Origin of the sequence: Streptomyces profundus (assembly GCF_020740535.1) — a bacterium.
Classification (GTDB): domain Bacteria; phylum Actinomycetota; class Actinomycetes; order Streptomycetales; family Streptomycetaceae; genus Streptomyces; species Streptomyces profundus.
In genome coordinates this window covers 1,486,394-1,601,736 of the sequence record NZ_CP082362.1, presented here as the reverse complement: position 1 = coordinate 1,601,736, position 115,343 = coordinate 1,486,394, and the positions used below count along the sequence as shown (strand labels likewise).

The following is a 115,343-nucleotide window of genomic DNA, read 5'->3' as shown; positions in this document are numbered from 1 at the left end:
CGTCTTGTCGGGGGCGACGGTGGTGAGGGTGGGAACGCTGAAGCGCCCCGCCTCGACGTCGTCGAAGCCGACCACCGCGACATCCTCGGGGACGCGCAGGCCCCGCTCGTACAGCGCGCGGATCGCGCCGATGGCCATCTGGTCGTTGAGGGCGAGCAGGCCGTCGGGGCGGGCGCCGCTCTCCAGGGCGGCGTGGACGGCGGCTGCCCCGTCCGGGGTCGCGAACTTCCGGACCGGCAGGACGGTCGAGGCGTCACAGGGAACGTTCGCCGCCGCCAGCGCGCTCCGGTAGCCCCGGGTGCGCACCTCGGCGGTGCCCGGGCTGGTGCCGTCCCGGCCGCCGATCACCAGGATGTGGCGGCGGCCGAGGGCGAGCAGGTGCTCGGTGGCCTCGCGGGCGGCGGCCTCGTTGTCTATGGCGACATGGTCGGCCTGCCCGGCGCCGAGTGTCTCGCCGAGGAGCACCGTGGGCAGCGCGCCCCTGCGGTTCTTGAGGTCGTCGTCGACCAGCGCCAGCGGGCTGAGGATCACGCCGTCAGCGAAGTCCGAGCCGAAGCCGTTCAGCGCGGACAGCTCGTGTTCGCGGTCGGCGCGCGTCTGGTGCACCAGGACGGTGAGCCCGTTGCGGTCCGCCTCCGCGATGATCAGATTGGCGAGCTCGGCGAAGTAGGGGAGGTCCAACTCCGGTACCACCAGGGCGAGGATGCCGGTGCGGCCCCGTCTGAGGTGGCGTCCCGCGAGGTTGACCCGGTAGCCGAGGTCGTCGATGGCCTGGCGCACCACCCGCCGCGTTCGGTCCGAGACGTGGACGTAGTCATTGATGACGTTGGAAACCGTCTTCTCGGAGACGCCCGCGAGCTGCGCCACGTCCTTGATCCTGGGCCTCGCCAACCCGACCTCCCTGAGCCGCGATCGATCGTACCGGGCTGTTGGCCGACGGGTCGAACAGTAACCTTCTGTCGGGAATCTCCAACAGAAAGCAACTCTTACCAACCTCTTTACACAGCTTTCTACATCGCTGTAAACACGTACCAACAACCCAGCGTCGGGTGGGAAGGTGCGAAATGAGCTTCGATCATTCCGGACATGGCGGCGGTTTCCGGATGGGCCGCCGGGGACTGCTCCGGTGGGGACTCGCCGGGGCGGGAGCGGTCGCCGCACCGAGTCTGCTGGCTGGCTGCGCGTCGCCGGCATCGCCCTCCGGCTCCTCCTCGCTGCGGGTGTGGGACCTCTTCTCCGGCGGCGACGGCGTGTTGATGGACGAGATGCTGGAGACGGTCACCTCGGGGCCCGACTCCTTCTCGATCGACCGGACGATCCTGGAGTGGGGCCCCTCCTACTACACCAAGCTCGCCATGGCGGCGGCCGGCGGGCGGGCGCCCGAGGTGGCGGTGCTCCATCTCTCCCGACTGGCCGGCTACGCCCCGGGCGGCCTGCTCGACCCCTTCGATCTCGATGTGCTCGCCGAGTTCGGCGTGGGCGAGGAGCACTTCGCGCCCGCGATCTGGGAGCGCGCGAAGTGGGAGGGCGGCGTCTACGCGATCCCCCTGGATACCCATCCCTTCATCGTCTTCTATGACAAAGAGCTGGCCGACCAGGCCGGACTGCTGGACAGCGACGGGGAGTTGGCGCCGATCGGCTCGCCGGACCGGATGCTGGCGGCGAGCGACGCGCTCGCCTCCGCGCAGGGCGCCGCCGGGGTGCTCTTCGGGCATGTGGGCGACCAGTCCCAGTGTTGGCGGCTGTTCAACGGCCTCTACGCCCAGACCGGCTCCGAGTGGGTGCTGCCGGAGGGCGGGGAGCCCCAGGTCGACAGGGACGCGGCCGTCCGCGTGATCACCTTTATGACGGAGCTGTTCGACGGTGACCGGAACCCCAACCACCTTGACTACAACGGTGCGATGGCTGCCTTCCAGGGGAGCCGGGGCGCCATGATCTTCTCCGGGGAGTGGGAACTGCCCAACATGACCGTCACCGGCCGACCGTTGGGCGCGGCACCCTTTCCCACCATCTTCGACCAGCCCGCGGTACACGCCGACTCGCACAGCTATGTGTTGCCCCGGCAGGAGCGGGTGGACGAGGCCCGCCGTCGGGAGGCGCACCGTTTCGTCGCCACCATGCTCAAGGCCAGCTACACCTGGGCGTCCGCCGGCCATATCCCCGCCTACCAGCCGGTGATCGCGGACGAGCGCTATGCCGACCTCGACCCCCAGGCGTCCTATGCCGGGGCCTCGGAGATCGCCGTGCTCGACCCGGCCAACTGGTTCACCGGTTCGGGATCCAACTTCCAGAACCAGATGACGCAGCCGATGACGTCGGCGCTGCTGGGCAACACGTCGCCCGAGCGAGCCGTGGAGCAGATGGTCAGCGCGTCCGCCTCGATGCTCGACCAGCCCAACCCGGTCGCGTGACGGAGACAAGGAGCCTGTGACGTGAGCACGACCTCATCGCGCCCCGACGCGACCGACAGCCCCGTGGAATCCAAGGCCGGCCAGCACCCGGCCCCCCCGACCGCGCGACCGCGGACGAAGCAGACCGGCTGGCTGTTCGTCGTCCCCTTCGCCGTGGCCTTCGCGCTCTTTATGATCTGGCCGATCGTCCAGGGCCTGTGGATGAGCTTCACTGATGAGTCATTGACGCTCAGCAGTACGGAATTCGTCGGCTTTGACAACTTCGCCGAGGCTTTTGGCGACCCCGATGTGTGGAGCAGCCTCGGCAACACCCTCTTCTTCACCGTGATCACGGTGGTCCCGCTGGTGCTCGTGGCGCTGGGCATGGCGCTGCTGGTGCACACCGGGCTTGCCGGCCAGTGGGTCTGGCGGCTGTCGTTCTTCGCGCCCTTCCTGCTGCCGGTCAGCGTGGTCACCATCATCTGGCAGTGGCTGTACCAGCCGGACCTCGGCATGGCCAACCAGGCGCTGGAGAAGCTCGGTCTTGAGCCCGTCGGCTGGCTCTCCGACGAGCAGGTCGCCATGTGGTCCATCGCGGCTCTGACCGTCTGGTGGACGGTCGGCTTTAACTTCCTTCTCTATCTGGCCGCTTTGCAGTCGCTTCCCGACCAGTTGTATGAGGCCGCGGCGCTGGACGGAGCCGGTGCCTGGCGGCGGCTGTTCTCGATCACCCTGCCGCAGCTGAAGCGCACCACGGGGCTGGTGGCGATGCTCCAGATCCTCGCCTCGCTCAAGGTGTTCGACCAGATCTACATCCTCACCAAGGGCGGCCCCAACAACTCCACCCGGCCGATCCTCGAATACATCTACGACGTCGGCTTCACCGGCTACCGACTGGGCTACGCCTCCGCCATCTCGTACCTGTTCTTCGCCCTGATCATCGTCATCTCCATCGCCCAGCTGCGGATCTTCCCGCGTCAGGAGGGCTGACCGTGTCCGCGACGACGACCACGCGTCCCCGTCTCCACCCCGCCGGAGGCCCGATGGGCCGTCGCCCCCGCCGCAAGCAGGCGACGGAGGAGGGCGCCCCGTTGCTGCTGGGCCACGGTCGGCTGCCCCGGGCCCTGGCCAGCGTGGCCCTGGTGGTGTTCGCCGGGCTGTGGCTGCTGCCCTTTGTCTGGGCGATCGCCACCTCGTTCCAGAGCGAACAGGATGTGGCCACCCCCGGGCTCAACCCGATCAAGGGCGCGCTGACTCTTGAGCCCTACCGCACCGTTCTGGATCGCGGCAACATCCCGATCTGGGCCTTCAACAGCATTCTGATCGCCGCCCTGGTCACGCTCATCACCATCGTGATCTCGACCCTGGCCGCCTACGGTCTCTCCCGGGGCACCTTCAAGGGCCGCAAGCTGCTGCTCGGCGTCACCGTCGCCTCGATCATGGTCCCGCCGCAACTGCTCATCGTGCCGCTGTTCCAGGAGATGCTCGCGTTCAACCTGGTGGACACCTACTGGGCGGTGATCCTCCCGCAGGTGGTGGCGCCGATGATGGTGTTCATCCTGAAGCGCTTCTTCGACGGCATCCCCCGGGAGTTGGAGGAGGCCGCCCGCATCGACGGGGCCTCCGACCTCCGGGTCTTCTGGTCGATCGTGCTGCCGCTGTCCCGCCCGATCGTCGCCGCCGTCTCGGTGTTCGTCTTCATCGGCGCGTGGAACAACTTCCTGTGGCCCTTCATCGTCACCAACGACCCCAACCTGATGACCCTCCCGGTCGGCCTGGCCACCGTTGAGGACGCCTATGGCGTGGTCTACGCCCAGAGCATGGCCTCGGCCCTGATCGCCGCGGCGCCGCTGATCGTCGTCTTCCTCTTCTTCCAGCGGCGCATCGTCAAGTCCGTGGCCACCACGGGTCTGGGCGGCACCTGACCGGTCCGAACGCGGAACGGGACGGCGGCGCGCGGGCGACCGCCGCCGTCCCATGTCCGCCTCCCGACACCCGTACCGACGCCCGCACCACCCGCCCTCACCACGAGCTTTTCCCGCACGATGCGGAACCTCGCATCGGTGACAACCCATCTCACTGGAGTCTCTGTGCCTTCCCCCTCCGCCATTCCGCGGCCCGAGTACCCACGGCCGCAGTTCGTCCGTGGCGACTGGCTCAACCTCAATGGCACCTGGCAGTTCGAGTTCGACCGTGGCGACAGCGGAATCGACCGCGGACTGCTAGAGCGTGACCTCAACGGCGAGATCATCGTTCCCTTCTGCCCGGAGTCGGAACTCTCCGGCATCGGCGAGACCGACTTCCTGGAAGCGGTCTGGTACCGCCGCACCGCGACCGTGCCCGCCGACTGGGCCGGCCGCAGGGTGCTGTTGCACTTCCAGGCCGTCGACTACGACACCACCGTCTGGGTCAACGGCACCCAGGTCGTCCGCCACCGCGGCGGGTTCACCCCCTTCACCGCCGATCTGGGCGACGTCGCCCGGGCCGGCGAGGAGATCACCATCGTGGTCCGCGCCCGCGACCCCAAGTCGGGCCCGCAGGCGCGCGGCAAGCAGGCCATCCGCTACGCCAACACCGACTGCCACTACACCAGGACCACCGGCATCTGGCAGACCGTGTGGCTGGAGCCCGTCGCCCACGACCACCTCAAGCGGCCCCGGATAACCCCCGACCTGGCCGGCTCCGCGTTCCACCTGGAGCTGCCCCTCTCCGGCAACCGTCCGGGCCACACCGTCCGCGCCGTCCTCAGCGACGCCGACGGCGAGGTGGCCGTCGCCGAGGCCCGCGCCGACCTCGACCTCGCGCCCCGCCTCTACCTCCCCGTCCCGGCCGACCGCCGCCGGGTGTGGAGCACCGGCGACCCGCACCTCTACGACCTGCGCCTCGAACTCCGCGACGCGGACGGCACGGTGCTCGACGGCGCGGAGAGCTACGCCGGCCTGCGCTCCGTCGGCATCGACGGCAAGGCCATCACCATCAACGGCGAGAAGGTCTTCCAGCGCCTCGTCCTGGACCAGGGCTGGTACCCCGACGGCCTGATGACCGCGCCCAGCGACGAGGCCCTGCTGCGCGACATCGAGCTCTCCCTCGAAGCCGGCTTCAACGGCGCCCGGCTGCACCAGAAGGTCTTCGAGGAGCGCTTCCTCTACCACGCGGACCGCCTGGGCTACCTGGTCTGGGGCGAGTTCGGCGACTGGGGCTGCAACGTCGGCGGTCGCGGCGACGACAACCAGCAGCCCGACGCCTCCTATGTCGCGCAGTGGCTGGAGGCCGTCGAGCGGGATTACTCCCACCCGTCGATCATCGGCTGGTGCCCGCTCAACGAGACCTACCAGGGCCTCAGCGACCGCATCACCCAGCTCGACGTCATCACCCGGGGCATGTTCCTCGCCACCAAGGCGATGGACACCAGCCGGCCGGTGCTGGACACCTCCGGCTACGCGCACCGCGTCCAGGAGACCGACGTCTACGACTCGCACACCTACGAGCAGAACCCGGAGGCGTTCGCCAAGCAGGTCGGCGGCCTCAGCAGGAACGAGCCGTATGTCAACGCCTACGACGACGGCAAGCCGTGGTCGGTGCCCTACAACGGACAGCCGTACTTCGTCAGCGAGTTCGGCGGCATCTGGTGGTGCCCGGAGACTGCAGCGGAGGCGCGGGGCGACGACCGCACCGAGTCCTGGGGCTACGGCGACCGGCCGCGCGACGAGGAGGAGTTCCAGCAGCGGTTCGCCGGCCTCACCGGCGTGCTGCTGGACGACCCAGACATGTTCGGCTACTGCTACACGCAGCTGACGGACGTCTTCCAGGAGCAGAACGGCGTCTACCGGTTCGACCGCTCGGTCAAGCTGGACGTCGACCGCGTCCGCGCGGCCCAACTCCGCCCGGCCGCCATCGAGGACGGCGAACACTGACCGCCACCACGTGACGTCCTGACCGCGCCCCTCGAACCCGCTCCTCGGGTTCGAGGGGCACGGTTCGTTTACATCAGGTTCATGTGGTGGGGAGTTGAATCCTGATGTCGGCGTCGATGGCTTCCAGGGCTTCCTGGATGGCCTGGTCTTGAGCGAGGGAGGTGGAGAAGGGCTCCAGCAACCGGAACAAGGCCCGGCTGAAGGTCGCCCGCGCTCACGCGAAGGTGGCCGACGCGCGCCGCGAGTTCCACCACCAGCTCTCCACGAAGCTGCTCCGCGAGAACCAAGCGGTCGCCGTGGAGGACCTGGCGGTGAAGGGACTCGCCCGCACGCGCCTGGCCAAGTCCGTCCACGACGCCGGATGGTCGGCGTTCGTGAACATGCTGGAGTACAAGGCCGCACGGTACGGGCGCACCTTCGTGGAGATCGGCCGCTTCGAGCCCACGTCTCAGGTGTGCTCGCAGTGCGGCGTGAAGGACGGTCCGAAGCCGCTGCACGTCCGTGTGTGGACGTGTGGGGCGTGCGGGGCTGTCCTGGACCGGGACATCAACGCGGCGGTCAACGTCGCCAAGGCGGCCGGACTGGCCGTGACAGCCTGTGGAGCGCAGGTAAGACCGGGACCCGTCCCGGCACCGCGCAGCGAAGCAGGAACCCACCCGACACCACAGCCTCTGACGGCACGGTAGGCGGGAATCGCCGCCCCTCAGGGCGGCGAGGAAGTCAATCGGTCGTGCTCCAGGTGGCGCAGAACTGGTGCGGCCGTTTCTACCGGCGCCGCCGGTGCGGGTGTTGGATGTCGGTGGTGGGCCGAGGACGCATGCGCGGTGGCTGCTCGCGGACGGGTACGAGGTGCGGCTGATCGATTCGGTGCCGCGTCATGTCGAGCAGGCCGGCCGCATCCCCGGCTGTGAAGCGGGGCTCGACGCCGCCGACGGCTCCTATGACGTGGTGCTGTTGCTGGGCATGCTCTACCACCTGCCGGATGCGGCTGACCGGCGGCGCCGGGGCCCTGTCCGAGGCGTTGTGGGTGCTCAAGGCCGCCGAGCAGCGCACCGGCACCGGGGTCGCCGGAACTTGCCGCTCTTCGAGGCCCTCCTGATCGCCGGATGGGGTGTCGGCCGTCGGCAGGCGCCCCCGCGCCGCCGGCAGGCACACCGCTCTTGAATCGCTCTGACTCACTCGTTGAAACGGAGTCCGTATGGTCAGCGTAGGCGCACAGTAGGTAATAGGAGGGGTGTATGGAACGGCTGGTGCTCTGGGATATCGACCACACTTTGGTGGAGATGCGGGGTGTGGGCGGGGAGTTGTTCGGGCGTGCGTTCGCCCGGGTGACCGGGTGGCGTATGGAGCGCCAGGCCGCTGTGGACGGGATGACCGATCCGGTGATCTTCCGGGAAACGGCCGCACTGCACGGGGTGACCACCGGGCGGCGTGAGTTCGAGGAGTTCGCGAGGGCGTTGGGCGAGGAGCATGCCCGGGCTGTGGCGGAGATCCGGTCTCGGGGGGTCGCGCTGCCGGGGGCGGCGTCCGCGCTGGCCGCGTTGGCCGAGGCGGGTGTCCGGCAGGGCGTCGTCACGGGGAACGTTCGGTCCAGTGCGCGGGTCAAGTTGGCGGCCTTCGGCCTTGACTCCTTCGTCGACTGGGAGGCCGGCGCCTATGGGGAGGACGCCGAGACGCGGCCCGAGCTGGTGCGTATCGCGCTGAAGCGGGCGGGCAGTCCTGCGGTCGGCCGGGTATCGCTTCTGGGGGACACGCCCGCGGATGTCAGGGCGGCTGTCGAGGTCGGCGTCCGCGCTGTCGGCGTGGCCACCGGTCGTAGCACCGAGGCTGAACTGGCGGAGGCGGGCGCGGATTCCACGCTTCCCGGCCTCGACGACACGAAACGCGTCGTCAGCGCGGCGCTCGGCGCCCGCTGACTCTGCCGGTGGGGCAGGCGGGGCCACCGAGGAGAGTCGGTGCCCTTCGTCGCGCTTGATGCGGTGATCTCGTCAGTGTGTTCGGGATGATCCCCAGGAATCGTAAGCCCATGACCGCTCCTTGAGTTGCTCGATGGCAGTCGGTGGGCGGAGCGTTACCCGCTGGGCAGGGAAGGTCGAGGGCGCTGGTCTGAAGAGCCCGTCCCCTGGCTTGCTTGAGGCCGCCGTCCGAGGCCGCCGTCCGGTGTCGGGATCGGGGCGAGGCGGTGCGGGGTGGGCACCGTCGCGGTCAACCTGCCGGGCGTGGGGTGGGGGCGGCGTCGTCGGGCGCCAAGGTCTCGTACCGTCGTGCGACGGCGTGCAGGGCGGCCTTGGGCGTCCACTGCTCGGACTCGTCCGGGCCTGGGCCGGCTGGACGGGTGATCTTGACGATGCCGAAGCTGGCCAGGTCGGCGTCGGTGGTGGGGTCGTCGGTGTGGACCAGCATGGGCTCGCTGAAGGCGAACACGAAAGTGCCGTGCACGGCGGCCGAGGTGAGGGCGTCGATCGACTCGGTGAGGTAGTCGGCCTGGACCTGCTCGTCGCGGATCACGTCGGCGGTGATGCTGGGTGGGTCGGTGCGGTGGTCGAAGACGTCGTATCCCGACCCGCCGCGTTCGGCCGCGCCCCGGTAGGCGCAGGAGCCGAACTCGGTGATCAGCACGGGCTTGCCGGCCTCGACGTGCCGCTTGACCTGGTCGGTGTAGAACGCCGCGTTGCGTTCGTCGCGGTAGGTGTCCAGGCCGACGTAGCCGAAACGGGACCAGTCGACCGACTCCCAGTCGCCCGCGCCGTAGGTGATCGGGCCGCCGAAGGACTCCCGTACGGCGGTGACCAGGCGGTCGAGGAGCCCGTTGAGCGCCCGGTCGAACTTGTGCTTCCGCTTGCCGATCAGCCGCGGGAGCCGCTCTCCTCGGTGGTCGAACGAGCGTCCCGGCACGATGCCCCGGCTGGTGAGGGTCAGCTCACAGCCGACGTTGATCCCGACGCGCCCGTGCCGCGAACTCAGGCGCTCCGCGGCCGGGCCCAGTTCGCGCATGACGGACTCGATCGCGCCGTGTCGAGCCTCGATGAGCCGGGGTTGCAGCCAGGCGTGCAGGCCCAGTTCGGCGGCGATGTCCGCCGCTTCGATCAGCCGCCGCGGGTCGGTGGCCATGATGGAGACGGCGTTGCAGGACAGGTCATCCCGGATGGCGGTCATATCGCGGCGCACGTCGTCCGGGTGCCAGTGGGGGCGGGAGTGGAAGTCCTTGGCGTAGCGGACGCCGGCGTCGTAACAGACACCTCGGACGGGAAGGACGGCCACCTGAGCAACCTTTCGATCGTGAACGGCAACTTCGCGCGGGCGGACCGGTGTTCGCGTCGAGGGTGCCGGCCACAGCGCAACCGTAACAATCGACCGTTCGCAATCGGAACGCTTCGAACGCGGCGCGGCCACGGGTCGCCATCAGTCGTCCTGATCGCCGCCGGGCCCTTTCCGAGGGGGGCGCGGGGCGCGGGGCCACCGACAACACGCCGGTGCCGGCGTCGTGCCGCCCTGCCCCGCGGCGGATGTCGGCACGCGTGGGGAAGATCGTTGGTGCCTTTTGTCACATTGGTGCGGTGATCTCGTCAGTGGGGCGGTCGTGGTGAAGGATGGTCGGGTTGCTGACGTTGCACGCAGCATGGGCCGCCCGTAAGTGACCTTTGCCGACCGTTGTCCGATCAACCGTTGTCCGACTACTTTCTGTGTCCGACCGGCCGTTGACGGATGGGCTGGGCGTGTCCGGGGCGCCTGCCCGGGTCGGCCGCCGGCAGGCACGCCGCCGCTGAACCACTCCGACTGACTCGTTGAAACGGAGTCCGTATGCCCACCGCCGAAGCCCCCCGTCGGGCCCTGGTGATCCGTGGTGGCTGGGAAGGCCACGCCCCCATCGAGACCACCGACCTGTTTCTGCCGTCGCTGCGCGAACAGGGCTTTGAGGTGACCGTATCCGACACTCTTGACGCCTATCTTGACGCCGAGGCGCTTGCCGCGACCGATCTGATCGTCCAGTGCTGGACCATGGGCGAGATCACCCGGGATCAGTCCGACGGCCTGGCCGCCGCCGTCCGGGCCGGTACCGGGTTGGCCGGTTGGCATGGCGGCATCTGTGACGCGTTCCGGGCGAACACCGCCTATCAGTGGCTCACCGGGGGGCAGTTCGTGATGCACCCCGCCGAGTGGCTCGACCACACCGTCGACATCCTGCCCGAGCGGGCCGATCACCCCGTGGTGCGGGAGCTGCCGGCCCGCATCCCGCTCCACACCGAGCAGTATCTGGTGCACACCGCGCCCGATGTCGAGGTGTTGGCCACCACCACCTTCGCGACCGACGACCCCGGGGTGCCGGCGGAGGCCAGGGGGGTGACCTGTCCGGCCGTCTGGACGCGGCAGTGGGGCGAGGGCCGCGTCTTTGTGAACACCATCGGCCACAAGCTGGACGATCTCCAGGACCCGACCGTGCGGACGCTGACCGAGAGGGGGCTGCTGTGGGCGGCTCGTTGAACCCGACCCGGGTGGGAATCGTCGGTGTTGGCGCCATCAGCGGTCAGTATCTCGACTACTTCGATCAGCACGGGGCGGATGCGGGCGTCCGCCTCACCGCCGTCGCCGATCTCAACCCCGAACGGGCCCGCGCGGCCGTCGAGGGCCGGGAGGAGGTGCGGGCCAGCACCCCGGACGAGGTCTACGCCGCCGACGACGTGGACATCGTCCTCAACCTGACCATCCCGGCCGCGCACGCGGCCGTCGGCCTGGCGGCCGTCGCCGGCGGCAAGCATGTCTACGGTGAGAAGCCGCTGGCCGCCAACGCGGTCGACGCCCGGGCCCTGTTGGCCGCCGCGGGGGAGGCGGGGCTGCGCGTCGGTTCGGCGCCCGACACCGTCCTCGGGCAGGGCACCCAGACCGCGCGGGCGCTGATCGACGACGGGCGGATCGGTCAACCCGTCGCCGCCACCGCGTTCTTCGCCTGCCCGGGGCACGAGCGCTGGCACCCCAACCCGGACTTCTACTACCAGCCGGGCGGCGGCCCGCTGTTCGACATGGGCCCCTACTATCTGAGCGCGCTGGTCCACCTGTTGGGGCCGGTCGAGTCCGTCTACGGCGCGGCCAGCAGGAGCGGCGCCGAGCGGGCCGTCGGGTCGGGGGAGCGGGCCGGCGAGCGCTTCCCCGTCGATGTGGAGACCCATGTCACCGGGGTGCTCCGGCATGAGAACGGGGCGCTCAGCACGGTGTTGATGAGCTTCGACGTGCAGAGGCACGAGCTGCCCAGGATCGAGGTGCACGGCACCGGCGGCAGCGTCTCCGTTCCCGATCCCAACCGGTTCGAAGGGCCCGTGCGGTTGGCCACGCCGGGGTCCGAGGGGTGGCAGGACGTGCCGCTGACCCACGGATACGCGGCGGCCGGGCGCGGCCTCGGGCTGGCCGATCTGGCGCGCGCCCTGCGCACCGACACGCCGGCGCGGGCGACGGGGGAGGTCGCGCTCCATGTGCTGGACGTGATGGAGGCGTTGCTGAAGGCGTCGGCGGAGAACCGGGTGGTCCGGCCGGCGAGCAGCTGCGCACGTCCGCCGCTGGTACCGGAGTCGGCCCGGGTCGCCGTGGACTGATCCGACGGGGCGGTGCCCGGCGGACTACCCCGTGGGGGAGCCGCCGGGCACCGCGCTCGGCGGCTCGCAACTCCGCACAGGAACCCACGAATTCCATCAACGCACGGGTATGGACACCCGTCAGTCGGCTGTGTTGTCCTGTTTGGCGACCAGTTCTACATCGTTGGAAAATCGCTGGAGAAGCCCGACGCCGGACGTGCCCGTCGGCCGCTGTCCCCCTCGCCGAGCATGCCTCAACTCCCTCCCCCCAGGAGCCGCACCATGTCCCGGATGCCCAAGTCGCCCGTGCCCGCCCGTCGTTCGCTGACCGCCGCCGGGGCGCTCGCCCTCGCAGCGCTGGTGCCCACCGCCCCGGCGGCGCACGCGGCGGCGGCGCCCCTGCTGGTGATCGACACGGACTTCCCCGACCCCGACATCGTCTCGGCGGACGGCACCCTCTGGGCCTACGCCACCAACGCCGAGGCCGGCAATGTGCAGACGGCGAGCGCGCCCTCGCCCGAGGGGCCCTGGACCCGTGGGCCCGACGCGTTGCCCACCCTCGGCGACTGGGCCCGCGAGGGCCTGACCTGGGCGCCCGAGGTGACCCCGCAGCCCGACGGCTCCTATGTCCTGTACTACACGGCCCGCGATATCGCCTCCGACCGCCAGTGCCTGGGCACCGCCGTCTCGGACACCCCGGGCGGGCCCTTCACGCCGGTGGGCGAGGGGCCGCTGGTCTGCCCGGCCGACGAGGGCGGCGCCATCGACGCCACCACGTTCACCGACGACGACGGCACCCCGTATCTGCTCTACAAGAACGACGGCAACGCGGTGGGCGTCGACACCTGGATCTACCTCCAGCGACTCACCCCGGACGGCCTCGGGTTCGCCGGTGACCGGGTCCCGCTCCTCAAGCAGGACCGGCCCGAGGAGGGCGGGCTGATCGAGGCGCCCACCCTGGTCAAGCGGGACGGGGTGTATGTCCTGTTCTACTCCGCCGGTTTCTACGGCGACGGCAGCTACTTCACGGGCTACGCCACCGCTCCCGCGCTCACCGGCCCCTACGCCAAGTCGGACGAGCCGCTGATGAACACCGAGAACACCGGGATCACCGGGCCCGGCGGGCAGGATGTCATCCCGGGCGCCGACGGGGACTGGCTGGCCTTCCACGGCGTGCTCTCCGAGGACCCGCTGGTGCGCGGCATGTATGTGACGCCGCTGCGTTGGGACGGCGGCACCCCGTCGATCGACTGACGGACGCCGGGGCGGGGGCGATAGCGGAAGTTGATGTTCCTGTATCGCGCCTACCGTTCGGTGCATGAGCGATCTGGCGTTGGACGCACCGGAGTTGAGCTGGGCGGATGTGGTGGCGCGGCGGATGGAGCGGCACGGTCTCTCGGCGCCGTCCGCCGGGGCCCCCGTCCCCGCCGTGGTGCGGGCGATGTGCGGGGCGCATGCCCAGGTGCTGTCGGCGGCCGAGCTGTCCGTGGGGCTGCGGACGGTCGCCGGGACGCGGGCCGATGTGCGGCGGGCGCTGTGGGAGGAGCGGTCGCTGGTGAAGACCTTCGGCCCGCGCGGCACCGTCCATCTCCTCCCCACCGAGGAGTTGCCGCTGTGGACGGGCGCGCTGTCGGCGGTGCCGGCCGGAGGCGGCCTGCCGGCGAGCGCGCGGATGTCGGCTGAGCGGACGGACGCGGTGGTCGCGGCGATCGGGCGGGCGCTGGCGGACGTCGAGCTGGTCGTGGAGGAGCTCAGCGATGCGGTGATCGCCGAAGTGGGGGCGTGGGCCGGCGAGTTGGTGATGCCGGCCTTCGGCGGCATGTGGCCGCGCTGGCGGCAGGCGCTGCATACCGCCGCGCATCGCGGGGTGCTCTGCTTCGGTGCCGACCGGGGGCGTCGGGTCACCTACACCAACCCGCGCCGCTGGCTGCCCGGGTTCCGTCCTGGGGCGCCGGACGCGGCGCTGGCCGAGCTGGTCAGGCGCTTTCTCTGGGCCTACGGGCCGGCCACGCCCCAGCAGTTCGCCCGCTGGCTGGCCGCGCCGAGGAGGTGGACGTCCGAGCTGTTCGCCTCGCTGGCCGACGAGTTGCGGCCGGTGCGGCTGGCCGGGGAGACCGCCTTTCTGGTGGCCGGCGACGACGCGCCGCCGGTGGGGGAGCCGTCGGGGCTGCGTCTGCTGCCGTACTTCGACGCCTACGGGGTCGGCGGCCACCCGCGTGAGCTGCTCTTTCCCGGCCGGGCCAGGGAGCGGGCGCTGGCTCGCGGGCAGGCGGGGAACATGCCGGTGGTGTTGATCGACGGCGTGGTGCGCGGCATCTGGCACCAGCGGCGTGCGGGGGCCCGCCTCTCGGTGACGGTGGAGCCGTTCGAGGAGCTGACGGCGCGCCTGCGGCGGGAGTTGGGCGATCAGGTGGAGCGGGTCGGCGCGATCCTGGAGGCGCGGCCGACGCTCACCCTGGGCGTGGTCCCGGTCGGACCACACGCCTGACCAGGCGTGTCCCGGATATGGGATATGCTCTCGGATATGAGAGACGCGATGGAGTCCCGGCTGGCCGGGCGGTTGACCGAGCTGCGGGTGGAACGCGGCTGGTCGCTGGACGAGTTGGCGGGCCGCACCGGCGTCAGCCGGTCCACGCTCTCCCGCCTTGAGCGCGCCGAGATCAGCCCCACCGCCACCCTGTTGAACAAGCTCTGCGCGGCCTATGAGCGGACGATGTCCCGGCTGCTGGCCGAGGTGGAGACGGAGCCGCCGCAGTTGGTGCGCGCGGGGGCGCAGTCCGTCTGGCGCGATCCGGGCGCGGGCTTCACGCGCCGTTCCGTCTCACCGCCGCACGCCGGGCTGCGGGGCGAGCTGGTCGAGGTGGAGCTGCCGGCCGGCGCCGATGTGGCCTATGAGGGGCCGCCGGTGCCGGGCGTGGAGCAGCACATCTGGCTGCTGGCCGGCGCGGTGGAGATCACGGTGCACGGTGTCGAGCATCGGCTGGTGGCCGGCGACTGCCTGCGGTTCCGGCTCTGGGGCGGCTCCCGCTTCCGCTGCGAGGGGCCGGAGCCGGCCCGCTACGCCCTGGTGGTGGTGCTGCCGTGAGCGAGCTGGGGATCTCCCGGTTGGGCCCGGCCGATTTCGACGCCGCCGTTCCCGAACTGGCCGAGCTGCTGGGGGAGTTGGTCGCGGGCAGCGTCTCGCTCGGCTTTCTGCGTCCGCTGGACGTGGGCGCGGCCGAGGCGTGGTGGCGGGGGCGGCGCGCCGCCGTCGCCGATGGCGGGCTCGCCGTCTGGGTGGCGAGGGAGCGGGGCGTGCTGCTGGGCACGGTCGGGCTCGCCCTCGTGCCCATGCCGGCGGGGCGGCACCGCGCCGAGGTGGTGAAGCTGATGGTGCGGCCCCTCGCCCAGGGCCGTGGCCTGGGACGGGCGTTGCTCACCACGGCCGAACGGGCCGCCGTCGCGGCCGGGTTGCGGCTGCTGCTGCTCGACACGGAGAGCGGGACGCCGGCCGAGGGGCTCTACCGCTCGGCCGGCTGGACCCGCTATGGCGTCGTCCCCGCCTATGCCGCCGAGTCGGGCGGCGCGCTGCGGGACTGCTCCTTCTACTACAAGGAGCTGCCGGCGGCGGGTTGAGCCGTCAGCGCCGGGTGTCCGTCTCCTCGTCCAGCCAGCGCAGATAGGCGTCCGAGCCCCGGTCGATCGCGGTGGCGATGATCTCGGGCACGTCGTAGGGGTGGGTCTCCAGGAGCAGCGCTTCGAGCGCCGGATAGCGGGCGTCCGTGGTCTTGAGGTGCACCCGCCACTCGGGATCGGTGTGGATCTCGCCCCGCCAGCGGTAGACGCTGGTGATCGGCGCCTCGATCTGGGCGCAGGCGGCGAGCCGGCCCTTCACGGCGGCCCGGGCCAGGGCGTGGGCGGACTCCTCGCTTCCGGTGGTGGTCAACACGGTCAGATAGGCGGCCATCTCGTGCTCCCTCGGGGCGGTCGGCGCGGTGTTCTCGCGCCGAGCGTAGAGCCCGGGGCCGGTCAGTCGCCGAGGTGGTCGATCAGGGCCGCGGTGACATCGGCCGTGGTGGCGCTGCCGCCCAGGTCGCGGGTGAGGACGCCGGCCGCCGTGGTCGCGGCGATGGCCCTCTCCAGCCTGGCGGCCTCGGCCGGCAGTCCGAGGTGGTCCAGCATCAGCGCGGCGCTGCCCACCGCGCCGATCGGGTTGGCCACGCCCTGGCCTGCGATGTCCGGCGCCGAGCCGTGGACGGGCTCGAACATGCTGGGGAAGCGCCGCTCCGGGTTGAGGTTGGCGCTGGCGGCCAGGCCGAGGCTGCCGGCCAGCGCGCTGCCGAGGTCGGAGAGGATGTCGGCGTTGAGGTTGGAGGCGACCACGACCGAGAGCTCCTCCGGGTGGAGCACGAACTTCGCGGACATGGCGTCCACCAGCACGCTCTCCGTCGCCACGTCCGGGTAGTCGGCGGCGACGCGGCGGAAGACGTCGTCCCAGAGGACCATGCCGTACTGCTGGGCGTTGCTCTTGGTGACGCTTGAGACCTTGACGACCTCCCTGGTGCGGGCCAGGTCGAAGGCGAAGCGGATCACGCGTTCGCAGCCGACCTCCGTGAACAGGGCGCTCTGCACGGCGACTTCGCCGCCCGGGCCGCGTCCGGAGAGGTTGCGCCCGCCGAGCCCCGCGTACTCGCCCTCGCTGTTCTCGCGCACCACGACCCAGTCGAGGCGGTGCTCGTCGGCGGCGCGCAGCGGGCTGCGGACGCCGGGCAGGAAGCGGACGGGGCGGACGTTGGCCCACTGGTCGAAGCTCTGACAGATCCTCAACCGCAGGCCCCACAGGCTCACATGGTCGGGCACGGTCGGCCAGCCGACGGCGCCGAAGTAGATCGCGTCGAACGCCTCCAGGCGGGCCAGGCCGTCGTCGTCCATCATCCGGCCGGTGCGCGCGTGGTGGCCGCAGCCCCAGGGGAACTCCTCCCAGGCGAAGGAGAAGGCGCCGCCGGAGCCGGCGGCGAGCGCGTCGAGGACGGTGCGGCCGGCGGCCACCACCTCGGCGCCGACGCCGTCGGCCGGTATCGCCGCGATCCGCAGGACGCGGCCAGGGATGTCCGTGTTCATGGTGTCTCGTCGTCCCCTCGCGAGAATCGAAGAACGATCCCCGCATCTTGTTCAATTCGCAAAGTGTGCGTGCTAGCTTAACGGATCACGCGATCGGGCGGCTTGCCAGTCATGGAATTCGCCAACGATATGCCCAGGGAGTGCGGATGCGGATGAGAGACAGGGTCGCGGTGGTCACCGGGGCCGGCAGGGGCAACGGCGAGGCCATCGCCAGACGGCTGGCCGCCGAGGGCGCCCATGTGGTGCTGGGCGATCTGCTGCTCGACGAGGTGACCGGGGTGGCCGGGGACATCGAGGCGAAGGGCGGGCGCGCCACCGCGCTGCGCTGCGACGTGTCCCGCGAGGACGAGGTGGAGGCCCTGATGGCCGCCGCCGAGGAGCTGGGCGGCCCGCACGCGGTGGTGGCCCAGGCCGGCGCCCGGCACGAGGGCGGGCTGATGGCCACGGACCCGGCGAAGTGGGACGCCTTCATGGCCGTCGACGTGCGCGGCACCTATCTGTGCGCCCGCGCCGCCGTGCCCCGGATGCGTCGGCTGGGCGGCGGCAGCATCGTCACCATGTCGGGCACCTTCGCCATCGTGCCCGAGCCGGGGATCGCGGTGCAGGCCGCGGGGAAGGGCGCCATTCTGGCGCTCACCCGGGCGATCGCCGTCGAGCACGGGCCGGACAACATCCGCTGCAACGCGATCGTTCCCGGCTATATCGAGACACCGATGGTCGAGCGCTGGGCCAATGACCATCCCGACCCGGCCGCCGCGCGGCAGGCGGTCACCAGCATGCACGCGCTGCGCCGCCTCGGCACGCCCGAGGAGATCGCCGCCATGGCGCTCTTCCTCTGCTCGGACGAGTCCTCGTTCTCCACCGGCCATCCGTTCCCGGTGGACGGCGGGCTCTCCATCGGCATGAACAACATCTACGAGTTCGACGCGCTGCGCGGTAACACCGGGCGCGGACTGGACGCCTGAGGAGGGCCAGTGAACCTCGACAACATCGATCTGCTCTGCCGGGACGTCGACCGGATGGTCGACTTCTACCGCGATGTGGTGGGGCTGCCGCTCTTCCTGCCCTACGAGTCGGGTCAGGGCTGGGCGGCGTTCCAGGCCGGCGCCGTCACCCTCTACATCTTCGAGACCGGCTCCGCCGAGGCGCCGCACCGGCGGGTGCATGTGGCGGCCGACGACCCGCCGGGGCTCTCCGCCTTCGGACTGGCCGTGGCGGATCTGGACGCGGCCGTCGCCGCGCTGGACCCGAAGGTCACCTGGGCGGGGGAGGCCCGCAGTTGGCACCATCCCAGCGGGATCTGGTACCGCTTCCGGGCGTTCTACGACCCGGAGGGGAACGTCCTCAGCGTGACCGAGCCGCACAAGCGGCCGGCCGGGGCCTGAGGTGGAGTGGCCGTCGGGGGCGAGGTCGGCGTCCTGTCTGACCTTCGACCTGGACGCCGACGAGGTCTGGCTCGCCGAGGAGTCCAGCGCGGCACGCCGCCCCGGGCTGCTGTCGCAGGGGGTGTACGGGCCGCGCGTCGCCGTGCCGTTGGTGCTCGACGTGCTGCGCCGGTACGGGGTGCCGGCCACGTTCTTCGTGCCGGGCCGGGTCGCGGAGCGCTATCCGCACGCGGTGCGGCAGGTGTTGGACGCCGGCCACGAGGTGGCGCACCACGGCTACACCCACCGCTCGCCGGCCGGGTTGACCGTCCACGAGGAGGAAGAGGAGCTGGTCCGGGGCCTGGAGGCGCTGCGCGCCACCCATGGGGTGACCGCGCGCGGCTACCGCGCGCCGTCCTGGGATGTCAGCCCGCGCACCGTGGAGCTGCTGCACCGGCACGGGCTCGTCTACGCGTCGAACCTGATGGCGGACATCGTGCCCTACCGGCATCCGGGCACCGAGGTGGTCGAACTCCCCGTGCACTGGACCCTCGACGACGCCGCGCACTTCTGGTTCGCGCAGACCTCGTGGAGCCGGAAGATCGCCACCAACGAGGAGGCCGGCGCGATCTGGCAGGCGGAGGCCGCCGGCATCGACCGGCTCGGCGGGCTGTGTGTGCACACCTTCCATCCGCAGATCATCGGGCGGCCCGGGCGGCTCGAACTGCTGGAGCTGATCGTGCGGACGGTGGCCGAGAACGACGCCGTCTGGTCGGCCACCGCCGGCGAGATCGCGGACTGGGCCCGGGGCCCGGAGTGAACCCCGGGGCCCGGACGCCCGCCGTCACTCGCGGGGCACGGGCACATGCGCCTCGGGGCGTTGCCCGGCCGGGGCGTCGGGCACCCCCCAGCCATAGGCCATCTTGTGGATCTCCAGAATCAGGAACGTCTGCGTCGAGGTGATGCCCTCGATGTGGTGCAGGCGGTTGTTGAGGAGATCCGCGAAATGCGCGGTGTCCCGGCAGACCACCTCAAGCAGCAGGTCGAGATCCCCGCCGATGGACGCCACATAGCTCGCCTCGGGGAACTTGCCGACCCGGTCGGCGACTTCGCGCACCATCCCCGGGGTGACCCGGATGCCGACCATCACCATCAGGTCGAAGCCGATCTTCAGGGGGTCGGCGATCCCCACGACCTGCATGACCTTCTCCCGGGTCAGCCGCTGCACCCGGTACCTCACCAGCCCCTCGCTCACGCCCAGGTCGTTGGCGATCTGCGTGAACGGGCGCCGGCCGTCGCCCTGGAGCTGGGCGATGATCTGCCGGTCGATGTCGTCGAGCTCCACCTGGCCGCCTCTCACGGGTTACGAAATCCGCAACCAGAGTACGCGCGCCCTACGAATACGCCAAGAAGTGTTGACAGATTAACGAATATCAGTGGATTGTTCGGTCAAGCACCTCATAGCACGGCATGGCGTGTTCAACGCCGCTTGACCGGCGGGTCGGCTGATATCGACCCCAACTCCCCCTTGTCCCCTCGGTTTCCCGTCTCCGTCCCCCCGCCTCCCCGTTCGTCCTCAGGAAGGAATGGCCGTGAGAAGAACTCTGCGCACAGGCGCCACGACACTGGCGGTGGCCGGCCTCGGCCTCGCCGCCGCCTGCGGCGGCACCCCCGAACCAGGCGCGCCCGCCGGCGGTGGTGGCGGCGGTTCCTCGGACGTGGTCACCGTGGCCAGTTGGGGCGGGAGGTTCAGCGAGGCCATGGTCAGCGCCCTCGCCGAGCCCTTCACCGAGGAGACCGGCATCGAGGTGCGGGTGGTGGACAGCCCCGGCAACTTCGTCTCCCAGGTGCAGTCCCAGCACGACGCCGGCAACGTCCAGTGGGACATCGTGGACAGCGCCGCCTCGTCCGACGCCCAGTACCTCTACGACCAGGGCCTGCTCACGGCGCACCCGGACGGGCTGCGCTCGACCCTGGAGGCCGAGCTGGGCGAGGACAAGCTCAACGAGTACAGCTTCACCTTCGCCAACCACGCCTACGTCATCGCCTGCGCCGACGAGCGCGTCGAGGCGTGTCCGACCACCGTCGAGGAGTTCTTCGACACGGAGGACTTCCCCGGCCGCCGGATGATGCCGGGCGACGCCTCCTCCTACAGCCAGCTGATCACCATCCTCGGCCAGGCCGCCGGCAACCCCGTCGACGCCGCGCTGCCCGTGGACCTCGACACCGCGCTCGACGAGCTGCGCGGCATCAAGGACGACGTCCGCGTCTGGTGGACCTCGGGCGACCAGATGGAACAGGCCCTCCAACAGGGCGAGGCCGATCTGGGCTTCATGTACAGCGGGCGGGCCTTCAACCTCGTCGACAACGGCCTCGACCTCACCGTCAACTGGGCCGGCGTCTACACCCCCGGCCACACCGCGCTGGTCGCCGACAGCCCCAACCCGGACGGCGCCGCCCAGTTCCTGGAGTGGATCGCCAGCCACCCCGAGGCCCAGGCCGAGTGGTCGCAGATCATGAACTACAGCGTGCCGCACCCCGAGGCGCTGGAGGCGCTGCCGGCCGAGGAGGCCGAGCGGCTCTCCGACTGGCCCGCCAACCGCGCGCTGATCGCCGACCAGAACGTCCCCTGGTACCTGGAGCACAAGCAGGAGATAGACCGGGGCATCCAGCAGCTCATCCAGGGCGGCTGACCCGCCATGACAGTCGTCACCGCGAAGGAGGCCAAGCCGTGGGACCACCGCGCCGGCGTGGTCACCGGGCTGCTGATGGCGGCTCCGCTGCTCATCGGGCTCGTCCTGTTCGTCGGCTACCCGCTGGTGCGCATCTTCCTCGACGCCTCCTCCGGCGGTGACCTGTTCGGCCGCTACGCGAACGTCCTCAGCGACGACGTCAGCCGGCGGGCGCTCCTCGCCACGCTGCGCACCAGCGCCGTCGTGGTGCTCGTCGCCACCGTGCTGGGCACCGCGATCGCCTGGACGCTGCATGTCACGGAACGCCGCTGGCTGCGCGTCCTGCTGTGGACGGTCGCCCTCGTCCCGTTCTGGCTCGGCGTGATCGTCAAGAACTACTCCATCTACCTGATGCTGTCGGCGAACGGTCCGATCAACGGGCTGCTCACCGACCTCGGCCTGATCGACCGCCCGTTGAACCTCCTCTACACCCAGACGGCGATCGTCGTGGGCATCGCGTACTCGCTGGTGCCCTATGCGGTGCTGTCGCTCTACGCGGCCTTCATGCATATCGACAAGGAACTCCTCAACGCGGCACAGGCGTTGGGCGCCAGCCGGGTCCGCGCCCTGGCGACGGTCGCCTGGCCGCTCGCCAGGGGCGGCGTGGCCGCGTCCATGGCGCTGGTCTTCGTGCTCTCCATCGGCTTCTATGTCACGCCGATCCTGCTGGGCGGCGCCCAGACGCCGTTCATGGCCACCCAGATCTCCCAGCAGATCTTCAACCTGTACGACTACCCGGGCGCCGCGGCGAGCGCGGCGGTGCTGCTGCTGATCGCGGTCACCGTGGTCGGCGGGGTCCTCGCCCTCGTCGGCGGGCGCACCGTGAAGGCGGCCCTGCGATGAGGGCCGGACGCGTGGCCGACCGCGTGCTGCGCGGCGTCGGGCTGACGATCACCACGCTCGCCGTGCTCTTCGTGCTGGCCCCCGTGCTGCTGACGGTGGTGCTGTCGTTCGCCAACGACCCCAGCATCACCTTCCCGCCGGAGAGTTGGGGCGTCGACCGCTGGACCGACCTGGCCGGCAGCGAGAAGTGGCGCACCGCGCTCTGGCTCTCCGTCCGCCTCGGCGTCTGTAGCGCGCTGCTGGCCATGGTGGTGTCCGTGCTGGCGCTGCTCGCCGTCCACCGCAGCCGGCTGCGGTTCGGCGGGGTGCTCGAACAGGTCAGCCTGATCACCCTGATCGTCCCGATCTCCGCCTACGCCGTCGCGATGTACATGGTCTTCGCGCAGTACGAGCTGCTCGGCACCTTCCACGGCCTGGTCCTGGCGCACGCCATGCTCTCCGTGCCGCTGGTGATGCTGGTCGGCGGCGCCGCGCTGCGCAGCGTCCCCATCGAACTGGAGCTGGTCGCCATCACGTTGGGGGCCAGCCGGGTCAGGGCCTGGACCGGCATCACGCTGCGGCTCGCGCTGCCGGCGCTGGCCGGCGGCTTCGTGATGGCCTTCCAACACAGCTTCGAGGAGGCCGTGCTGATCAACTTCATCGGTGGGCCCGGCCTGGTGACCCTGCCCAAGGCCATCTTCGACTCGGTGCAGTTCGGCAGCGACCCGGTGATCACCGCCATCGCCGCGGCCATCGTGCTTGTCTCTTCCGCCGTCGTGGCCGTCCCGCTCGCCCTGGCCAGAGGAGCCAAACGATGATGACCAACCCCGAAGAGCCCGCCGTCGAACTGACCGGGCTGAGCAAGAGGTTCGGCGATGTGCAGGCGATCAGCGACCTCGACCTGACCGCGCGCGGCGGCGAGCTGATCAGCATCCTCGGCGCCTCAGGATCCGGCAAGACCACCCTGCTGCGGCTGGTCGCCGGCTTCGAGGCGCCGACCACGGGATCCATCCGGCTGCACGGCCAGGAGGTGGCCAGCCTCAGCCCGGCGGAACGGGAGATCGGCATGGTCTTCCAGAACTACGCCCTCTTCCCGCACCTCACCGTGCGCCGCAACATCGAGTACGGGCTGCGGATGCGCGGCTGGAACCGGGAGCGGCGCGTGGCCCGCTCCGCCGAACTGCTGGCACGGATGCGACTCGACGCGCTCGGCGACCGGCTGCCCAGGCAGCTCTCCGGCGGCCAGCAGCAGCGGGTGGCGATCGCCCGCGCCCTGGCCTACTCGCCCCGACTGGTCCTGATGGACGAGCCGTTGGGCGCGCTGGACAAGGCGCTCAAGGAGAACCTGCTGGCCGAGATCCGGCGGGTGCACCGGGAGTTCGGCACCACCATCCTCTATGTCACCCACGACCGGGAGGAGGCGCTGACCCTCTCCGACCGGGTCGCGATCATGCGCGACACCCGGCTGGTGTGCGTCTCGCCGGTCCGCGAGCTCTATCTGGACCCGCCCAACTCCTACGTCGCGGAGTTCTTCTCCCAGTCCAACGTCATCCCGCTGACCGGCGAACCGGCCGCGCTGACCCGGCGGGGGCCCGAGGACGCCGATGTCACGCTCGGCGGCCGGGCGCACACCCTGCCGCTGACCGGGCACGCCGCCAGGAGCGAGGAGCTGGCCCTGGTCATCAGGCCGGGACAGGTGCGGCCGGCGGCGGGCGAGAAGGATCTGCCGCTCCCCGGCACCGTCAGCGATCTGGTCTTCCTCGGCGACACCGTGCACCTGCGCGTCGCCGTGCCCCGACTGGCCAAGCCGGTCAGCGCGTTGGCGCCCGCCGACGCCGTCGCCGGGCTCGCCGTCGGGGACGACGTCGTCCTCGGCCTCCCGCCCGAGCACCTCCGACTCCTCCCGGAGCACGCATGATCCTCTCCCCGGCGAACCGGCCCCCCGACACCGTGCTCCTCGGCGGCGCCGTGTGGGTCGGCGACGCCGCCGGCAGCCTGGTCTCCGGGCTCGCGGTCACCGACGGCGTCGTCACCGCCCTCGGCACCGAGGACGCGGTCGCCTCGCTGGCCGGCCCGGCGACCGAACGGGTCGCGCTGGACGGCCGGTTCGTCGTCCCCGGGTTCATCGACGCCCATCTGCACGCCATCAAGGGCGGCATGGAACGACGCCAGTGCGATCTGCTGGGCGCGGCGACGCTGGCCGAGGTCACCGACACGGTTGCCCGCTACGCCGCCGAACACCCGGCGGAGCCCTGGGTGTTGGGCGGCGGCTGGTCCATGGACGTCTTCCCCCGGGGCATCCCGCACGCCCGGCTGCTCGACCAACTCGTCCCCGACCGGCCCGCGTTGCTCTACAGCCGGGACCACCACACGGCATGGGTGAACAGCGCGGCGCTGCGGCTGGCCGGCATCGACGCCGAGACGCCGGAGCCACCCGGCGGCCGGATCGACCGCGACCAGGACGGCACCCCGTGCGGCGCCCTCCAGGAACGCGCGATGTTCCTCGTCTCCGCCCTGCTGCCGGCCCGCTCCCGCGAGGACTGGCTGGCCGGCCTCCGCGAGGCGCAGCGCCATCTGCACGCGCTGGGCGTGGTCGGCTGGCAGGACGCCAAGGTGCTGCACCAGCCCGCCGACGCCGAGGTGTACGCGGCGCTCGCCGACCGGGGCGAGCTGACGGCACATGTCGTGGGCGCCCAGTGGTGGGAGCCCGACGGCGGGCCCGCCCAACTGGAGCGGCTGCGCGCGGTACGCGCCGAACACGCCCGCCCGGGGCTGCGGTTCGACTCCGTCAAGCTGATGCTGGACGGCGTCTGCGAGACGCACACCGCCGCCCTGCTGACGCCCTATGTCAACCTGCCGGAGCCGGACAACCACGGCATCGCCTACTACGACCAGCGCACCCTGGACGAGACCGTCGCCGCGCTGGACGCGGCCGGGTTCCAGGCACACTTCCACACGGTGGGCGACGCCGCCGTCCGGCAGGCGCTCGACGCCGTCGCCCACGCGCGGCGGGTCAACGGCGACACCGGGGCGCGCCACCACCTCGCCCATGTCCAGGTGGTGCACCCGGCGGACGTGGGCCGGTTCCGGCCGCTGCGGGTCGGTGTCAACGCCCAGCCGCTGTGGGCCAGGCACGAACCGCAGATGACCGAACTCACCATCCCCTACCTGGGCGCCGAACGCACCGGCTGGCAGTACCCGTTCGGGTCCCTCGCCAGAAGCGGCGCGGTGCTGGCCATCGGCAGCGACTGGCCGGTCTCGACGCCCGACCCGCTGGCGCTGCTCCAGGTGGCCGTCAACCGCCTGCCGGTGCCACGCCCCGACCGGCCGGGCGCGCCGCCCGAGGTCTTCCTGCCCGACGAACGTCTCACTCTGAAAGCGGCCATGAACGCCTACCAGCTGGGCAGCGCCTATCTGAACCACTCCGAACACCGCCACGGCTCCCTGGAGTTGGGCAAACAGGCGGATCTGGTCCTGCTCGACCGCGACCCGTTCGCCGCGCCCGACCAGATCTGGCGGGCCACCGTGCTCCAGACCCGGGTCGCCGGACGGGTGGTGTTCGCCCGATGAGCTGGCCGAAGCTGGCGCTCGCCGACGCCTCCCCGACGCCCTACTGGCTGGACACCGGCGTGCCGGGCCACGAGCCGGGCACCACCGTCCAGCCGCGCCTCACCTCCCATGTCTCCGCCGACCTGGTCGTCGTCGGCGGCGGCTACACCGGGCTGTGGACGGCGCTGCTCGCCAAGGAGGAGAACCCCGACCTCGACGTGGTGTTGCTGGAGGCGCGCACCGTCGGCCACGCCGCGTCCGGACGCAACGGCGGCTTCTGCGCGGCGAGTCTCACCCATGGGCTCGCCAACGGTCTCGAACGCTGGCCCGACGAGCTGCGGCGCCTTGAGGAGTTGGGCCTCGCCAACCTCGACGCCATCGAGGAGACCGTCCAACGGCACGGCATCGACTGCGAGTTCGAGCGCACCGGGGAGCTGCGGGTCGCCACCGAGCCCTGGCATCTGCCGCTGCTGCGCGAGGGCGCCGCCGCCGCCCGCGACGTCGGCGTCGACCGGACCTTCCTCGACCAGGAGGCCACCCGGGCCCTCGTCGACTCGCCCACCTATCTGGGGGCGTTCTGGAGCCCGAGGGACTTCGCCCTGGTCCATCCGGCCAAGCTGGCCTGGGGGCTGCGCGACACCTGCCTGCGGCTCGGCGTGCGCATCCGCGAGCACTCGCCCGTCACCCGTGTCGAGCGGAGCGCGAAGCCAGCGGGCGCGCTGCGCCTGCACACCCCGTGGGGGTCGGTGCTCGCGCCCCGCGTGGCATGGGGGACGGGCGCCTTCCCCGGGCCGCTGCGGCGGCTGCGCTCCTATGTCGTCCCCGTCTACGACTACGCCATGGTCACCGAGCCGCTGACCGACGAGCAGCTGGCCGCCATCGGCTGGCGCGACCGGCAGGCGCTCGCCGACGCGGGCAACCTGTTCCACTACTACCGGCTGACCGCCGACAACCGCGTCCTGTGGGGCGGTTACGACGCGATCTACCACTACGGCGGCCGGATAGCCGACCGCCTGGACCAGCGGCCGGAGACCTTCCACACCCTCAGCCGGCACTTCTTCGAGACGTTCCCCCAGCTGACGGGGGTGCGCTTCACCCACACCTGGGGTGGCGTGGTGGACACCTCCAGCCGGTTCACCGCGCTCTACGGCACCGCCTACGACGGGCGTTTGGCGTACTCCGTCGGCTACACGGGCCTGGGCGTCGCCGCCACCAGGTTCGGCGCCCGGGTCACGCTCGACCTGCTGCACCGGCGCCGCACCGAGCTGACCGAACTCGCCATGGTGCGCCGCAAACCGCTGCCGTTCCCGCCTGAGCCGCTGCGCTACGTCGGCGTCCAGCTCACCCGCCGCGCCATCGCCCGCGCCGAGGCCGACGGGGGCCGCCGCAACCTGTGGCTGCGCACCCTGGACCGGTTCGGCATGGGGTTCGACTCGTGACACCCCCCGCGCCAGGACATCGTCGGGCGCGGGCCACGAACGGAGACATCCAAGACATGTACCAGTACATCGACGGGGCCAGGGTGGCCGGCAGCGCGCCCGACACCGGCCGGATCGTCGACCCGTCGACCGGCACCGTGCTGGCCGCCCCCGCGCTGGCCTCTCCCGCGGACGTCGACCGCGCGGTCGACGCCGCCCGCCGGGCGTTCCCCGGCTGGTCCCGCGCCACCCCGGGCGACCGCTCCGCCGTCCTGACCAGGGCCGCCGAGCTGCTCTCCGCCCGCGCCGCCGAACTGGCCGCGGCCGAGACGGCGGAGACCGGCAAACCGATCCGGCTGGCCCGCGAGTTCGACGTGCCCGGATCCATCGACAACGTGGCGTTCTTCGCCGGCGCGGCCCGCCAGCTGGAGGGAAAGGCCACCGCCGAGTACTCGGCCGACCACACCTCGTCGGTGCGGCGCGAACCGATCGGCGTGGTCGCCGCCATCGCGCCGTGGAACTACCCGCTCCAGATGGCCGTCTGGAAGGTCCTGCCGGCCATCGCCGCCGGCAACACCGTGGTCCTCAAGCCCGCCGAGACCACCCCCACCACCGCGCTGCGGCTGGCCGAGACCCTCACCGAGGCCGGCCTCCCGCCCGGCGTGGTCAACGTGCTGACCGGCACCGGGCCGACGGCCGGCGCTGCGCTGGTGGCCCACCCCGAGGTGGACGTGGTCTCGTTCACCGGGTCGACCGCCGTCGGCCGCCTGGTGATGGCGGCAGCCGCCACCAGCGGGCCCAAGCGCACCCACCTCGAACTCGGCGGCAAGGCCCCGTTCCTGGTGCATGACGACGCCGACCTGACGGCGGCCGTGCACGGCGCGGTCGCCGGCAGCCTCATCAACGGCGGGCAGGACTGCACGGCGGCGACCCGCGCCCTGGTGCACCGCTCCCGCTACGCCGAGTTCGTCGACGGCGTCGCCGAGCTGTACCGGGCCGTGCGGATCGGCCCGCCGGCCGACGACGCCACCGACCTGGGCTCGCTGATCTCCCTCGCCCACCGCGACCGGGTCGCCGCCCTGGTCGACCGGGCCGGCGACCACGCCCGGATCGTCACCGGCGGCACCGTGCCGGGCGGCGAGCTCGCCCGGGGCGCCTACTACCCGCCGACGCTCGTCGTGGACGTCACCCGGGAGAGCGAGATCGTCCGCCAGGAGGTGTTCGGCCCGGTCCTGACCGTGCAGCCCTTCGACAGCGACGAGGAGGCGCTGCGGCTGGCCAACGACACCCCCTACGGCCTGGCCGCCTCCGTGTGGACGAGGGATGTCTACCGGGCCGCCGAGGCCACCCGGCGGATCGCCGCCGGCTGCGTCTGGGTCAACGACCACATCCCGATCGTCAGCGAGATGCCGCACGGCGGATACCGCGCCTCCGGCTTCGGCAAGGACATGTCCGCCTACTCCTTCGAGGAGTACACCAACGTCAAGCACGTCATGCAGGACCTGACCGCCAGGGACGTCAAACCGTGGCACCGGACCGTCTTCACCCACTGAACCGCGCGGTGCTGTCCGCGATCGAGGAGCGGCTCGACCACGGCACGGCGCGCGGCCTCGCCCACGCCGTGCGGCACGCGATGCGGGACGGCGCGCTCCCACCCGGCACCCGGCTGCCGCCGATCCGTCAGGTCGCCGACCAGCTGGCGCTCTCCCCGACCACGGTCAGCGCCGCCTGGTCGACGCTCGGCGGGGCCGGCGCCATCCGCACCAACGGGCGCGGCGGCACCGTGGTCACCGCCCGCTCCGAACCGGGCCCCGTGCGCTACCGGCAGGCCGTCGGCGGCCCGGCGCCCGCCAGGCTCGACCTCTCGACGGGCATCCCCGACCCCGCGCTCCTGCCCGACCTGAGCCGGGCCTTCGCCCGACTCACCACGGCCGGCGGCGGGTCGAGCTATCTGGACGAGCCGGTGCTGCCCGAGCTGCGCGCCGCCCTGCGCGCCGACTGGCCCGGGCCGCACACCGAGCTGATGGTCACCGACGGCGCCCTGGACGCGCTCGACCAGGTGGCCCGCGTGGTGCTGCGCCCCGGCGACGTGGTGGTGCTCGAAGACCCCTGTTTCCCGCCGCTCGCCGACCTGTTGGAGGCCGGCGGGGTCCGGCTGGTCGGCGTGCCGATGGACGACGAGGGGCTCGACCCGACGGCGCTCGCTGAGGCGCTGCGCCAGCCGACGGCCGCCGTCTTCCTCCAGCCCAGGGCCCAGAACCCCACCGGCGTCTCGATGACGGAACGCCGCGCCGCCCGGCTGGCCCGGCTGGTCAGGGACGCCGGCGCGCTGGTCGTCGAGGACGACTCGGCTGGCGCCGTGGCCACGACGCCGCCGCTGACCCTGGCCCGCTGGCTGCCGGAGAGCACCGTGCACATCCGCAGCTTCTCCAAGTCCCACGGCCCCGACCTGCGGTTGGCCGCGATGAGCGCCCCCGCCACGCTGACCGGCGACCTGCTGGCGCGGCGCCAGCTGGGACAGGGCTGGAGCAGCCGCGTCCTCCAGCGGGTGCTGGCCACGCTGCTCACCGATCCCGCCTCCCGCGCCCAGGTGGCGGCGGCCCGCGCCACCTACGCGGCGCGCCGCCTGGCGCTGCTCGACGCGCTGGCGGCGGCCGGCATGCCGCCGCTCGACCGGGCGGCGGACGGCGTCAACCTGTGGCTGCCGGTCCGCGACGAGGCCGTCGCGGTCGCCCGGCTCGCCGCCGAGGGGCTGCTCGCCGCCCCGGGGGCCCCGTTCCGGCTGCGCCCTGGCGCCACCCCCCATCTGCGGGTCACCGCCGGCCTGGTGCGCCAACCCGAGGCGGTGGCCAGGGCGTTGGCCACCGCCTCGGGACTCGCGGAAGATCAGCCGGCGACCGTGTAGCGGTCCGTCACGGTCAGCGCCTGATCCAGGATCTCAAGCCCCTCCCGCACCTCGTCGGCCGACACGGTGCAGGGCGGCACCACATGGGTGCGGTTGAAGTGCGTGAACGGCCACAGCCCGGCCTCGCGACAGCGCGCGGCGAACCGCGCCATCGGCTCGGCGGCGGCGCCCGACGCGTTGAACGGCACCAGCGGCTCCCTGGTCTCCCGGTCCCGCACCAGCTCCACGGCCCAGAAGACGCCGAGCCCCCGCACGTCCCCCACCGACGGATGCCGCCGAGCCAACGCGCGCAGCCCGGGGCCGATCACCTCGTCGCCCAGCCGCCGCACATGCGCCAACAGCCCCTCCTCCCGGAAGACGTTGATCGAGGCGATCGCCGACGCGCAGGCCAACGGGTGCCCCGAGTACGTCAGTCCCCCCGGATAGGGCCGCTCGGCGAAGGTGTCGGCGACCGCGTCGGAGAGCACCACGCCACCCAGCGGCACATAGCCGGAGTTGACGCCCTTGGCGAAGGTGATCAGATCGGGCACCACGCCCCAGGCGTCCACGGCGAACCACTCGCCGCACCGTCCGAATCCGGCCATCACCTCGTCCGCGATCAGCAGGATGCCGAACTCGTCGCACAGCGCCCGCACCCCGGCGAGATAGCCCGGCGGCGGCACCAGGACGCCGTTGGTGCCGACGACCGTCTCCAGCAGCACGGCGGCCACCGTGTGCGGGCCCTCCACCTCGACGGTGGCCCGCAGATGGGCCAGCGCCCGCTCCGACTCCTCCGCCTCCGACGTCGCGTGGAACGCGGACCGGTAGGGATAGGGCCCCCAGTAGTGCACCACGCCGGGGGAGCCCGGCTCGGATGGCCAGCGGCGCGGGTCCCCGGTCAGCGCGATGGCGCCAGCCGTCGCCCCGTGGTAACTCCGGTACGCCGCGAGGACCTTGTGCCGTCCGGTGTGCAGCCGCGCCATCCGGACGGCGTTCTCGTTGGCCTCGGCGCCGCCGTTGGTGAAGAACACCTTGTTCAGTCCCGGCGGCGCCACCTCGGCGATGAGCCGCGCCGCCTCGCCACGCGCCTCGTTGGCGAAGCCGGGCGCCAGCGTGGTCAACCGGCCGGCCTGCTCAGCGATGGCGGCCACCAACGCGGGGTGCTGGTAGCCGATGTTGACGTTGACCAGCTGCGAGGAGAAGTCCAGATAGCGGCGCCCCGACAGGTCCCAGAAGTAGGAGCCGCTGGCCCGCGCCACCGGCAGCGGGTCGATCAGGTCCTGCGCCGACCAGGAGTGGAAGACATGCGCCCGGTCCAGGCGCCGCACCCGCTCCTCGACACTCTCGGCGCCCGGCTCGCGCCCGGCACCGGCTTCGGAAGGGGCTGGGGAATCGGCTTCGGTCATGGCGGAACTCCTCACCTGGTCTGCGGAAAGCCCAGGTCGACGGACGAGGTGGCCGGGTCGGGCCAGCGCGTGGTCACGACCTTGGCGCGGGTGTAGAACGACAGCCCCTCGGGCCCGTACATATGGACATCGCCGAAGAGCGACGCCTTCCAGCCACCGAACGAGTAGGAGCCGATCGGCACCGGAAGCGGCACGTTGACGCCCACCATGCCGATCTGGGCCTCCTCGGTGAAGCGCCGCGCCGCGCCGCCGTCCCGGGTGAACACGGCCGTGCCGTTGCCATAGGGGTTCGCGTTGACCAACTCCACGGCCTCGTCGAAGGTGTCCACCCTGACCACGGAGAGCACCGGACCGAAGATCTCGTCCTGGTAGACGCTCATCTCCGGAGTCACATGGTCAAGAAGCGTCGTGCCGAGGAAGAAACCCGGCGCGGGTGCCGGGGCCGTCCGCCCGTCGGCCACCACCGTCGCGCCCTGCGCCTCGCCGGCCGCCACATAGCCGGCGACCCGGTCCCGGTGCTCCCTGGTGATCAACGGGCCCATGTCCACACCGAGGCGCACCTCGGGCAGCCGCTCGCCGATCGCCCGCACCAGCGCGTCACCGATCCCGCCGACCGCCACCGCGACCGAGAGCGCCATGCACCGCTCGCCGGCCGACCCGTAGGCGGCCGACACGAGGGCGTCGGCCGCCACGTCGACATCGGCGTCCGGCAGCACCACCGCGTGGTTCTTCGCCCCGCCCAACGCCTGGACCCGCTTGCCCTGGTCCGTCCCCGTCCGGTGGACGTGCCGGGCCACCGGCGTCGAGCCGACGAAGCTCACCGCCGCCACATCCGGGTGCCGCAGCAGCGCGTCCACCGTCTCCCCGTCGCCCTGGAGGACGTTGAACACGCCGTCGGGCAGCCCGGCCTCCTGCCAGAGCCGCGCCAGGAACAGCGCGGCCGACGGCACCTTCTCGCTCGGCTTCAACAGGAACGCGTTGCCGGCGGCGATCGCGTTGCCGCACATCCACAGCGGCACCATCGCGGGGAAGTTGAACGGGGTGACGCCGACGACCACCCCGAGCGGCTCCCGCACGCTGTGCACATCGACGCCGGTCGCCGCCCTGGCCGAGTGGTCGCCCTTCAACAGGTGGGGCACGCCGGCGGCGAACTCGATGTTCTCAAGCCCCCGGCGCACCTCGCCCACCGCGTCGGCGTGCACCTTGCCGTGCTCGGCCACGATGACCGAGGCGAGTTCATCGGTGTGCCGGTGCAGCAGCTCCCGGAACGCGAAGAGGACGGCGGCGCGGCGCGAGAGCGAACTGCCGCGCCAGGCCGACGCGGCGCGCACGGAGTCGGCGACCGCCGCCGTCACATCGTCGGCCGAGGCCAGCGTGGTCTCGCCGGTCCGCTCGCCGGACGTGGGATCGTGCACGGGCGCGCCGCGCCCCGAGGTGCCGGCTCGCGTCGCGCCCGAGATCCAGTGGGTGATGAGCTTGGTCATACCCGAATCCTGGGCGCGCCGACGGCATCGGTTCAACGCCCCTATGTGCTGTCACAAACCGCGCGCCGGTTCAGCTCGCCACCTGGACGAGGGCGTGGCTGCCGCCGGTGCGCCAGGGCGCTTCGGCGGTGTCGGCGCTGTCCAGGGCCGCCAGGGTCTCCGGGGTGAGGCCGACGATCACATCGGACTTGAGGGTGCGCAGCGCGGCGACCGGCCCGGGGAAGGCGGCGGTTCGCGCGGCGAACGGCGAGGTCGCCGGCCAGCGGCGATCGCCCACCAGGCGGCGGTAGTTGAGGTCGCCCTTGACGATCGTCAGGTCGGCGCCCGCGAGTTGGCGCCGCAGGTCGTCCGGCATCCCGTCGAAGGGCAACGGCGCGCAGAGGAAGGGGTGCGCGTCGACGGTCAGCCGGCCGGTGGCGACGGCCGCCCAGAGCCGTTCGCCGACCGCCCCCGCCTGCCCGGGCGCGGCGCGCAGCCGGCGCAGCGCGGCGACCACGTCCGCCGTGGTCGCGTCGGACACGTAGTACGGCACCGGCTTGATGTGCAGCGCCACGCGCGCCGCGCCGCCCTCGTCGAGCAGGTGGTCGATCAGCACCAGGTCGGGGACGAGCTCCCGGCCCGCGTTGTCCGCGACGAACGCCACCTCGGCCGGCGCCCTCCCGTCCAGCAGGGACCAGAGCGCCGCCTGGTCGTCGGCGACCAGCGGCGCGTCCCCCGCGCCGCCGCCGGTGGCGGCGCCACCGGCGGCGAAGCTGAGGTCGGCGCGGTTGCCCCAGAGCGAGGCGCCCAGCAGCGCCGCCCGCCGCTCCCCGGCGGGCCGCCCCACCAGCTGGTCCAGGGCCGCGAGCTCGGCGTCGACGGCCGCGCCCTCCAGCTCGGCCGCCTTGGCGGGCCCGAACGGGTCGACGCCGCGCCAGGGCCCCGGGCCGAAGTAGTCGACGGCGGACAGGAGTTGGCGGTAGAAGTAGCTCTCGGCCCAGAGGAAGGGCACCTCCGGCCAGGGCCGCCCGAAGTGCGGGCGCCCCCAGACGTCCCACGCCGCCCGGTCGTGCGCTTCCGGCGCCGGCGGTTCGACGACTCCCTCGGTGATCTCCACCAGCAGCGTGTCCAGCGCCCGGTGGTGCGCCGGCGGCCTGGGCAGGGCGTCCCGCACCTGCTGGACGATCGCCGGGTTCCGGCGGGTGAGGACGCCATGGGCGAACGATCCCGGCGGGTTGCCCAGGATCACGGGCGCTTCGTCTGTTCCTGACACGCTGTCGTTCCCTCCGGGGGCGCGGGCGGGGCCGCCGGTCAGTCTCGCAGCACCCGGGCGTGCCGACCGGTCCGAGGGGGCCGAGCCGTCCGAGCCGGTCAGGAGAACGAGTCGAGGCGCACCTTCGCCGGATCGGGCCCGCCGCGTCGGCCGCCGTCCAGGGCGTCGACGGCCGCGACCTCGTCGTCGGTCAGGGCGAAGTCGAACACGTCGAAGTTCTCCTTGACACGGTGTTCCTTGACCGACTTGGGGATGGCGCTCAGACCGTGTTCGAGGTGCCAGCGCAGCAGCACCTGCGCCGGGGTCTTGCCGTACTTCTCGGCGATGTCGACGACCGTGGGCGAGCGCAGCGGGTCGGTTCCCTGGTCGGCTCCGCCGCCGTAGCGGTTGACGCCGCCGATCGGGGACCACGACTGGGTGACGATCCCGAAGCGTGCGTCGAACTCGCGCAACTCCCGCTGGATGAACAGCGGATGCAGCTCCACCTGGTTGACGGCCGGGACGATCTCGGTGCGCTCCATCAGCCGCGTCAGGTCCTCGGTCCCGCTGTTGCAGACGCCGATGGCGCGGACCCGGCCGTCGGCCAGCAGCTTCTGCGCCGCCTCGTAGGCGGCCACGGTCGTGTCGAAGGCGGACGGGACCGGCCAGTGCAGCAGGTACAGGTCCACGTAGTCCAGGGCGAGTTTGGCCAGGCTGCGGTCGAAGGCGCGCAACGCCTCGTCGTAGCCGTAGTCGGTCAGCCACAGCTTGGTCGTCACGAACACCTCCTCCCTGACCACGTCGGAGCGGCGCAGGCCCTCGCCGACCTCCGTCTCGTTGCCGTAGGCGGCGGCGGTGTCGATCAGCCGGTAGCCCTCCCGCAGCGCGGCCTCCACGGCCGGCACGGTCTGCTCCGGCGGGCTCTGGTACACACCGAGGCCGAGGGCCGGCATCCCGACGCCGTTGTTGAGCTGGAGAACGGGCGCGAACGTGGTCATGGCGCTCCTGTCAGGGAGGGGGACGGCCGACGGAGGGGACATGTCCACCCTGCGGCAGCCGGCCGCCCGCTGCGACCGGAGTGGCGGCCTGGTACGCCAACCGGACGATGGGCCCGTCCGTCCCCCGGGCGCGTTCCCGGCGATCTTCCACCGGACGTTCCAGCGGACGTTCCAGCGGTCGGTCAGCGGCGCCACGTTGCCTGTGGGCGGGGCCCGGACGGCGGGTCCCTGGTGGACGAGCAGGAGTGGAGAGCCGGATGGGACAGCTGACTGACAGGGGCCCGAGCCGACGGCTGGCGGTGGGTGCTGCGGCGGGGCTCGCCGTCGGCGGCCTGGCGGCGACGGCCGGCACCGCGCGGGCGGCCGAAGGGGACGGCGGCGGCGGTGGCGGCGGCCGGTACGAGGGCAGGTCGGTGCTGATCACGGGCGCGACCTCCGGCATCGGGCGGGCCGCAGCGGTCGCCTTCGCCCGGGAGGGCGCCCGCGTCGCCTTCTGCGGGCGCCGGGCGGAGCTCGGCCGCGCGGTGGAGCGCGAGATCAGGGCGAGCGGCGGCGAGGCCACCTATGTCGAGGCCGACGTGCGCCGCCCGGACGACGTGCGCTCCTTCGTGGACCGGGCGGTCGACCGCTACGGCGGCCCGGACATCGCGCTCAACAACGCGGGCATCCAGCTCCCGTTCACCGATCTGCACGAGGTGACGGTCGAGGAGTGGGACGAGGTCGCCGGCACCAACATCCGGGGCGTCTTCCTCGCCCTGAAGTACCAGATCCCGCACATGCGGGCGGCCGGCGGCGGGGTCATCCTGATCACCGGGTCGAGCAACCAGTTCGCGACCAGGAATGGGCTCGGCTCCTACACGGCGGCCAAGAACGGCGTGACCGGCCTCGTCCAGGCCGCCGCCCTGGAGAACGCGGCCCACGGCATCCGCGTGGTCGCCATCGCGCCGGGGATGACGGACACGGAGATGCTCGACGTGCACCGTCCCGAGGGCCTGACGGACGAGGAGTGGGCGGCGACCAAGGCGGTCTTCGCCGAGCAGGGCGTGGACGCGCTGAAGCGGATGGCCGCGCCCGAGGAGATCGCCGCCGTGGCGCTCGCCCTGGCCTCGGACGCCTTCTCCTACCAGACGGGCACCACCGTCTCCGTCGACGGCGGTCAACTCGCCGGGCTCTGACGCCCTGCTCTGACGCCCTGCTCTGAGGCCCCGCTCAGCGGCCCGTGCGGTGGGCCAGCACGGCGGCCTGTGCCCGGTCGCGGCAGCCCGTCTTGGCCAGCAGCCGGCTGACATGGCTCTTGACGGTGTGCTCGGAGACGGTGAGCCGGGCGGCGATCTCGGCGTTGCTCAGGCCCTCCCCGATGAGGGCCAGCACATCCCGCTCGCGCGGGGTGAGCGTGGCCAGCAGCTCCGCTCGCGCCGGGTCCCGCGTCCGGGCCGCGCGCGCCTCGGCGTAGCCACGGATCAGCCGTCCGGCGACGCTGGGGCTGAGCGCGCCGTCGCCCGCGGCGGTGGCGCGTACCGCGGCGGTGATCTCCTCGTAGGCCGCGCTCTTCAGCAGGAAGCCGGCGGCCCCGGTGCTGAGCGCCTCGTCGACATACTCGTCCAGGTCGAAGGTGGTGAGCACCAACACCCTGGTGGTGGCGAGCAGTTCGCGCTCCGCGAGGCGGGCGAGGGTCCACAGCCCGTCGCGTACCGGCATCCGCACGTCCAGCATCAGGACGTCGGGCCGCAGGTCGGTGACGAGGCGCAGCGCGTGCTCGCCGTCGCCGGCGGTGCCGACGACGACCAGGTCGGGCTGGGTGTGCAGCATCAGCCGCAGCCCGTCCCTGACGACCCGCTCGTCGTCGGCGATCACCACCCGCACCCGGCGATCGGTGTCGGTGGGCGCTGGGGAGCCGGGCGGTTCAGACACGGGGTTCCTCCGGGGTCGGCAGCGTGGCGGTGACCTCGAACCCGCCGTCCTCGGCCGGTGCGGCGGCCAGCGCGCCGCCCAGCGCGGTGACCCGTTCCCGCAGCCCGATCAGGCCGCTGCCGGCGCCGGGCGTCGGCGTGTGGCCGGCCGGTGGGGCGCCGCAGTGCACGCCGAGGCGCGCCAGACCGTCGGCGACCTGGCCCGCCAGCGTGACGGGCGCCCCGGGCGCGTGGCGGCGGGCGTTGGCCAGGCACTCCTGGAACAGCCGGTAGGCGGCGAGTTGCGCCGGCTTGCCGAGCCGGTCCAGCTCGAGGGCCAGGCGCAGCAGGACGGGGGTGCCGGCCCGCTCGGCCTCGCGCACCAGCGCCGGCAGCCCGCCGAGGTCGGGCGCCGGGCCGCGCGGCGCGGCCCGGCCGGTCTCGTCCCGCAGCACGCCGAGGAGTTCGCGCATCTCGGCGGTGGCCCGGCGCCCGGCGGCGGCCATCGCGTCGATGTCCTCGCGGGCCCAGGGCGGCAGTTCGCCGGCCCTGGCGCGCAGCGTCTCGGCGTGCACCACCAGCAGCGTCAGCGAGTGCGCCGCGACATCGTGCATGTCGCGGGCGATGCGCCCCCGTTCGGCGGCGGCGGCGCGCTCGGCGTGGAGCCGCTGGTCGCGCTGCGCGTCGTCCGCGCGGCGCTCGGCGGCGGCGAGCAGATCGCGCCGCCCGCGCGTGGCCAGGCCCAGTGCCCAGGCCGCCGGCAGCGGCGCGACCAGCGCCAGCACGTCCGAGCCGCCGCGCCAACCGTCGGGCGCCGTCGCGTGGTTGACGCCGACGCCGATCAGGGTCAGCGCCGCCCCGCCGGCCAGCGCCAGCACCGAGCGGCGCGGCGGCGTGTGGGCACCGACGGCGTAGAGCGCGAAGGCGAGCGGCAGCACGGCCAGCGGGCTCAGCTTGGTCTCCGAGGCGGCCAGCACCACCTCGGCGGTCGCCAACGCGGTGAGCAGGCAGCCGAGCGCGGTCAGCGGCCAGCGCCGGCGGACGGTGAGCGCGACGGCGGCCACCGCGCAGTAGAGCCCGAGGCCCAGCCAGGCGGCGCCCGAGGTGTCGGTGGTGGCCTGGTCGATCAGCGCTGGCACCAGCGCGGCCGGCACGATCGCCGCGTCGGCGGGGCCCGCCGCGCGGCGGGGCTCGGACGCGTCGGACACGGCGGCCTCCGTTCACCACCGATCCGGGCGGCGGTTCCGTTCGGTTCGGTACCGCGAGCCTATGCGGAGGGCGCGCCGCTCCGCCTCACTCCCGGGAGTGCCCCCGTCGCCCCCGGCTGGTCCTCGGGAGTGAGAGCGCGCGGCCTGGGTGCGTCCCCCTCGGCGATGCCGGGGACCGGGCGCGGCGGGCCCAATGGGGGCATGACCGATCCAGCCCCCGCTCCCGCCCCCGCCACCAGCCGTCTCGGCCGGCTGCTGCGCCGCGCCAAATGGCCGCTGCTGATCGCCTGGTTGGCGCTGGCCGCGTTGGCGACCTCGTTCGCCGCGAACCTGGACGAGGTGCTGCGGGACGACTCGGCCGCCTATCTGCCGTCGGGGTTCGAATCGAGCGAGGTGGCCAGGCTGGCCGAGCCCGACCCCGAGCATCCGGACGCGGAGACCGCCCTGGTGGTGCACAGCAGGGAGGACGGGGCCGGGCTGACGGTCGAGGACCGCCGGGCCGTCGAGGCGGATCTGGCGGCGGTGGCCGGCGCGCCCGTGGAGGGGGCGGGCGCGCCGGGCCCCGTGCGGCTGTCGGACGACGGGCGGGCAGCGCTCTTCCCCGTGGTGGTCCAGCCGGCGGAGGCCGGCGACGACACCGTCGACGAGGCGGTCGCCGCGCTGCGGTCCCTGCTGGCGGAGCGCGAACGGCCGGCCGGTCTCACGGCGCGGGTGGCGGGCGAGGCCGCCCTCGGCGTGGACAACAGCGGCGGGGACGTGGACACGCCGCTGCTGCTCACCTCCATGGCGATCGTCGCCGCGCTGCTGCTGCTCACCTACCGCAGCCCGGTGCTGTGGCTGGTGCCGCTGTTCGCCGCGCTGGTCGCGGTGTTGACGGCCAGGGGCGTCGCCTACGGCCTGGCCGAGGCGGGGCTGGCCGTGACGGAGCTGTCGTCGGCGATCCTGATCGTCCTGGTCTTCGGGACGGCGACGGACTACGCGCTGCTGCTGCTCAACCGCTACCGGGAGGAGTTGGCCCAGGTCACCGACCGGCACGAGGCGATGGCCGAGGCGCTGCGCCGCACCACGCCCGCGATCCTGGCCAGCGCCGGCACGGTGATCGCCGGCCTGCTCTGTCTGCTGGTCGCCGACCTGGCCGGGTTGCGCGGGCTCGGGCCGGTCGCGGCGGCCGGCGTCGCGGTGGCGATGCCGGCGATGCTGACGCTGCTCCCCGCGCTGCTGCTCTGCGGCGGGCGGTGGCTGCTGTGGCCGCGGGCGCCGCGTCCCGGCCGGCCGGCCGGCACCGACCGGCACCGTCTCTGGGGCGCGGTGGGGCGGGCCGTGGTGCGCCGGCCCCGCCGGTACGCGCTGCTGGTCACGGCGGGGCTGGCGCTGGCCGTGTGGGGGCTGACCGGGCTGCGGGTGAGCGCCGATCCGGTGGACAAGGTGCCGCCGGGCGCCGAATCGGTCGCCGGGCAGGAGGTGTTGGCCGCGCACTTCCCCGACGGCGTGGCGGCGCCGCTGACCGTGGTGCTGCCGCCGGGCGCCGACGACGACCTGCTGGAACGCGCCGGGCGGGTGGTCGCGGATGACGCCAGGGTCGCCGGCGTCTCGGCGGGCGACGAGGTGGCGGGGCGGCCCACGCTGCGCGTCGAGCTCGCCGTCGACCCCTATGGGAACGAGGCCGGTTCGGCCGTCGACACGCTCCGCGCCGAGCTGGCGGAGGTGTCCGACGGGGTGCTGGTCGGCGGGATGCCGGCGGTCCAACAGGACTACCGGGACGCGGCGTTGGCCGACACCAAGCGGATCGTGCCGCTCGTCCTGCTGGCCGTCACCCTGGTGCTGGCGCTGCTGCTGCGGTCGTTGGTCGCGCCGCTGGTGCTGATGGCCGCCAACGTGCTGTCGTTCGCTGCCTCGTTGGGCCTGGCCACGCTGGTGTTCACGCATGTCCTCGGCTTCGGCGGGGTGGCCGCCGACCTGTTCGTCTATATCTTCGTGTTCCTGGTGGCGCTGGGCGTGGACTACACGATCTTCCTGATGGAGCGGATCCGGGAGGAGCGGCGGCAGGTGCCGAACACGGAGGCGGTGCGGCGGGGCGTCACCGCGACGGGCGGGGTGATCACCGCGGCCGGACTGGTGCTGGCGGGCACGTTCGCGGCGCTGGGACAGATCCCGGATGTGACGGTGGCCGAGGTCGGCATCGCGGTGGCGATCGGCGTCCTGGTGGACACCCTGCTGGTGCGTTCGCTCCAGGTGCCGGCGTTCGTCACGCTGTTGGGCGACCGCACCTGGTGGCCGGGCCGGAGGGGCTGAGCGCTCAGTCGCAGAGCGGGCAGCCGGGGGTGCGCGCGCCGGCGGTGAGGGTGGGGCCGGAAGCCGTCGGAGCTGCCGGGGCCGCCGGAGCCGCCGGGGCTTGCGGGGTGAGTGCCATCCGGAGCCGTCCGCAGGCGCAGCGGCTCCAGCTGACGGTGCCCTCGCTGGTGGCGTGCCGGGAGAGTTCGGTGGCGGCGGGCGACTGGTCCTCGGGGTTGGTCGGCGTGCTCGCCGTGGGGATCGTCGTGGTCATGGGGAAAGTCTGGCCGGGGCAACCGTGTACGTCCATTGCACGTTTCCCCGGTCGTATGTGCAAAATGACTGTATGATTGATCTGCGGCGAGTTCAGGTGCTCAGGGCCGTCCACCAGCACGGAACGGTGACGGCCGCGGCTGCCGCACTCCATCTCACCCCCTCCGCCGTCTCCCACCATCTGCGGGAACTGGCCAAGGAGTTGCGGGTCCGGCTGGTCGAACCGCAGGGGCGCCGCATCCGGCTCACCGGTGCCGCGCATCTGGTGATCGAACACGGCGACCGGCTGCTCGCCGGCTGGGAGGAGGCCGAGTCGGCCCTGGAGTCCTACCGCGCCGGAGAGGCGGGCCTCCTGCGCATGTGCGGGTTCCCCAGCGCGGTGGCCAACCTGATCACCCCGGCCGTCGCGCTGCTCGCCAGGACCCACCCGGGGCTCCGCGTCCAGGTCGCCGAATGCGAGACGGTCGACGGCTTCGACATGCTGATGTCCACCCACGCCGATATCGCGCTGCTCGCCCCCTCAGCCGACTTCCCCGACCAGGGAGACGCACGGTTCGACCAACTGCCGCTGGTCGACGACCCGTTGGACCTGATGGTCGGCGCCGACCACCCGCTGGCCACCCGTTCCTCCGTCGCCCTGGAGGAACTCGCCGACGAGGACTGGGTGTTGCCCGCGCCCGGCACCTGCGACCACCACCAGCGGGTGCTGGTCTTCTGCGCCGTCGCCGGCTTCACCCCGCGCGTGGTCCACTCCGTCAAGGAGTGGTACGCCATCTCGTCGCTGATCAGCCACGGCCTGGGCATCTCGCTCTTCCCCCGGCTCGCCGAGTTCCCGCCCAGCCACCGCGTGGTCCGCGTCCCCATCGCCGGCGAACGAGGACTGGCCCGCCGCATCCTCAGCTGCGTACGCAGCGGCAGCCGCGCCCACCCCCTCGTCCGCCACGGCCTCGCCGCCCTTGAGGAGGCCGTCGCCGCCCACCCGTTGCTCGCCGGGACCGCCCCCGACCTCCGTCCGGCGCGTCCGGCGCCGGGGCACGTCCGGATCGCGTAGGACATCGCGTAGGACAGGGCCGCGCGCCGCACCGAAGGAGCCGGTAAACGTCGAACCCCGCACGGGGGAACTGGTTAGGATGCCTGGCAGAACCTGTTCGGGCGACCTCCCGAGCAGCGCACACGTGGGGTCATACGGGGGCTGACATGACCGTAACGTCGGGCAATTCTATGCGGGGGGACGGCATTTCGGGGGAAGCCGTCGCCGTGGTGGGGCTGGCGTGCCGGCTGCCGGGGGCCCCGGATCCGGACGCCCTCTGGCGCCTGCTGCGCGATGGTCGCAGCGCCGTGGGCCAACCCCCGGCCGACCGCCCCGGGTTGGGCCCCGGCGGCTATCTGGAGGCCCCCGACCGCTTCGACGCCGCGTTCTTCGGCATCAGCCCGCGCGAGGCCGCCACGCTCGACCCGCAGCAGCGGCTCGCCCTCGAACTCGGCTGGGAGGCCCTGGAGAACGCCGGCATCACCCCCGCCGCACTCGCCGGCGGCGATGTCGGCGTCTTCGTGGGCTCGGACGCCGACGACTACGCGGCGCTGCTGCACCGCCTCGGCCCCGACGCCGCCACCCACCACACGGCGACCGGCACGCACCGGGCCCTGATCGCCAACCGCCTCTCCCACACCCTGGGCCTGACGGGCCCCAGCATGGCCGTCGACACCGGCCAGTCGTCCTCCCTGGTCGCCGTCCACCAGGCCTGCCTCAGCCTGCGCGCCGGCGAGTCCACGCTGGCCATCGCCGGCGGCGTCCACCTCAACCTCGCCGAGGAGACCGCCCTCGGCGTCCGCGCCTTCGGCGCCCTCTCGCCCACCGGCCGCTGCCACACCTTCGACGAACGGGCCGACGGCTATGTGCGGGGCGAGGGCGGCGGCCTCGTCGTCCTCAAGCCGCTGGCCGCCGCGCTCGCCGACGGCGACACCGTGCACGGCGTCATCCTCGGCAGCGCCGTCAACAACGACGGCGGCGGCGACGGACTCACCCTGCCCCGACAGCGCGCCCAACAGGACTGCGTCCAAAGGGCACACCGCCGCGCCGGCGTCGCCCCGACCGACGTCGCCTATGTCGAGCTGCACGGCACCGGCACCCGCGCCGGCGACCCCGTCGAGGCCGCAGCGCTGGGCGCCGCGCTCGGCGCGGCACGCCCGGCCGACGCGCCGCTGCCGGTCGGCTCCGTGAAGACCAACATCGGCCACCTCGAAGGCGCCGCCGGCGTCGCGGGGCTGCTCAAGGCCCTGCTGTCGCTGCGCCACCGCGCGATACCCCCCAGCCTCAACTTCGCCACCCCGCACCCCGACATCCCCCTCGAAACGCTGAACCTGCGCGTCCCCACCGCGCTGTCCCGCCTACCCACCGACGACGATGACGACCGGCGGGCACCCGTCGCCGGGGTCAGCTCCTTCGGCATGGGCGGCGTCAACTGCCATCTGGTGCTGGCCGCGGCGCCCCCCACCGAACCGGCGGAAGAGCCCCGCGGCGACGCCACGCCGGGCCCCGTGCCCTGGCCGCTCTCCGCCGCCTCACCGGCCGCGCTGCGCGCCCAGGCCGCCCGCCTCGCCGACCATCTGGCCGCCCACCCCGACCAGCCCGCCGGGGACATCGCCCACACCCTCGCCACCGCGCGCACCCACCTGCCGCACCGCGCCGTCCTGGTCGCCGCCGACCGCGCGGACGCCGCACGGGCGGCCACCGCCCTCGCCGAGGGGCGGCCGGCCCCCGGCCTGGTCACCGACACCGCCGCCGAACCCGCCGGCCTCGGCCTGCTGTTCACCGGGCAGGGCAGCCAACGCGCAGGCATGGGCCTGGAGTTGCGCGCCGCGTCGGCGACGTTCCGCACCGCCTACGACGCCGCCTGCGCCGCCGTCGACCACCACCTCGACCGGCCCGTCCAACAGGTGATCGCCGACCACCCCGACTCCCTGGACCGCACCGAATACGCCCAGCCGGCCCTCTTCGCCCTGGAAACCGGCCTGTTCCACCTCGTCACCTCCTGGGGCCTCACCCCCGACGCGCTCCTCGGCCACTCCGTGGGCGGCGTCAGCGCCGCCCACGCCGCCGGCGTCCTCTCCCTCGCCGACGCCGCCCACCTGGTCACCGCGCGCGGACGGCTGATGCAGGCGCAACGCGACGACGGCGAGATGGTCGCCATCGAGGCGACCGAGGACGAGATACGCGCCAGCCTCGCCAGCGAGGAGCACCACACGGCGCTCGCCGCCGTCAACGGCCCGAACGCCGTGGTGATCTCGGGCGACGCGGAGACCGTGACCCGGATCGCCGTTCACTGGCGCGAACGTGGCCGTCGCACCAAACGCCTCACCACCTCGCACGCCTTCCACTCGCCCCATCTGGACGGCATGCTCGCCGAGTTCGGCGAGATCGCCGCCGGCCTCGCCTTCCACGCCCCCCGGCTGCCGCTGATCTCCGACCTCACCGGCGAACCGGCCGACCCGCACGCGATCACCACCCCCGAGTACTGGGTCGACCAGGCCAGAAGGCCCGTCAGGTTCGCCGACGGAGTCCGCCACGCCCACACGGCCGGCGCCCGCGTCTTCCTCGAACTCGGCCCCGGCGCCGTGCTCTCCGCTCTCGGCCGCGCCTGCCTCCCCGACGACGCGGGGGCCGCGTTCGTCCCGCTGCTCCGCGCCGACCAGCCGGAGCCGGAGACCGCGGCCACGGCCGCCGCCCGCCTCCACGCACGCGGCCAGGCGCTCGACTGGTCCGCCTTCCCCTTCGCCGAGGACCGCGCGCCCCGCCGGGTGCCGCTGCCCACCTACGCCTTCCAACGGGACCGCCACTGGCTCCCGGCCGGCGGCGCCGCTCTTCCCACTGTGGACCCAACACCGGCGCCCGCTACGGGCGTTGAGATGGACGTCGCGGTGGGCTTCGACGCGCTGACCAGGGTCAGGCAGGAGACCGCCGCCGTCCTCGGGCACGCTTCGGCGGACGCCGTGGTGGACGGCGCCACCTTCCGCGATCTGGGCTTCGACTCCTTCATGGCCGTCGAACTCCGCGACCGGCTCGCCACCGACGCCCGCCACCCGCTGCCCAGCACCGTCCTCTTCGACTACCCGACGCCCGCCGCGCTCGCGGACTACCTGGCCAACGGCGCGGCCCAACCCGCCGCGCCCCGGGCACGAATCCCGGCCGCCGACGAGCCGATCGCGATCGTGGCGATGGGCTGCCGCTACCCGGGCGGCGTGGACTCGCCGGAGGCGCTGTGGCGGCTGGTCGCCGAGGGCGGCGACGCGGTCGCGCCGTTCCCCATCGACCGGGGCTGGGACCTGGAACGCCTCGAAGGCGCCGCCGTGCGGGAGGGCGGATTCCTCGACGGCGCGGCCGAGTTCGACGCCGAGCTGTTCGGGATCTCGCCGCGTGAGGCCCTGGCGATGGATCCGCAGCAGCGGTTGCTGTTGGAAACGTCCTGGGAGACGTTCGAGCGGGCCGGTATCGATCCGCGGTCGCTGCGCGGCCGGGACGTCGGCGTCTTCATCGGCGCCACCGCTCAGGACTACGGCCCCCGTCTGCACGAGTCCACCGACGAGATCGGCGGCCACCGCCTGACGGGGATCACCCCCAGCGTCGCCTCGGGCCGGATCGCCTACACCTTCGGGCTTGAGGGCCCGGCGGTGACGGTGGACACGGCGTGTTCGTCGTCCCTGGTGGCGCTGCACCTGGCGGCTCAGTCGCTGCGCAACGGCGAATGCGCGATGGCCCTCGCCGGCGGCGTGACGGTGATGTCGACGCCCGGCATGTTCGTGGAGTTCAGCCGGCAGCGGGGGCTGTCGCCCGACGGCCGCTGCAAGGCGTTCGCGGAGGCGGCGGACGGCACGGGTTGGGCCGAGGGCGTCGGAGTGCTGGTGCTGCGCCGCCTCGCGGACGCCCGGCGGGACGGCCAGCGGGTGTTGGCGGTGGTTCGCGGGTCGGCGGTGAACCAGGACGGGGCGAGCAACGGTCTGACGGCGCCGAGTGGTCTGGCTCAACAGCGGGTGATTCGGGCGGCGTTGGCGGGTGCGGGGTGGTCGGCGGCCGAGGTGGACGCGGTGGAGGCGCATGGCACGGGCACCACCCTCGGTGATCCGATCGAGGCGCAGGCGCTGTTGGCGACGTATGGGCAGGAGCGGTCGGCGGAACGGCCGTTGTGGTTGGGGTCGTTGAAGTCGAATATCGGTCATGCGCAGGCGGCGGCGGGTGTCGGTGGTGTGATCAAGATGGTGCAGGCGATGCGGCATGGGGTGTTGCCGCGCACGTTGCATGTGGATGAGCCGTCGTCGCATGTGGACTGGGAGTCGGGGGCGGTGCGGCTGCTGACCGAGGAGGTCGACTGGCCGGCGGGCGACCGGCCGCGTCGGGCGGCCATCTCGTCCTTCGGCGTCAGCGGGACCAATGCGCATCTGTTGATTGAGCAGGCGCCGGTGGTGGAGCCCGACCCGGCGGTTACGGAGCTGCCGGTGGTGCCGTTGGTGGTGTCGGGTGCGGATGCGGGTGCGGTGGACGCGCTGGTGGAGCGGGTGCGGGGGTTGGGTTCTTCGGTGGATGTGGGGTGGTCGTTGGCGAAGGGGCGGGCCGCGTTGGGTGAGCGGGCGGTGGTGTTGGGTTCCGAGGTGGTGCGTGGCGCGGTGGCTCCTGGTGCGGGTCGGGCGGTGTTTGTGTTCCCGGGTCAGGGTTCGCAGTGGTTGGGGATGGCGGCTGAACTGCTTGACGTTTCTTCGGTGTTCGCTGCGCGTTTTGAGGAGTGTGGGGAGGCGCTGTCGCGTTGGGTGGAGTGGTCGTTGGTGGAGGTGGTGCGGTCTGGTGACGATGCGTGGTTGGGGCGGGTTGATGTGGTGCAGCCGGTGTTGTGGGCGGTGATGGTGTCGCTTGCGGAGGTGTGGCGGGAGTACGGGGTGGAGCCGGCCGCCGTGATTGGTCATTCTCAGGGGGAGATAGCGGCTGCGGTGGTGGCTGGTGGGTTGTCGTTGGTGGATGGTGCGCGGGTGGTGGCGTTGCGGTCTCGGGTGATTGGTGAGGTGTTGTCGGGTCGGGGTGGGATGGTGTCGGTGGTTGAGCCGGTGAGCGTTGTCGAGCGGCGGATCGCTCGGTGGGGTGAGCGGCTGTCCGTGGCGGTGGTGAATGGTCCGTCGGCGACGGTGGTGTCGGGTGAACGGGCCGCGCTGGATGAGCTGTTGGCCGCCTGCGAGGCGGAGGAGGTGCGAGCCCGCAGGGTTCCCGTGGACTATGCGTCGCACTCCGCTCAGGTGGAGGGCCTGCGCGAACGCCTGCTGTCCGATCTGGCCGGGGTGGAGCCGTGTGCGGGGTCCATACCTTTCTACTCGACGGTGACCGGCCAACTCGTCGAGACGGCCGAGTTGGATGCCGAGTACTGGTTCACCAACCTCCGCAGCCGGGTGCGGTTCGATGAGGCGGTGGTGGCGGCGGGCCATGCCGTGTTTGTCGAGGTCAGTGCGCATCCGGTGTTGACGATGGCGATCGAGGACGCGCCTGCGGTGGGCACGCTGCGTCGTGGTGAGGGCGGCCTGGACCGGTTCCTGACCTCGCTGGCCGAGGCGTGGACGCGGGGTGTTCCGGTCGCCTGGGAGCGGGTGTTGGCCGGTGGTCGGCAGGTCGATGTGCCGACGTACCCGTTCCAGCGGAAGCGGTACTGGCTGGACGCCGACGGTGGGTCCTTCGGCTCCGTGGACGGCCTGGGCCTGCGCGGCACCGCGCACCCGCTGCTGGGCGCCGCCGTCGAACTGGCGGACGGTGACGGGTATCTGCTGACCGGCAGCCTTTCCCGGCGGGCGCATCCCTGGTTGGTTGACCACGCGGTGAACGGGACGGTGCTGCTGCCCGGCACGGCGATGCTGGAGCTGGCCGTGCACGCCGGGGATCAGGTGGGCTGCGGCCAGGTCGAGGAACTCACCCTTGAGGCACCGCTGTTGCTGCCCGAGCAGGGCGGCGTCCACGTTCAGCTGATCGTCGGCCCGCCGGAGGAGGACGGGCGGCGCGCCGTGAGCCTGCATGGCCGCGCCGCCGACGCGTCGGCCTGGACGCGGCACGCCGCCGGCTCCCTCGCGCCCCCGACTCCCGCGCCCTCGGCGCCGGTCACCCCCTGGCCGCCCGCCGGCGCCGAACCGCTTGGCGCGGACGGCCTGTATGCGCACCTCACGGCGGGCGGCTTCGGCTATGGGCCGGCGTTCCGTGGGCTGCGCGCCGCCTGGCGGCACGGCGACGAGCTGTTCGCCGAGGTGGAGCTGCCCGAGGCCGCCACCGGCGTCGACGGGTTCGCCCTCCACCCGGCGCTGCTCGACGCGGCCCTGCACGCGCTGGCCGAGGACGTCCTCGTCGGCGAACAGGGCGTCTGCCGCCTGCCCTTCGCGTGGCGGGGCGTCACCCTGCACGCCTCGGGCGCGTCCGCGCTCCGGGTGCGGCTGCGCCGCGCGGAGAGCGGCGATGTCTCCCTTTCCGCGCACGACCGGTACGGGAACCCGGTGGCCGACGTCGAGGCGCTGCGGCTGCGCGCCACCGAAGGACCGCTCCGGCCGGCCCCCACCGCCGCTGGCGGCGGCCTGCACCGTCTCGTCTGGGAGCCGCTGTCGCACGGCCCGGCCACCGCGCCGGCCCCGGCCGCCGTGACCGTCGACTTCCGGGGGCCGCACCATCCGGACGCCCTGCACACCGTCACCGCACGGGCGTTGGCGACCCTGGGGGAGTGGCTGGCCGATCCGGCGAACGAGGAACGGCGGCTGGTCGTGGTCACCGGCGGCGCGATGCCGGTCGGCGAGGACCCGGCCGAGGTGGACCCGGTGGCCTCCGCCGTCTGGGGGCTTGTGCGTTCGGCGGGGACCGAACACCCCGACCGTTTCACCCTGTTGGACGTCGACACCCAAGGGGATCCGCTGGCCGATCCGTCGGTCCTGGCCGCCGTCGCCACGGGGGAGCCGCAACTCGCCCGCAGAGACGGCGTGCTGACGGCCCCTCGGCTCGCGGTGGCCGAGCCGCTGCCGCCGGCGGCCGGTTCCGCTCCGTTCGCCGAGGCCGATGGGAGCGTGCTGATCACCGGCGGCTCCGGCACCCTCGGCCGGCTGCTGGCCCGCCATCTGGTGGCCGAACGGGGCGTCCGCGACCTGCTGTTGGTCTCCCGCAGAGGCGCGGAGGCGCCGGGCGCCGACGCGTTCGCCGAGGAGCTTTCGGCGTTCGGCGCCCGGGTGGAGCACGCGGCCTGCGATGTCGCCGACCGGGACGCGCTGGCCGCGCTGCTCGCCGGCCGCCGGCTGTCCGCCGTGATCCACACGGCGGGGGTGTTGGACGACGGGGTCCTCGGCTCGTTGACGCCCGAGCGGTTGGCCCGGGTGCTGCGGCCCAAGGCGGACGCCGCCTGGCATCTGCACGAGCTGACCCGCGAGCAGCCGCTCACCGCCTTCGTTCTCTTCTCCTCCGTGATCGGCACCATCGGCGGCGCCGGTCAGGCCAACTACGCTGCGGCGAACGCCTTCCTGGACGGGCTCGCCGCGCACCGCGCGGCGCTCGGGCTGCCCGCCGTCTCGCTGGCGTGGGGCCTGTGGGCCGAACGCAGCGGGCTGACCGGCGAGATGAGCGGCACCGATGTGGCGCGGATGGCCAGAAGCGGCATCGCGCCGCTGGATTCGGCCACCGGCCTCGCCCTCTTCGACGCGGCTGCCGCCTTCGACGGCCCGGTCGCCGTCGCCGTGGCGCTGCACCCGACGGTGCCGGCGGGCGACGAAGTGCCCATGGTGCTCCGCCGGTTGGTGCGGTCCGCCGCGCCCGCGCGGCCGGCGCTGGCCGCGCCGGGCGGCGGGCTCGCCGGCTCGCTGGCCGCGCTGCCGGCCGACGAACGCCGCGCCGCGCTCCTCGCGTTGGTGCGGGAGCAGGCGGCGCTGGTGCTGCGGCGTGGCGGCGCGTCCTCCGTCGATCCGGGGCGCGCGTTCAAGGAGTTGGGGTTCGACTCGCTGATCGGCCTGGAGCTGCGGAACCGGCTGAACGCGGTGACGGGGTTGCGGCTGCCGTCCACCGCCGTCTTCGACCATCCCACGCCGGCCTCGCTCGCCGCGCTGCTGGAGTCCCTGCTGGTGCCCGAGCGGACTCCCGCCACGGCCTTGGCGCCCGCCAGGGCGGTCGATGCCGACGATCCGGTGGTGATCGTCGGGATGGCGTGCCGCTACCCGGGTGGCGTGGACTCGCCGGAGGCGCTGTGGCGGCTGGTGGCCGACGGGGTCGACGCGGTCGGCCCGTTCCCCACGGACCGGGGCTGGGATGTGGCGGCGCTCTACGATCCGGACCCGGAGCGGCTGGGCACCTCCTATGTCCGGGAGGGCGGGTTCCTCGACGGGGCGGCCGAGTTCGACGCGGGGTTCTTCGGGATCTCGCCGCGTGAGGCCCTCGCCATGGATCCGCAGCAGCGGTTGCTGTTGGAGACGTCCTGGGAGACGTTCGAGCGGGCGGGGATCGACCCAGCGTCGGTGCGTGGCAGTGCCACCGGCGTCTTCACCGGGCTGATGTACCACGACTACGCCGCTCGGCTGCCGGTCGCGCCCGACGGCTTCGAGGGGCACCTCCTCACCGGCAACACCGGCAGCGTGGCCTCGGGCCGGGTGGCCTACACCTTCGGGCTTGAGGGTCCGGCCGTCACGGTGGACACGGCGTGTTCGTCGTCCCTGGTGGCGCTGCACCTGGCGGCTCAGTCGCTGCGCACCGGCGAATGCGCGATGGCGCTGGCCGGCGGTGTGGCGGTGATGGCGACCCCTTCGACGTTTGTGGAGTTCAGCCGGCAGCGCGGCCTGGCGCCCGACGGCCGCTGCAAGCCGTTCGCCGAGGCGGCGGACGGCACGGCGTGGGCCGAGGGCGTGGGCATGCTGCTGCTGGAGCGGCTCTCCGACGCGCGCCGCAACGGGCACCCCGTGCTCGCCGTGGTGCGTGGCTCGGCCGTCAACCAGGACGGGGCCAGCAACGGACTGACCGCCCCCAACGGGCCCTCCCAACAGCGGGTGATCCGCGCCGCGTTGAGCGCCGCCGGGCTGACCGCCAGCGAGGTGGACGCCGTCGAGGCGCACGGCACCGGCACCGCGCTCGGCGACCCGATCGAGGCGCAGGCGCTGCTGGCCACCTACGGGCAGCAGCGGTCGGCCGAACAACCGCTGTGGTTGGGGTCGTTGAAGTCCAACATCGGCCACACCCAGGCCGCTTCCGGTGTCGCCGGCGTCATCAAGATGATCGAGGCGATGCGCCATGGCACCCTGCCGCGCACCCTCCATATCGATGAGCCGTCCTCCCATGTGGACTGGGAGTCGGGCGCGGTGCGGCTGCTCACCGAGGAGGTCCCCTGGCCCGCCAGGGGGGACCGGCCGCGTCGGGCCGCCGTCTCCTCGTTCGGGATCAGCGGCACCAACGCGCACGCCATCATCGAACTCCCCACCGCCGCCGAGCCCGAGCCACAGCCCCCGGTCGACGCGGGGCCCGCGCCCTGGCTGCTGTCGGCCAGGACCCCGCGCGCGCTCGACGCCCAGGCCGAGCGGCTGCGCGCCCACCTCGCCGCCCGCCCCGAGCTGCGGCCCACCGAGATCGCCCATGCGCTGACCACGACCCGGGCCACGTTCGAACACCGGGCCGCGCTGCTCAGCGGCGCCTACGCGCTGGACGCCCTCGCCTCCGACGCCGGCATGGACACCGTGGGCCTGGTGCGGGGCGAGGTGCTGCCGGACGCCGGGATCGTCTTCGTCTTCCCGGGGCAGGGCTCGCAGTGGGCCGGCATGGCCGTCGAACTCCTCGACCAGTCGCCGGTGTTCGCCGCCAGGATGCGGGAGTGCGCCGACGCGCTCGCGCCCCATGTCGGCTGGTCGCTGCTCGACGTGCTCGCCGAGCCTGGCGCGCCACGGCTGGAGCGGGTCGACATCGTCCAGCCCGCGCTCTTCGCCGTCATGGTGTCGCTGGCCGAGCTGTGGCGTGCGCACGGCGTCCAGCCGGCGGCCGTCGTCGGCCACTCCCAGGGCGAGATCGCCGCCGCCTGCGTCGCCGGCGCCCTCACCCTGGAGGAGGCCGCCGGCCTGGTCGCGCTGCGCGGCAAGGCACTGCGTGCCATCTGTGGCCTGGGCGGCATGACCTCGCTCGCCACCGACGAGGCGGACGCCGCCCGCCGGATCGCCCCCTGGGGGGACCGGCTCGCCGTCGCCGTCCTCAACGGGCCGCGCGCCACCGTCGTCTCCGGCGACCTCGAAGCCCTGGACGAACTCCAGGCCGCCTGCGCGGCCGACGGCGTCCGCGCCCGGCGCGTCGCCATCGACTACGCCTCCCACTCCCCGCAGGTGGCGGCCGTCCGCGACGAGATCCTCGCGTCGCTGCCGCCCATCGCCGCACGCTCGGCCGCCGTGCCGATCCACTCCACGGTGACCGGCGCGCCCATCGACGGCGCCGAGCTGGACCACGCCTACTGGTACCGCAATCTGCGCGGCACCGTCCGCTTCCGGGACGCCGTCGACGGGCTGCTCGCCGTGCGCGACACCGTGTTCATCGAGGTCAGCCCACATCCGGTGCTCACCGTCGGTCTTTCCGACGCCCTCGACGCCCTCGACCAGGCCGAGGAGCGGCGCGGCGCGGTCGTGGCCACGCTGCGCCGCGACGACGCCGGCATCGACCGGTTCACCGCCTCGCTCGCCGAGGCATGGACGCTGGGCGCCCCCGTCAACTGGCCCACCCCGCACGCCCGGCGGCCGGTCGAGCTGCCGACCTACGCCTTCCAACGGGAACGGTTCTGGCTGGAGCCCGACCCGGCGCCCGCCCGTCCCACCGGGGACATGGACGCCAACTCCGCGCGCTACCGCATCGGTTGGGCGCTGCTGCCGCGGATGGCCGAGCCGCCGGTCGTCGAGGGCCGTTGGCTGGTCGTCGCCCCGGCCGACCACGCCGAGCACCCGCATGTGCTGGTCGCGATCGCGGCGCTGGCCGCCCACGGCGCGGACGCCCACCCGCTCGCCGTCCCCACCACCGCCGACCGGGCGGCGCTCACCGCCCTGCTGCGGGACGCGCTGCCCGCCGGCGCGCCGCCGCCCGCCGGAGTGCTGTCGCTGCTCGCCCTCGACGAGGCGTCGCACCCCCGACACCCGGACGCGCCAGCCGGGTTGTGCGCGACAGTCGCCCTCGTCCAGGCCCTCGGCGACGCCGACGTCACCGCCCCCCTGTGGCTGGCCACCGCGGGTGCCGTCGCCACCGACCCGGGGACCGCGCCCGCCGCCGCGACCCAGTCCCTGATCTGGGGATTCGGCCGCGTCTTCGCGCTGGAACACGCCGACCGCTGGGGCGGCCTGATCGATCTGCCGCCGGCCCCCGACGACGCCACCGGCGCGCGGCTGGTCGCCGCGCTCGCCGGCGTGCGCGCTGCCGACGCCCGTCCGGGCGACGCGCCCGAGGACCAGCTGGCGCTCCGCCCCGCCGGCACCCTGGCCCGCCGCCTGACCCGCGCCCCCGCCCGCGCCGTCCCCGAGTCGGCGCGCTGGCGCCCGCGCGGCACCGTCCTGGTCACCGGCGGCACCGGCGCGCTCGGCGCCCATGTCGCCCGCTGGCTGGCCGCCGCCGGCGCCGCCCATCTGCTGCTGCTCAGCCGACGCGGCCCCGAGGCGCCGGGCGCCGACCGACTCACCGCCGAACTCGCCGCGCTGGGCGCCCGGGTGACGATCACCGCGTGCGATGTCACGGACCGGGAAGCGCTGGCCGCCGCCATCGACGGCGTCCCCGCCGAACACCCGCTGACCGCCGTGGTCCACACCGCCGCCGTCCTCGACGACGGCCTGGTCGACACCATCCGACCCGACCAGATCGCGCACGCGCTGCCGGCCAAGGCCGGCGCCGCCCGCCAACTCCACGAGCTGACGCGCGCGTTGGACCTCGACGCGTTCGTTCTCTTCTCCTCCATCGCCGGCACCCTCGGCGTCCCCGGCCAGGGCAACTACGCCCCGGGCAACGCGTTCCTCGACGCGCTCGCCCAGCAGCGCCACGCCCAGGGCCTGCCCGCCACCTCCATCGCCTGGGGCGCCTGGGCCGACGGCGGGATGGCCGCCGGCGACGAGGTCGCCGACCTGCTGCGCCGCCACGGCCTCGCCGGCATGGCGCCCGAGCGCGCCGTCGCCGCGCTCGCCGAGGCCGTCGACGCGGGCGACCCCTGCGTCAGCGTCGTGGAGATCGACTGGGAGCGGTTCTTCCTCGCCTTCACCGCCTCCCGCACCCGCCCGCTGCTGCACGACATCCCCGAGGTCCGGGCACTCCGTGCCGCGCGCGCTGACCTGGACCGCGCCGAACACGCCGGCGGCGCCCTCGCCCGCCGCCTCGCCGACGCCACCCCGGAGGAGACGGGCCGCGTCCTCCTCGACCTGGTGCGCCGCCAGGTCGCCACCGTGCTCGGCCACAGCGACCTCGACGCCATCGCGCCCGGCCGCGCGTTCAAGAGCCTGGGCTTCGACTCCCTCACCGGCGTCGAGATCCGCAACCGGCTCAACGCGGCCACCGACCTGCGGCTCCCCACCACCGTCGTCTACGACCACCCGACCCCCGCCGCGCTCGCCGCCCACCTGCGGGAACGATTCGCCGACCACAACCCCTCGCCGGCACCCACCGCCGCGCCGGTGCCGCGCGTCGACGACGATCCGGTCGTCATCGTCTCCATGAGCTGCCGCTTCCCCGGCGGCGTCACCAGCCCCGAGGACCTGTGGCGGCTGGTCAGCTCGGGCACCGACGCGATGGGCCCGTTCCCCACCGACCGGGGTTGGCAGCTCGACGGGCTCTTCGACCCCGACCCCGACACGCCGGGCACCTCCTATGTGCGGGAGGGCGCGTTCCTCGACGCCGCCACCGACTTCGACGCCGACTTCTTCAGCATCAGCCCGCGCGAGGCCCTGTCGATGGACCCGCAACAGCGGATGATGCTGGAACTCACCTGGGAACTCCTCGAACGCGCAGGGATCGCCCCCGACTCGCTGCGCGGCAGCCGCACCGCCGTCTACGCCGGCACCAACGGCCAAGACTACCCGGCGCTGCTCGCCGAGGCCAGCCCCGAACCAGGCGCCCAGGGCGCCGCGTTGGCCGAGGGCTACCGCTCCACCGGCGCGGCGGCCAGCGTGCTCTCCGGCCGGATCTCCTACGCCTTCGGCTTCGAGGGCCCCGCCGTCACCGTCGACACCGCCTGCTCCTCCGCCCTGGTCGCCCTGCACCTGGCGGCCGGCGCGCTGCGCACCGGCGAATGCGACCTGGCGCTCGCCGGCGCCGTCACCGTGATGGCCAGGCCCGACCTGTTCGTCGAGTTCAGCCGCCAGCGCGGCCTCGCCGCCGACGGCCGCTGCAAGCCGTTCGCCGCGGCGGCCGACGGCACCGGCTGGGGCGAGGGCGCCGGACTCCTGCTGCTGGAGCGGCTCTCCGACGCGCGGCGCAACGGGCACGAGGTGCTGGCCGTCGTCCGGGGCTCCGCCGTCAACCAGGACGGGGCCAGCAACGGACTGACCGCCCCCAACGGACCCTCCCAACAGCGCTGCCTCAGCGCCGCGTTGGCCAACGCCGGGCTGGCCCCCGCCGAGGTGGACGCCGTCGAGGCGCATGGCACCGGGACCAGGCTCGGCGACCCCATCGAGGCCCACGCGCTGCTCGCCACCTACGGCCAGGGCCGCGACCCGGAACGGCCGCTCTGGCTCGGCTCCGTCAAGTCCAACATCGGCCACACCCAGGCCGCCGCCGGAGTCGCCGGCATCATCAAGATGGTGGAGGCGATGCGGCACGCCGAACTGCCCGCCTCCCTCCACCTCGACGAGCCCAGCCCCCATGTCGACTGGTCATCGGGCGCCGTGCGCCCGCTCGGCGACGCCAGGCCCTGGACCGCCACCCCCGACCGGCCCCGCCGCTTCGGCGTCTCCTCCTTCGGCATCAGCGGCACCAACGCGCACGCCATCATCGAGCAGCCGCCCGCCCCCACACTCCCCGCGCCACAGGAAGTCCCCCAGGGCATACGGCGGTTCGCGCTGTCCGGACGGGACGAGGACGCGCTGCGCGCCCAGGCCGGCCAGCTCCACGCGCACCTTCTCACCACCCCCGAGCAGCAGCTCTCCGGCACCGACCTCGCCTACACCCTGGCCACCGCCCGCGCCCAACTGCCCGCCCGCGCCGCCGTCGTCGCCGACACCAGGGACGACCTGCTGCGCGCCCTCACCGATCTCACCGAACGGCGCCCGGCCGCCGACCTCACCGTCGGCCAGGCACACCCCGACCCCGCCCTCGCCTTCCTGTTCACGGGGCAGGGGAGTCAGCGGGTGGGGATGGGGTTGGAGTTGGCTGAGGTGTTTCCGGTGTTCGGGGAGGCCCTCGAAGCGGTGTGGGGGGAGTTGGATCGGCATCTGGGCCGTCCGATGCGTGAAGCGCTGTCGGATGCGGTGGTGTTGGGGCGGACGGAGTTTGCTCAGCCGGCGTTGTTCGCGGTTGAGGTGGCGTTGTTTCGGTTGGTGGAGTCGTGGGGTGTGGTGCCGGCGTTCCTGGTGGGGCATTCGGTGGGGGAGTTGGCGGCGGCGTATGTGGCGGGGGTGTGGTCGTTGGCTGATGCGTGTGCGTTGGTGGTGGCGCGGGGTCGGTTGATGCAGGGGCAGCGGGCGGATGGTGCGATGTTGGCGGTTCAGGCTGCTCCCGGGGAGGTGGAGTCGTTCCTGGTGGGGCGTTCGGATCGGTTGGCGTTGGCCGCTGTGAACGGGCCGGTGTCGGTGGTGTTGGCGGGTGACGTGGACGCGGTGGAGGAGGCCGGGGCGTATTTCGGGGGGCTGGGGCGCAAGACCAAGCGGTTGCGTACCTCGCACGCCTTCCACTCCCCGCACATGGACGGCATGCTCGACGCCTACCAGCGCGTCGCCGCCTCCCTCACCCCCTCGGCGCCGCGCCACACCGTCATCTCCACCGTCACCGGACGGCCGCTCACCCCGGACGAGGCCCGCTCGCCCGCCTACTGGACCAGGCAGGTCCGGGCCACCGTCCGGTTCGCCGACGCCATCGCCACCCTGCACGCCGAGGGCGCCACGGCCTATGTCGAACTCGGCCCGGACGCCGTGCTGTCCGCCGCCGTGCCCGACTGCCTGCCGGCCGACCGCGCCACCCCCCTCAGCGTGCCGCTGCTGCGCGCCGACCGGCCCGAGCCCCGCACCCTCGCCACCGCGCTGGCCGGACTGCATGTCCACGGCGTGGAGACCGACCCCGAGGCCGTGTTCGCCGACACCGGCGCCCGCCGAAGGACGCTGCCCACCTACACGTTCCGCCGCACCCGCTACTGGCCGCTGGCCGCCGACGCCGGCCGGCCCGTCGAACCATGGCGCCAGTGGCGCTACCGGGTGACCTGGACCCCGCTCCCCGAACCCGCCCCCGGCACCCTCGCCAACACCACCTGGCTCGCCCTCGTCCCCCCGAACGCCCCACTCGCCGACGCCTGCCTTCGCCGGCTCACCACCGCGGGCGCCCACGTGTCGCCGCTGACCGTCGACGAGCTGACGGGACGTCAGCAGCTGGCGGAGCGGCTGCGTGCGGTGACGGCCTCCGTCACCGGCGTGCTCTCCCTGCTGGCCTTCGACACCCGCCCCCACCCCGAGCACCCCGATGTGCCGGCCGGCCTCGGGCACCAGTTGACCGCCGTGCAGGCCCTCGGCGACGCCGGATGCGAAGCGCCGCTGTGGCTGCTCACCAGCGGCGCCGTCGCCACCGGGCCCACCGATCAGCCGCCGCACCCCGAACAGGCCATGACCTGGGGCCTCGGCCGCGTCATCGGCCTCGAACACCCGGAACGCTGGGGCGGGTTGCTCGACCTGCCGGCCGACGCCACCGAGGGGCCGGCGCTCGACCGGCTCCCCGCCATCCTCGCCGGACCGCCGGGCGACACCGCCGACGAGGACCAACTGGCCCTGCGCGCCGACGGCTTGCTGGCCCGCCGACTGACAACGGAGCCCGTCACCGGGCCCGCCGCCCCCTGGACGCCGCGCGGCACCGTCCTCATCACCGGCGGCACCGGAGCGCTCGGCGCCCATGTCGCCCGCCGCCTCGCCCACAACGGCGCCGAGCACCTCGTGCTCACCAGCCGCCGAGGCGACACGGCCCCCGGCGCCGCCGAACTGGTCGAAGAACTCACCGCGTTGGGCGCCCGCGTCACCGTCGCCGCCTGCGACCTCGCCGATCGGACGGCCGTCGCCGCACTGCTCGCCGAGCACCCGCCGACCGCCGTGGTGCACGCGGCCGGCGTCGACGCCGGCGGGCCGCTCCCGACCACCGACCTCGCCGAACTCGCCGCCGCCGCACGGGGAAAGACCGCCGGCGCCCGCCACCTGGACGAACTCATCGGCGACGCCCCGCTCGACGCGTTTGTGCTGTTCTCCTCGATCGCCGGCGTCTGGGGCAGCGGCGGCCAGGGCGGCTACGCCGCCGCCAACGCCCACCTCGACGCGCTCGCCGAACGCCGCCGCGCCCACGGCCGAGCCGCCACCGCCATCGCCTGGGGCCCCTGGGCCGGCGGCGGCATGGCCCATGACGAGGCCCTGGAACACCTGCGGCAGCTCGGCGTTCCCGCGCTCGACCCCCAACACGCGGTCACCGCGCTGGAGGCGGTCATCGCCGACGACACCCCCACGGCCGCCGTCGCCGACATGCGCTGGGAGCGGTTCGCTCCCACCTTCACCGCCGCCCGCGCCCGGCCCCTCATCAGCGCCCTGATCACCGGCGACGCCCCACCAACCGACGCCGACAGCACGGCGGTCGAGCGCTTCGCCGACGTGCCGCCGCACGAGCGGGAACAGGCGCTGCTCGCCCTTGTCACCGCGCATGTCCGGGCGGTCCTGGACCACGACCAGGGCGCCGCGCTGCCCGCCGACCGCCCGTTCAGGGACCTGGGCTTCGACTCGCTGACCGCCGTGGAACTCCGCAACCGGCTGACCGCCGACACCGGACTGCGGCTGCCCACCACCCTGGTCTTCGACCACCCCACGCCCGCCGCCCTCGCCGCCCAGCTGGGCGAGCTGATCTTCGGCGGCGAACCGGACACCGAACCCGAAACGGCGGTCCTTCGGCCCCCCGTCGACGGGGAGCCGATCGCGATCGTGGCGATGGGCTGCCGCTACCCGGGTGGCGTGGACTCGCCGGAGGCGCTGTGGCGGCTGGTCGCCGAGGGCGGCGACGCGGTCGGGCCGTTCCCCACCGACCGGCGCTGGGACCTGGACGCGCTCTTCGACCCCGACCCGGACCGCGCCGGCACCTCCCATGCCAGCAGGGGCGGATTCCTCCCGGACGCCGCCGAGTTCGACCCGGCGCTCTTCGGGATCTCGCCGCGTGAGGCCCTGGCGATGGATCCGCAGCAGCGGTTGCTGTTGGAAACGTCCTGGGAGACGTTCGAGCGGGCCGGTATCGATCCGCGGTCGCTGCGCGGCCGGGACGTCGGCGTCTTCGTCGGCGCCTCCCCGCAGGGCTACGGCGTCGGCCTCACCCCGGACACCACGCCGCCCGAGGTCGCCGGATACCGGCTGACCGGCGGCGCCACCAGCGTCTTCTCCGGACGTATCGCCTACAGCCTCGGCCTTGAGGGGCCCGCCATCACCGTCGACACCGCCTGCTCGTCCTCGCTGGTGGCGCTGCACCTCGCGGCGGAGTCCCTTCGCAGGGGCGAATGCGGCCTTGCGGTGGCAGGCGGGGTGACCGTCATGGCGACCCCCGAGGTCTTCACCGAGTTCAGCCGGCAGCGGGGGCTGTCGCCCGACGGTCGGTGCAAGGCGTTCGCGGAGGCGGCGGACGGCACGGGTTGGGCCGAGGGCGTCGGCCTGGTCCTCCTGGAGCGGCTCTCGGACGCGCGCCGCAACGGGCATCGGGTGTTGGCGGTGGTTCGCGGGTCCGCGGTCAACCAGGACGGGGCGAGCAACGGTCTGACGGCGCCGAGTGGTCTGGCTCAACAGCGGGTGATTCGGGCGGCGTTGACGACCGCCGGGCTGGCCCCCGCTGAGGTGGACGCGGTGGAGGCGCATGGCACGGGCACCACGTTGGGGGACCCCATCGAGGCGCAGGCGTTGTTGGCGACGTATGGGCAGGAGCGGTCGGTGGAACGGCCGTTGTGGTTGGGGTCGTTGAAGTCGAATATCGGTCATGCGCAGGCGGCGGCGGGTGTCGGTGGTGTGATCAAGATGGTGGAGGCGATGCGGCATGGCGTGCTGCCGCGCACCCTGCATGTGGATGAGCCGTCGTCGCATGTGGACTGGGCGTCGGGGGCGGTGCGGCTGCTGACCGAGGAGGTCGACTGGCCGGCGGATGACCGGCCGCGTCGGGCCGCCGTCTCCGCGTTCGGCATGAGCGGGACCAACGCGCATGTGATCCTCGAACAGGGCCCGGACGAGGAGCCGCGACCGCCGGCGGCAACCGGACTGCCGGTGGTGCCGCTGGTGGTGTCGGGTGCGGATGCGGGTGCGGTGGACGCGCTGGTGGAGCGGGTGCGGGGGTTGGGTTCTTCGGTGGATGTGGGGTGGTCGTTGGCGAAGGGGCGGGCGGCGTTGGGTGAGCGGGCGGTGGTGTTGGGTTCCGAGGTGGTGCGCGGGGGAGTGGCTCCTGGCGCCGGCCGGACGGTGTTCGTGTTCCCGGGGCAGGGTTCGCAGTGGTTGGGGATGGCGGCTGAACTGCTTGAGGCTTCCCCAGTGTTCGCTGCGCGTTTTGAGGAGTGTGGGGAGGCGCTGTCGTCGTTTGTTGAGTGGTCGTTGGTGGAGGTGGTGCGGTCTGGTGACGATGAGTGGTTGGGGCGGGTTGATGTGGTGCAGCCGGTGTTGTGGGCGGTGATGGTGTCGTTGGCGGAGGTGTGGCGGGAGTACGGGGTGGAGCCTGCTGCGGTGATTGGTCACTCTCAGGGGGAGATAGCGGCTGCTGTGGTGGCTGGTGGGTTGTCGTTGGTGGATGGTGCGCGGGTGGTGGCGTTGCGGTCTCGGGTGATTGGTGAGGTGTTGTCGGGTCGGGGTGGGATGGTGTCGGTGGTTGAGCCGGTGGGTGCGGTGGAGACGCGGATCGCTCGGTGGGGTGAGCGGCTGTCCGTGGCGGTGGTGAATGGTCCGTCGGCGACGGTGGTGTCGGGTGAACCGCAGGCGTTGGATGAGTTGTTGGCCGTCTATGAGGCGGAGGGGGTAAGGGCGCGGCGGGTTCCCGTGGACTATGCGTCGCATTCGGCTCAGGTGGAGGGCCTGCGCGAACGCCTGCTGTCCGATCTGGCCGGGGTGGAGCCGGTGGTGTCCTCGGTGCCGATGTATTCGACGGTGACCGGCCAACTCGTCGAGACGGCCGAGTTGGATGCCGAGTACTGGTTCACGAATCTCCGTAGTCGGGTGCGGTTCGATGAGGCGGTGGTGGCGGCGGGCCATGCCGTGTTTGTCGAGGTCAGCGCGCATCCGGTGTTGACGATGGCGATCGAGGACGCGCCTGCGGTGGGGACGCTGCGTCGTGGTGAGGGTGGCCTGGACCGGTTCCTGACGTCGCTTGCCGAGGCGTGGACCCAGGGTGTTCCCGTGGCCTGGGAGCGGGTGTTGGCCGGTGGTCGGCAGGTCGATGTGCCGACGTACCCCTTCCAGCGCCAGCGCTACTGGCTGGACGCCCCGGCGCGCGCCGAGGTCGGGGACCTCGCCGCCGTCGGGCTGGCGCCCGACGAGCATCCGTTGCTCGGCGCGGTGCTGCCGCTGGCCGGCAGCGATGGCCAGGTGTTCACCGGGCGGGTGTCCATTGCCGAACACCCCTGGATCGCGGACCACTTGGTGCATGGCACGGTGGTGCTGCCCGGCACCGCGATCGCCCAACTCGCCCTGCACGCCGCCCAACACAGCGGTGGCGGCGGCATCGACGAGCTGACCCTGGAGGCGCCGCTGACCGTCCCCGAGGACGGTGAGGTGCGGCTCCAACTCGCCGTAGGCGGCCCGGACGAGGCCGGGCGACGCCCCGTCTCCCTGCACGCCGGCCACCCGGGCGAACCCTGGACGCGGCACGCGACCGGCGTGCTCACGCCCGCGCCGGCGGCGCCCGCCGCGTTCGACCTCGCGGCCTGGCCGCCCGACGGCGGCACACCCGTCGACGTGACCGAGCTCCAGGCACGGTTGGCCAAGACCGGCCTCGACTACGGGCCGGCGTTCCGTGGCCTGCGGGCCGTCTGGCGGCGCGGCGACGAGGTGTTCGCCGAGGTCGTCCTCCCCGACGAGGCGGGCACCGGCTATGGCCTGCACCCGGCGCTGTGGGACGCGGCGCTGCACGCCATGGACGCCGGTGGCCTGCTCGGCGAGGCGGACACCGCGCGGCTGCCGTTCGCCTGGCAGGGCGTCACCCAACACGCGGCCGGCACAGACGAGTTGCGGGTTCGGCTGTCCCGCGCGGTGGATGCGACCGGCGCCCAGGAGGGCGTGGCGCTGCGGCTCGCCGACGGCACCGGCGCGCCGGTGGTCAGCGTCGACACGCTCGCGCTGCGCCCGCTCGCCGCCGGCCAACTGCCGGGCGCCCCAGGCCCCGAGGGCCTGCACCGCGTCATCTGGGTCCCCCAACGGGCGCTCGTCCCGGCCGTCCAGCCGGACGAGGAATCGTTTGTCCACCACGAGTTGGGCACCGACCGGGCGGCCGGCGGCGACACCGTGGGGGCCGTGCACGCGCTGACCTCCCGCGCTCTGACGTTGGTGCGCGAGTGGCTGGCCGATCCGCGCGGCGAGACGGCGCGCCTGACCGTCGTCACCAGCGGCGCCGTGGCCACCGCGCCGGGCGAGGATGTCACCGACCTCGCCGCTGCCGCCGCCTGGGGGCTGCTCCGCTCGGCGCAGTCCGAACACCCCGACCGCTTCGTCCTGGTGGATGTCGACGCCGACGAGGCGTCCCGCGCCGCCCTGCCGTCCGCCGTGGCGGCGGCCGTCGCCGCCGGCGAGCCGCAGCTCGCCGTCCGGCGCGGCGCGGTGACCGTGCCGCGTCTGGCGCGGGTGCCGGCCGCGACCGAGCCGCCGCCGGTGCTGCGGCCCGACGGCACCGTGCTGATCGTCGGCGGCACCGGCACCCTCGGCGCGCTGCTCGCGCACCATCTGGTGGCCGAGCACGCCGCGCGGCGCCTGTTGCTGCTCGGCCGGCGCGGCCCCGAGGCGCCCGGCGCCGCCGAACTCGTCGCCCGACTCACCGAGTTGGGCGCCACCGTCGACGTCGTGGCCTGCGACGCGAGCGACCGGGACGCGCTGGCAGCCGTCCTCGGCGCGATCCCCGCCGCGCACCCGTTGACCGCCGTCGTCCACGCCGGTGGCGTGCTCGACGACGGCGTGGTGGAGACCCTCACCCCCGGCCAGGTCGAACGGGTGCTGCGCGCCAAGGTGGATGTGGCCGACCATCTGCACCAGCTGACCCGGGGCCTGGACCTGTCCGCCTTTGTGCTGTTCTCGGCAGCCGCCGCCACCTTCGGCCGGCAGGGCCAGGCCAACTACGCGGCGGCCAACGCGTTCCTCGACGCCCTCGCCACGCACCGCTGCGCCGCCGGGCTGCCCGCGCTCTCCCTGGCCTGGGGCCTGTGGCAGCAGGGCAGCGGGATGACGGGACACCTCGACGCGACCGCGCTCGCCCGGATCGCGGCGGCCGGGATGCTGCCGCTGACGGCGGACGAGGGCCTCGCGCTCCACGACGCGGCGTTGCGCGGCGCCGACCCGGTCGTCACGCCGGCCCGGCTGGACCCCGGCGCGTTGCGTGGCGACGAGATCGCGCCACTGCTGCGCGACCTCGCCCGCCGGGCCGCCGGGCCGCGTCCAGCCGGCGCGGCCCCGGCCGCACCGGCGGCGACCGACGAGGACGCGCTGCGCCGCCGGCTCGACCCCATGACCGGGGAGGACCGCGAACGCGAGCTGGTCGAGCTGGTCCGCGCGCGGGCCGCCGAGGTCCTCGGGCACCCGTCGGTGGCGGCGGTGCCGCCCCATCGCGGGTTCCTGGAGGTCGGGTTCGACTCGCTCACCGCCGTCGACCTCCGCAACCGGCTGGGCCGCGCGGTGGGACGCCGACTGCCGGCGGTGCTGGTCTTCGACCACCCGACGCCGGTCCGGCTGGCCCGACATCTGGCGGCGCTGCTGTGGCCCGAGGAGGAGCCGGCCGACCCCGGCACCGAACCGGCGACGGAACCGGAGGCGGCCGACGCCGCGTCGCCTCCCACAGGGGAGGGCACGGACGTCGACGCCGTGCTCAGGGACGCGACGGCCGACGAGGTCTTCGCCTTCATCGAAGCGCAGTTCATCGACCGCGAGAAGGGCGGGCCACGGGGTGACCACTGAGGAGAAGCTGCTCGACTACCTCAAGTTGGTGACGGCTGATCTCCACAAGGCACGCCAACGCCTCAAGGACCTGGAGGAGAGCACCCCCGAAACCCCCCAGCCTCCCGAGCCCATCGCGATCGTCGCGATGAGCTGCCGCTACCCCGGCGACGTGCGGTCGCCCGAGGACCTGTGGCGGCTGGTCGCCGAAGAGGGCGACGCCGTCTCGGAGTTCCCCACCGACCGGGGCTGGGACCTGGACGCCCTCTACGACCAGGACCCGAGCCGCCACGGCACCACCTATGTGCGGCACGGCGGATTCCTGCACGACGCCCCGGAGTTCGACGCCGCGTTCTTCGGCATCAGCCCGCGCGAGGCGCTCGCCATGGACCCGCAGCAGCGGTTGCTGCTGGAAACGTCCTGGGAGGCGATCGAACGCGCCGGGATCGACCCGGTGTCGCTGCGCGCCAGCGCCACCGGCGTCTTCGCCGGCGTGATGTACCACGACTACGCCGGCCGGATGCCCACCGCGCCCGAGGGCCTGGAGGGGTACTTCTACAACGGCAGCGCCGGCAGCGTCGCCTCCGGCCGGATCGCCTACACCCTCGGGCTCGAAGGCCCGGCGGTCACCGTGGACACCGCCTGCTCCTCGTCCCTGGTCGCGCTGCACCTGGCCTGTCACGCGCTGCGCGAGGGCGACTGCACCCTCGCTCTCGCGGCCGGCGCCACCGTGCTGGCCAGCCCCAACCTGTTTGTCGAGTCCAGCCGCCAGCGGGCCCTGGCCGCCGACGGCCGGTCCAAGGCGTTCGCCGACGCGGCCGACGGCGCCGGCTTCGCCGAGGGCGTCGGCGTGCTGCTGCTGGAACGCCTCTCGGACGCCCGCCGCAACGGGCACGAGGTGCTCGCCGTCGTCCGGGGCTCCGCCGTCAACCAGGACGGCGCCAGCAGCGGACTGACCGCCCCCAACGGGCCGGCGCAGGAACGCGTCATCCGGCAGGCCCTCGCCAACGCGGGCCTGACGCCCGCCGATGTCGACACCGTCGAGGCGCACGGCACGGGCACCACCCTGGGCGACCCGATCGAGGCGCAGGCGCTGCTGGCCACCTACGGGCAGCAGCGGTCGGGCGAACAACCGCTCTGGCTGGGCTCGTTGAAGTCCAACATCGGACACACCCAGGCGGCGGCCGGCGTCGGCGGCGTCATCAAGTCGGTGCTGGCCATGCGGCACGGCGTGCTGCCCAGGACGCTGCATGTCGACGCGCCGTCCCGGCACGTCGAATGGGAAGCGGGCGCGGTGCGGCTGCTGACCGAGGCCAGGCCGTGGCCGGAGACGGGCCGCCCCCGTCGGGTCGGCGTCTCCTCCTTCGGCGCCAGCGGCACCAACGCGCACGCCATCATCGAACTGCCCGCGCCCGCCGAGCGGCCGGAGCCCGTCGCCGAGACCCCCGGGGCCTTGCCCCTCGTCCTGCACGGCCATGGCGCCGCCGCCGTCCGGGCGCAGGCCGGGGCGCTGCGCGACCACCTCGTCGCGCACCCCGAGCAGTCGCTGTCCGCCACCGCCCGCGCCCTGATCACCGGCCGCGCCGCGCTGGACCACCGCGCCGTGCTGGTCGCCGACGACCGGGCGGGCGCGCTGGACGCCCTCGCCGCGCTGGCCGAGGGACGGCAGGCCGCCAGCACGTTCACCGGCCGGGCGCTGCCGGGCGCTGACCGTCCTGTGCTGGTCTTCCCCGGGCAGGGCTCCCAGTGGGCCGGCATGGCCGTCGACCTGCTGGACGCGGCGACCGCCCGCCCCGAAGGCCCGGCGGCCGAGTTCGCGCGGCGGCTCCGGGAGTGCGAACGGGCGCTCGCCGCCCATGTCGACTGGTCCCTCACGGCCGTGCTGCGCGGCGCGCCCGACGCGCCGGGGCTCGACCGGGTGGACGTCGTCCAGCCGGTGCTGTGGGCGGTGATGGTGTCACTGGCGGAGCTGTGGCGTGCGCACGGCGTCCAGCCGGCGGCCGTCGTCGGCCACTCCCAGGGCGAGATCGCCGCCGCCTGCGTCGCCGGCGCGCTCACCGTCGAGGACGCCGCCCTGGTCGTCGCCCTCCGCAGCAGGGCGCTGCTCGGCCTCGCCGGCGACGGCGGCATGGTCGCGCTGGCCCTGTCGGCCGAGGCCACCGAGACGCTGGTCGCCGGCTGGCCGGAACGCATCGCCGTCGCCGCCGTCAACGGCCCGGCCGCCACCGTCGTCACCGGCGAACCCGACGCCCTGGACCAGCTGTTGGAGGACTGCCGGACGCTCGGCGTGCGAGCGCGCAGGGTGCCGGTCGACTACGCCTCGCACGGCCCGCAGGTCGAGCGGGTCCGCGACGAACTCCGCACCGCGCTCAGCCCGTTGCGCCCCCAGGCGGCCCGGGTGCCGTTCTACTCGACGGTCACCGCCGACGTCGTCGACACCACCGGGCTCGACGCCGACTACTGGTACACCAACCTGCGGCACGCCGTGCGTTTCGAGGAGACGACCCGCGCGCTGCTCGCGGCGGGCCACACCCTGTTTGTCGAGGTCAGTGCCCATCCGGTGCTCACCGCCGCGATCGAGGACACCGTCGCGGACGCCCAGGTGGAGGCCGTCGCCGTCGGCACGTTGCGCCGCGACGAGGGCGAGCCGCGCCGCTTCCTGCGCTCGCTCGCCGGCGCCTACGCCCACGGCGCCGACACCGACTGGCGCGCCGTCCTGGCGCCCGACGGGGCGCCGCCCGTGCCGGTGCCGACCTACGCCTTCCAGCGCGAGCGGTACTGGCTGGACGCGCCCGCCACCGCCGCGAGCCCCGCCGGGCTCGGCCTCGGCTCGGCCGAACACCCGCTGCTCGGCGCCCGGGTGGCGCTCGCCGACGGCGACGGCATCCTCTTCACCGGCCGGCTCTCCCCCCGCACCCAGCCGTGGCTCGCCCAACACGCCGTGCACGGCGAGGTGTTGCTGCCCGGCACCGCACTGCTCGACCTCGCCGTCCACGCCGGCGACCAGGTCGGCTGCGGCAGCGTCGACGAACTCACGCTGCACGCACCCCTGTCGCTGCCCGAGAGCGGCAGCGTCGCGCTGCAACTCGTCGTCGACGAACCCGATCCGACGGGCCGCCGCGCGCTGCGTGTCCACGCCCGCCTCGACGACGAGGCGCCCTGGGCGCTGCACGCCGAGGGCGTGCTGGCCCCCGACGCCCCCGACGCCCCCGCGTCGCACGAGCGGCTCGCCGCCTGGCCGCCGCCGGGGGCCGAACCCCTGCCGCTGGCAGGGCTGTACGAGCGGCTCGAAGCGATCGGGTTCGGCTATGGCCCGGCCTTCCAAGGGCTGCGGTCCGTCTGGCGGCGCGGCGACGAGCTCTATGCCGAGGTCACCCTGCCCGAGGCGGCCGGCGACGGCGCCGCCCACTACGGGCTGCACCCGGCGCTCCTTGACGCGGCGCTGCATCCGCTCGCGCTGACCGCCCTCAACGCCGACGCCGATGCCGACGCCGACGCCGCCGACAACGAATCCGCACGTGGCCGGCTCCCGTTCTCCTGGAGCGGCGTCACCCTGCACGCCGTCGGCGCCGAGACCCTGCGGGTGCGCCTGCTGCCGGCCGGCGCCGACCGGGTCGCACTCACCGTCGCGGACGTCGAGGGCGAACTCGTCGCCCAGATCGGGTCGTTGGACCTGCGGCCCGTCACCGGCAGCCCCCGGCGGGGCGCACGGGACGAGGCCGCGCTCCATGAGACGCGGTGGCACCCCCTGCCGCTGCCGCCCGCCGAGGAGCCGGGGGACACCGTCGAACCCGCCGTGCTGCGGCTGACCTCCGACCCGTCCGCCGAGCATCCCGTGGCCGCCCTGCACGAGGTGGCGGCCCGCGCGCTGGCCGCCGTCCACGAGGCGCTGGCGTCGGACCGTCCGCTGCTCGTGGTCACCACGGGGGCGGTCGCCGTCGGCCCCGACGACCGGATCGTGGACCCCACCGCCGCCACCGTCTGGGGCCTGGTCCGCTCGGCCCAGGCCGAACACCCGGGGCTGCTGACGCTGGTCGACACCGACCAGGACACCGACACCGATCAGGACTTCGACGAGGCGACGCTGGCGGCGCTCGCGCGCACCGGGGAGCCCCAGACGGCGCTGCGCGCCGGCCAGGTGTTCGCACCCCGCATCGAACGACGCCCCGAAACCCCGCCGGAGCCAACGCCGTTCGACCCCGAGGGAACCGTGCTGCTCACCGGCGGCACCGGCACCCTCGGCGGGCTGACGGCACGTCACCTCGTCGCCGAGCATGGCGTCCAGCGACTGCTGCTGCTCTCCCGCAGCGGCCAAGACGTTCCCGGCGCCCAGGAGTTGGCCGACGAACTGACGGCGGCCGGCGCCACCGTCACGTTCGTCGCCTGCGACGCCGCCGACCGGGACGCGCTGGCCGCCGCCCTCGACACCATCCCGGCCGCGCACCCGTTGACCGCCGTGGTGCACGCCACCGGGGCGCTCGCCGACGGACTCGTCACATCGCTGACACCCGAGGGGCTCGCCGAGGCCCTGCGCTCCAAGGCGGACGCCGCCTGGCATCTGCACGAGCTGACGCGCGACCTCGACCTGACGGCCTTTGTGCTGTACTCGTCCGCCGCCGGGCTGCTCGGCTCCGCGGGGCAGGCGGCCTACGCCGCCGCCAACGCGGCGCTCGACGCCCTCGCCGCCCACCGGCGCGGCCTCGGCCTGCCGGCGGTCTCCCTGGCCTGGGGCCTGTGGGCCGAACGCAGCGCCATGACCGGCGCCCTCGGCGCCGCCGACCTGGCCCGGATGGGCCGCGACGGCTACCAACCCCTCAGCACCGCCCAGGGGTTGAGCCTCCTCGACCAGGCGCTGACCAACCCGGGCGCCGGCCCCGCCGGCGCCACCCTGCTCGCCGTGCGCCGCGCCGGCGAGACCGCGTCCCCGGCCGGGCCCAGGCGCGCCCGCCGGCGTGCCGCCAGCAGCGCGGGCACGCCCGAACTGCGCCGACGCCTCGCCGCGCTCCCCGAACGGGACCGGCGCGCCCAGGTGCTCGGCCTGGTCAGGGAGAACGCGGCGCTTGTCCTCGGCCACGCCTCGCCGGACACGGTCGCGCCAGACCGCGCGTTCAAGGATCTGGGCTTCGACTCGCTGACCGCCGTGGAACTCCGCAACCGGCTCAACGCCGAAACGGGCCTGCGGCTCCCCGCCACCCTGGTCTTCGACCACCCCAACCCCGAGGCGCTCGCCACGCTGATCGAGCGTCAACTCCTCGACCAGGCACCGGAACACCGGCCCGCCGTCACCGCGACCGCCGTGGACGAGCCGATCGCGATCGTGGCGATGGGCTGCCGCTACCCGGGTGGCGTGGACTCGCCGGAGGCGCTGTGGCGGCTGGTCGCCGAGGGCGGCGACGCCATCGCTCCCTTCCCGGAGGACCGGGGCTGGGATGTGGCGGCGCTCTACGATCCGGACCCGGAGCGCTCCGGCCACTCCTACACCCGGCACGGCGGGTTCCTCGACGGCGCGGCCGACTTCGACGCCGAGCTGTTCGGGATCTCCCCGCGTGAGGCCCTGGCGATGGACCCCCAGCAGCGGTTGCTGTTGGAAACGTCCTGGGAGACGTTCGAGCGGGCCGGTATCGACCCGCTGTCGCTGCGCGGCCGGGACGTCGGCGTCTTCGCCGGCGTGATGTACCACGACTACGGCAGCCGTCTGCACGACATTCCCGAGGACGTCGAGGGCTATCTCGCCACCGGCGCCTCAAGCAGCGTCATCTCCGGCCGTGTCGCCTACACCTTCGGGCTTGAGGGCCCGGCGGTGACGGTGGACACGGCGTGCTCGTCGTCGCTGGTGGCGCTGCACCTGGCGGCTCAGTCGCTGCGCAACGGCGAATGCGCGATGGCGCTCGCCGGCGGCGTCACCGTGCTGTCGTCCCCCGGGCTCTTCACCGAGTTCAGCCGGCAGCGCGGCCTGTCACCCGACGGCCGCTGCAAGGCGTTCGGCGCCGAAGCGGACGGTGCTGGCTTCGCCGAGGGCGTGGGGATGCTGCTGCTGGAGCGGCTCTCGGACGCGCGGCGCAACGGGCATCGGGTGTTGGCGGTGGTTCGCGGGTCGGCGGTCAACCAGGACGGGGCGAGCAACGGCCTGACCGCGCCGAACGGTCCCTCCCAACAGCGGGTGATCCGGGCTGCGTTGGCGGGCGCTGGACTGTCGGCACCGGATGTGGACGCGGTGGAGGCGCATGGCACGGGCACCACGTTGGGCGATCCGATCGAGGCGCAGGCGTTGTTGGCCACCTATGGGCAGGAGCGGTCGGCGGATCGTCCGTTGTGGTTGGGGTCGTTGAAGTCCAACATCGGGCACGCCCAGGCGGCGGCGGGTGTGGGTGGTGTGATCAAGATGGTGCAGGCGATGCGCCATGGTGTGCTGCCGCGCACCCTGCACGTCGATCAACCGTCCCCGCATGTCGACTGGGAGTCGGGCGCGGTGCGGCTGCTCACCGAGGACGTCGAGTGGCCGGCGGGCGACCGGCCGCGTCGGGCCGGCGTCTCCTCCTTCGGAGCGAGCGGCACCAACGCCCATGTGATCATCGAACAGCCCGCACCGCAGCCAGAGCCCGAGCCCCGACCCGAGAGCGGAACCCCCGCCCCGCTGATCCTCTCCGCCGCCACCGCGCCCGCACTGGACCAACTACTCGCAGAGGCCCGCGCGTTGCCGGCCACGCTGGACGTGGGGTGGTCCCTCGCGAAGGGGCGGGCGGCGTTGGGTGAGCGGGCGGTGGTGCTGGGTTCCGAGGTGGTGCGCGGGGGAGTAGCGCCTGGTGCGGGTCGGGCGGTGTTCGTTTTCCCGGGTCAGGGTTCGCAGTGGCTGGGGATGGCGGAGGAACTCCTTGACGCTTCCCCGGTGTTCGCTGCGCGTTTTGAGGAGTGTGGGGAGGCGCTGTCGTCGTTTGTTGAGTGGTCGTTGGTGGAGGTGGTGCGCTCTGATGACGATGAGTGGTTGGGGCGGGTTGATGTGGTGCAGCCGGTGTTGTGGGCGGTGATGGTGTCGTTGGCGGAGGTGTGGCGGGGGTATGGGGTGGAGCCTGCTGCGGTGATTGGTCACTCTCAGGGGGAGATCGCCGCCGCCGTGGTGGCTGGTGGGTTGTCGTTGGTGGATGGTGCGCGGGTGGTGGCGTTGCGGTCTCGGGTGATTGGTGAGGTGTTGTCGGGTCGGGGTGGGATGGTGTCGGTGGTTGAGTCGGTGGGTGCGGTGGAGGCGCGGATCGCTCGGTGGGGTGAGCGGTTGTCCGTGGCGGTGGTGAATGGTCCGTCGGCGACGGTGGTGTCGGGTGAACCGCAGGTGTTGGATGAGTTGTTGGCCGTCTGTGAGGCGGAGGGGGTGCGAGCCCGCAGGGTTCCCGTGGACTATGCGTCGCATTCGGCTCAGGTGGAGGGCCTGCGCGAACGTCTGCTGACGGATCTGGCCGGGGTGGAGCCGTGTGCGGGGTCCATACCTTTCTACTCGACGGTGACCGGCCAACTGGTCGATACGGCCGAGTTGGATGCCGAGTACTGGTTCACGAATCTCCGTAGTCGGGTGCGGTTCGATGAGGCGGTGGTGGCGGCGGGCCATGCCGTGTTTGTCGAGGTCAGCGCGCATCCGGTGTTGACGATGGCGATCGAGGACGCCCCGGCCGTGGGCACCCTGCGTCGGGGTGAGGGCGGCCTGGACCGGTTCCTGACGTCGTTGGCCGAGGCATGGACCCAGGGCGTTCCGGTCGCCTGGGAGCGGGTGTTGGCCGGTGGCCGGCAGGTCGACGTGCCGACGTACCCGTTCCAGCGCCAGCGCTACTGGCTGGACGGCGGCCAAGGGGCGGTGAACGCCGCCAGGTTGGGGCTCGGCGAGGCGCGGCATCCGCTGCTGGGTGCCGGCGTGGAGCTGGTGGACACGGACGGGTTTCTGCTGACCGGCAGCCTCTCGCCGGTCACCCACCCCTGGTTGGTTGACCACGCGGTGAACGGGACGGTGCTGCTGCCCGGCACGGCGATGCTGGAGCTGGCCGTGCACGCCGGGGATCAGGTGGGCTGCGGCCAGGTCGAGGAACTGACCCTTGAGGCACCGCTGGTGATCGCGGAGAGTGGTGATACTCAGCTGCAACTCGCCGTGTCCGCCCCGGATGACGCCGGGCGCCGCACGCTCGCCCTGCACGCCCGCCATGGTGCCGCCGGCTCCTGGACGCGGCAGGCGACCGGTGTGCTCGCCCCGCGGCCCGCGCCGCCGGCCGGCGAGCCGGCGGCGGTCTGGCCGCCGGACGGCGCGGCCTCCGTCGACCTCTCCGACTTCTACGCGCGGGCGGCCGACGCCGGCTTCCACTACGGCCCGGCGTTCCGTGGCCTGCGCGCGGCCTGGAAGCACGGCGACGAGGTGTACGCGGAGATCGCGCTGCCCGAAGCGGCGGGCGACGGCGGGGAGTTCGCGCTTCATCCGGCGCTGTTGGACGCCGGGTTGCAGGCGCTGCGGGTGGGCGGCGTCCTCGATGGGGAGGGCCGGCTGCCGTTCTCCTGGCGCGATGTCACCCTGCACGCCGCCGGCGCGGCCGAGCTGCTGCGGGTACGACTGTCGGCGCGCGGCGCCGACGAGGTGACGATCGAGGTCCGCGACGGGCAGGGCCTGCCGGTGCTGACCGTCGGCTCGCTGGTCGCCCGGCCGTTCGTCGCCGCTCAACAGCCGAACGCCGCAACGGAGTTCCTCTTCCGGATGGTCTGGTCCCCCGTGCCTGCCGGCGCCGGGCCCGCCGCGCCGGACGGGACGCCGGAGCTGTTGCGCCTCGGCTCGGCCGAGCCGGCGTGCGGTGAGCTGCCGGGCGCCGTGCACGCGGCCGTTGCCGATGCCCTGGAGAGGGTGCGCGGCTGGCTGGCTGACGAGGCGAACGAGGGCGCGCGTCTGGTCGTGGTCACCCGGGGCGCCGTCGCCGTCCAGGCGGGCGAGCCGATCGCCGATCTGGCGGGCGCGGCGGCCTGGGGCCTGCTGCGCTCGGCGCAGGCCGAACACCCCGGCCGGATCACCCTGCTGGACAGCGACAGCGACAGCGACACCGACAGCGACGCCGCGACCGACGCGGTCCTGCTGACCCAACTGACCGGCGACGAACCGCAGTTGGCCGTGCGCGCCGGCACCGTCTACGTGCCGAGGCTGGAGCGGTGGACGCCGCCGCTCGCCCCGCCGGCCGAGGCGCCGGACGCCTGGCGGCTGCGGCTCGGTGACGGCGCCGTGGGCGCCGGCACGGTCGGCGATGTGCGGCTGGGACCGGCCCCCGAGGCCGGGAGGCCGCTGGCCGCCGGCGAGGTGCGGGTCGCCGTGCGGGCGGCCGGGGTGAACTTCCGCGATGTGGTGCTGGCCCTCGGCATGGTGGCCGGCCGGGACGGCGGCGCGGGACGCGACGAGTTGGGTGGCGAGGGCGCCGGCGTGGTGCTGGCCGTCGCCGACGACGTGCCCGACCTGCGGCCGGGGGACCGGGTGATGGGCCTGCTGCCCGGCTCGTTCGGTCCGGTCGCGGTCGCCGACCACCGGATGCTGGCGCCGATCCCCGACGGCTGGTCGTTCGTCGAGGCGGCCACGCTGCCCATCGCCTTCCTCACCGCCGCCTACGGGCTGCGCGACCTCGGCGAACTGCGCCGTGGCGAACGGGTGTTGGTGCACGCGGCGGCCGGCGGTGTCGGCATGGCCGCGGTGCGTCTTGCCCGGCACTGGGGCGCCGAGGTGTTCGGCACCGCCAGCCCCGGGAAATGGCCGGCGCTGCACGCGCGGGGCCTCGACGCGGAGCATCTCGCGTCCTCCAGGGACCTCGACTTCGAGGACGCCTTCCGTGCCGCGACCGACGGCCATGGCGTGGACGTGGTGCTCAACTCCCTTGCCGGCGCCCCCGTTGACGCGGGGCAGCGGCTGCTGGCCGCCGGCGGCCGGTTCATCGAGATGGGCAAGACCGACATCAGGGACGGCGCGCTCAGGGACGATATCCGCTACCGGGCGTTCGACCTGATCGAGGCGGGACCCGACCGGGTGCGGACCCTGCTCGCCGAGCTGCGCGAGCTGGCGCAGGACGGTGTCATCGCGCCGCTGCCCGCCACCACCTGGGATGTGCGGCGCGCCCCAGAGGCGCTCCGTCACCTCCAACAGGCCCGGCACACCGGCAAGGTCGTGCTGACCGTGCCGGCGCCACCGGCCGCCGAGGGCACGGTGTTGATCACCGGTGGCACCGGCACGTTGGGCGGCGCGGTCGCGCGTCATCTGGCCGCCACCCAGGGCGCGCGCCGGCTGCTGCTGGTCAGCCGCAGCGGCCCCGAGGCGGAGGGTGCCGCCGAACTCGTCGCGGAGCTCGCGGAGTTGGGTGCCGACGTGACGGTCGCCGCGTGCGACGCGGCGGACCGCGAGCAACTGGCCACGCTGCTCGACGGGATACCGGAGGCGCACCCGCTCTCCGCCGTGATCCACACGGCGGGCGTGTTGGACGACGGGGTCCTCGGCTCGTTGACGCCCGAGCGGCTGGCCCGGGTGCTGCGGCCCAAGGCGGACGCCGCCTGGCATCTGCACGAGCTGACCCGCGCGTCGGACCTCGACGCCTTTGTGCTGTTCTCCTCGGCCGCCGGCCTCCTCGGCGGCCCGGGCCAGGGCAACTACGCGGCGGCCAACGCGTTCCTCGACGCCCTCGCGCTGCACCGCAGGGCGCTCGGGCTGCCAGGTGTCTCGCTGGCGTGGGGGCTGTGGGCCGAACGCAGCGCCATGACCGGCGGGCTCGGCCGGGAGGACCTCGCCAGGATGGGGCAGGCCGGCATCGACGCGCTGTCGACGGATGAGGGCCTCGCCCTCCTCGACACGGCCCTCGCCTCCGCCGAGACCCTGCTGGCGCCGATCCGGCTGCGGACCGCCGCGCCGCGCGCCCGAGGCGCGGACGCCGCCGGGACGCCGCCGCTGCTGCGCGGACTGGCGCGCGCTGGCCACCGCCGCCGGCTGCCCAGGGCCGGCGGCGACGGCGGGCGCTACGCGACCGCGTCCGTCGAGGAACTCCTCGCGCTGGTCCGCACCGTGGCGGCCACCGTGCTCGGGCACGAGGCGCCGGAGGCGATCGACCCCGAACGCGCCTTCAAGGACGTGGGGTTCGACTCGCTGACCGCCGTCGAGCTGCGGAACCGGCTGAACGCGGCGACGGGGCTGCGGCTGCCGTCCACCGCCGTCTTCGACCACCCCACGCCGACCTCGCTCGCCGGCCGGCTGCGGGCCCTGCTGCAACCCGAGCGGGCCCCCACCGGGGAGCTGGCGCGGGCAAGGATCGTCGATGCCGACGATCCGGTGGTGATCGTCGGGATGGCGTGCCGCTACCCGGGTGGCGTGGACTCGCCGGAGGCGCTGTGGCGGCTGGTGGCCGACGGGGTCGACGCCATCGCTCCCTTCCCGGAGGACCGGGGCTGGGATGTGGCGGCGCTCTACGATCCGGACCCGGAGCGCTCCGGCCACTCCTCCACCCGGCACGGTGGGTTCCTCGACGGGGCGGCCGAGTTCGACGCGGGGTTCTTCGGGATCTCGCCGCGTGAGGCCCTCGCGATGGATCCGCAGCAGCGGTTGCTGTTGGAGACGTCCTGGGAGACGTTCGAGCGGGCGGGGATCGACCCGGCGTCGGTGCGTGGCAGTGCCACCGGCGTCTTCACCGGGCTGATCCACGGCGGCTACGGCCACGGTTCGGCCGCCGCGCTGGAGCTGGAGGGCTACCTCGGCAACGGCAGCGCCGGCAGCGTGGCCTCGGGCCGGGTGGCCTACACCTTCGGGCTTGAGGGTCCGGCCGTCACGGTGGACACGGCGTGTTCGTCGTCCCTGGTGGCGCTGCACCTGGCGGCCCAGGCACTGCGCACCGGCGAATGCTCGATGGCGCTGGCCGGCGGCGCCACGGTGATGGCGACGCCGACCGCCTTTGTGGAGTTCAGCCGGCAGCGAGGGCTGGCGCCCGACGGCCGCTGCAAGCCGTTCGCCGAGGCGGCGGACGGCACGGCGTGGGCCGAGGGCGTGGGGATGCTGCTGCTGGAGCGGCTCTCGGACGCGCGGCGCAACGGGCACGAGGTGCTGGCCGTGGTCCGGGGCTCCGCCGTCAACCAGGACGGGGCCAGCAACGGACTGACCGCCCCCAACGGGCCGGCCCAACAGCGGGTGATCCGCGCCGCGTTGACGACCGCCGGGCTGGCCCCCGCCGAGGTGGACGCGGTGGAGGCGCATGGCACCGGCACCACGTTGGGCGACCCCATCGAGGCGCAGGCGTTGTTGGCCACCTATGGGCAGGAGCGGTCGGCGGAACGGCCGTTGTGGTTGGGGTCGTTGAAGTCCAACATCGGGCACGCGCAGGCGGCGGCGGGTGTCGGTGGTGTGATCAAGATGGTGCAGGCGATGCGCCATGGTGTGCTGCCGCGCACCCTGCACGTCGATCAACCGTCCCCGCATGTCGACTGGGAGTCGGGCGCGGTGCGGCTGCTCACCGAGGAGGCCCCCTGGCCCTCCGTGGGCGACCGGCCGCGTCGGGCCGCCGTCTCCTCCTTCGGCGTCAGCGGCACCAACGCCCATGTCATCGTCGAGCACCCCGCCCAACAGCCCGTCCCCACGGAGCCGGAGCCGGACGCGGACCAGGGGCCGGGGCGCCCGGTGCCCGTGCTGCTCTCCGGGGACAGCCCCGAGGCGCTCGCCGCCCAGGCGGGCCGGCTGCGCGCGCATCTGGCCGCGCACCCCGAGCTGCGCCCCGTCGATGTGGCCCGCACCCTCGCCGACAGCCGCGCCGCCCTCGCCCACCGGGCCGCGCTGACCATCCCGGACGGGACCGAACAGGCCCCGCTGCTCGCCGCGTTGGACGCCCTCGCCGAAGGCGCCGAGTCCCCGCGCGTCGTCAGCGGAACGCCGGTCGAGGGCGGCACCGCCTTCCTGTTCACGGGGCAGGGGAGTCAGCGGGTGGGGATGGGGTTGGAGTTGGCCGAGGTGTTTCCGGTGTTCGGGGAGGCCCTCGAAGCGGTGTGGGGGGAGTTGGGTCGGCATCTGGGCCGTCCGATGCGTGAAGTGCTGTCGGAAACAGAGGTGTTGGGGCGGACGGAGTTTGCTCAGCCGGCGTTGTTCGCGGTTGAGGTGGCGTTGTTTCGGTTGGTGGAGTCGTGGGGTGTGGTGCCGGCGTTCCTGGTGGGGCATTCGGTGGGGGAGTTGGCGGCGGCGTATGTGGCGGGGGTGTGGTCGTTGGCTGATGCGTGTGCGTTGGTGGTGGCGCGGGGTCGGTTGATGCAGGGGCAGCGGGCGGATGGTGCGATGTTGGCGGTTCAGGCCGCTCCCGGGGAGGTGGAGTCGTTCCTGGTGGGGCGTTCGGAGCGGTTGGCGTTGGCGGCTGTGAACGGGCCGGTGTCGGTGGTGTTGGCGGGTGACGTGGACGCGGTGGAGGAGGCCGGGGCGTATTTCGGGGGGCTGGGGCGCAAGACCAAGCGGTTGCGTACCTCGCATGCCTTCCACTCCCCGCACATGGACGGCATGCTCGACGCGTTCGCCGAGATCGCCGAACGGGTCACCTTCCAGCCGGCGCGCATCCCGATCGTCTCCGATGTGACGGGCACCGTCATCGATGACGAGGAACTGAGCGACCCGGCCTACTGGGTACGGCACGCCAGGCAGCCCGTCCGGTTCGCCGACGCCATCGCCACCGTCCACGAACACGGCGTGCGGACCTTCGTCGAACTCGGCCCGGACGCGGTGCTCAGCGCGATGGCCGAGGACTGCCTGCCGGACGCGCGCGACACCGCGTTCCTGCCCACGCTGCGCGGCGGGCAGGACGAGGCGGTGGCGCTCGTCACCGCGTTCGGCCGGCTCCAAGTGCGCGGCCAGGTGGCCGACCGCGCCGCCCACCCGACCGGGGGCCGACGCGTCCCGCTCCCCACCTACGCCTTCCAACGCCGCCGCTACTGGCTGGACCCGGCGGCCCCCGGCGCCCACCGCGCGGCGCCGGACGCCCACCCGCTGCTGCCCGAGGTCGTCACCCTCGCCGACGGCGAGGGGACGCTGCTCACCGGGCGGCTCTCCACCGCCGACCAGCCCTGGCTGGGCGACCACACCATCCATGGCATTGTGCTGGTGCCGGGCACCGCCCTGGTGGAGATGGCCTGGCACGCCGGTGTGCACAGTGGCTGCGAGCGTGTCGAGGAACTCACCCTGGAGGCACCCCTGGTGCTGCCACCCGGCGGCGCCAGGGCGCGGGTGCAACTGCGGGTCGGCGCCGCCGACCCCACCGGGCGCCGGCCGCTCACCCTGCACTCCCGCCCCGACACCGACCCCGGGGCGCGCTGGACCCGGCACGCCGAGGGCGTCCTCGCCCCCGGCACGGACGCGCCGCCCGCACCGGACGCCGCCGCCTGGCCGCCACCGGGCGCCGTCCCGCTGGAGACCGACGGCTTCTACCGGCGGTTCGCCGCCGGCGGCTTCGACCTCGGCCCCGCCTTCCAGGGCCTGGGCGCCGCCTGGCGGGACGGCGACGACACCCTCGCGGAGGTGTCCCTGCCGGCGGAACAGCACCGGGACGCCCCCCGTTACGGCATCCACCCGGCGCTGCTCGACGCCGCCCTGCACGCCGGCGGCCTCGACGCCCCGGACACCGGCGAGGCATCGGCCGGCGCCGGCCGGCTGCCGTTCGCCTGGCATGACGTCAGCCGGTACGGCCCCGCGCCCACCGCGCTGCGGGTGCGGCTGAGCCCCACCGGCGCCGACGGGGCCCGCGTCACCCTCACCGACGACCGGGGGCGGCCCGTCGCCCTCATCGGCCGGCTGGTCACCCGGCCCGTCACCGAGGAGCGACTCGCGCCGCGCCAGGACGCGCTGCACACCGTCGCGTGGCGCGAGCCGCCGGCGGCACGGCGGGAGTCCACCGGCCGATGGGCGGTTCTGGCGCCGGGCGACGGCTCCGCCGAAGGCCCGGACAGCCTCCCGGAGTTGACGGACGCCTCCCGGCACGCCGACCTGACGCGGCTGGCCAAGAGCCTCACCGACGGCGGGGACCGCCCCGAGGTCGTGCTGGCGCCGCTGCGGCCCGATCCGGCGCTCCCCACGCACGAGGCGGCGCACGCGCTCGTCCATCGGGCCAGCGAACTCGTCCAGGGCTGGCTCGACGGCGAGTTCACGCCCGCCCGGCTGGCCCTGGTCACCAGGGGTGGCGTCGCCCTCGACGGCGAGGACCCGCATCCGGCGTCGGCCGCCGTCCGGGGCCTGATCGCCGCCGTCCAGGCCGAGCACCCGGGACGCTTCGTCCTGCTCGACGCCGCGCCCGACGCCCCGCTCGCCGCCGGGCCGCTCGCTCGGGCGCTCGCCTCGGACGAGCCCACGCTGGCCCTGCGCGGCGACACGGTGCGCGTCCCCCGCCTGGTCCGCCTCGACGGCGCGTCGGGGGAGCAGCCGCCCCCGAGCGGCACCGTCCTGGTCACCGGCTCGGGCGGCGCCCTGGGGCGCGCCCTCGTCCGGCATCTCGCCCGGCGCGGCGCCAGGCGGCTGCTGCTGGTCAGCCGCTCCGGGGCCGAGGCCCCCGAGGCGCCCCGACTCGTCGACGAGCTGGCCGCGTTGGGCGCCACCGCCGAGACGCGGTCCTGCGATGTGGCCGACCGCGCCCAGCTCGCCGCGCTGCTCTCCGAGCCGCGCGAGCACCCGATCACCGCCGTCTACCACCTGGCCGGCGTGCTCGACGACGGCGTCGTGACAGCGCTCACCCCCGAGCGCTTTGACCGGGTGCTGCGGCCCAAGGCGGACGCGGCCTGGCATCTGCACGAGCTGACCCGAGGTCTCGACCTCGACGAGTTCGTCCTGTTCTCCTCCGCGTCCGGCGTCATCGGCGGCGCCGGGCAGGCCAACTACGCCGCCGCCAACGCGTTCCTCGACGCCCTCGCCCAGCACCGGCACGCCCAGGGCCTGCCCGCGCGTTCGCTGGCCTGGGGCGCCTGGGAGATGGGCATGGCCGGGGAGTTGGCGCCCGCCGACCGGGAGCGGCTCGCCAGATCGGGCGCCGCGCCGCTCACCGAGGCCCAGGGCCTCGCGCTGCTCGACGCCGCCGCCGCGACGGACGCGCCGCACCTCGTTCCGCTGCGGCTCGACCCGGCCGCGCTCCGCGCCGCCGACGCCCTGCCGCCGCTGCTCGGCGACCTCGTTCCGGCGTCGGGGCGGCGCCCCGGGAACGCCGATTCGGTGGGGGAGGCAGCCGCGCTGCGGAGTCGCCTCGCCGGCCGGGACGCCACCGAACGGGAGGCGATCCTGCTGGAGTTGATCCGCGCCAGGGCGGCGCTGGTCCTCGGCCATGAGGCGCCCGAGGCGATCGACCCCGGGCGCGGCTTCACCCAGGCCGGCTTCGACTCGCTGGCCACCGTCGAGCTGCGGAACCGGCTCAACGACATCACCGGGCTCCGCCTCGCCTCCACCGCTCTCTTCGACCATCCGACGCCGCTGGCGCTCGCCGGCCATCTGGCGGCGGAACTCCCCGCGTCCGCCGCCTCGCCGGAGCCCTCGCCCCAGGGGCGGCGCGTCCCGGCGGGGGAGAGCACGCTGGTCGCGCTGGCGGCGCTCGACGACCTGCCCGTCAGCGATATCGCCCAGGCCGACCGGGAGGCCGTCGCCGACCGGCTCGAACGGTTGCTGACGCGGCTGCGGCTCCCCACCGAGGGCCCGGCGGGCACGTCGACCGACGAGGACATCGCCCAGGCCACCGACGACGAGCTGTTCGACCTCATCAACGAGGACTTCGGCCTCTCCTGACCCCGGCCGCCGCCGACCGACCGCACCTGCCCGGACCCCCGGACCCGCCCGGACCCGCCCGAAGAGGACAGATGTCGAACGAACAGAAGCTTCGCGACTACCTGAAGCTGGTCACGACCGACCTGCGGCACACCCGCGAGAAGCTCCACACCGTCCAGGCGGCGGACCGGGAACCCATCGCCGTCGTCGGCATCGGCTGCCGCTACCCGGGCGGCGCGCGCTCGGCCGACGAGCTGTGGCGGCTGGTCGCCGAAGGCCGGGACGCCGTCGGCGACTTCCCCACCGACCGGGGCTGGGATCTCGAAGCGCTCTACGACCCCGACCCGGCGACCCCCGGCACCACCTACGCCCGCGCCGGCGGATTCCTCGACGAGGTGGGCGAGTTCGACGCCGAGTTCTTCGGCATCTCCCGCCGCGAGGCCCTCGCCATGGACCCCCAGCAGCGGCTGCTCCTGGAGACGTCCTGGGAGGCCATCGAACGCGCCGGCATCCGGCCCCCGTCGCTCCACGGACAGGACATCGGGGTCTTCGCCGGCGTCGCCTACAGCGACTACGCCACCGAACTCGGCGAGACACCAGCCGAGTTGGAGGGCTACCTCGGCAACGGCAGGTCCGGCAGCGTGGCCACCGGGCGGATCGCCTACACCTTCGGCTTCGAGGGCCCGGCGGTCACCGTCGACACCGCCTGCTCCTCCTCCCTGGTCGCCATCCACCTGGCCTGCCAGGCGCTCCGCCGGCGCGAGTGCGGAATGGCCCTCGCCGGCGGCGTCACCGTGATGTCCACGCCCGGCATGTTCGTCGAGTTCAGCAGGCAACGCGGGCTGGCGCCCGACGGCCGCTGCAAGGCGTTCGGCGCCGAGGCCGACGGCACCGGATGGGGCGAGGGCGTCGGCGTGCTGCTGCTGGAACGCCTCTCGGACGCCCGCCGCCAGGGGCACCGGGTGCTGGCCGTGGTGCGCGGCTCGGCCGTCAACCAGGACGGCGCGAGCAGCGGACTCACCGTGCCCCGAGGCCCGGCCCAACAGCGGGTGATCCGCGCCGCGTTGGACAACGCGGGGCTCGCGACGGGCGATGTGGACGCGGTCGAGGCGCATGGCACGGGCACCACCCTCGGCGACCCCATCGAGGCCCGCGCCCTGCTCGCCACCTACGGCCGGGACCGCGACACGGGGCGACCGCTGTGGCTCGGCTCGCTGAAGTCCAATATCGGGCACACCCAGGCGGCGTCCGGGGTGGCCGGCGTCATCAAGATGATCGAGGCCATGCGCCACGGCATCCTGCCGCGCACCCTGCACGCCGACCAACCGTCCCCCCATGTCGACTGGGAGTCGGGCGCGGTGCGGCTGCTCTCCGACGAGGTCCCCTGGCCCTCCGTGGGCGACCGGCCGCGCCGCGCCGCCGTGTCGTCGTTCGGCGTCAGCGGCACCAACGCGCACATCGTCCTGGAGCAGGCCCCGCCCGCTGAGCCCCCTGAGTCCGCTGAGCCCGCCGAGGACGACGCCCCTCACCTGCCGGCCGTGGTACCGCTGGTGGTGACCGCGAGGGACGACACGGCCCTGGCCGCCGGGCTGGAGCGGCTCCGCGCCCACCTGGCCGGGCGGCCCCCACTCGACCGCGCCGACGTCGCCTTCACCCTGGCCACCGCCAGGACCTTCTTCGACCACCGCGCCGTGCTGGTGGGGGAGGAGACCGTGACGGGCACGGTGGTGCCGGAGGCCGGGCGGACGGTGTTCGTCTTCCCCGGGCAGGGGTCGCAGTGGCTCGGGATGGCGGTCCAACTCCTCGACACCTCCCCGGTGTTCGCCCGGCGGCTGGCCGAGTGCGAGGCGGCGCTCTCGGACTTCGTCGACTGGTCGCTTGAGGAGGTGCTGCGATCGACCGACCCGGGCTCGCTGGAGCGGGTCGACAGGGTGCAGCCGGCCCTCTGGGCGGTGATGGTGGCCCTGGCCGCCGTCTGGGATTCGCTCGGCGTGGGCCCCCTGGCGGTCATCGGCCACTCCCAGGGCGAGATCGCCGCCGCCGTGGTCGCCGGCGCCCTGACCCTGGCCGACGGCGCCAAGGTCGTCGCGCTGCGCTCGCGCGCCATCGGCGAGGTGCTCTCGGGGCTTGGCGGAATGGTCTCCGTCGTCGAGCCGGCGAGCGCCGTCGAGACCCGGATCGCCGCATGGGGCGAGCGGCTCTCCGTCGCCGTGGTCAACGGCCCGTCCGCGACCGTGGTCTCGGGCGAACCCGCCGCGCTGGACGAGCTGTTGGCGGCCTGCGACGCCGAAGGCGTCCGCGCCCGCCGGGTGCCCGTCGACTACGCCTCGCACTCCGCCCAGGTCGAGCGGCTGAGGGAACGCATCCTCGGCGACCTCGCCGGGATCACCCCCCGTTCCACCGTGATCCCGTTCTACTCCACGGTGACCGGCGGCGCGTTGGACACCGCGACGCTGGACGCCGAGTACTGGTTCACCAACCTGCGGAGCCGGGTGCGCTTCGACGAGGCGGTCGCGGCGGCGGGCCAGGGGCTCTTCATCGAGGTCAGCGCGCATCCGGTGCTGACGATGGCCATCGAGGACGGCAGGGCCGTGGGCACCCTGCGGCGCGGCGACGGCGGCCTGGACCGGTTCCTCACCTCCGCCGCCGAGGTCTGGACGCGGGGTGTTCCGGTCGCCTGGGAACGGCTCCTGCCCGGCCGACGCCAGGTCGACGTCCCCACCTACCCGTTCCAGCGCGAACGGTTCTGGCTGGCGTCCAACGGACCCGCGCCCACCGGCGGCGGCCTCGACGGCACCGGGCATCCGCTGCTCGGCGCCTGGGCCGGCCTCGCCCAGTCCGACGGCTACCTCTTCACCGGGCGGCTCTCCCTCGCCCAACAGCCCTGGATCGCCGACCACTCCGTCAACGACGTGGTCCTGCTGCCCGGCACCGGACTCCTCGAACTCGCCCTGCGCGCCGCGCACGAGGCCGGCTGCACCACCGTGGCGGAGCTGACCCTCGAAGCGCCGCTCGCCCTCCCCGACCGGGGCGAGCTGCGCCTCCAGGTCGAGCTCGGCCCGCCCGACCACGAGGGCCAGCGGGAACTCGCCCTCCACTCCCGCCTCCCCGACGAGACCGGGCCCGGCGGCTGGACCCGCCACGCCACGGGCCTGGTCGGCCCGGCACCGCGCCACGACATCGAACAGGGGCAACAGCGGGACCTCACCAACTGGCCGCCGACCGGCGCCGAACCCCTCTCGACCGAGGGCCTCTACGCGCGGGCCGCCGCGCTCGGCCTGCGCTACGGCCCGCTCTTCCAGGGCGTCAAGGCGGCCTGGCGGCGCGGCGAAGAGCTGTTCGTCGAGGTCGAGTTGGCCGAGGAACTGCGCGGCGAGGCCGACGCCTACGGCATCCACCCGGCGCTGCTCGACGCCGTCCTCCACGCGGTGGGCCTCGGCACCGAGGGCGAGGCCGAGGAGGCGCGGCTCCCGTTCTCCTGGCACGGCGTGACCCTGCGTGGCGCGGGCCCCAGCAGCCTGCGGGCCCGCGTCCACCACCACTCGACGGACTCCGTCGCCCTGTCGGCGGCCGACGCCACCGGACGCCCCGTCGTCACCGTCGAGGCGCTCCGCACCCGCCCCGTCGACGCGGAGCGGCTGCGCGCCGCCGGCCGGCCGGAGCGGCGCGCGCTCCACGAGGTCGTCTGGCGCCCGGCACGGGCCGCCGAGAACGCCGAGCCCACCCGCGTGGTGCGGGTGGCACGGCACGCCGACGTGACGGTCGACGCCGTACACCGCGCCGTGGCCACGGTGTTGACCGCCGTGCGGGAGGCGCTGGCCGAGGGCGAGCGGCTGACCGTGGTCACCGACGGCGCGGTCGCCGTCGACCCGAAGGACCCGATCGACCCCGCCGCCACGGCCGTCTGGGGCCTGGTCAGGTCCGCACAGGCCGAACACCCGGGACGGCTCCTGCTGGTGGACACCGACACCCCGGACGGGACCTGGGCCGCGCCCCCCGACGAACCCCAACTCGCCGTGCGGGACGGCAGGGTGCTGGTGCCGCGCCTGGACCGGGCGCGGGACCTCGGCGACACCGTCCCGGCCCTCGACCCCGCCGGCACCGTTCTGGTGACCGGCGGCACCGGCACCCTCGGACGACTGACGGCCCGTCAGCTGGTGACCGAGCACGGAGCGCGGCAGCTGGTCCTGGTGTCCCGGCGTGGCCTCTCCGCCGACGGGATCGGCGAACTGGTCGCGGAGCTGTCGGAGTTGGGCGCCTCGGTCACGGTGGCCGCCTGCGATGTCGGCGACCGGGCGGCGCTGGCCGCCGTCCTCGACGTCATCCCGCCCGAACATCCGCTGACCGCCGTGGTGCACACCGCCGGAGTGCTGGCCGACGGACTCGTCGAGACCGTGACGCCGGAAGGACTCGCCGAGGCGCTGCGGGTCAAGGCCGACGCCGCCTGGCATCTCCATGAGCTGACCCGGGATCTCGACCTCGCCGCCTTCGTCCTGTTCTCCTCCGCCGCGGGCCTCCTCGGCTCCCCGGGGCAGGCCGCCTACGCGGCGGCCAACGCCGCGCTCGACGGCCTGGCCGCCCACCGCCACGCCCAGGGGCTGCCGGCGCTGTCGCTGGCCTGGGGCCTGTGGGAGGAACGCAGCGGACTGACGGGCGCGCTGGGCGAGGTGGAGCTGGCCCGGATGGCGCGCGGCGGGCTGCGGCCCCTCACCACCGCCCAGGGCCTCGCGCTCTTCAGCGCCGCGCTCCGTACCGACCGGGCCTGCCTGGTGCCGGTGGCCCTCTCCCGGCCCGGCCTGCGGGAACGCGCCGCCAGCGGCGAACTCCCCGCGCTGCTCAGGGATCTCGCCCCCGTCGCGGTGCCGCGCGGCTCCGCCACCGCCCGGCGCGACGGCGGCGCGCTCGCCCAGCGGCTCGCCGAACTGCCGGCGGCCGAACGCCGGGGCGCCGTCGTCCACCTGGTCCGCGAACACGTCGGACAGCTGCTCAAGCACCCGGCGCCCCAGACCATCGCCGAGGACCGCGCGTTCAAGGATCTGGGCTTCGACTCGCTGATCGGTCTTGAGCTCCGCAACCGGCTCAACGCCGAGACCGGCCTGCGGCTCCCCGCCACCCTGGTCTTCGACCACCCGAGCCCCGACGCGCTCGCCGCCCACCTGCTCGAACGACTCGCGGACGCGCCACCCGCCGGCGCCAGGACGGCCGCGCCCCGACGCCGGGGGCCCGCGTCCGCCGACGAGCCGATCGCGATCGTGGCGATGGGCTGCCGCTACCCGGGCGGCGTGGACTCGCCGGAGGCGCTGTGGCGGCTGGTCGCCGAGGGCGGCGACGCGGTCTCCACCTTCCCCACCGACCGGGGCTGGGACGTGGCGGGCCTCTACCACCCCGATCCGGAGCACCCCGGCACCTCCTATGCGCGGGAGGGCGGATTCCTGCACGGCGCGGCCGAGTTCGACCCGACGCTCTTCGGGGTCTCGCCCCGTGAGGCCCTCGCCATGGACCCCCAGCAGCGGCTGCTCCTGGAAACGTCCTGGGAGACGTTCGAGCGGGCCGGGATCGACCCGCTGTCGCTGCGCGGCCAGGACGTCGGAGTCTTCGCCGGTGTGATGTACCACGACTACGCGGCGCGCCTGGGCGAACTCCCCGAGGCCGCCCAGGGCATGGAGGGCTACCTCGGCAGCGGCAGCGCCGGCAGCGTGGCCACCGGGCGGATCGCCTACACCTTCGGGCTTGAGGGTCCGGCGGTGACGGTGGACACGGCGTGTTCGTCGTCGCTGGTGGCGCTGCACCTGGCGGCTCAGTCGCTGCGCAACGGCGAATGCGGCCTGGCGCTCGCCGGCGGCGTGACGGTGATGTCCACGCCGGGGTTGTTCGTCGAGTTCAGCCGGCAGCGCGGCCTGGCGCCCGACGGCCGCTGCAAGCCGTTCGCCGAGGCGGCGGACGGCACGGCGTGGGCCGAGGGCGTGGGCATGCTGCTGCTGGAGCGGCTCTCGGACGCGCGCCGCAACGGGCATCGGGTGTTGGCGGTGGTTCGCGGGTCGGCGGTCAACCAGGACGGGGCGAGCAACGGCCTGACCGCGCCGAACGGTCCCTCCCAACAGCGCGTGATCCGGGCGGCGTTGGCGGGCGCCGGGCTCACCGCCGCAGACGTCGACACGGTCGAGGCGCATGGCACGGGCACCACCCTCGGCGACCCCATCGAGGCGCAGGCGCTGTTGGCCACCTACGGGCAGGAGCGGTCGGTGGAACGGCCGTTGTGGTTGGGGTCGTTGAAGTCCAACATCGGGCACGCGCAGGCCGCGGCGGGTGTCGGTGGTGTGATCAAGATGGTGCAGGCGATGCGCCATGGCGTGCTCCCGCGCACGTTGCATGTGGATGAGCCGTCGTCGCATGTGGACTGGGAGTCGGGGGCGGTGCGGCTGCTGACCGAGGAGGTCGACTGGCCGGCGGGCGACCGGCCGCGTCGGGCCGCCGTCTCCTCCTTCGGCATGAGCGGCACCAACGCCCATGTGATCCTCGAACAGGGCCCGGACGAGAAGCCGCGCCCGCCGGCGGCAACCGGACTGCCGGTGGTGCCGCTGGTGGTGTCGGGCGTGGACGCGAGCGCCGTGGACGTGCAGGTGGAGCGGGTGCGGGGGTTGGGTTCTTCGGTGGATGTGGGGTGGTCCCTCGCGAAGGGGCGGGCGGCGTTGGGCGAGCGGGCGGTGGTGCTGGGTTCCGAGGTGGTGCGTGGCGCGGTCGCTCCTGGCGCCGGCCGGACGGTGTTCGTTTTCCCCGGGCAGGGTTCGCAGTGGCTGGGGATGGCGGAGGAACTCCTTGACTCCTCCCCGGTGTTCGAGCGGCGGCTTGAGGAGTGTGGGGAGGCGCTGTCGTCGTTTGTTGAGTGGTCGTTGGTGGAGGTGGTGCGGTCCGACGATGACGGCTGGTTGGGGCGGGTTGATGTGGTGCAGCCGGTGTTGTGGGCGGTGATGGTGTCGCTTGCTGAGGTGTGGCGGGAGTACGGGGTGGAGCCGGCCGCCGTGATCGGTCACTCTCAGGGGGAGATAGCGGCTGCGGTGGTGGCTGGTGGGTTGTCGTTGGTGGATGGTGCGCGGGTGGTGGCGTTGCGGTCTCGGGTGATTGGTGAGGTGTTGTCGGGTCGGGGTGGGATGGTGTCGGTGGTTGAGCCGGTGGGTGCGGTGGAGGCGCGGATCGCTCGGTGGGGTGAGCGGCTGTCCGTGGCGGTGGTGAACGGGCCTTCCGCGACCGTGGTGTCGGGCGAACCGCAGGCGTTGGATGAGCTGTTGGCCGCCTGCGAGGCGGAGGAAGTGCGAGCCCGCAGGGTTCCCGTGGACTATGCCTCGCACTCCGCTCAGGTGGAGCAACTGCGCGAACGCCTGCTGACGGATCTGGCCGGGGTGGAGCCGTGTGCGGGGTCCATACCTTTCTACTCGACGGTGACCGGCCAACTGGTCGATACGGCCGAGTTGGATGCCGAGTACTGGTTCACCAATCTGCGCAGTCGGGTGCGGTTCGATGAGGCGGTCGTGGCGGCGGGCCATGCCGTGTTTGTCGAGGTCAGCGCGCATCCGGTGTTGACGATGGCGATCGAGGACGCGCCTGCGGTGGGGACGCTGCGCCGGGGTGAGGGCGGACTGGACCGGTTCCTGACCTCGCTTGCCGAGGCGTGGACGCGGGGTGTTCCCGTGGCCTGGGAGCGGGTGTTGGCCGGCGGTCGGCAGGTCGACGTGCCGACGTACCCGTTCCAGCGGAAGCGGTACTGGCTGGACGCCCCGGCGTCAGGACGGCGCGGCCCCGTCACCGACGACTGGCTGTATGAGGTCGCGTGGCGCACGCGGCCCGAGCCGCCAGGGCCGGCGCTCAGCGGCAGCTGGCTGCTGTTGACGGCCTCCGGGCTGATCGAGAACGAGGCGGTGGGCGCCGTCCTCGACGGGCTCAAGGACGCGGGCGCCGATGTGCTGCTGGCCGCGCCAGGCGAGGCGCCGCCGCCCGGGCAGCGGATCGACGGCGTGCTCTCCCTGCTCGCCCTCGCCGAACCTGACGAACTCGCCCCGGCCGCCGACCCGTTGACCGGCACGGCCGCGCTGCCGGCCGCCCTGGCCGAGGTGGGGGTGATGGCGCCGCTGTGGGTGCTCACCCGGGGAGCGGTCGGCACCGGCGCCGCCGATGCCCCTCCCGACCCGTGGGGGGCGCGGCTGTGGGGCCTGGGCCGGACGGTGGCGCTCGAACACCCGGAGCGCTGGGGCGGACTGGTCGACCTGCCGGCCGCCCCGAAGACGCCGGCGCCGGACGTGCTGGCCAGGCTGGGGCGGGTGCTGGCGGGCGGCTTCGGCGCCGAGGATCAGCTCGCTCTCCGGGATGCCGGGGTGCTGGCCCGCCGCCTGACGCGGGTCCTTCCCCGTGCCCGGGCCACGGCATGGCGGCCGGCCGAGGGCGGCACGGTGCTGGTCACCGGCGGCACCGGCGGGCTCGGCGCCCAGGTGGCGCGCTGGCTGGCGCAGGCCGGCGCCGGGCATCTGCTGCTGCTCAGCCGCCGGGGCGGCGAGGCGCCAGGCGCCGCCGAACTGGTCGCGGAGCTGGGCGCGTCGGGCGCATCGGTGACGGTGTCCGCGTGCGATGTCGGTGACCGCGAGGCGCTGGCCGCCGAGTTGGCGGCCATCCCCGCCGACCGTCCCCTGACCGCCGTCTTCCACACGGCGGGCGTCCTGGACGACGGCGCGCTGCGCGACCTCACACCCGAGCGGTTCGCCGCCGTGGCCGGCCCCAAGTCCCGGGCGGCGCACCATCTGCACGAGCTGACATCCCATCAGGAGCTGTCGGCCTTTGTGCTCTTCTCCTCGTTCGCCGGCGTCGTCGGCAACGTCGGCCAGGCCAACTACGGTGCGGCGAACGCGTTTCTGGACGCGCTGGCCGAGCGCCGCCGCGCCCAGGGCCTGCCGGCCACCTCCGTGGCCTGGGGCGCCTGGGCCGACGCCGGTCTCGCCACCGGCGAGGTCGGGGAGCGTCTCCGCCAGCGCGGCGTGACGCCGATGGAGCCCCAGCGCGCCATCGCCGCGCTCGGCACCGCCCTGGAGCGGGAGGCGGCGGCCGTCGCGGTCGCCGATATCGCCTGGGGAACGTTCGGCGCCGCGCTGCGCGGGATCCGCCCGACGCCGCTCCTCGACGAGCTGTCGGAGGCGCTGCCGCCGGCCGAGACGTCCGCCCCCGCCGGGCCCGCGCTCGCCGCCCGGCTGGCCGGCCGGGCCGCCGACGAGCGGTACGAGATCGTCTCCGATGTGGTGCGCGGCCAGGTCGCCGAGGTGCTGCGGCACGAGTCGACGGACGACCTGGACGACGAACGGGCCTTCCGCGAAATGGGGTTCGACTCGTTGACCGCCGTCGATCTGCGGAACCGCCTCGGCGTCGCCACCGGCCTTCCGTTGCCCACCACGCTGGCCTTCGACCATCCGACGATCGCCGACCTCGCGGGGCATCTGCTGGCCGAGTTGGCGTCGGGGGCCGCCGAGCCGGCGGGCGCCGAACCCGAGGTGCTGGGGCTGGTGAGCCGCATCCCGCTGGCCCGGCTGAAGGAGTCCGGGCTCTATGAGGCGCTGCTGCGACTGGCCGACGAGGCCGATGCCGTCGCCGCCCCCGAAGCCGTCGAACGCCCCGACCCGCGCCAGTGGTTCCAGAGCGGCGCCGACACGGCCGAGGACCAGCCGTTGGACGGCGGTCACAGCGGCGGTCACGGCAGCGGTTACGACGATGGTTACGACGACGACCTGGACGAGGACGCGGTCGACGACATGAGCGTGACCGCCCTGATCCGCCTGGTCCTCGACGACGACACCGAAGACCCCACCGCCACCGACACAGCGGCCGACGCGGCCGAGCAGGACGACACCCGGCACGACGGGGACACCACAGGAGGAACCCGATGAGCCAGAACGAGGCGACCGTTGTCGCCGCCCTCCGGGCCTCCGTCAGGGAGAACAAGAAGCTCCAGCGGCAGAACCGGGAGCTGTCCCGCGCCGCCAGGGAGCCGATCGCCATCGTCGCCATGGGCTGCCGCTTTCCCGGCGGGGTGGAGTCCCCCGAGGAGCTGTGGCGGCTGCTGGAGTCCGGCGACGACGCGCTGTCGCCGTTCCCCACCGACCGTGGCTGGGACCTCGACCAGCTGCGCGATCCGGCGGCCGAGGACAGCGGCGGCAGCGTCACCGGGCACGGCGGGTTCCTGCGCGACGCGGGCGCCTTCGACCCGGCGTTCTTCGGCATCAGCCCGCGCGAGGCCCTCGCCATGGACCCGCAGCAGCGGCTGCTGCTGGAGACCTCCTGGGAGACGTTCGAACGGGCCGGTATCCCGGCCCAGGAGCTGCGCGGCAGCGAGACCGGCGTCTTCATGGGCACCAACGGGCAGGACTACGCGGCGCTGTTCTCCGGCGCGCTGGACGGCGTCGAGGGCTTTCTGATCACCGGCACGGCCGCCAGCGTCGTCTCCGGGCGGCTCGCCTACACCTTCGGGCTCCAGGGGCCGGCGGTGACCGTGGACACCGCGTGCTCCGCCTCGCTGGTGACCCTGCACCTCGCGGCGCAGGCGCTGCGCAACGGCGAGTGCTCCCTGGCGCTGGCCGGCGGCGCCACCGTGATGGCCACGCCGACGGCGTTCGTCGAGTTCAGCAAGCAGCGCGGGCTGGCGCCCGACGGCCGCTGCAAGGCGTTCGCCGCCGGCGCCGACGGCACCGGGTGGGGCGAGGGCGTCGGCGTGCTGCTGCTGGAGCGGCTCTCCGACGCGCGGCGCAACGGGCACCCCGTGCTCGCCGTGGTGCGTGGCTCGGCCGTCAACCAGGACGGGGCGAGCAACGGGCTCACCGCGCCCAGCGGGCCGGCCCAACAGCGCGTGATCCGGCAGGCGTTGGCCGGTGGCGACCTCACCCCAGACGAGGTCGACGCGGTGGAGGCGCACGGCACGGGCACCACCCTCGGCGACCCCATCGAGGCGCAGGCGCTGCTCGCCGTCTACGGTCAAGGGCGGGACGCGGAGCGGCCGTTGTGGCTCGGCTCGATCAAGTCCAACATCGGTCACAGCCAGGCGGCGGCCGGCGTCGCCGGCGTCATCAAGATGGTCGAGGCGATGCGGCACGGCACCCTGCCGCGCACCCTGCATGTGGACGAGCCGACGCCCGCCGTCGACTGGTCCTCCGGCGCGCTGCGGCTGCTGACCGAGCCCGTGCCCTGGCCCGCCGTCGGCGAACGGCCGCGCCGCGCCGCCGTCTCCTCGTTCGGCGTCAGTGGCACCAACGCGCATGTCGTCCTGGAAGCGGCCCCGGCGCCCACGACGCCGGAGGCGAACGACCCCGACCCCCGACGTCCGTTGGTCTTCCCGCTGTCGGCCCGCACCGCCGCCGCGCTGCCGCTCCAGGCGGCACGGCTGGCCGACCGTCTGACGGCCGAACGGGACGAGCGGCTCGTCGATATCGCGCACGCGCTCGCCACCACCCGCACGCCCATGGACCACCGCGCCACGCTGGTCGCGGGCGACCGCGAGGGGCTGCTCGCCGCCTGCGCCGCGCTGGCCGCCGGCGATCCGGCGCCGGGCGTGTGGACCGGGCGGGCCCGGCGCGGCAAGCTGGCGTTCCTCCTCTCCGGGCAGGGCAGCCAACGCCCCGAGATGGCAACGGCGTTGAAGGGCGCGTTCCCCGTGTTCACGGAGACGCTCGACGAGATCGCCGCGCACACCGACCCGTTGCTCGGCCGTTCGCTGCTGGCGCTGCTGACGGCCGCGCCCGGCACGCCGGAAGCCGAGGCGCTGGGCGGCACGGAGCTGGCCCAACCCGCCCTGTTCGCCTTCGAGATCGCGCTCGCCCGGCTCCTCGGCTCCTGGGGCCTGCGGCCCGACGCGCTGCTCGGCCACTCCGTCGGTGAGCTGGCCGCCGCCCACCTCGCCGGCGTGCTGGACCTCGCCGACGCCGCCGCGCTGGTGGTCGCGCGCGGGCGCGTCATGGCGCAGGCGCCGGCCGGCGGCGCGATGGTCGCGATCGAGGCGAGCGAGGCCGAGATCGCCGCCTCCCTCACCCACAACGCCGATCTGGTGTCCCTCGCCGCCGTCAACGGACCCGCCTCCGTGGTGGTCTCGGGCGACGCGGACGAGGTCGACCGGATCGCGGACAGCTGGCGGCAACAGGGCCGCCGCACCAAGCGGCTGGCCGTCAGCCACGCCTTCCACTCGCCCCAACTGGAGCCGGTACTCGCGGAGTTCAGAACCGTCGCCGAGGGCATCCGCTACGCGCGGCCCACCGTCCCCGTGGTGTCCAACGTGACGGGGACGGTCGCCGAGCCCGAGCTGCTGACCACCCCCGACTACTGGGTGCGGCACATGCGGCGCACCGTGCGCTTCGCCGACGGCGTCGCCGCGCTGGGCGAGTTCGGCGTCACGGCCGCCGTGGAGCTCGGCCCCGACGGAGTGCTCTCCGCCATGGGCCAACAGTGCCTGCCGGACGCCCTGTTCGTGCCGGCGCAGCGTGCCGAGGGCGACCCCGTCACCGAGGTCACCGGCGCGCTGGCCCGCCTCCACACGGCGGGCCGGCGGACCGACCTGTCCGCGTTCCTCGGCGATGTCGCGCCGCGCCCCGTGGCGTTGCCGACCTATGCCTTCGCCCGCGACCGCTACTGGCTGGACGCGGGGCTCACCTCCACCGCCCCGCTCGCCCCCCGGCCGGCGGAGTTCACGCCCGACGCGCCGGCCGACGCGCCGGCCACGCCGCTCGGCGCCGAACTGGCCGGGCTGACGCCCGAGGCCCGCGCGGCCAGGGCGCTCGGCCTGATCCGCCGCCACACGGCGGCCGTGCTCGGGCACGCCGACCCCGAAACGGTCGACCCCGACGCCGCGTTCAGCGAGCTGGGCTTCACCTCGCTGACCGCCGTCGAGCTGCGGAACAGCCTGGTCGCCGCCACCGGCGTGGAACTGCCGGCCAGCCTCGTCTTCGACCACCCCAGCGCCCGCGCCGCCGCCGCCCACCTCGTCGCGGAGGCGCTCGCCGCCCCCGCCCGCGCCCCCCGGCGCGCGCCCCGCGCCCGCACGGTCGACGAGCCGATCGCCATCGTCGGCATGGCCTGCCGCTACCCCGGCGGGGTGGCCTCGCCCGAGGACCTGTGGCGGCTGGTCGCCGACGAACGCGACGCCGTCGGCCCGTTCCCCACCGACCGGGGCTGGGACCTGGACACCCTGCTGCACCCCGACCCCGAACACCCGGGCACCACCTATGTCGACGAGGGCGGGTTCCTCACCGGCGCCGACCTGTTCGACGCCGCGTTCTTCGGCATCAACCCGCGCGAGGCCCTCGCCATGGACCCGCAGCAGCGCCAGCTCCTCGAAGTCGCCTGGGAGGCCCTGGAACGGGCCGGCATCGCGCCCACCGCGCTGCGCGGCAGCGACGCGGGCGTCTTCGTGGGCGCCGCCACCCAGGACTACGGCGTCGGCCTGCCCGAACTGCCCGACGGCGTCGAGGGCTATCTGATGACCGGCAACACCGGCAGCGTCATCTCGGGCCGGCTGTCCTACGTCCTCGGCCTCGAAGGCCCCTCGCTCACCGTCGACACCGCCTGCTCCGCCTCGCTGACCGCGCTCCACCTCGCCTGCCAGGCGCTGCGCGCCGGCGAGGTCCCGCTGGCGCTCGCCGGCGGCGTGATGGTGATGCCGACGCCGACACCGTTCGTCGCCATGGCCAAACAGCGCGGACTGGCGGAGGACGGCCGCTGCAAGGCGTTCGACGCGAGCGCCGACGGCGCCGGGTTCGCCGAGGGCGTCGGCGTCCTGATCGTGGAACGGCTCAGCGACGCCCGCCGCAACGGGCACCCCGTGCTCGCCGTCGTCCGGGGCACCGCCGTCAACTCCGACGGCGCGAGCAACGGCCTCACCGCCCCCAACGGCCCCGCCCAGGAACGGGTGATCCACGCCGCCCTGGCCGACGCCGGGCTCACCCCCGACGAGGTCGACGCCGTCGAGGCGCATGGCACCGGCACCAAGCTCGGCGACCCCATCGAGGCGCAGGCGCTGCTCGCCACCTACGGTCAAGGGCGGGACGCGGAGCGGCCGTTGTGGCTCGGCTCGATCAAGTCCAACATCGGTCACAGCCAGGCGGCGGCCGGCGTCGCCGGCGTCATCAAGATGGTCGAGGCCATGCGGCACGGCGTCCTGCCGCGCACCCTGCACCTCAACGAGCCGACGCCACACGTCGACTGGTCGCGCGGCGCGGTCGCGCTGCTCGCCGCCGCCACACCCTGGCCGGCCGTCGGGGAACGGCCGCGCCGCGCCGGCGTCTCCTCCTTCGGCGTCAGCGGCACCAACGCGCATGTGCTGCTGGAGCAGCCGGCGCCCCAGGACCGCGCACCGGCCGACGCGATCCCGTCGGCCGACGACCGGCCCGTGCTGCTGCCAGTGGCCGGCAGGACCGAGCCGGCGCTGAGCGCCCAGGCCGCCCAACTGGCCGGCTATCTCAAGGGAGATGGCAGCCACCACCGACCCCTGGACATCGCCTGGGCCCTGTCGGCCGGCCGGGCCGCCTTCGCGCGGCGCGCCGCCGTCGTCGGCCGCGACCCCGCGACGCTGACGGAGGCGCTGACCGCGCTCGCCGAGGACCGCCCGCACCCGGCCGCCGTCCAGGGCTCGGCCGTCGACGACCCGGCGGGGCCGGTCTTCGTCTTTCCGGGGCAGGGCTCCCAGTGGCGCGGCATGGCCGCCGAACTCCTCGACACCGCACCGGTGTTCGCCGAACGCGTCGCCGACTGCCAGCGGGCGTTCGACCCCTATGTCGACTGGTCGCTCGCCGAGGCGCTGCGCGGCGGCCCCGACGCGCCCTCCCAGGAGCGCACCGACGTCATCCAGTGCTCGCTGTTCGCCGTGATGGTCTCGCTCGACGCCCTCTGGCGGGCGCACGGCGTGCGGCCCGCCGCCGTACTCGGCCACAGCCAGGGCGAGATCGCCGCCGCCCACACCGCCGGCGCCATCACGCTCGACGAGGCCGCCCAACTCGTCGCGAGCCGCAGCCAGGCGTATCTGCGGCTCGCCGACACCGGCGCGATGGCCTCCGTGCTGCTGCCGCACGAGCGGCTCGAACCGCTGCTCGCCCCCTGGGAGGGCCGGCTCTCCGTCGCCGCCGTCAACAGCCCGAACGCCACCGTCGTCTCCGGCGACCCGGCGGCCGTCGAGGGCCTGATGGCCGAACTCAGGGAACGCGACGTCAAGGTGCGCCGGGTCCCCGCCAACGCGGCCGGCCACTCCCCCCATGTCGAGGTGCTGCGGCACCAGATCGTCACCGCCTTCGCCGGCATCGCGCCCCGCGCGGGCGAGATCCCGTTCGCGTCCTCCGTGACCGGCCGACTCACCGACACCAGCACGCTGGACGCCGCCTACTGGTTCGCCAACCTGCGGCAGACCGTGCGCTTCGACCTGGCCGCCGCCGCCCTGATGGAAGCCGGCCACCGCACGTTCATCGAGATCAGCCCGCACCCCGTCGTCAACCTGTTCCTCCAGGAGATCGCCGCCGCACAGGGCCGGAAGACCGTCGTGCTCGGCTCGCTCCGGCGCGACGAGGGCGGGCTCGACCGCTTCCTCACCAGCGTCGCCGAGGCCCATGTCCACGGCGTCGGCGCGGACTTGACCCGCGCGGCCCCCGGCGGCCGGCGCGTCGACGTGCCCACCTACGCCTGGCAGCACACCCGTTACTGGCTCAGCCCGGGGCGCGGCGCCGGGGACCTCTCCGCCGCAGGCGCCGAACCGGCCGAACACCCGCTGCTCGGCGCGCGGATCGCGCTGCCCGACGGCGGCCTCGTCCTCACCGGCCGGCTCTCCACGGGGAGCGAGCCCTGGCTCGCCGACCACGCCGCCGCCGGCACCGTACTGCTGCCCGGCGCTGGCCTGTTGGAGCTGGCGCTGCGCGCCGGCGCCGTCACCGGCGCCGAACACGTCGAGGAACTCACCCTGCACACCCCGCTGGTGCTGCCCGAACGCGGCGGCGTCGCGCTGCGCGTGGTGGCCGAACCCGCCGACGCCGCCGGCCGGCGCCAACTTGCCGTCCACACCCGGCGCACCGACGACGAACCGTGGCTGCGGCACGCCGACGGCGTCCTCGCGCCCCCGGCCGACAGCCAACCGGCGGCCGACGACGGCCCGTTCGCCGCCTGGCCACCGCCCGGCGCCGAACCCGTCGCCCTGGACGGCGCCTACGAGCGGCTCGCCGAGGCCGGCTACGACTACGGCCCGGCCTTCCGTGGCCTGCGCGCCGTCTGGCAGCGCGGCGACGAGACGTTCGCCGAGGTGCGGCTCGACGACAAGCCGCGCGCCGAGGCCGACCGGTACGGGCTGCACCCGGCGGCGCTCGACGCGGCGCTGCACGCGGCGGCGGCCGGCCGCACCGACACCCAGGTGCGGCTCCCGTTCGCCTGGGCGGGCGTCACCCTGCACGCCGTGGGCGCGGCCACCCTGCGGGTGCGGCTCACCGCGCTCGGCACGGACACCATGGCCGTCAGCGTCGCCGACGAGACGGGCGCGCCCGTGCTGACCGCCGACGCGCTGGCCGTCCGCCCCATCGACGTCGCCGCCGTCCAACGCGCCGCCTCCCGCACCGATGTCGCGAGCGAGTGGCTCTACGAGACGGTCTGGACGCAGCTGCCACCGGCCCCCGTGCCGGACGTGGCGACGGGCCGCTGGGCCGCCATCGGCGATATCGCGATCCCCGAGGGCCTCCAGTCCGTGGGCGTCCCCGTCGACTCCTACCGCGACCTCGCCGAACTCTCCGCCGCCGTCGCCGCCGGCACGCCGGCGCCCGAACTGCTCGTGGCCGAGCCCGAGGCCGCTGGCGAACTGGCCGAGCGGACCCACGAGTTGACCCGTCGCACGCTGGCGCTGACCGCCGAGTTGCTCAACGACGCCGGCCTCGCCTGCACCCGCCTGGCGCTGCTCACCCGCGGCGCGCCAGGACCCGGCGCCGGCCCGGTCGACCCGGCCGCCGGCGCGCTCTGGGGCCTGCTGCGGTCGGCCCAGTCGGAGAACCCGGGCCGACTTCTCCTCCTCGACGTCTCCCCACCCGGCGCCCCCACCCCCTGGCCCCAGCTCGCCACCGCCCTCGCCACCCCAGACGAACCCCAACTCGCCCTCCACGCCGGCACCCTCCACACCCCCCGCCTGGCGCTTGCCGCGACGAACGAGTCGCCGGACGCCCGCGCTGGCGACCTGTCGGCCGGCGCCGCAGCGGCGGCGGCGAGCCGCACCGCCGGCGCCGCCCCTGACGGGGCTGGCGCCGGTCCGGCCGGCGAGGCCGTCGGCCTGGCGCCTGCCGGCGCGAGCGCCGTGGTGGCGGGCGAGTCGCCTGATGCCCGCGCCGCTGGTACGCCCGGCTCCGCCGGCGCCGGCTCGGCTGGCGAGGCCGCCGCTCACGCGCCCGCCGTGGCAGTCAGCCACGCGGTCGAGACGGCGGATGCCGCCGGGCAGGCGTCCGCGGCGGGCGCGCTGCCCGGGGCCCGGGCCGGTGGAGCCGGCGATGCCGCCGGTCAGGCGCCTGCCGGCGCGAGCCCCGCCGGCGTCACCTCGGGCCCGGCCGGCGAGGCCGTTGGCGTGGCGGGCGAGTCGCCTGATGCCCGCGCTGGCGGCGTGCCCGTCTCCGCCGTTGGTGACCTGCCGGGGGGCGCCGACCCGGGCGGCGATGCCGCCGGCCTGGCACCTGCCGGCGCGCCCGCCGTGGCGGTCAGCCACGCGGCCGAGACGGCGGGCCGCGCGGTCGAGACGGCGGGCGCCTCCGGCGCTGCCTCGGGCACGGCTGCCGCCGCCCCGGTCGGCGAGGCCGCCGCCCCGGCCGGCCAGGCCGGCCAGGCCGCCGCCTCGGTCGCCTCCGGCGCTAGCGCCGTGGAGGCGGGCCGCGCGGTCGAGACGGCGGACGGCGCCGGTCAGGCCCCTGCGGGCCTCGGCGGCCAGGCGCCCGCCGGTCAGGCGTCCGTGGTTCAGGGGCCGGCCATGCCGGGGACCGCTTTGGTCACCGGGGGGACCGGGACGCTGGGGCGGTTGGTGGCGCGGCATCTGGTCGTGCGGCACGGGGTGAGTCGGCTGCTGCTGCTCAGCCGCAGCGGCGGCACCGCCGAGGGCGCCGCCGAGTTCGCCGCCGAGATGGCGGCCCAGGGCGTCGAGGTCAGCACCGTCGCCTGTGATGTCACCGAACGGGCCGCGCTGGCCGCCGTGTTGGCTGACATCCCGGCGGAGCATCCGCTCACCGCCGTGGTGCACGCCGCCGGCGTCCTCGACGACGGCGCCGCCGTCTCGCTGACCCCCGAGCAGTTGGAACGGGTGCTGCGGCCCAAGGTCGACGCCGCCGTCCACCTGGACGAGCTGACCGCCGACCATCCGTTGCGCGCCTTCGTCCTGTTCTCCTCCGCCTCCGGCACCTTCGGCGGCCTCGGCCAGGCCAACTACGCGGCGGCCAACGCGTTTCTGGACGCCCTGGCCGCGCGCCGTCACGCCGAGGGGCGGCCGGCGACATCCCTGGCGTGGGGCACCTGGGCGCCCGCCAGCGGCCTGGCCGACCTCACCGAGGTCGACCTGCGCCGGATGGCCAGGGGCGGCGTGGTGCCGCTCGGCGCGGAGGAGGGCCTCGCGCTGCTGGATCTGGCCCTCGCCCAGCGCGAGCGGCCCGTGCTGGTGCCGGTGCGCCTGGACCTGCCGGCGCTCGCCGCGCAGGCGGAGGCGGCGGGGGTGCCCGTGCCCGGGCTCTTCCGGGGCCTGGTGCGGCCGTCCGTGCGCCGCGCGGCGAGCGGCGCCGCCGCGCCCGACGTGCGGCAGCGGCTCGCCGGTCTCGCCGAAGGCGAACGGCTCGACGCGCTGCGCGAGTTGGTGCGCGAGCAGACCGCGACCGTGCTCGGTCACGGCTCCGTGGCCGCCATCGAACCGGACGCCGGCTTCGGCGAGTTGGGCTTCGACTCGTTGACCTCGGTCGAGCTGCGCAACCGACTCGCCACCGCCACCGGGCTCACCCTGCCCCCCACGCTCGTCTTCGACCACCCCACGCCCGACGGCCTCGCCGGCCGGCTGGCCACCGAACTCGCCGGGGCGCTCGACGCCTCGGCGCGGGGCAGCGCCGGGACGCGGGGCGGCGGCGCGCCGGGCGGCGGCAGTCTGCTGCCGCTGTTCGCCGACGCCGTGGAGCGCGGCGAGGTGCGGGAGTTCGTCCTCGCGATGGACGCGCTCTCCCGGTTCCGCCCGTCGTTCGACGACGAGGCGGCGCCCGGCGAAGGCGCGCCCGCCGTGCGGCTCGCCGGCGGCGACGCCGGCCCGCTGCTGCTCTGCCTGCCACCGATCATCGGCGTCTCGGGGCCGCACCAGTACGCGCGGTTCGCCGCCGCGCTCCGGGGGCGGCGCACCGTGCTGGCGCTGCCGCACCCCGGGTTCCGCGCCGGGGAGCCGCTCGCGGCGAACCCCGGCGCGCTGGCCGCCGCGCACGCCAGGACGGCGCTGCGGCTCGCCGACGGCGCTCCGTTCGCGCTGGTCGGCTACTCGTCGGGCGGCTTTGTCGCCCAGGCCGTGGCCGAGGAGTTGGAGGCCGCGGGGACACCGGCGGACCGGGTGGTCCTCCTGGACAGCTATCCGCCGGACGAGGCGGAGCTGTTGGAACGGCTGGTGCCGGCCGTCGTCGGTGGCCTCCAGGACCGCAAGGACCGGCTCCTCGGCGGCGGCGACGACGCCTGGCTCACCGCGATGGGCCGCTACATGGGCTTCGACTGGACCCCGTCCGAGGTCGCCGCCGACACCCTGCTGGTGCGCTCCAGCACACCGCTCGACGGGTTCCCCGAGACCGCTTGGCAGGCCACCTGGAAGTACCCGCACGACGCGGTGGACGTGCCGGGCGACCACTTCACGATGATGGAGGAGCACGCGGACGCCGCCGCCGAGGCGGTGGATCTCTGGCTGAGGGGCTGACGGGTCGAGGGGCTCAGGCCCGTCGAGTCGCCGAACTCGACGGGCCCCCAACTCGTCCGCGAGGCTGCGTGGTTGTCGTCCGATCAGTCCGGTTCTGTTGGGGTTGACGGGATCGAACACCGGCGCGAGAGTGGCTCCAGCGTCGCGGAACGGGGCTTATGAACGAGACCAACAGGTCCATTGAGACATCACGTGACAGCGCCCCGTCCGGGGGCCGATTAGCGGGTATGGGGTCCTTCACGCTGATCTGGGCGGGGCATACGGTCGCGCTGGTCGGCAACTCGGTGATGCGGTTCGCCCTGATCATCCAGGCGTGGGCGGACGGTGGCCGGGCCACCTCCGTGGTGCTGCTGTCACTGTGCGCGCTGCTGCCCCAGATCGTGCTCAGTCCCACGGCCGGAGCGCTGATCGACCGGCTGAGCCGGCGTACCGCCCTGCTGCTCGCGGACTTCGGTGGGCTGGTCGCCGTCGGGTTGCTGGGCCTGGTCTATCTGTCCGGTGGCATGCAGCTGTGGCATGTGTACATCACCGTGGCCCTGGTGGGCGCCGCCGCCGCCTTTCAGTACCCCGCACTGGCCTCCGCCGTTCCGCAACTCGTCCGCACGGACCAGTTGCAGCGCGCCAACGGCATGCTCTCGTCCGCCAAGAGCAGTGCCGAGGTCGGTGGTCCCGCGCTCGGTGGGCTGCTGGTCGCGCTCTCCGGGCTCGGCTTCATCATCTGGGTCAACCTCGTCTGCTTCTGCCTCTCCCTGCTGGCCGTGTGGCTGGTCCGCTTCCATGAGACCGCCGCCGACCGCGAGGCGGCGAAGGGTCCGCGGAAGCGGCTGCTGGCCGACTCGCTCGAAGGGCTGCGGGAGCTCTTCGCCCGGCCGAGCCTCCGGGACCTGATGCTGGTGTTCTTCGTCGTCAACCTGGTGATGGTGCTCGGCTTCGCCGCCGTCCAGCCCATGGTGCTGGCCAGGACGGGGAACGACTCCGCCTCGCTCGCCGCGGTCAACACCTGTGTGGGCGTGGGCGGGATCAGCGGCGGGCTGCTCCTCGCCGCCTGGGGCGGGCCGAGGAACCGGGCCCGCGGCATGATGCTCGGCATCGTCGGAATGTGCTTGAGCGCCCAGATCCTGATGGCCAGCGTGCACGGTGTGGTGGCGTGGGGCGGGGCGATGATGCTGGGCGCCCTGCTGTTGCCGCTGGTCAACGGCGCGATGCAGTCCATCGTGCAGACCAAGGTGCCGCAACGGTTGCACGGGCGGGTGTTCGGCGCCGTCGTCTTCGTCTCCCAGCTGTCGATCCCCCTGGCGATGGCCGTCTCGGGGCCGCTCGCCGACCATGTCTTCGAGCCGCAGGCGGCGTCGGAGAGCGGGTTGGTCGGCCTGCTGGAGCCGCTGGTCGGCAGCGGGAAGGGCAGCGGGATGGCCACCCTGCTGCTGCTCGCCGGGGTGCTGGGGATCGCCGCCGCGATCTGGGGCATGTCCCGCCGCACCGTGCGCGATATCGACGCGCTGATGCCGGACCTCGACGCGACGGACACCGATCCGGCGGACCCAGGCCCGGGGGACCCAGAAGACACCGGCCGAGCCGACACCGCACAGGGCCGGAGCCCGGGCGCCGGGCCCGGCGAGAGCAGAAGCGCGGAGGGTTGACCATGCCGTCCCCCACGGTCGGATGCGTACACGAGTCCGTCGCGCGGCACGACGCCGGCGCCACCGCCCTGATCGCCGGCGAACAGCGCGTGACCTACGGGGAGTTGACGGAACGAGCCGCCCGTCTCGAAGCGCTGCTGCGGCGGTGCGGCACCCGGCGCGGCGCCGTGGTCGGCGTGCGCCTCGACCGGGGCGTCGAGCTGGTGGTGGCACTGCTCGCGGTGCTCAGGGCGGGCGCCGCCTACGCAGTGCTGGATCCGGCCCTGCCAGCGGAGCGGCTGCGCGCCATGATCGAGGACGCCGGCGTCGAGACCGTCGTCGGCGACGGGCCCGCGCCCGTGGACGGGACCACGGCGCGCTGGGTGGACGTCCACGACCCGGCCGGGCCGGGCGCCGCCGCGACCGCCGGGCCAGGGGCGACGCCCGAGGACGCCGCCTGTGTGATGTTCACCTCCGGCTCCACCGGCCGCCCCAAGGCCGTGGTGGCCGCGCACCGGGCGATCACCGCCACCGTCACCGGGCAGGACTTCGCCGCGTTCGGCCCCGGCGCCGTCTGGCTCCAGTGCGCCCCGCTCTCCTGGGACGCCTTCGCCCTGGAGCTGTGGGGCCCGCTCATCGGCGGCGGCACCTGCGTGCTGCACCCTCCCGGACGCCAGGACCCGCTGGCCATCGGCCGGTTGGTACGGCGCCACGGCGTCACCGACATGTATCTGTCCGCCAGTCTTTTCAACGTTGTGCTGGACGAGTGCCCCGAGGCGCTCGACGGGCTGCGCCGGCTCACCGTCGGTGGCGAGGCGCTCTCGCCACCGCATGTGGACCGCGCGCTGCGGCGCTGGCCCACGCTCGAACTCCACAACGGATACGGGCCCGTCGAGGGCATGGTGTTCCTCACCACCCACCGGGTGCGGCCGGCGCGGTCCACGGCCGATCAGCCGGTGCCGATCGGACGGGCCCTGGCGGGGCGGCGGCTGCGGGTGCTGGACGGACGGCTGCGGCCGGTCCCCGACGGCGAGCCCGGGGAGCTCTACGCGGCGGGCGAGGGGCTGGCCTTCGGCTATCTGGGCCGGCCGGAGCTGACGGCGGAGCGCTTTGTCGCCGACCCGTACGGCGCGCCGGGCGAGCGGATGTACCGGACGGGCGATGTGGTGCGGCGACGCCCCGACGGCGTCCTGGAGTTCGTCGGCCGCGCCGACGCACAGGTGAAGATCCGGGGCTTCCGCGTCGAACCGGGCGAGATCGAGGCGGTGTTGGCCCGCCACCCACGGGTGGCCAGGGCCGTGGTGCTGGCCAGGGCGGACGGCCTCGGCGAGCGTCAGCTGGTGGCCTATCCGGTCGCCGCCGAGCCTGGCGGGCACGACGCCCTGGTGGCGGAGCTGCGGGCCCATCTCGCCGCCGTCCTCCCGGAGTTCATGGTGCCGGCGGCCTGGGTGCCGCTCGACCGGCTGCCGCTGCTGGCCAACGGGAAGCTCGACCGGGCGGCCCTGCCGGCCCCCGTGACGCCGGCGGCCGGCCGCCCCGACGGGGCCCCGCGCACCGAGACGGAGCGGACGCTCCGCGCGCTCTTCGCCGAGGTGCTTCAGCTGCCGACCGTCGGCGTGCACGACGACTTCTTCGCGCTGGGTGGGCATTCGCTGCTGGCCACCCGGCTGTTGAGCCGGGTGCGGGCCCAGCTCGGCGCCGAGCTCGGCATCCGGGCGGTCTTCGAGGCGCCCACGGTCGCCGGGCTCGCGCCCCGGGTCGCGCTCGCCCCGCGCCCCGCCCGGCGGGCCCCCGGGCCGCGCCCGGCGGCGCTGCCGCTCTCCGCCGCGCAGCGCGGCCTCTGGTTCCTCGACCGGATCGGCGCCGGGGCCGCCTACGCCATGCCGCTGCTGGTGCGGCTCACCGGGCCGGTCGACGCCGATGCCCTCGGCGCGGCGCTGGCCTCCGTCGTCGACCGGCACGAGGCGCTGCGCACCGTCTTCGACGAGCGGGAGGGCGAGCCGGTGCAGCGGGTGCTGCCCAGCGGGGCCGCCCGCCCTCGTCTCGACCAGGTCACCCTGCACCAGGGCGAGGTGCCGAAGCGGCTGACCGAAACGATCCAACGCGGCTTCGACCTGGCCACCGAACCCCCGCTGCGCGCCTGCCTCTTCACCGTCGACGACGGACAACCGCCGTCGTCGCACCTCCTGTTGCTGGTCTTCCATCACATCGCGGTCGACGGCTGGTCGTTGGCGCCGCTGCTGCGTGACCTCTCCCGCGCCTACGCCGGCGAGCCACTGCCACCGCTGCCCCTCCAGTACGCCGACCACGCCCTTGCCCAGGGCCTCGACCCGCACCGCGAGGCGGCGCAACTCGCCTACTGGCGCGCGGCCTTGGCCGACGCGCCGACAGGCCCCCAGCTGCCGGAGCGCCCGGGCGTCCCGGCCGCCGCAGCGCCCGAGGCGGGGACGGTGGTGCGGACGCTGGACGCCGCCACCCACGGCCGGCTGCTGGAGCTGGGCCGGGCGTCGGACGCCACGCTCTTCCACCTGCTGCACGCCGCGCTGGTCGTCGCGCTCAGCCGGGCGGGCGCCGGCCGGGACGTCCTGGTCGGCGCCCCGGTCGCTGGTCGGGGCGGCGCTGGCGAACTGGACGATCTGGTCGGCTACTTCGTCAACCTGCTGGTACTGCGCACCCGTTGGGCGGGCGAGCCGACGCTCGCCGAGCTGCTGGCGGAGGTCGGGCGCGCCGATCTGGCCGCGCTGGCCCATGGCGAGGTGCCCTTCGAGCGGGTGGTGGAGCGGCTCAACCCGCCCAGGAGGCCCGGCCGGCACCCGTTCACCGATGTGGTGCTCGCCCTCCAGAACAACGCCAGGGGCGAGCTGTCGCTGCCCGGCGTCGCGACCCGCGTCGAGGTGCCGCGCACCGGAGTCGCCCGATTCCGGCTGCTGCTCGACGTGACCGAGGAGCACGGCCGGGGGCGGGCGCCGGCGGGGCTCACCCTGACGTGGGAGTACCAGGCGGACGCCGTCGAGCCCGCCCTGGTCGGCTGGCTCGCCGACGCGCTGGGCACCGTGCTGCTGGCGCTGCTCGAAGCCCCCGACACCCGGCTGGCCGCCGTCGACCTGCCGGCACCGCCCATCACCGACCACCAGGCCACCGACCACCAGGCCACCGACCACCAGGCCACCGACCGCCAGGCCACCGAACGTCAAGCCACCGACCGCCAGGCCGTCCAGAGCGGCCCCGCCGCGCAGGGGACGCCCGACGGGGCCTTCGATCCGGCGCTCGCCAGGACCGTCGCCGAGGTCTGGGCCGAGGTGCTCGGCGTCCGACGAGTGGGCCCGCACGAGGACTTCTTCGCGCTCGGCGGCAACTCGCTGCGCGCGGTGCGCGCCGCCGCCCGGATCGCCGCCGCCGGCGGACCACCCGTGACCACCGCGCAGATCTTCGCCCACCCCACCCCCGCCGCCCTGGCGCACGCGCTGGCCCGGCAGCCGGCCGTGGCGCCCGAGGCGCCCATCCCCCGTCAGCGACGCGTCCCCACCCAGGAGAGATGAACCACGGTGGAACTGAGCATCATGTTCTTCGGCGCCGACTCCGCCGGTCAGCGCGCCGAACACGCGGCGAAGTACCAGGACATCCTCGCCATCGCCCGAGCCGCCGACCGGCTCGGCTTCGCCGCCGTATGGACCCCGGAACGCCACTTCCAGCAGGTCGGGCAGGTCTTCCCCAGCCCGCCCGTGCTCAACGCCGCGCTCGCCGTGGCCACCGAACGGATCGCGCTGCGCGCCGGCAGCGTGGTGCTGCCGCTGCACCACCCGCTGCGGGTGGCGGAGGACTGGGCCGTGGTCGACAACCTCTCCGGCGGCCGGGTCGGCTTCTCCGTCGCCACCGGCTGGCACTCGGCTGACTTCGTGCTGGCGCCCGACGCCTACGCCGACCGCCGCGCGCGGGCCCTCGCCGACATCCCGCTGCTGCGCCGGCTCTGGGCGGGCGAGGCCGCCGAGTTCACCGACGGCGCCGGCGAACGGATCGCCGTCAGCCCCCAACCCGTCCCCGTCCAACCGGCGTTGCCGCTCTGGCTGACCACCTCGGGATCCCCCGCGACCTGGGAGGCCGCCGGCGCCCTGCGCACCGGGGTGCTGGGCGCCACCGTCGGCCAGAGCCGCGCCGACCTGGCCGGGCTGATCGGCCGCTACCGCGCCGCGTTCGCCGCCGCGCCCGCCCAGCTCGGCGCGCGGCGGGACGGCGCGGTCACGCTGATGGCGCACACCTTCGTCGGCGCCGACGACGCCGAGGCGCGGCGGCTGGCCGAGGCGCCGCTCAAGGCATATCTGCGCTCCTATGTGCGGCAGACCTCGGCGAACCGGGGCGCGGCCGGCGGCGGCGCCGGACTCGACGAGCGCCAGCTGGACGCCCTCACCGAGTTCGCCTTCCACCGCTACCTCAACTGGGGCAGCCTCCTCGGCTCGCCGGACCGCTGCGCGCTGATGCTCGCCGACCTGCGGGACCTCGGCTGCGACGAGGTCGCCTGCTTCGTGGACTTCGGGCTCGACCGGGACCAGGTGATCGCGGGCCTGCACCGCCTCGCCGACATCGGAAAGGACCTCCTATGACGTCTTCGCCGCCCCTCGCGGACCGGTTCGCCGCGCTCACCGGCGAGCAGCGGCAACGGCTGATGCGGCGCCTGGTCGCGGCAGGCCAGGCCGAGGCGATCCCGGCGGTGGTCCCGCCCAGGGACGGTGACGCGCCGCTGCGGCTCAGCCCGGCCCAGGAGGACCTCTGGGTCTTCGACGAGCTGTATCCGGACACGGCCGCGCTCAACCTGTGCTGTGCCTACCACTTCGAAGGGCCCGTCGACCCGGCCGAGTTGGAGCGCGCGCTGACCCTGCTGCGACGCAACCACGACGTGTTGCGCACCCGGCTCGGCGGCCCGCCGGAGGCGCCGGACGTCAGCTTCCCGCCGGCCGAGCCCTTCGTGTTGGAACGCGTCGACCTGCGCGGTTCCGAGCGCCAACTCGACGACGTCTTCGCCGAGTTCCGGCGGCGCCCGTTCGACCTGCGGGGGGAGGGGCTGATGCGCGGCCGGTTCGTCACCGTCGACGACCGGCGCCGCACGCTGATGCTGAGCCTGCACCACATCGTCACCGACTGGTGGTCCTTCGACGTGCTGCACACCGAGTTCGCCGAGACCTACCGGGTGGTGCGCGAGGGCGGCGCCCCGCCGCCGAGGCCGGCCATCCAGTACGCCGACTTCGCCGCCTGGCAGCGGGAGTTGGAGCGGGCCGGGGTGTTCGAGGCGCGGCTCGCGTTCTGGCGCGACTACCTCGCCGACCCGCCCCAGCGGCTGGCGCCCCACGGCCCGGCGCCGGCCGCGTCCGGCCGTTCGCCAGCCATCGCGCAGCTCCCGTTCCGGCTGGGCGCCGACGTCGAACGCCGGACGCGGGCGCTCGCCCGCGAACGCGGCACCACCGTCTACGGGGTGCTGATGTCCGCGTTCGCCGCCTTCGCCGGGCGGTTGGGCGACACGGACGACCTGGTGCTCGGCACGCCCGTCGCCAACCGCGCGGCCAAGGGCCTGGAGCGGGTCATCGGCTATGTGATGAACGCGGTCCCGACCCGCTGGCGGATCGGCCCCGACACCACCTTCGGCGACCTGCTCGGCGGATTCGCCACGGACTTCCCCCGCGTGCTGGCCCACGCCGACCTGCCCGTCGGCCGGATCGTGGCGGCCACCGCGCCGGAGCGTGACGCGGGCCGGTCGCCGCTCTTCCAGTGGGTGTTCATGTATCTGCCCCGGCAGGAAAGCGTCCGGCGGATCAGGGAGTTCGCCGAGCCCGAGCGCATCCACACCGGCGGCGAACACGATCTGGTCTGCGTCGTCCAGGACGCCGACGACGGCTTCGCCGGCACCATCGAGGTCCGCGTCGACCGGCTGCCGGCCGCCGTCGTGGCGCACTGGGCGGAGAGCTTCGCCACGTTCCTGGCGCGACTGCTGGCGGCCCCGGAGGCGCCCGTCGCCGCCCATCGGCTGCTGACGCCCGAGGCACACCGCCGGCTGCTCGCCACCCCGCCGGGGCCCCCGGCCGAGCGTCCCCCTGGGCTGCCCGCGCTGGTCGAACGGTGGGCGGCGGAACGTCCCACCGCCCCGGCGCTCGACGACGGCGACACGGTGCTCGACTACGCCACGCTCGCCGACCGGGTCGCCCGGCTCGCCGGTCGGCTCGCCGCGCTGGGCGCCGGACCCGGCACCCTGGTGGCGCTCGCCCTCGGCCGCTCGGCCGCCGCCACCGTGGCCACCCTCGCCGTGCAGCGCGCCGGCGCCGCCCACCTGCCCGTCGACCCCGGCCACCCGGAGCGCCGGGTGCGCCAACTGCTGGCGGACGCACGGCCCGTGCTGCTGCTCGTCGCCCCCGACGCCGCGCCACCGGCCGGCAGCGGGACGCCGACGCTGGTCGTGGACGACGACGCCTGGTCGGGCGAGCCGCTGACCGCCCGTCCACCGCTGCCCGACGAGGCGGCCTATGTGATCCACACCTCAGGCACCACGGGCCGCCCCAAGGGCGTGGTGGTGCCGCACGCCGGCGTCGCCACCCTGGCCGGCGCGCTCGCCGACGCCTTCGCGCTGGACCCCGACAGCCGGGTGCTGCAAGCCGGTTCGCCGACCTTCGACATCTCCGTCGCCGAGCTGGCGATGGCCTTCCACGCCGGCGCCACCCTCGTCGTCCCGCCGCCCGGCGGGCTGGCCGGCGAGGCGCTCGCCGAGGTGCTGCGCGAGAGCCGGATCAGCGCCACCCTGCTGCCGCCGGCGCTGCTCGCCGGAGTGGCGCCCGACGAGGTGCCGGAGCTCCGCACGGTGGGCGTCGGGGCCGAGCCCTGCCCGCCGGCGCTGGTCGCGCTCTGGGCCGGTGCCGGACGGCGGATGGTCAACGCCTACGGGCCGACCGAGGCCACCGTCGCCGTCACCCTCTCCGATCCGCTGGACGGAGCGGCCGAAACGGTGCCCATCGGCCGGCCCGTCGCCGGGGTGCGGGCCCATGTGCTGGACCGCGCGCTGCGCCCGGTGCCCGTCGGGGTGGCCGGCGAACTCTATGTGGGCGGCCCCGGATTGGCCCGTGGCTACCTCGGCGGGGCGGCGCGCACCGCCGAACGGTTCCTCGCCGACCCGCACGGTCCCCCCGGAGCACGGATGTACCGCACGGGGGACCTGGTGCGTCGCCGCCCCGACGGCCAACTCGACTTCCTGGCCCGGGTGGACGCCCAGGTCCAGCTGCGCGGCCTGCGGGTCGAGCCCGCCGAGGTGGCCTCGGCGCTCGCCGAACACCCGGCGGTCGACCGGGCGGTGGTGGCGGTCAGGGGACAGCGGCTGGTCGGCTATGTGGTGCCGCGCGCTGGTGAGGCGCCACCCGCCCCCGAGGAGCTGCGCGCCTTCCTCGGCGACCGGCTGCCGGCCGCGCTGGTGCCGACCGCGTTCCTGACGCTGGAGGCGGTGCCGCTCACCCCCGCGGGAAAGACCGACCTGGCGGCACTGCCCGCCCCCGAGGCGGCCGAGCCGGCCGGCGATCCGGCACCGGGGGACCCCAGGGCGACCGCCATCGGCGCGCTGTTCGCCGAGGTGCTCGGGGTGCCGTCGGTCGGCGCCCACGACGGGTTCTTCGACCTCGGCGGCGACAGCGTCAAGGCCATCCAACTCGCCCACCGGGCCCGCGCGGTCGGCCTCGCGTTCACCCCGGCGGAGCTCTTCGGCGCCCAGACGCCCGACCAACTGGCCCCGCTCGCCCGGGTGGTCGAGGCGAAGGGCGGCGGCGCGGGCGACGACGGGGTCGGCCGGGCGCCGCTCACCCCGATGGCCCACTGGTGGCTCGCGCAGGGCGGCGAACCGGACCGGTTCCTGATGGCGGCCCTGCTGCCGACCCCGGCCGACAGCGACGAGAAGCGGATCGACGGCGCCCTGCGGACGTTGGCGAGGCGGCATGGCGCGCTGCGGCTGCGGCTGGTCGGGGACGCCGACGACGGGCCCGCCGTCGAGGTGCCGCCCGCCGCCACGCACCCGCCGGCGCCGGCCGACCGGGTGGCGGCGGCCGGCTGGAGCGCCGAGGAGGTGACCGCAAGGGCCGGCGCGCTGGCCGCCGCCACCCGGATCGACCCCGAGGCCGGGCCGCCGCTGCGCGCCGTCTGGTTCGACGCCGGCCCTGGGCGCGGCGGCCGGCTGCTGCTGGTGGTGCACCATCTGGCCGTCGACGGCGTCTCCTGGCGGGTCGTCGCCCGGGACCTGGCGGCGCTCCTCGCGGACCCCGCGGCCGACGCCCGCACGCTGCCGCCGCCCGGTGCCTCCTTCCGCCGCTGGGCCACCCTGCTGGCCGCCGAAGCCAGCTCAGGGGATCGGCTCCGTGCACAACTTCCCTACTGGCGGCAGGCGTTGGCGGGGCCCGAGGCCAGGCTGGCGCCCGGTGTCGCGGTGGCGGGCGAACGGGCCACCGTGGTCGTCGAGCTGTCCGCCGAGCAGACCGCGCCGCTGCTGCGGGAGCTGCCGAACGCCTGGCGCTGCGGCACCGAGACGGTGCTGTTGACCGCGCTCGCCGCCGCCGGCGCCCGCTGGCGCGGCGACGGCGGGGCGCTCCTCGTCGATCTGGAGGGGCACGGCCGCGACGGGCTGCCGGACGGCCCCGATGTCTCCGAAGCCGTCGGCTGGTTCACCACCCAGTACCCGGTCCGGCTGGACGCGGCGGGCGAGGCCACCGGCGAGGCGCTGCGCCGCGTGAAGGAACGGCTGCGCGCCGTCCCCTCCACAGGTCTTGGCTGGGGTCTGCTGCGCCGGCTGGACCGGGAGGCGGGCCACGAGCTGGCCCGACTGCCCCTGCCCGATGTCCGGTTCAACTATCTGGGCGCTGTCGCCGGCACCTCGGGCGACGCCCCGGAGGTGGAGCTGCTCGGCATGTCGGGGGACGCGCTGCCGCTCGCCCATCTGGTGGAGCTGGACGCGGTGGTCGGCCAGGGGCCCGACGGGCCCCGGCTGCTGGCGAGTTGGTCCTACGCCGCCGGCGCGCTCGACGAGGCCGGGGTGCGGGAGCTGGCCGGGCTGTGGAGCTCGGCGCTCGACGCGCTGGTCGCCCACACCCGCACCGGCGCGGTCGCCGCGCCCAGCGCCGCCGACTTCCCGCTCGTCGAGCTCTCCGACGACCAACTACAGGCGTTCGAGGGGGAGTTGTGAGCGGAAAACTGGCCGATGTGCTGCCGCTCGCGCCGGCGCAACGCGGCCTGCTCTTCCATGCGCTCCTCGACCCCGAGGGACCGGACCCCTATCTGGTGCGGGCGAGGTTCCGGGTCGAGGGGCGCCCCGATCCCGGGCGGCTGCGCCAGGCGGTCGCCGCCCTGCTGGAGCGCCACCCCAACCTCCGCGCCTGCTTCCGCCACCGGGGCCTGGAACAGCCGGTCGCGCTGATCCCCCGACGGGTCGAGGTGCCCTGGCACGAGGTGGATCTGACCGGCCGGCCGCCGGACGAGGCCGAGGCCGCGCTGGAACGGCTGCTCGCCCCCGACGAGGAGCCCCGTCTCGACCTTGCCGGCGCGCCGCTGCTGCGGGCCACCGAGGTGCGGCGCGACGGGGCCACCGAGCTGCTGCTGGCGATCCATCACATCCTGCTGGACGGCTGGTCGATGCCGCTGCTCGCGCGGGAGCTCAACGCCCTCTGGCGACGCGCCCCGCTGCCGCCGCCCGCCGCCTACCGCGACTATCTGGTCTGGCTGCGCGGCCAGGACCAGCGACCGGCCCTCGACGCCTGGCGGGACGCGCTCGCCGGCCTCACCCCGCTGACCTCCCAGCCGGCCGGCACCGGCCCGCCCGGCACCCTGGACGTGGAGCTGCCGGCGGAGCTGAGTGCCGCCCTGGCCCGCACCGCCCGCGCCGCCGGCTGCACGGCCAACACCGTCGCCCAGGTGGCGTGGGCGCTGGTGCTGGCCAGAACGACGGGCCGCCAGGACGTGGTCTTCGGCGGCGTGGTCTCCGGGCGCCCCGTCGAACTCCCCGGCGTGGAACGGATGATCGGCCTCTTCCTCAACACCCTCCCGGTCCGCGTCCGGCTGCGCCCGGGGGAGAGCGTGGGCGACCTGCTGCGCCGGGTGCGCGACGAACAGCTGGCGCTCTCCGCGCACCACCAGGTGCAGCTCGCCGACGTCCAGGCGGCGGCGAGCCCCGGCGGCGGGCCGCTCTTCGACACCGTGCTTGCCTTCGAGAACTACCCGAGGGCAGGGCTCGCCGCCGACGCGGGCCCGGCGCTGCTGGAGACCAGGGACGCCACCCACTACCCGCTCTCCGTCGCCGTCGTCGCCGGCACCCGCTGGCTGCTGCGGCTCGGGCACCGGGGCCAGGGGGAGGCCCCAAGGCTCGCCGACCGGCTGGTGCGGGCCTTCGAACTGCTCGCCGCGACCGACCTCGAAGCCGAGGCGGCCCGGATCGAGGTGCTGCCCGAGCGCGAACGGCTGGCGCTGCTCACCGCCGGACGAGGCGCCGCCCAGGGGCCGCCGCACCCCGCCACCGTCACCGCCCGGTTCGCCGCCCGCCGCGCCGAAACCCCCTCGGCCCCAGCCGTCGAGGACGGTGAACGTGTCTACAGCTACGCGGAGTTGGACGTGGCCGCCTCCCGTCTCGCCGCCCGTCTCGCGGCGGCGGGCGCAGGGCCTGAGCGCACGGTGGCGCTGGCGCTGCCCCGTTCGGCCGAGCTGGTCGTCGCCCAGCTCGCCACGCTCAGAACCGGCGCCGCCTATCTGCCCATCGACCCGGCGCAGCCCCCCGACCGGCTCGCCCGGCTGCTGGGGGACGCGGGCAGCCGCCTCCTGGTCGCCGCCGAACGCCCGGGATGGCTGCCGCCGGACGTGGGCCATCTGACGCCGGAAGGACCGGAGTCGGCGTCGCCCCCGCTCGCGGAACCCCGGCCGGAGGCGGTGGCCTGCCTGCTGTACACCTCGGGCTCCACCGGCGCGCCCAAGGGCGTGCTGGTCACCCACCGCGGGCTGGTCGCGTTCGCCGACGACCAGCACTTCCGGCGCCCGGGACACCGGCGGGTGCTCTTCCACAGCCCCCACACCTTCGACGCCGCCAGCTACGAGGTGTGGGTGCCGCTGCTCAACGGCGGCACCGTCGTCGTCGCCCCACCGGGGCCGCCCGACCCCTGCGCCCTCGGCGCCACCATCGCCGCCCACCGGGTCACCGCCCTGCTGCTCACCGCCGAACTCCTGCGCGCCGTCGCCGAGTTCGCCCCCGAGGCCGTCGAGGGCCTGACCGAACTCTGGACCGGGGGAGACGCCGTCTCCGCCGAGGCGGTCGCCCGGCTCCGCGCGCACTGCCCCGACACCGTCGTCACCAACGCCTACGGCCCCACCGAGGCCACCGTCGCCGCCACCGCCCACCGCTGCGACACCGCCGGTGCCACCCCCATCGGCCGGCCGCTCGACCATGCCCGCGTCCATGTCCTCGACGCCCGGCTCAGGCCGCTGCCCGCCGGGCGGACGGGGGAGCTGTATCTCGCCGGCGAGGCGCTCGCCCGCGGCTACCACGGCCAACCCGCCCGCACCGCCGAACGGTTCGTCGCCGACCCGCACGGCCCCCCTGGCACGCGCATGTACCGCACCGGCGACCTGGCCCGCTGGACGCCGGACGGGCTGCTGGAGTTCGCCGGGCGCGCCGACGACCAGGTCAAGGTGCGCGGCTTCCGGGTGGAGCCGGCCGAGATCGAGGCCGCCCTGGAGCGCTGCCCCGACATCGCGCGGGCCCAGGTCACCGCCCCGCCGGCCCCGGGCGGCGGGCGGCGGCTGGCCGCCCATCTGGTGCTTGCCGCCGGCGGCACCCTCGACCGGGCGCGCCGCCACGCCGCCGGCACCCTGCCCGGACATCTGCTGCCCACCCTCTGGGCCGTGCTCGACCGGCTGCCGCTCACCCCCCATGGCAAGGTCGACCGGGCGGCCCTTCCCGAACCCACCCCGGCGGCGTCCACCACCGTGGACGCCCAGCCGGCGACCGACGCCGAACGGGCCCTCTGCCGGGCCTTCGCCAGCGTGCTGGAACTGCCCCAGGTCCCCGTCGATCTGGACTTCTTCGGCGCCGGCGGCACCTCCCTGCTGGCGCTGCGGCTCGCCGCCCGGGTCGAGGACGAGCTGGGCGTCGCCGCACCCCTCGCCCTGCTCTTCGAGGCCCGCACCCCCGCCGCCCTCGCCCGGCGCCTCAGCCCCGACGCCCCCGAAACCCGCGACGCTCCCGACGCCCCCGAAACCCCCGCCGCCCCCGGCTCCGTTCAGGGCGGCGCGGCGGGGCTCGCCCCGCTGCTGACGCTCCGTCAGGGGCGAGACGATCCGCCGCTGTTCTGTGTCCACTCCGGGCTCGGCCTCGGCTGGGGCTATACCGCGCTGCTGCCGCGCCTCGCGCCGGGGCGGGCCGTCCACACCCTGCAACTCCCCGGCCTCGACGACCCCGGGGCGCCGCTGCCCACCACCCTGGGCGACCTCGCCGAGGAACATCTGCGACGCCTCCGCGCACTGCGCCCCGAGGGCCCCTATCTGCTGCTGGGACACTCCCTCGGCGGCCTCCTCGCCTATGAGATGGCCGCACGCCTGACCCGCGAGGGCGAGCGCGTCGACCTCCTCGCGGTGCTCGACGCCATCCCCGCCACCCCCGAGGAGACGACCTTTCCCGTCGACGAGCGACAGCTGGAACAGGAGTCGCTGAGCGTCCTCTCGCGGCAGTCGGCGCCCGAAGCGCTCGCAGCCGTCGGCCCGTTGGACCGTGCCGAGGTCTTCACCGCCGCGCTCAGAACCGGCGCCGCCTTCGCCGGCCAGCCCCCCGCCCTCCTGGAGAACCTGCTGCGGCTGCGCCTCAACAGCGCCCGCCTCGCCCGCCGTTGGCAGCCGCCCGAGTACCGGGGCCGGCTGCTGCTGTGCTCCGCCGCCCGGGAGCCCGACGTCCCGTCCACCACGGCCAAGGCCGACCGCTGGCGAGCCGCGGGGGCCACCGTGGACGCCCACGAACTGCCCTGCCGCCACACCCAGATGCTCGACCCGCCGTATGCCGGCCGGATCGCGTCCCTCGTCACCGCCACGCTGGAAGCCCAGCCCGCCCAGGGAGGATCGCCGTGATCTACGAGTTCCCCGTCTCACCCGCGCAGAGCCGGCTCCTCGTCCTGGACCGCATGCATCCGGGCACCGCGCAGTACAACGTGCCCGCCGGGTTCCGCGTGCGGGGCCCGTTCGACCAGGCGGCGTTCGTCCGCGCCCTGGACGCGCTGGT

At 74.3% G+C, this 115,343-nt stretch carries 48 protein-coding genes and 1 pseudogene (2 of these 49 running past the window's edge); 37 read left to right on the top strand and 12 right to left on the bottom strand.

From position 1 onward, the window contains the following. Positions 1 to 891 carry the 5' portion of a LacI family DNA-binding transcriptional regulator gene (locus tag K4G22_RS06895; RefSeq protein ID WP_228078890.1) on the bottom strand. Its footprint begins 168 nt before the window's first position, so the window shows 891 of its 1,059 coding nt (coding positions 1-891); its start codon is at positions 889 to 891; the stop codon falls past the left edge of the window. Positions 892 to 1,064: 173 nt separating this feature from the next. Here K4G22_RS06895 and K4G22_RS06890 point away from each other — a divergent pair, with 173 nt between their 5' ends. The 7 genes and pseudogenes from K4G22_RS06890 (at position 1,065) to K4G22_RS06860 (ending at position 8,220) form a co-directional block, all read left to right on the top strand. Further along, positions 1,065 to 2,411, top strand: coding sequence for an extracellular solute-binding protein (locus K4G22_RS06890; RefSeq protein WP_228078888.1), 1,347 nt, complete (start codon positions 1,065 to 1,067; stop codon positions 2,409 to 2,411). 21 nt (positions 2,412 to 2,432) lie between these two features. Further along, the gene (locus tag K4G22_RS06885) at positions 2,433 to 3,380 is read left to right on the top strand and encodes a carbohydrate ABC transporter permease (protein ID WP_425336622.1); all 948 of its coding nucleotides are present in this window, start codon (positions 2,433 to 2,435) and stop codon (positions 3,378 to 3,380) included. Between the two features lie 53 nt (positions 3,381 to 3,433). Continuing rightward, positions 3,434 to 4,315, top strand: a complete 882-nt coding sequence (locus K4G22_RS06880; protein ID WP_228078879.1) for a carbohydrate ABC transporter permease — start codon at positions 3,434 to 3,436, stop codon at positions 4,313 to 4,315. A 165-nt stretch (positions 4,316 to 4,480) separates the two neighbouring features. Further along, the gene (locus tag K4G22_RS06875) at positions 4,481 to 6,304 is read left to right on the top strand and encodes a glycoside hydrolase family 2 protein (protein WP_228078877.1); all 1,824 of its coding nucleotides are present in this window, start codon (positions 4,481 to 4,483) and stop codon (positions 6,302 to 6,304) included. Positions 6,305 to 6,468: 164 nt separating this feature from the next. Continuing rightward, positions 6,469 to 6,990, top strand: a pseudogene (locus tag K4G22_RS06870) (RNA-guided endonuclease InsQ/TnpB family protein); the annotation flags it as partial. Between the two features lie 67 nt (positions 6,991 to 7,057). Then, positions 7,058 to 7,468 carry a class I SAM-dependent methyltransferase gene (locus tag K4G22_RS31785; protein ID WP_322785077.1) on the top strand — a complete coding sequence of 137 codons (411 nt, stop codon included), beginning with the start codon at positions 7,058 to 7,060 and terminating at the stop codon, positions 7,466 to 7,468. A 74-nt stretch (positions 7,469 to 7,542) separates the two neighbouring features. After that, the gene (locus K4G22_RS06860; RefSeq protein ID WP_228078876.1) at positions 7,543 to 8,220 is read left to right on the top strand and encodes an HAD family hydrolase; all 678 of its coding nucleotides are present in this window, start codon (positions 7,543 to 7,545) and stop codon (positions 8,218 to 8,220) included. A gap of 289 nt (positions 8,221 to 8,509) precedes the next feature. Here the strand turns inward: K4G22_RS06860 and K4G22_RS06855 are convergent, their stop codons facing one another. Next, positions 8,510 to 9,565: a glycoside hydrolase family 113 protein gene (locus K4G22_RS06855; protein WP_228078874.1), complete on the bottom strand. Its 1,056-nt coding sequence runs from the start codon at positions 9,563 to 9,565 to the stop codon at positions 8,510 to 8,512. A 540-nt stretch (positions 9,566 to 10,105) separates the two neighbouring features. Between K4G22_RS06855 and K4G22_RS06850 the strand changes: the two genes are divergently transcribed. The 6 genes from K4G22_RS06850 to K4G22_RS06825 all read left to right on the top strand — a co-directional run bounded on the left by K4G22_RS06850 (position 10,106) and on the right by K4G22_RS06825 (position 15,483). Beyond that, positions 10,106 to 10,786 (top strand): ThuA domain-containing protein, encoded by a 681-nt coding sequence (locus K4G22_RS06850; protein WP_228078872.1) that lies wholly within the window; start codon positions 10,106 to 10,108, stop codon positions 10,784 to 10,786. Beyond that, positions 10,771 to 11,889 carry a Gfo/Idh/MocA family protein gene (locus tag K4G22_RS06845; RefSeq protein WP_228078870.1) on the top strand — a complete coding sequence of 373 codons (1,119 nt, stop codon included), beginning with the start codon at positions 10,771 to 10,773 and terminating at the stop codon, positions 11,887 to 11,889. Before K4G22_RS06850 ends, K4G22_RS06845 begins: the two co-directional genes overlap by 16 nt. 270 nt (positions 11,890 to 12,159) lie before the next feature. Further along, positions 12,160 to 13,122, top strand: coding sequence for a glycoside hydrolase family 43 protein (locus K4G22_RS06840; protein ID WP_228078868.1), 963 nt, complete (start codon positions 12,160 to 12,162; stop codon positions 13,120 to 13,122). Positions 13,123 to 13,186: 64 nt separating this feature from the next. Then, the gene (locus K4G22_RS06835; protein WP_228078866.1) at positions 13,187 to 14,356 is read left to right on the top strand and encodes a winged helix DNA-binding domain-containing protein; all 1,170 of its coding nucleotides are present in this window, start codon (positions 13,187 to 13,189) and stop codon (positions 14,354 to 14,356) included. Between the two features lie 36 nt (positions 14,357 to 14,392). Further along, a complete protein-coding gene (locus K4G22_RS06830) occupies positions 14,393 to 14,953 on the top strand; it encodes a helix-turn-helix domain-containing protein (protein WP_228078864.1) in 561 nt (186 codons plus the stop codon). Next, positions 14,950 to 15,483: a GNAT family N-acetyltransferase gene (locus K4G22_RS06825; RefSeq protein ID WP_228078862.1), complete on the top strand. Its 534-nt coding sequence runs from the start codon at positions 14,950 to 14,952 to the stop codon at positions 15,481 to 15,483. Before K4G22_RS06830 ends, K4G22_RS06825 begins: the two co-directional genes overlap by 4 nt. 4 nt (positions 15,484 to 15,487) lie before the next feature. On the opposite strand, the gene cutA is transcribed toward K4G22_RS06825, so the two are convergent. Together cutA and K4G22_RS06815 are read right to left on the bottom strand one after the other, a co-directional pair. Then, positions 15,488 to 15,814, bottom strand: a complete 327-nt coding sequence (gene cutA, locus K4G22_RS06820) for a divalent-cation tolerance protein CutA (protein WP_228078860.1) — start codon at positions 15,812 to 15,814, stop codon at positions 15,488 to 15,490. Positions 15,815 to 15,876: 62 nt separating this feature from the next. Continuing rightward, positions 15,877 to 16,968 (bottom strand): tartrate dehydrogenase, encoded by a 1,092-nt coding sequence (locus K4G22_RS06815; RefSeq protein ID WP_228078858.1) that lies wholly within the window; start codon positions 16,966 to 16,968, stop codon positions 15,877 to 15,879. Between the two features lie 152 nt (positions 16,969 to 17,120). Here K4G22_RS06815 and K4G22_RS06810 point away from each other — a divergent pair, with 152 nt between their 5' ends. The 3 genes from K4G22_RS06810 to K4G22_RS06800 are packed head-to-tail and all read left to right on the top strand — an operon-like array spanning position 17,121 to position 19,152. Beyond that, entirely contained in the window at positions 17,121 to 17,933 is an 813-nt protein-coding gene (locus tag K4G22_RS06810) for an SDR family NAD(P)-dependent oxidoreductase (RefSeq protein ID WP_228078856.1), read from the top strand. 9 nt (positions 17,934 to 17,942) lie between these two features. After that, complete coding sequence (locus tag K4G22_RS06805) at positions 17,943 to 18,353, top strand: VOC family protein (protein ID WP_228078854.1); 411 nt, start codon at positions 17,943 to 17,945, stop codon at positions 18,351 to 18,353. Position 18,354: 1 nt separating this feature from the next. Beyond that, a complete protein-coding gene (locus K4G22_RS06800; protein WP_228078852.1) occupies positions 18,355 to 19,152 on the top strand; it encodes a polysaccharide deacetylase family protein in 798 nt (265 codons plus the stop codon). A gap of 24 nt (positions 19,153 to 19,176) precedes the next feature. Here K4G22_RS06800 and K4G22_RS06795 read toward each other — a convergent pair whose 3' ends face one another. Further along, positions 19,177 to 19,677 carry an Lrp/AsnC family transcriptional regulator gene (locus K4G22_RS06795; protein WP_228078850.1) on the bottom strand — a complete coding sequence of 167 codons (501 nt, stop codon included), beginning with the start codon at positions 19,675 to 19,677 and terminating at the stop codon, positions 19,177 to 19,179. A gap of 247 nt (positions 19,678 to 19,924) precedes the next feature. Between K4G22_RS06795 and K4G22_RS06790 the strand changes: the two genes are divergently transcribed. Genes K4G22_RS06790 through K4G22_RS06755 form a run of 8 tightly spaced genes read left to right on the top strand, consistent with a single transcriptional unit; the run spans position 19,925 to position 29,758 of the window. After that, a complete protein-coding gene (locus tag K4G22_RS06790; RefSeq protein ID WP_228078849.1) occupies positions 19,925 to 21,025 on the top strand; it encodes an extracellular solute-binding protein in 1,101 nt (366 codons plus the stop codon). A 6-nt stretch (positions 21,026 to 21,031) separates the two neighbouring features. Then, positions 21,032 to 21,907 (top strand): ABC transporter permease, encoded by an 876-nt coding sequence (locus K4G22_RS06785; protein ID WP_228078847.1) that lies wholly within the window; start codon positions 21,032 to 21,034, stop codon positions 21,905 to 21,907. Continuing rightward, on the top strand, positions 21,904 to 22,704 hold the full coding sequence (locus K4G22_RS06780) for an ABC transporter permease (protein ID WP_228078846.1): 801 nt from the start codon (positions 21,904 to 21,906) through the stop codon (positions 22,702 to 22,704). The genes K4G22_RS06785 and K4G22_RS06780 overlap by 4 nt, the downstream gene beginning before the upstream one ends. Continuing rightward, on the top strand, positions 22,701 to 23,804 hold the full coding sequence (locus tag K4G22_RS06775) for an ABC transporter ATP-binding protein (protein ID WP_228078844.1): 1,104 nt from the start codon (positions 22,701 to 22,703) through the stop codon (positions 23,802 to 23,804). Before K4G22_RS06780 ends, K4G22_RS06775 begins: the two co-directional genes overlap by 4 nt. Continuing rightward, positions 23,801 to 25,456 (top strand): amidohydrolase, encoded by a 1,656-nt coding sequence (locus K4G22_RS06770; RefSeq protein ID WP_228078842.1) that lies wholly within the window; start codon positions 23,801 to 23,803, stop codon positions 25,454 to 25,456. Before K4G22_RS06775 ends, K4G22_RS06770 begins: the two co-directional genes overlap by 4 nt. Next, complete coding sequence (locus K4G22_RS06765) at positions 25,453 to 26,874, top strand: NAD(P)/FAD-dependent oxidoreductase (protein WP_228078840.1); 1,422 nt, start codon at positions 25,453 to 25,455, stop codon at positions 26,872 to 26,874. The genes K4G22_RS06770 and K4G22_RS06765 overlap by 4 nt, the downstream gene beginning before the upstream one ends. A 56-nt stretch (positions 26,875 to 26,930) precedes the next feature. After that, entirely contained in the window at positions 26,931 to 28,406 is a 1,476-nt protein-coding gene (locus tag K4G22_RS06760) for a gamma-aminobutyraldehyde dehydrogenase (protein WP_228078838.1), read from the top strand. After that, positions 28,379 to 29,758, top strand: coding sequence for an aminotransferase-like domain-containing protein (locus tag K4G22_RS06755; protein WP_228078831.1), 1,380 nt, complete (start codon positions 28,379 to 28,381; stop codon positions 29,756 to 29,758). The genes K4G22_RS06760 and K4G22_RS06755 overlap by 28 nt, the downstream gene beginning before the upstream one ends. On the opposite strand, the gene K4G22_RS06750 is transcribed toward K4G22_RS06755, so the two are convergent. The 4 genes from K4G22_RS06750 to K4G22_RS06735 all read right to left on the bottom strand — a co-directional run bounded on the left by K4G22_RS06750 (position 29,740) and on the right by K4G22_RS06735 (position 34,856). Continuing rightward, on the bottom strand, positions 29,740 to 31,143 hold the full coding sequence (locus K4G22_RS06750) for an aspartate aminotransferase family protein (RefSeq protein WP_228078830.1): 1,404 nt from the start codon (positions 31,141 to 31,143) through the stop codon (positions 29,740 to 29,742). The genes K4G22_RS06755 and K4G22_RS06750 overlap by 19 nt on opposite strands. Before the next feature lie 11 nt (positions 31,144 to 31,154). After that, entirely contained in the window at positions 31,155 to 32,627 is a 1,473-nt protein-coding gene (locus K4G22_RS06745; protein ID WP_228078829.1) for a CoA-acylating methylmalonate-semialdehyde dehydrogenase, read from the bottom strand. A 70-nt stretch (positions 32,628 to 32,697) separates the two neighbouring features. Next, positions 32,698 to 33,879 (bottom strand): damage-control phosphatase ARMT1 family protein, encoded by a 1,182-nt coding sequence (locus tag K4G22_RS06740; RefSeq protein WP_228078828.1) that lies wholly within the window; start codon positions 33,877 to 33,879, stop codon positions 32,698 to 32,700. Between the two features lie 98 nt (positions 33,880 to 33,977). Further along, positions 33,978 to 34,856, bottom strand: coding sequence for an aldo/keto reductase (locus K4G22_RS06735; RefSeq protein ID WP_228078827.1), 879 nt, complete (start codon positions 34,854 to 34,856; stop codon positions 33,978 to 33,980). A gap of 257 nt (positions 34,857 to 35,113) precedes the next feature. Between K4G22_RS06735 and K4G22_RS06730 the strand changes: the two genes are divergently transcribed. After that, positions 35,114 to 36,031, top strand: coding sequence for an SDR family NAD(P)-dependent oxidoreductase (locus K4G22_RS06730; RefSeq protein ID WP_228078826.1), 918 nt, complete (start codon positions 35,114 to 35,116; stop codon positions 36,029 to 36,031). Positions 36,032 to 36,065: 34 nt separating this feature from the next. On the opposite strand, the gene K4G22_RS06725 is transcribed toward K4G22_RS06730, so the two are convergent. Both K4G22_RS06725 and K4G22_RS06720 read right to left on the bottom strand, forming a co-directional pair. Continuing rightward, positions 36,066 to 36,767, bottom strand: coding sequence for a response regulator (locus K4G22_RS06725; protein ID WP_228078825.1), 702 nt, complete (start codon positions 36,765 to 36,767; stop codon positions 36,066 to 36,068). After that, positions 36,760 to 37,953: a sensor histidine kinase gene (locus tag K4G22_RS06720; RefSeq protein ID WP_228078824.1), complete on the bottom strand. Its 1,194-nt coding sequence runs from the start codon at positions 37,951 to 37,953 to the stop codon at positions 36,760 to 36,762. The genes K4G22_RS06725 and K4G22_RS06720 overlap by 8 nt, the downstream gene beginning before the upstream one ends. A 201-nt stretch (positions 37,954 to 38,154) precedes the next feature. Here K4G22_RS06720 and K4G22_RS06715 point away from each other — a divergent pair, with 201 nt between their 5' ends. Then, positions 38,155 to 40,245 carry an MMPL family transporter gene (locus tag K4G22_RS06715; protein WP_228078823.1) on the top strand — a complete coding sequence of 697 codons (2,091 nt, stop codon included), beginning with the start codon at positions 38,155 to 38,157 and terminating at the stop codon, positions 40,243 to 40,245. A 4-nt stretch (positions 40,246 to 40,249) separates the two neighbouring features. Here the strand turns inward: K4G22_RS06715 and K4G22_RS06710 are convergent, their stop codons facing one another. Further along, positions 40,250 to 40,498, bottom strand: coding sequence for a hypothetical protein (locus K4G22_RS06710; RefSeq protein WP_228078821.1), 249 nt, complete (start codon positions 40,496 to 40,498; stop codon positions 40,250 to 40,252). 72 nt (positions 40,499 to 40,570) lie between these two features. On the opposite strand from K4G22_RS06710, the gene K4G22_RS06705 reads away from it, so the two are divergent. From K4G22_RS06705 to K4G22_RS06625, 11 genes are all read left to right on the top strand, one after another. Further along, on the top strand, positions 40,571 to 41,548 hold the full coding sequence (locus K4G22_RS06705) for a LysR family transcriptional regulator (RefSeq protein ID WP_228078820.1): 978 nt from the start codon (positions 40,571 to 40,573) through the stop codon (positions 41,546 to 41,548). Positions 41,549 to 41,754: 206 nt separating this feature from the next. After that, positions 41,755 to 63,813: an SDR family NAD(P)-dependent oxidoreductase gene (locus tag K4G22_RS31780; RefSeq protein WP_322785076.1), complete on the top strand. Its 22,059-nt coding sequence runs from the start codon at positions 41,755 to 41,757 to the stop codon at positions 63,811 to 63,813. After that, a complete protein-coding gene (locus K4G22_RS06670; protein ID WP_228078819.1) occupies positions 63,803 to 80,551 on the top strand; it encodes a type I polyketide synthase in 16,749 nt (5,582 codons plus the stop codon). The genes K4G22_RS31780 and K4G22_RS06670 overlap by 11 nt, the downstream gene beginning before the upstream one ends. Before the next feature lie 71 nt (positions 80,552 to 80,622). Next, positions 80,623 to 90,450 carry a type I polyketide synthase gene (locus tag K4G22_RS06665; protein WP_228078818.1) on the top strand — a complete coding sequence of 3,276 codons (9,828 nt, stop codon included), beginning with the start codon at positions 80,623 to 80,625 and terminating at the stop codon, positions 90,448 to 90,450. After that, complete coding sequence (locus K4G22_RS06660) at positions 90,447 to 100,466, top strand: type I polyketide synthase (RefSeq protein ID WP_228078817.1); 10,020 nt, start codon at positions 90,447 to 90,449, stop codon at positions 100,464 to 100,466. The genes K4G22_RS06665 and K4G22_RS06660 overlap by 4 nt, the downstream gene beginning before the upstream one ends. Positions 100,467 to 100,693: 227 nt before the next feature. Beyond that, a complete protein-coding gene (locus tag K4G22_RS06655; RefSeq protein WP_228078816.1) occupies positions 100,694 to 102,106 on the top strand; it encodes an MFS transporter in 1,413 nt (470 codons plus the stop codon). A gap of 2 nt (positions 102,107 to 102,108) precedes the next feature. Beyond that, a complete protein-coding gene (locus K4G22_RS06650; protein ID WP_265590217.1) occupies positions 102,109 to 105,624 on the top strand; it encodes an amino acid adenylation domain-containing protein in 3,516 nt (1,171 codons plus the stop codon). Between the two features lie 6 nt (positions 105,625 to 105,630). Next, positions 105,631 to 106,683, top strand: coding sequence for a MupA/Atu3671 family FMN-dependent luciferase-like monooxygenase (locus tag K4G22_RS06640; protein WP_228078815.1), 1,053 nt, complete (start codon positions 105,631 to 105,633; stop codon positions 106,681 to 106,683). Beyond that, positions 106,680 to 111,278, top strand: coding sequence for a non-ribosomal peptide synthetase (locus tag K4G22_RS06635; protein ID WP_228078814.1), 4,599 nt, complete (start codon positions 106,680 to 106,682; stop codon positions 111,276 to 111,278). Before K4G22_RS06640 ends, K4G22_RS06635 begins: the two co-directional genes overlap by 4 nt. After that, positions 111,275 to 115,192, top strand: a complete 3,918-nt coding sequence (locus tag K4G22_RS06630; protein WP_228078813.1) for a non-ribosomal peptide synthetase — start codon at positions 111,275 to 111,277, stop codon at positions 115,190 to 115,192. Before K4G22_RS06635 ends, K4G22_RS06630 begins: the two co-directional genes overlap by 4 nt. Then, on the top strand, positions 115,189 to 115,343 hold the 5' end (the start) of the coding sequence (locus tag K4G22_RS06625; RefSeq protein WP_228078811.1) for a non-ribosomal peptide synthetase. Its footprint extends 3,082 nt past the window's final position; the window shows 155 of its 3,237 coding nt (coding positions 1-155); the start codon lies at positions 115,189 to 115,191; its stop codon lies off the right edge, out of view. Before K4G22_RS06630 ends, K4G22_RS06625 begins: the two co-directional genes overlap by 4 nt.

Excerpts from the sequence above, each read along its gene's own strand:
- K4G22_RS06890 (WP_228078888.1), top strand. The coding sequence starts at position 1,065 with ATGAGCTTCGATCATTCCGGACATGGCGGCGGTTTCCGGATGGGCCGC.
- K4G22_RS06880 (WP_228078879.1), top strand. The coding sequence starts at position 3,434 with ATGGGCCGTCGCCCCCGCCGCAAGCAGGCGACGGAGGAGGGCGCCCCG.
- K4G22_RS06860 (WP_228078876.1), top strand. The coding sequence starts at position 7,543 with ATGGAACGGCTGGTGCTCTGGGATATCGACCACACTTTGGTGGAGATG.
- K4G22_RS06850 (WP_228078872.1), top strand. The coding sequence starts at position 10,106 with ATGCCCACCGCCGAAGCCCCCCGTCGGGCCCTGGTGATCCGTGGTGGC.
- K4G22_RS06840 (WP_228078868.1), top strand. The coding sequence starts at position 12,160 with ATGCCCAAGTCGCCCGTGCCCGCCCGTCGTTCGCTGACCGCCGCCGGG.
- K4G22_RS06835 (WP_228078866.1), top strand. The coding sequence starts at position 13,187 with ATGAGCGATCTGGCGTTGGACGCACCGGAGTTGAGCTGGGCGGATGTG.
- K4G22_RS06830 (WP_228078864.1), top strand. The coding sequence starts at position 14,393 with ATGAGAGACGCGATGGAGTCCCGGCTGGCCGGGCGGTTGACCGAGCTG.
- cutA (WP_228078860.1), bottom strand. The coding sequence starts at position 15,814 with ATGGCCGCCTATCTGACCGTGTTGACCACCACCGGAAGCGAGGAGTCC.
- K4G22_RS06815 (WP_228078858.1), bottom strand. The coding sequence starts at position 16,968 with ATGAACACGGACATCCCTGGCCGCGTCCTGCGGATCGCGGCGATACCG.
- K4G22_RS06810 (WP_228078856.1), top strand. The coding sequence starts at position 17,121 with ATGAGAGACAGGGTCGCGGTGGTCACCGGGGCCGGCAGGGGCAACGGC.
- K4G22_RS06785 (WP_228078847.1), top strand. The coding sequence starts at position 21,032 with ATGACAGTCGTCACCGCGAAGGAGGCCAAGCCGTGGGACCACCGCGCC.
- K4G22_RS06780 (WP_228078846.1), top strand. The coding sequence starts at position 21,904 with ATGAGGGCCGGACGCGTGGCCGACCGCGTGCTGCGCGGCGTCGGGCTG.
- K4G22_RS06775 (WP_228078844.1), top strand. The coding sequence starts at position 22,701 with ATGATGACCAACCCCGAAGAGCCCGCCGTCGAACTGACCGGGCTGAGC.
- K4G22_RS06770 (WP_228078842.1), top strand. The coding sequence starts at position 23,801 with ATGATCCTCTCCCCGGCGAACCGGCCCCCCGACACCGTGCTCCTCGGC.
- K4G22_RS06765 (WP_228078840.1), top strand. The coding sequence starts at position 25,453 with ATGAGCTGGCCGAAGCTGGCGCTCGCCGACGCCTCCCCGACGCCCTAC.
- K4G22_RS06760 (WP_228078838.1), top strand. The coding sequence starts at position 26,931 with ATGTACCAGTACATCGACGGGGCCAGGGTGGCCGGCAGCGCGCCCGAC.
- K4G22_RS06750 (WP_228078830.1), bottom strand. The coding sequence starts at position 31,143 with ATGACCGAAGCCGATTCCCCAGCCCCTTCCGAAGCCGGTGCCGGGCGC.
- K4G22_RS06745 (WP_228078829.1), bottom strand. The coding sequence starts at position 32,627 with ATGACCAAGCTCATCACCCACTGGATCTCGGGCGCGACGCGAGCCGGC.
- K4G22_RS06735 (WP_228078827.1), bottom strand. The coding sequence starts at position 34,856 with ATGACCACGTTCGCGCCCGTTCTCCAGCTCAACAACGGCGTCGGGATG.
- K4G22_RS06730 (WP_228078826.1), top strand. The coding sequence starts at position 35,114 with ATGGGACAGCTGACTGACAGGGGCCCGAGCCGACGGCTGGCGGTGGGT.
- K4G22_RS06715 (WP_228078823.1), top strand. The coding sequence starts at position 38,155 with ATGACCGATCCAGCCCCCGCTCCCGCCCCCGCCACCAGCCGTCTCGGC.
- K4G22_RS06710 (WP_228078821.1), bottom strand. The coding sequence starts at position 40,498 with ATGACCACGACGATCCCCACGGCGAGCACGCCGACCAACCCCGAGGAC.
- K4G22_RS06705 (WP_228078820.1), top strand. The coding sequence starts at position 40,571 with ATGATTGATCTGCGGCGAGTTCAGGTGCTCAGGGCCGTCCACCAGCAC.
- K4G22_RS06665 (WP_228078818.1), top strand. The coding sequence starts at position 80,623 with ATGTCGAACGAACAGAAGCTTCGCGACTACCTGAAGCTGGTCACGACC.
- K4G22_RS06660 (WP_228078817.1), top strand. The coding sequence starts at position 90,447 with ATGAGCCAGAACGAGGCGACCGTTGTCGCCGCCCTCCGGGCCTCCGTC.
- K4G22_RS06655 (WP_228078816.1), top strand. The coding sequence starts at position 100,694 with ATGGGGTCCTTCACGCTGATCTGGGCGGGGCATACGGTCGCGCTGGTC.
- K4G22_RS06650 (WP_265590217.1), top strand. The coding sequence starts at position 102,109 with ATGCCGTCCCCCACGGTCGGATGCGTACACGAGTCCGTCGCGCGGCAC.
- K4G22_RS06635 (WP_228078814.1), top strand. The coding sequence starts at position 106,680 with ATGACGTCTTCGCCGCCCCTCGCGGACCGGTTCGCCGCGCTCACCGGC.